The organism is Citrobacter sp. Cs237, assembly GCF_030332325.1.
Lineage (GTDB): Bacteria > Pseudomonadota > Gammaproteobacteria > Enterobacterales > Enterobacteriaceae > Citrobacter_A > Citrobacter_A sedlakii.
In genome coordinates this window covers 455,450-567,416 of sequence record NZ_JAOWIB010000108.1, presented here as the reverse complement: position 1 = coordinate 567,416, position 111,967 = coordinate 455,450, and the positions used below count along the sequence as shown (strand labels likewise).

At 55.0% G+C, this 111,967-nt stretch carries 111 protein-coding genes, 1 tRNA gene, 1 other RNA gene, 2 pseudogenes and 1 other annotated feature (2 of these 116 cut by a window edge); of the genes and pseudogenes, 61 read left to right on the top strand and 54 right to left on the bottom strand.

Annotation, left to right across the window (positions count from 1 at the left end):
* The 7 genes from queA to OGY07_RS19890 form a co-directional block, all read left to right on the top strand.
* On the top strand, positions 1 to 1,004 hold the 3' portion of the coding sequence (gene queA, locus OGY07_RS19920; RefSeq protein ID WP_042285980.1) for a tRNA preQ1(34) S-adenosylmethionine ribosyltransferase-isomerase QueA. The gene continues 67 nt to the left of window position 1, outside the view; the window shows 1,004 of its 1,071 coding nt (coding positions 68-1,071); its start codon lies beyond the left edge, outside the window; the stop codon is at positions 1,002 to 1,004.
* 52 nt (positions 1,005 to 1,056) lie between these two features.
* The gene (gene tgt / locus OGY07_RS19915) at positions 1,057 to 2,184 is read left to right on the top strand and encodes a tRNA guanosine(34) transglycosylase Tgt (RefSeq protein ID WP_286602681.1); all 1,128 of its coding nucleotides are present in this window, start codon (positions 1,057 to 1,059) and stop codon (positions 2,182 to 2,184) included.
* Between the two features lie 22 nt (positions 2,185 to 2,206).
* Positions 2,207 to 2,539 (top strand): preprotein translocase subunit YajC, encoded by a 333-nt coding sequence (gene yajC / locus OGY07_RS19910; protein ID WP_012904809.1) that lies wholly within the window; start codon positions 2,207 to 2,209, stop codon positions 2,537 to 2,539.
* Between the two features lie 26 nt (positions 2,540 to 2,565).
* A complete protein-coding gene (gene secD, locus OGY07_RS19905; protein WP_286602678.1) occupies positions 2,566 to 4,413 on the top strand; it encodes a protein translocase subunit SecD in 1,848 nt (615 codons plus the stop codon).
* Positions 4,414 to 4,423: 10 nt separating this feature from the next.
* Entirely contained in the window at positions 4,424 to 5,395 is a 972-nt protein-coding gene (gene secF, locus OGY07_RS19900) for a protein translocase subunit SecF (RefSeq protein ID WP_042285973.1), read from the top strand.
* 152 nt (positions 5,396 to 5,547) lie between these two features.
* The gene (locus OGY07_RS19895) at positions 5,548 to 5,919 is read left to right on the top strand and encodes a VOC family protein (RefSeq protein ID WP_181821876.1); all 372 of its coding nucleotides are present in this window, start codon (positions 5,548 to 5,550) and stop codon (positions 5,917 to 5,919) included.
* 15 nt (positions 5,920 to 5,934) lie between these two features.
* A complete protein-coding gene (locus OGY07_RS19890; RefSeq protein ID WP_042285971.1) occupies positions 5,935 to 6,666 on the top strand; it encodes a helix-turn-helix transcriptional regulator in 732 nt (243 codons plus the stop codon).
* 25 nt (positions 6,667 to 6,691) lie between these two features.
* Here OGY07_RS19890 and OGY07_RS19885 read toward each other — a convergent pair whose 3' ends face one another.
* Both OGY07_RS19885 and OGY07_RS19880 read right to left on the bottom strand, forming a co-directional pair.
* Positions 6,692 to 7,546 carry a nucleoside-specific channel-forming protein Tsx gene (locus tag OGY07_RS19885; RefSeq protein WP_042285970.1) on the bottom strand — a complete coding sequence of 285 codons (855 nt, stop codon included), beginning with the start codon at positions 7,544 to 7,546 and terminating at the stop codon, positions 6,692 to 6,694.
* 299 nt (positions 7,547 to 7,845) lie between these two features.
* On the bottom strand, positions 7,846 to 8,385 hold the full coding sequence (locus OGY07_RS19880) for a SadB/YajI family lipoprotein (protein ID WP_199956512.1): 540 nt from the start codon (positions 8,383 to 8,385) through the stop codon (positions 7,846 to 7,848).
* Between the two features lie 152 nt (positions 8,386 to 8,537).
* Between OGY07_RS19880 and nrdR the strand changes: the two genes are divergently transcribed.
* From nrdR to pgpA, 6 genes are all read left to right on the top strand, one after another.
* On the top strand, positions 8,538 to 8,987 hold the full coding sequence (gene nrdR, locus OGY07_RS19875) for a transcriptional regulator NrdR (protein WP_012904816.1): 450 nt from the start codon (positions 8,538 to 8,540) through the stop codon (positions 8,985 to 8,987).
* A 3-nt stretch (positions 8,988 to 8,990) separates the two neighbouring features.
* A complete protein-coding gene (gene ribD, locus OGY07_RS19870) occupies positions 8,991 to 10,094 on the top strand; it encodes a bifunctional diaminohydroxyphosphoribosylaminopyrimidine deaminase/5-amino-6-(5-phosphoribosylamino)uracil reductase RibD (RefSeq protein ID WP_205612865.1) in 1,104 nt (367 codons plus the stop codon).
* 89 nt (positions 10,095 to 10,183) lie between these two features.
* Entirely contained in the window at positions 10,184 to 10,654 is a 471-nt protein-coding gene (ribH, locus tag OGY07_RS19865) for a 6,7-dimethyl-8-ribityllumazine synthase (protein ID WP_042285964.1), read from the top strand.
* Between the two features lie 19 nt (positions 10,655 to 10,673).
* Positions 10,674 to 11,093, top strand: coding sequence for a transcription antitermination factor NusB (nusB, locus tag OGY07_RS19860; RefSeq protein WP_042285962.1), 420 nt, complete (start codon positions 10,674 to 10,676; stop codon positions 11,091 to 11,093).
* A 77-nt stretch (positions 11,094 to 11,170) separates the two neighbouring features.
* Positions 11,171 to 12,148: a thiamine-phosphate kinase gene (gene thiL / locus OGY07_RS19855; RefSeq protein WP_286602673.1), complete on the top strand. Its 978-nt coding sequence runs from the start codon at positions 11,171 to 11,173 to the stop codon at positions 12,146 to 12,148.
* A complete protein-coding gene (gene pgpA / locus OGY07_RS19850) occupies positions 12,126 to 12,641 on the top strand; it encodes a phosphatidylglycerophosphatase A (protein ID WP_042285958.1) in 516 nt (171 codons plus the stop codon). The genes thiL and pgpA overlap by 23 nt, the downstream gene beginning before the upstream one ends.
* A gap of 56 nt (positions 12,642 to 12,697) precedes the next feature.
* Here the strand turns inward: pgpA and OGY07_RS19845 are convergent, their stop codons facing one another.
* Genes OGY07_RS19845 through xseB form a run of 4 tightly spaced genes read right to left on the bottom strand, consistent with a single transcriptional unit; the run spans position 12,698 to position 16,757 of the window.
* A complete protein-coding gene (locus tag OGY07_RS19845; RefSeq protein WP_060569061.1) occupies positions 12,698 to 13,672 on the bottom strand; it encodes an aldo/keto reductase in 975 nt (324 codons plus the stop codon).
* A 56-nt stretch (positions 13,673 to 13,728) separates the two neighbouring features.
* Positions 13,729 to 15,591 carry a 1-deoxy-D-xylulose-5-phosphate synthase gene (gene dxs, locus OGY07_RS19840; protein WP_042285953.1) on the bottom strand — a complete coding sequence of 621 codons (1,863 nt, stop codon included), beginning with the start codon at positions 15,589 to 15,591 and terminating at the stop codon, positions 13,729 to 13,731.
* Positions 15,592 to 15,614: 23 nt separating this feature from the next.
* Positions 15,615 to 16,514, bottom strand: a complete 900-nt coding sequence (gene ispA / locus OGY07_RS19835; RefSeq protein WP_042285951.1) for a (2E,6E)-farnesyl diphosphate synthase — start codon at positions 16,512 to 16,514, stop codon at positions 15,615 to 15,617.
* Positions 16,515 to 16,757 (bottom strand): exodeoxyribonuclease VII small subunit, encoded by a 243-nt coding sequence (xseB, locus tag OGY07_RS19830; RefSeq protein ID WP_042285949.1) that lies wholly within the window; start codon positions 16,755 to 16,757, stop codon positions 16,515 to 16,517.
* Between the two features lie 208 nt (positions 16,758 to 16,965).
* Between xseB and thiI the strand changes: the two genes are divergently transcribed.
* The gene (gene thiI / locus OGY07_RS19825; protein ID WP_060569060.1) at positions 16,966 to 18,414 is read left to right on the top strand and encodes a tRNA uracil 4-sulfurtransferase ThiI; all 1,449 of its coding nucleotides are present in this window, start codon (positions 16,966 to 16,968) and stop codon (positions 18,412 to 18,414) included.
* 93 nt (positions 18,415 to 18,507) lie between these two features.
* Here thiI and yajL read toward each other — a convergent pair whose 3' ends face one another.
* A complete protein-coding gene (gene yajL / locus OGY07_RS19820) occupies positions 18,508 to 19,098 on the bottom strand; it encodes a protein deglycase YajL (RefSeq protein ID WP_181821871.1) in 591 nt (196 codons plus the stop codon).
* Positions 19,061 to 19,972: a 2-dehydropantoate 2-reductase gene (gene panE, locus OGY07_RS19815; RefSeq protein WP_042285943.1), complete on the bottom strand. Its 912-nt coding sequence runs from the start codon at positions 19,970 to 19,972 to the stop codon at positions 19,061 to 19,063. The genes yajL and panE overlap by 38 nt, the downstream gene beginning before the upstream one ends.
* Before the next feature lie 124 nt (positions 19,973 to 20,096).
* Here panE and OGY07_RS19810 point away from each other — a divergent pair, with 124 nt between their 5' ends.
* On the top strand, positions 20,097 to 20,588 hold the full coding sequence (locus OGY07_RS19810) for a YajQ family cyclic di-GMP-binding protein (protein ID WP_042285941.1): 492 nt from the start codon (positions 20,097 to 20,099) through the stop codon (positions 20,586 to 20,588).
* 46 nt (positions 20,589 to 20,634) lie between these two features.
* On the opposite strand, the gene OGY07_RS19805 is transcribed toward OGY07_RS19810, so the two are convergent.
* Positions 20,635 to 21,999: an MFS transporter gene (locus OGY07_RS19805; protein ID WP_042285938.1), complete on the bottom strand. Its 1,365-nt coding sequence runs from the start codon at positions 21,997 to 21,999 to the stop codon at positions 20,635 to 20,637.
* Positions 22,000 to 22,184: 185 nt separating this feature from the next.
* Between OGY07_RS19805 and OGY07_RS19800 the strand changes: the two genes are divergently transcribed.
* Genes OGY07_RS19800 through OGY07_RS19790 form a run of 3 tightly spaced genes read left to right on the top strand, consistent with a single transcriptional unit; the run spans position 22,185 to position 23,469 of the window.
* Positions 22,185 to 22,667, top strand: a complete 483-nt coding sequence (locus OGY07_RS19800; RefSeq protein WP_042286210.1) for an Hcp family type VI secretion system effector — start codon at positions 22,185 to 22,187, stop codon at positions 22,665 to 22,667.
* 11 nt (positions 22,668 to 22,678) lie between these two features.
* On the top strand, positions 22,679 to 23,146 hold the full coding sequence (locus OGY07_RS19795) for an STM2901 family protein (RefSeq protein ID WP_286602665.1): 468 nt from the start codon (positions 22,679 to 22,681) through the stop codon (positions 23,144 to 23,146).
* A complete protein-coding gene (locus OGY07_RS19790) occupies positions 23,146 to 23,469 on the top strand; it encodes a DUF1493 family protein (RefSeq protein WP_060569058.1) in 324 nt (107 codons plus the stop codon). Before OGY07_RS19795 ends, OGY07_RS19790 begins: the two co-directional genes overlap by 1 nt.
* 94 nt (positions 23,470 to 23,563) lie before the next feature.
* Here the strand turns inward: OGY07_RS19790 and cyoE are convergent, their stop codons facing one another.
* The 7 genes from cyoE to OGY07_RS19755 all read right to left on the bottom strand — a co-directional run bounded on the left by cyoE (position 23,564) and on the right by OGY07_RS19755 (position 30,918).
* Positions 23,564 to 24,454: a heme o synthase gene (cyoE, locus tag OGY07_RS19785; protein WP_082636756.1), complete on the bottom strand. Its 891-nt coding sequence runs from the start codon at positions 24,452 to 24,454 to the stop codon at positions 23,564 to 23,566.
* A gap of 11 nt (positions 24,455 to 24,465) precedes the next feature.
* The gene (locus OGY07_RS19780; RefSeq protein ID WP_012904838.1) at positions 24,466 to 24,795 is read right to left on the bottom strand and encodes a cytochrome o ubiquinol oxidase subunit IV; all 330 of its coding nucleotides are present in this window, start codon (positions 24,793 to 24,795) and stop codon (positions 24,466 to 24,468) included.
* Positions 24,795 to 25,409 (bottom strand): cytochrome o ubiquinol oxidase subunit III, encoded by a 615-nt coding sequence (locus OGY07_RS19775; RefSeq protein ID WP_042285929.1) that lies wholly within the window; start codon positions 25,407 to 25,409, stop codon positions 24,795 to 24,797. Before OGY07_RS19775 ends, OGY07_RS19780 begins: the two co-directional genes overlap by 1 nt.
* Positions 25,399 to 27,390, bottom strand: coding sequence for a cytochrome o ubiquinol oxidase subunit I (cyoB, locus tag OGY07_RS19770; protein ID WP_042285926.1), 1,992 nt, complete (start codon positions 27,388 to 27,390; stop codon positions 25,399 to 25,401). Before cyoB ends, OGY07_RS19775 begins: the two co-directional genes overlap by 11 nt.
* Positions 27,391 to 27,409: 19 nt before the next feature.
* The gene (gene cyoA / locus OGY07_RS19765) at positions 27,410 to 28,357 is read right to left on the bottom strand and encodes a cytochrome o ubiquinol oxidase subunit II (RefSeq protein WP_286602659.1); all 948 of its coding nucleotides are present in this window, start codon (positions 28,355 to 28,357) and stop codon (positions 27,410 to 27,412) included.
* Positions 28,358 to 28,816: 459 nt separating this feature from the next.
* Entirely contained in the window at positions 28,817 to 30,292 is a 1,476-nt protein-coding gene (gene ampG / locus OGY07_RS19760; RefSeq protein ID WP_181821868.1) for a muropeptide MFS transporter AmpG, read from the bottom strand.
* Positions 30,293 to 30,339: 47 nt separating this feature from the next.
* Positions 30,340 to 30,918 carry a lipoprotein gene (locus OGY07_RS19755; protein ID WP_042285918.1) on the bottom strand — a complete coding sequence of 193 codons (579 nt, stop codon included), beginning with the start codon at positions 30,916 to 30,918 and terminating at the stop codon, positions 30,340 to 30,342.
* A 305-nt stretch (positions 30,919 to 31,223) separates the two neighbouring features.
* Here OGY07_RS19755 and bolA point away from each other — a divergent pair, with 305 nt between their 5' ends.
* The 9 genes from bolA to fadM all read left to right on the top strand — a co-directional run bounded on the left by bolA (position 31,224) and on the right by fadM (position 41,626).
* Entirely contained in the window at positions 31,224 to 31,541 is a 318-nt protein-coding gene (gene bolA / locus OGY07_RS19750; protein WP_042285914.1) for a transcriptional regulator BolA, read from the top strand.
* 340 nt (positions 31,542 to 31,881) lie between these two features.
* Complete coding sequence (gene tig / locus OGY07_RS19745) at positions 31,882 to 33,180, top strand: trigger factor (protein WP_042285910.1); 1,299 nt, start codon at positions 31,882 to 31,884, stop codon at positions 33,178 to 33,180.
* A gap of 244 nt (positions 33,181 to 33,424) precedes the next feature.
* Entirely contained in the window at positions 33,425 to 34,048 is a 624-nt protein-coding gene (gene clpP, locus OGY07_RS19740; protein WP_003021624.1) for an ATP-dependent Clp endopeptidase proteolytic subunit ClpP, read from the top strand.
* A 182-nt stretch (positions 34,049 to 34,230) separates the two neighbouring features.
* Positions 34,231 to 35,505 (top strand): ATP-dependent protease ATP-binding subunit ClpX, encoded by a 1,275-nt coding sequence (clpX, locus tag OGY07_RS19735; protein ID WP_042285907.1) that lies wholly within the window; start codon positions 34,231 to 34,233, stop codon positions 35,503 to 35,505.
* 183 nt (positions 35,506 to 35,688) lie between these two features.
* Positions 35,689 to 38,043, top strand: a complete 2,355-nt coding sequence (lon, locus tag OGY07_RS19730; RefSeq protein WP_042285905.1) for an endopeptidase La — start codon at positions 35,689 to 35,691, stop codon at positions 38,041 to 38,043.
* A gap of 193 nt (positions 38,044 to 38,236) precedes the next feature.
* Positions 38,237 to 38,524, top strand: coding sequence for a nucleoid-associated protein HU-beta (hupB, locus tag OGY07_RS19725; protein WP_233459101.1), 288 nt, complete (start codon positions 38,237 to 38,239; stop codon positions 38,522 to 38,524).
* Positions 38,525 to 38,725: 201 nt separating this feature from the next.
* A complete protein-coding gene (gene ppiD, locus OGY07_RS19720; RefSeq protein ID WP_286602652.1) occupies positions 38,726 to 40,600 on the top strand; it encodes a peptidylprolyl isomerase in 1,875 nt (624 codons plus the stop codon).
* Positions 40,601 to 40,749: 149 nt separating this feature from the next.
* Positions 40,750 to 41,124 carry a helix-hairpin-helix domain-containing protein gene (locus tag OGY07_RS19715; RefSeq protein ID WP_042285900.1) on the top strand — a complete coding sequence of 125 codons (375 nt, stop codon included), beginning with the start codon at positions 40,750 to 40,752 and terminating at the stop codon, positions 41,122 to 41,124.
* A 103-nt stretch (positions 41,125 to 41,227) separates the two neighbouring features.
* Positions 41,228 to 41,626 carry a long-chain acyl-CoA thioesterase FadM gene (gene fadM, locus OGY07_RS19710; RefSeq protein WP_286602650.1) on the top strand — a complete coding sequence of 133 codons (399 nt, stop codon included), beginning with the start codon at positions 41,228 to 41,230 and terminating at the stop codon, positions 41,624 to 41,626.
* 106 nt (positions 41,627 to 41,732) lie between these two features.
* Here the strand turns inward: fadM and queC are convergent, their stop codons facing one another.
* Positions 41,733 to 42,428: a 7-cyano-7-deazaguanine synthase QueC gene (gene queC, locus OGY07_RS19705; RefSeq protein ID WP_042285896.1), complete on the bottom strand. Its 696-nt coding sequence runs from the start codon at positions 42,426 to 42,428 to the stop codon at positions 41,733 to 41,735.
* Positions 42,429 to 42,492: 64 nt separating this feature from the next.
* On the bottom strand, positions 42,493 to 44,193 hold the full coding sequence (locus tag OGY07_RS19700; protein ID WP_286602648.1) for an SgrR family transcriptional regulator: 1,701 nt from the start codon (positions 44,191 to 44,193) through the stop codon (positions 42,493 to 42,495).
* Between the two features lie 100 nt (positions 44,194 to 44,293).
* Here OGY07_RS19700 and cof point away from each other — a divergent pair, with 100 nt between their 5' ends.
* Positions 44,294 to 45,112, top strand: a complete 819-nt coding sequence (gene cof, locus OGY07_RS19695) for an HMP-PP phosphatase (RefSeq protein ID WP_181821864.1) — start codon at positions 44,294 to 44,296, stop codon at positions 45,110 to 45,112.
* 43 nt (positions 45,113 to 45,155) lie between these two features.
* Here cof and OGY07_RS19690 read toward each other — a convergent pair whose 3' ends face one another.
* Positions 45,156 to 46,211 (bottom strand): PLP-dependent cysteine synthase family protein, encoded by a 1,056-nt coding sequence (locus OGY07_RS19690; protein ID WP_084588982.1) that lies wholly within the window; start codon positions 46,209 to 46,211, stop codon positions 45,156 to 45,158.
* Positions 46,212 to 46,323: 112 nt separating this feature from the next.
* Here OGY07_RS19690 and decR point away from each other — a divergent pair, with 112 nt between their 5' ends.
* The 5 genes from decR (at position 46,324) to amtB (ending at position 52,248) form a co-directional block, all read left to right on the top strand.
* On the top strand, positions 46,324 to 46,782 hold the full coding sequence (gene decR / locus OGY07_RS19685) for a DNA-binding transcriptional regulator DecR (RefSeq protein WP_042285884.1): 459 nt from the start codon (positions 46,324 to 46,326) through the stop codon (positions 46,780 to 46,782).
* Between the two features lie 44 nt (positions 46,783 to 46,826).
* Entirely contained in the window at positions 46,827 to 48,599 is a 1,773-nt protein-coding gene (locus tag OGY07_RS19680) for a SmdA family multidrug ABC transporter permease/ATP-binding protein (RefSeq protein ID WP_286602642.1), read from the top strand.
* Positions 48,592 to 50,370 carry a SmdB family multidrug efflux ABC transporter permease/ATP-binding protein gene (locus OGY07_RS19675; RefSeq protein WP_286602640.1) on the top strand — a complete coding sequence of 593 codons (1,779 nt, stop codon included), beginning with the start codon at positions 48,592 to 48,594 and terminating at the stop codon, positions 50,368 to 50,370. Before OGY07_RS19680 ends, OGY07_RS19675 begins: the two co-directional genes overlap by 8 nt.
* A gap of 221 nt (positions 50,371 to 50,591) precedes the next feature.
* A complete protein-coding gene (gene glnK, locus OGY07_RS19670; RefSeq protein ID WP_002891893.1) occupies positions 50,592 to 50,930 on the top strand; it encodes a P-II family nitrogen regulator in 339 nt (112 codons plus the stop codon).
* Between the two features lie 31 nt (positions 50,931 to 50,961).
* The gene (amtB, locus tag OGY07_RS19665) at positions 50,962 to 52,248 is read left to right on the top strand and encodes an ammonium transporter AmtB (protein ID WP_042285877.1); all 1,287 of its coding nucleotides are present in this window, start codon (positions 50,962 to 50,964) and stop codon (positions 52,246 to 52,248) included.
* 70 nt (positions 52,249 to 52,318) lie between these two features.
* Here the strand turns inward: amtB and tesB are convergent, their stop codons facing one another.
* Positions 52,319 to 53,179: an acyl-CoA thioesterase II gene (gene tesB, locus OGY07_RS19660; protein ID WP_286602639.1), complete on the bottom strand. Its 861-nt coding sequence runs from the start codon at positions 53,177 to 53,179 to the stop codon at positions 52,319 to 52,321.
* A gap of 213 nt (positions 53,180 to 53,392) precedes the next feature.
* On the opposite strand from tesB, the gene OGY07_RS19655 reads away from it, so the two are divergent.
* The gene (locus OGY07_RS19655) at positions 53,393 to 53,962 is read left to right on the top strand and encodes a YbaY family lipoprotein (protein ID WP_042285875.1); all 570 of its coding nucleotides are present in this window, start codon (positions 53,393 to 53,395) and stop codon (positions 53,960 to 53,962) included.
* 32 nt (positions 53,963 to 53,994) lie between these two features.
* Here OGY07_RS19655 and OGY07_RS19650 read toward each other — a convergent pair whose 3' ends face one another.
* Positions 53,995 to 54,306 (bottom strand): MGMT family protein, encoded by a 312-nt coding sequence (locus OGY07_RS19650; protein ID WP_199956501.1) that lies wholly within the window; start codon positions 54,304 to 54,306, stop codon positions 53,995 to 53,997.
* A 162-nt stretch (positions 54,307 to 54,468) separates the two neighbouring features.
* Between OGY07_RS19650 and ffs the strand changes: the two genes are divergently transcribed.
* The 3 genes from ffs (at position 54,469) to OGY07_RS19635 (ending at position 55,230) form a co-directional block, all read left to right on the top strand.
* An RNA gene (gene ffs, locus OGY07_RS19645) (signal recognition particle sRNA small type) lies at positions 54,469 to 54,565 on the top strand.
* 198 nt (positions 54,566 to 54,763) lie between these two features.
* Positions 54,764 to 55,015: a hypothetical protein gene (locus OGY07_RS19640; protein WP_042285870.1), complete on the top strand. Its 252-nt coding sequence runs from the start codon at positions 54,764 to 54,766 to the stop codon at positions 55,013 to 55,015.
* Complete coding sequence (locus OGY07_RS19635; protein WP_042285866.1) at positions 55,012 to 55,230, top strand: hypothetical protein; 219 nt, start codon at positions 55,012 to 55,014, stop codon at positions 55,228 to 55,230. Before OGY07_RS19640 ends, OGY07_RS19635 begins: the two co-directional genes overlap by 4 nt.
* On the opposite strand, the gene yczR is transcribed toward OGY07_RS19635, so the two are convergent.
* Positions 55,227 to 56,654 (bottom strand): MocR-like transcription factor YczR, encoded by a 1,428-nt coding sequence (yczR, locus tag OGY07_RS19630; RefSeq protein ID WP_286602634.1) that lies wholly within the window; start codon positions 56,652 to 56,654, stop codon positions 55,227 to 55,229. The genes OGY07_RS19635 and yczR overlap by 4 nt on opposite strands.
* A gap of 83 nt (positions 56,655 to 56,737) precedes the next feature.
* Here yczR and yczE point away from each other — a divergent pair, with 83 nt between their 5' ends.
* Both yczE and OGY07_RS19620 read left to right on the top strand, forming a co-directional pair.
* Positions 56,738 to 57,334: a membrane protein YczE gene (yczE, locus tag OGY07_RS19625; protein ID WP_199956500.1), complete on the top strand. Its 597-nt coding sequence runs from the start codon at positions 56,738 to 56,740 to the stop codon at positions 57,332 to 57,334.
* Between the two features lie 80 nt (positions 57,335 to 57,414).
* A complete protein-coding gene (locus tag OGY07_RS19620) occupies positions 57,415 to 57,768 on the top strand; it encodes a DUF1428 domain-containing protein (protein ID WP_060569050.1) in 354 nt (117 codons plus the stop codon).
* A gap of 39 nt (positions 57,769 to 57,807) precedes the next feature.
* Here the strand turns inward: OGY07_RS19620 and pdeB are convergent, their stop codons facing one another.
* Positions 57,808 to 59,358 carry a cyclic di-3',5'-guanosine monophosphate phosphodiesterase PdeB gene (gene pdeB, locus OGY07_RS19615; RefSeq protein WP_042285856.1) on the bottom strand — a complete coding sequence of 517 codons (1,551 nt, stop codon included), beginning with the start codon at positions 59,356 to 59,358 and terminating at the stop codon, positions 57,808 to 57,810.
* Positions 59,359 to 59,536: 178 nt separating this feature from the next.
* Between pdeB and OGY07_RS19610 the strand changes: the two genes are divergently transcribed.
* Both OGY07_RS19610 and ykgO read left to right on the top strand, forming a co-directional pair.
* Positions 59,537 to 59,797, top strand: coding sequence for a type B 50S ribosomal protein L31 (locus OGY07_RS19610; RefSeq protein WP_042285853.1), 261 nt, complete (start codon positions 59,537 to 59,539; stop codon positions 59,795 to 59,797).
* 2 nt (positions 59,798 to 59,799) lie between these two features.
* On the top strand, positions 59,800 to 59,940 hold the full coding sequence (ykgO, locus tag OGY07_RS19605) for a type B 50S ribosomal protein L36 (protein WP_016537667.1): 141 nt from the start codon (positions 59,800 to 59,802) through the stop codon (positions 59,938 to 59,940).
* A gap of 47 nt (positions 59,941 to 59,987) precedes the next feature.
* Here ykgO and OGY07_RS19600 read toward each other — a convergent pair whose 3' ends face one another.
* The 6 genes from OGY07_RS19600 to acrA all read right to left on the bottom strand — a co-directional run bounded on the left by OGY07_RS19600 (position 59,988) and on the right by acrA (position 66,781).
* Positions 59,988 to 60,458, bottom strand: a complete 471-nt coding sequence (locus OGY07_RS19600; RefSeq protein WP_042285848.1) for a YlaC family protein — start codon at positions 60,456 to 60,458, stop codon at positions 59,988 to 59,990.
* A 107-nt stretch (positions 60,459 to 60,565) separates the two neighbouring features.
* Positions 60,566 to 61,123 (bottom strand): maltose O-acetyltransferase, encoded by a 558-nt coding sequence (maa, locus tag OGY07_RS19595; RefSeq protein ID WP_042285845.1) that lies wholly within the window; start codon positions 61,121 to 61,123, stop codon positions 60,566 to 60,568.
* 177 nt (positions 61,124 to 61,300) lie between these two features.
* Positions 61,301 to 61,519, bottom strand: a complete 219-nt coding sequence (hha, locus tag OGY07_RS19590) for a hemolysin expression-modulating protein Hha (RefSeq protein ID WP_001280991.1) — start codon at positions 61,517 to 61,519, stop codon at positions 61,301 to 61,303.
* Between the two features lie 27 nt (positions 61,520 to 61,546).
* Positions 61,547 to 61,921: an Hha toxicity modulator TomB gene (gene tomB / locus OGY07_RS19585; protein WP_286602625.1), complete on the bottom strand. Its 375-nt coding sequence runs from the start codon at positions 61,919 to 61,921 to the stop codon at positions 61,547 to 61,549.
* 494 nt (positions 61,922 to 62,415) lie between these two features.
* Positions 62,416 to 65,565, bottom strand: coding sequence for an efflux RND transporter permease AcrB (gene acrB / locus OGY07_RS19580; protein WP_042285838.1), 3,150 nt, complete (start codon positions 65,563 to 65,565; stop codon positions 62,416 to 62,418).
* Between the two features lie 22 nt (positions 65,566 to 65,587).
* Complete coding sequence (acrA, locus tag OGY07_RS19575; protein ID WP_042285835.1) at positions 65,588 to 66,781, bottom strand: multidrug efflux RND transporter periplasmic adaptor subunit AcrA; 1,194 nt, start codon at positions 66,779 to 66,781, stop codon at positions 65,588 to 65,590.
* Positions 66,782 to 66,922: 141 nt separating this feature from the next.
* On the opposite strand from acrA, the gene acrR reads away from it, so the two are divergent.
* Both acrR and mscK read left to right on the top strand, forming a co-directional pair.
* The gene (gene acrR, locus OGY07_RS19570) at positions 66,923 to 67,576 is read left to right on the top strand and encodes a multidrug efflux transporter transcriptional repressor AcrR (RefSeq protein WP_042285832.1); all 654 of its coding nucleotides are present in this window, start codon (positions 66,923 to 66,925) and stop codon (positions 67,574 to 67,576) included.
* 119 nt (positions 67,577 to 67,695) lie between these two features.
* Positions 67,696 to 71,052 (top strand): mechanosensitive channel MscK, encoded by a 3,357-nt coding sequence (mscK, locus tag OGY07_RS19565; protein WP_286602620.1) that lies wholly within the window; start codon positions 67,696 to 67,698, stop codon positions 71,050 to 71,052.
* A gap of 36 nt (positions 71,053 to 71,088) precedes the next feature.
* Here mscK and OGY07_RS19560 read toward each other — a convergent pair.
* From OGY07_RS19560 to priC, 3 genes and pseudogenes are all read right to left on the bottom strand, one after another.
* Positions 71,089 to 71,757 (bottom strand): annotated as a pseudogene (locus tag OGY07_RS19560) (Rpn family recombination-promoting nuclease/putative transposase); the annotation flags it as partial.
* A gap of 15 nt (positions 71,758 to 71,772) precedes the next feature.
* Positions 71,773 to 71,940: a pleiotropic regulatory protein RsmS gene (gene rsmS, locus OGY07_RS19555; protein ID WP_042285825.1), complete on the bottom strand. Its 168-nt coding sequence runs from the start codon at positions 71,938 to 71,940 to the stop codon at positions 71,773 to 71,775.
* A 14-nt stretch (positions 71,941 to 71,954) separates the two neighbouring features.
* The gene (gene priC, locus OGY07_RS19550) at positions 71,955 to 72,482 is read right to left on the bottom strand and encodes a primosomal replication protein N'' (protein WP_286602616.1); all 528 of its coding nucleotides are present in this window, start codon (positions 72,480 to 72,482) and stop codon (positions 71,955 to 71,957) included.
* A gap of 69 nt (positions 72,483 to 72,551) precedes the next feature.
* On the opposite strand from priC, the gene OGY07_RS19545 reads away from it, so the two are divergent.
* The 8 genes from OGY07_RS19545 to hemH all read left to right on the top strand — a co-directional run bounded on the left by OGY07_RS19545 (position 72,552) and on the right by hemH (position 80,698).
* A complete protein-coding gene (locus OGY07_RS19545) occupies positions 72,552 to 72,929 on the top strand; it encodes a DUF454 family protein (RefSeq protein WP_042285821.1) in 378 nt (125 codons plus the stop codon).
* Between the two features lie 203 nt (positions 72,930 to 73,132).
* Positions 73,133 to 73,684: an adenine phosphoribosyltransferase gene (gene apt, locus OGY07_RS19540; RefSeq protein WP_042285819.1), complete on the top strand. Its 552-nt coding sequence runs from the start codon at positions 73,133 to 73,135 to the stop codon at positions 73,682 to 73,684.
* Between the two features lie 88 nt (positions 73,685 to 73,772).
* Positions 73,773 to 75,704 (top strand): DNA polymerase III subunit gamma/tau, encoded by a 1,932-nt coding sequence (dnaX, locus tag OGY07_RS19535; protein ID WP_042285817.1) that lies wholly within the window; start codon positions 73,773 to 73,775, stop codon positions 75,702 to 75,704.
* Positions 75,037 to 75,101: a sequence feature (DnaX frameshifting element), on the top strand. Its footprint overlaps the gene before it by 65 nt.
* Before the next feature lie 53 nt (positions 75,705 to 75,757).
* Positions 75,758 to 76,087 (top strand): YbaB/EbfC family nucleoid-associated protein, encoded by a 330-nt coding sequence (locus OGY07_RS19530; RefSeq protein WP_001515903.1) that lies wholly within the window; start codon positions 75,758 to 75,760, stop codon positions 76,085 to 76,087.
* Positions 76,087 to 76,692: a recombination mediator RecR gene (gene recR / locus OGY07_RS19525; RefSeq protein ID WP_042285814.1), complete on the top strand. Its 606-nt coding sequence runs from the start codon at positions 76,087 to 76,089 to the stop codon at positions 76,690 to 76,692. Before OGY07_RS19530 ends, recR begins: the two co-directional genes overlap by 1 nt.
* A 110-nt stretch (positions 76,693 to 76,802) precedes the next feature.
* Positions 76,803 to 78,677: a molecular chaperone HtpG gene (gene htpG / locus OGY07_RS19520; RefSeq protein WP_286602612.1), complete on the top strand. Its 1,875-nt coding sequence runs from the start codon at positions 76,803 to 76,805 to the stop codon at positions 78,675 to 78,677.
* 241 nt (positions 78,678 to 78,918) lie between these two features.
* Positions 78,919 to 79,563 (top strand): adenylate kinase, encoded by a 645-nt coding sequence (gene adk, locus OGY07_RS19515; protein WP_042285806.1) that lies wholly within the window; start codon positions 78,919 to 78,921, stop codon positions 79,561 to 79,563.
* 172 nt (positions 79,564 to 79,735) lie between these two features.
* Positions 79,736 to 80,698 (top strand): ferrochelatase, encoded by a 963-nt coding sequence (gene hemH, locus OGY07_RS19510; protein ID WP_060569045.1) that lies wholly within the window; start codon positions 79,736 to 79,738, stop codon positions 80,696 to 80,698.
* Here hemH and aes read toward each other — a convergent pair.
* Entirely contained in the window at positions 80,695 to 81,654 is a 960-nt protein-coding gene (gene aes, locus OGY07_RS19505) for an acetyl esterase (protein WP_286602609.1), read from the bottom strand. The two genes, hemH and aes, sit on opposite strands and share 4 nt — an antisense overlap.
* Positions 81,655 to 81,796: 142 nt before the next feature.
* Between aes and gsk the strand changes: the two genes are divergently transcribed.
* Positions 81,797 to 83,101: an inosine/guanosine kinase gene (gene gsk, locus OGY07_RS19500; RefSeq protein ID WP_042285800.1), complete on the top strand. Its 1,305-nt coding sequence runs from the start codon at positions 81,797 to 81,799 to the stop codon at positions 83,099 to 83,101.
* A 110-nt stretch (positions 83,102 to 83,211) separates the two neighbouring features.
* Here the strand turns inward: gsk and ybaL are convergent, their stop codons facing one another.
* Positions 83,212 to 84,888 (bottom strand): YbaL family putative K(+) efflux transporter, encoded by a 1,677-nt coding sequence (gene ybaL, locus OGY07_RS19495; protein WP_042285798.1) that lies wholly within the window; start codon positions 84,886 to 84,888, stop codon positions 83,212 to 83,214.
* Between the two features lie 215 nt (positions 84,889 to 85,103).
* Complete coding sequence (locus OGY07_RS19490) at positions 85,104 to 86,309, bottom strand: MFS transporter (RefSeq protein WP_042285796.1); 1,206 nt, start codon at positions 86,307 to 86,309, stop codon at positions 85,104 to 85,106.
* A gap of 161 nt (positions 86,310 to 86,470) precedes the next feature.
* Between OGY07_RS19490 and ushA the strand changes: the two genes are divergently transcribed.
* Positions 86,471 to 88,120: a bifunctional UDP-sugar hydrolase/5'-nucleotidase UshA gene (ushA, locus tag OGY07_RS19485; protein ID WP_060569042.1), complete on the top strand. Its 1,650-nt coding sequence runs from the start codon at positions 86,471 to 86,473 to the stop codon at positions 88,118 to 88,120.
* A 44-nt stretch (positions 88,121 to 88,164) separates the two neighbouring features.
* Here ushA and ybaK read toward each other — a convergent pair whose 3' ends face one another.
* The 3 genes from ybaK to copA form a co-directional block, all read right to left on the bottom strand.
* Positions 88,165 to 88,644, bottom strand: a complete 480-nt coding sequence (ybaK, locus tag OGY07_RS19480) for a Cys-tRNA(Pro)/Cys-tRNA(Cys) deacylase YbaK (protein ID WP_042285792.1) — start codon at positions 88,642 to 88,644, stop codon at positions 88,165 to 88,167.
* 201 nt (positions 88,645 to 88,845) lie between these two features.
* A complete protein-coding gene (locus OGY07_RS19475) occupies positions 88,846 to 89,640 on the bottom strand; it encodes a TraB/GumN family protein (RefSeq protein ID WP_060569041.1) in 795 nt (264 codons plus the stop codon).
* 138 nt (positions 89,641 to 89,778) lie between these two features.
* On the bottom strand, positions 89,779 to 92,280 hold the full coding sequence (gene copA, locus OGY07_RS19470; RefSeq protein WP_286602603.1) for a copper-exporting P-type ATPase CopA: 2,502 nt from the start codon (positions 92,278 to 92,280) through the stop codon (positions 89,779 to 89,781).
* Between the two features lie 107 nt (positions 92,281 to 92,387).
* Between copA and cueR the strand changes: the two genes are divergently transcribed.
* Positions 92,388 to 92,795 carry a Cu(I)-responsive transcriptional regulator gene (gene cueR / locus OGY07_RS19465; protein ID WP_042285786.1) on the top strand — a complete coding sequence of 136 codons (408 nt, stop codon included), beginning with the start codon at positions 92,388 to 92,390 and terminating at the stop codon, positions 92,793 to 92,795.
* Between the two features lie 5 nt (positions 92,796 to 92,800).
* Here the strand turns inward: cueR and OGY07_RS19460 are convergent, their stop codons facing one another.
* Positions 92,801 to 93,262 (bottom strand): NfeD family protein, encoded by a 462-nt coding sequence (locus tag OGY07_RS19460; RefSeq protein ID WP_042285783.1) that lies wholly within the window; start codon positions 93,260 to 93,262, stop codon positions 92,801 to 92,803.
* Positions 93,262 to 94,176 (bottom strand): SPFH domain-containing protein, encoded by a 915-nt coding sequence (locus OGY07_RS19455; RefSeq protein ID WP_042285781.1) that lies wholly within the window; start codon positions 94,174 to 94,176, stop codon positions 93,262 to 93,264. The genes OGY07_RS19460 and OGY07_RS19455 overlap by 1 nt, the downstream gene beginning before the upstream one ends.
* Positions 94,177 to 94,323: 147 nt before the next feature.
* Between OGY07_RS19455 and fetA the strand changes: the two genes are divergently transcribed.
* Both fetA and fetB read left to right on the top strand, forming a co-directional pair.
* Positions 94,324 to 95,001, top strand: a complete 678-nt coding sequence (fetA, locus tag OGY07_RS19450) for an iron efflux ABC transporter ATP-binding subunit FetA (protein ID WP_060569038.1) — start codon at positions 94,324 to 94,326, stop codon at positions 94,999 to 95,001.
* Positions 94,988 to 95,764, top strand: a complete 777-nt coding sequence (gene fetB, locus OGY07_RS19445; RefSeq protein WP_205612845.1) for an iron efflux ABC transporter permease subunit FetB — start codon at positions 94,988 to 94,990, stop codon at positions 95,762 to 95,764. The genes fetA and fetB overlap by 14 nt, the downstream gene beginning before the upstream one ends.
* Positions 95,765 to 95,830: 66 nt before the next feature.
* Here the strand turns inward: fetB and OGY07_RS19440 are convergent, their stop codons facing one another.
* Genes OGY07_RS19440 through tesA form a run of 3 tightly spaced genes read right to left on the bottom strand, consistent with a single transcriptional unit; the run spans position 95,831 to position 98,167 of the window.
* A complete protein-coding gene (locus tag OGY07_RS19440) occupies positions 95,831 to 96,685 on the bottom strand; it encodes a co-chaperone YbbN (RefSeq protein ID WP_199956491.1) in 855 nt (284 codons plus the stop codon).
* A 59-nt stretch (positions 96,686 to 96,744) separates the two neighbouring features.
* Entirely contained in the window at positions 96,745 to 97,554 is an 810-nt protein-coding gene (locus OGY07_RS19435; RefSeq protein ID WP_120714857.1) for an SDR family oxidoreductase, read from the bottom strand.
* Positions 97,544 to 98,167: a multifunctional acyl-CoA thioesterase I/protease I/lysophospholipase L1 gene (tesA, locus tag OGY07_RS19430; RefSeq protein WP_042286206.1), complete on the bottom strand. Its 624-nt coding sequence runs from the start codon at positions 98,165 to 98,167 to the stop codon at positions 97,544 to 97,546. The genes OGY07_RS19435 and tesA overlap by 11 nt, the downstream gene beginning before the upstream one ends.
* Here tesA and ybbA point away from each other — a divergent pair.
* The 3 genes from ybbA to OGY07_RS19415 all read left to right on the top strand — a co-directional run bounded on the left by ybbA (position 98,138) and on the right by OGY07_RS19415 (position 102,547).
* Entirely contained in the window at positions 98,138 to 98,824 is a 687-nt protein-coding gene (ybbA, locus tag OGY07_RS19425; RefSeq protein ID WP_199956489.1) for a putative ABC transporter ATP-binding protein YbbA, read from the top strand. The genes tesA and ybbA overlap by 30 nt on opposite strands.
* A complete protein-coding gene (gene ybbP, locus OGY07_RS19420; protein ID WP_286602594.1) occupies positions 98,821 to 101,235 on the top strand; it encodes a putative ABC transporter permease subunit YbbP in 2,415 nt (804 codons plus the stop codon). The genes ybbA and ybbP overlap by 4 nt, the downstream gene beginning before the upstream one ends.
* 178 nt (positions 101,236 to 101,413) lie before the next feature.
* On the top strand, positions 101,414 to 102,547 hold the full coding sequence (locus OGY07_RS19415; protein WP_286602592.1) for a porin: 1,134 nt from the start codon (positions 101,414 to 101,416) through the stop codon (positions 102,545 to 102,547).
* Positions 102,548 to 102,644: 97 nt separating this feature from the next.
* On the opposite strand, the gene mnmH is transcribed toward OGY07_RS19415, so the two are convergent.
* The 5 genes from mnmH to ppiB form a co-directional block, all read right to left on the bottom strand.
* Positions 102,645 to 103,715: a tRNA 2-selenouridine(34) synthase MnmH gene (gene mnmH / locus OGY07_RS19410; RefSeq protein WP_060569035.1), complete on the bottom strand. Its 1,071-nt coding sequence runs from the start codon at positions 103,713 to 103,715 to the stop codon at positions 102,645 to 102,647.
* 96 nt (positions 103,716 to 103,811) lie between these two features.
* Positions 103,812 to 104,879 (bottom strand): 5-(carboxyamino)imidazole ribonucleotide synthase, encoded by a 1,068-nt coding sequence (gene purK, locus OGY07_RS19405; protein WP_042285754.1) that lies wholly within the window; start codon positions 104,877 to 104,879, stop codon positions 103,812 to 103,814.
* The gene (purE, locus tag OGY07_RS19400; RefSeq protein ID WP_042285752.1) at positions 104,876 to 105,385 is read right to left on the bottom strand and encodes a 5-(carboxyamino)imidazole ribonucleotide mutase; all 510 of its coding nucleotides are present in this window, start codon (positions 105,383 to 105,385) and stop codon (positions 104,876 to 104,878) included. The genes purK and purE overlap by 4 nt, the downstream gene beginning before the upstream one ends.
* A 118-nt stretch (positions 105,386 to 105,503) precedes the next feature.
* Entirely contained in the window at positions 105,504 to 106,226 is a 723-nt protein-coding gene (gene lpxH / locus OGY07_RS19395; protein ID WP_286602588.1) for a UDP-2,3-diacylglucosamine diphosphatase, read from the bottom strand.
* Between the two features lie 2 nt (positions 106,227 to 106,228).
* A complete protein-coding gene (gene ppiB, locus OGY07_RS19390) occupies positions 106,229 to 106,723 on the bottom strand; it encodes a peptidylprolyl isomerase B (protein WP_012904905.1) in 495 nt (164 codons plus the stop codon).
* A 173-nt stretch (positions 106,724 to 106,896) separates the two neighbouring features.
* Between ppiB and cysS the strand changes: the two genes are divergently transcribed.
* Positions 106,897 to 108,282 (top strand): cysteine--tRNA ligase, encoded by a 1,386-nt coding sequence (gene cysS, locus OGY07_RS19385; RefSeq protein ID WP_042285746.1) that lies wholly within the window; start codon positions 106,897 to 106,899, stop codon positions 108,280 to 108,282.
* Between the two features lie 86 nt (positions 108,283 to 108,368).
* Here the strand turns inward: cysS and OGY07_RS19380 are convergent, their stop codons facing one another.
* The 3 genes from OGY07_RS19380 to folD form a co-directional block, all read right to left on the bottom strand.
* Positions 108,369 to 108,890, bottom strand: coding sequence for a metal-dependent hydrolase (locus OGY07_RS19380; RefSeq protein WP_286602584.1), 522 nt, complete (start codon positions 108,888 to 108,890; stop codon positions 108,369 to 108,371).
* Between the two features lie 122 nt (positions 108,891 to 109,012).
* A complete protein-coding gene (gene ybcJ, locus OGY07_RS19375) occupies positions 109,013 to 109,225 on the bottom strand; it encodes a ribosome-associated protein YbcJ (RefSeq protein WP_042285741.1) in 213 nt (70 codons plus the stop codon).
* Between the two features lies 1 nt (position 109,226).
* Positions 109,227 to 110,093 carry a bifunctional methylenetetrahydrofolate dehydrogenase/methenyltetrahydrofolate cyclohydrolase FolD gene (gene folD / locus OGY07_RS19370; RefSeq protein WP_286602582.1) on the bottom strand — a complete coding sequence of 289 codons (867 nt, stop codon included), beginning with the start codon at positions 110,091 to 110,093 and terminating at the stop codon, positions 109,227 to 109,229.
* A gap of 241 nt (positions 110,094 to 110,334) precedes the next feature.
* Here folD and OGY07_RS19365 point away from each other — a divergent pair.
* Positions 110,335 to 110,408 (top strand) — tRNA-Arg (locus OGY07_RS19365).
* A gap of 18 nt (positions 110,409 to 110,426) precedes the next feature.
* Here OGY07_RS19365 and OGY07_RS19360 read toward each other — a convergent pair.
* The 3 genes and pseudogenes from OGY07_RS19360 to OGY07_RS19350 form a co-directional block, all read right to left on the bottom strand.
* Positions 110,427 to 111,590, bottom strand: coding sequence for a tyrosine-type recombinase/integrase (locus OGY07_RS19360; RefSeq protein WP_286602579.1), 1,164 nt, complete (start codon positions 111,588 to 111,590; stop codon positions 110,427 to 110,429).
* Positions 111,591 to 111,724: 134 nt separating this feature from the next.
* Positions 111,725 to 111,817: pseudogene (locus OGY07_RS19355) on the bottom strand (helix-turn-helix domain-containing protein); the annotation flags it as partial.
* Positions 111,818 to 111,819: 2 nt separating this feature from the next.
* Positions 111,820 to 111,967 carry the 3' portion of a hypothetical protein gene (locus OGY07_RS19350; protein ID WP_286602577.1) on the bottom strand. Its footprint extends 26 nt past the window's final position, so the window shows 148 of its 174 coding nt (coding positions 27-174); its start codon lies off the right edge, out of view; it ends in the stop codon at positions 111,820 to 111,822.

The following is a 111,967-nucleotide window of genomic DNA, read 5'->3' as shown; positions in this document are numbered from 1 at the left end:
GCAGCAGCTGTCGCTTGCTGTCACTGGACGGGCCAACGGGCGCGCTGACGCACGGTACTTTCACCGATCTGCTCGACAAGCTCAACCCTGGCGATCTGCTGGTCTTTAACAATACCCGCGTGATCCCGGCGCGCCTGTTTGGCCGTAAAGCCAGCGGCGGCAAGATTGAAGTGCTGGTCGAACGTATGCTTGATGATAAACGTATTCTGGCACATATTCGCGCATCCAAAGCGCCGAAGCCGGGCGCAGAACTGCTGCTGGGCGATGACGAGAGCATTAAAGCAACCATGACCGCGCGCCACGATGCGCTGTTTGAAGTGGCGTTCCATGACGAACGCTCGGTGCTTGATATCCTCAACGCCATTGGCCATATGCCGCTGCCGCCGTATATTGAGCGCCCGGACGAAGAGGCCGACCGCGAGCTGTACCAGACGGTTTACAGCGAAAAGCCTGGCGCGGTCGCGGCGCCAACCGCCGGTTTGCACTTTGACGAACCGCTGCTGGAAAAACTGCGCGCCAAAGGTATTGAGATGGCGTTTGTCACGCTGCATGTCGGCGCGGGGACGTTCCAGCCGGTACGCGTGGACACTATCGAAGATCACATCATGCACTCTGAGTATGCCGAAGTGCCGCAAGAGGTGGTTGATGCGGTGCTGGCGGCGAAAGCGCGCGGCAACCGTGTGGTGGCGGTCGGCACCACCTCGGTGCGTTCTCTTGAAAGCGCGGCGCAGGCGGCGAAAAACGACATCATCGAACCGTTTTTTGGCGATACGCAGATCTTCATCTATCCCGGCTATCAGTACAAAGTCATTGATGCGCTGGTGACCAATTTCCATCTGCCGGAATCTACGCTTATCATGCTGGTCTCCGCGTTTGCCGGTTATCAGCATACAATGAACGCCTACAAGGCTGCGGTAGAACAAAAATATCGCTTTTTTAGCTACGGGGACGCGATGTTTATCACGTACAATCCGCAGGCTTTGAATGAGCGTGTCGGGGACTAAGGCCGCGGCACTGTAATCACCATCAGACTGTCTCTCTGATGCAGGAGAAATAATGAAGTTCGAACTTGATACCACCGACGGTCGTGCGCGTCGCGGTCGCCTGGTGTTTGATCGTGGCGTAGTGGAAACGCCTGCTTTTATGCCTGTGGGCACCTACGGCACCGTAAAAGGGATGACGCCGGAAGAGGTGGAAGCCACCGGCGCGCAAATTATCCTCGGCAATACTTTCCATCTCTGGCTGCGTCCGGGCCAGGAGATCATGAAACTCCACGGCGATCTGCATGACTTCATGCAGTGGAAAGGCCCGATCCTCACCGACTCCGGGGGATTCCAGGTGTTCAGCCTGGGCGACATTCGGAAGATCACCGAGCAGGGTGTCCATTTCCGTAACCCGATCAACGGCGATCCGATTTTCCTCGATCCGGAAAAATCGATGGAGATTCAGTACGATCTCGGTTCCGATATTGTGATGATCTTTGACGAATGCACGCCGTATCCGGCGGACTGGGACTATGCTAAACGTTCGATGGAGATGTCATTGCGTTGGGCGAAGCGTAGCCGCAACCGTTTCGATAGCCTCGGCAACAAAAATGCGCTTTTTGGCATCATTCAGGGCAGTGTTTACGAAGATTTACGCGATATCTCCGTGAAAGGTCTGGTAGAGATTGGCTTTGATGGCTACGCTGTCGGCGGCTTGGCTGTGGGTGAACCGAAAGAGGACATGCACCGCATTCTGGAGCACGTCTGCCCACAAATTCCGGCAGATAAACCGCGTTACCTGATGGGTGTCGGTAAACCGGAAGATCTGGTTGAAGGCGTACGTCGCGGTATTGACATGTTTGACTGCGTGATGCCAACCCGCAACGCCCGTAATGGTCACCTGTTCGTGACCGACGGCGTGGTGAAAATTCGTAACGCGAAGCATAAAAGCGACACCAGCCCACTCGACGCTGAGTGTGATTGCTATACCTGTCGCAATTATTCACGCGCCTACTTGCATCATCTCGATCGTTGCAACGAAATATTGGGCGCGCGACTCAATACCATTCATAACCTGCGTTACTACCAGCGTTTGATGGCGGGTTTACGCAAGGCTATTGAAGAAGGTAAATTAGAGAGCTTCGTGACCGATTTTTACCAACGTCAGGGTCGACCTGTTCCACCTTTAAACGTTGATTAATTTTAATAATGAGGGAATTTGAATGAGCTTTTTTATTTCTGATGCGGTAGCGGCAACAGGTGCTCCGGCGCAGGGCAGCCCGATGTCTCTGATTCTGATGCTGGTTGTGTTTGGCCTGATCTTCTATTTCATGATCCTGCGCCCACAACAGAAGCGCACCAAAGAGCACAAAAAGCTGATGGATTCTATCGCGAAAGGTGATGAAGTCCTGACGAATGGCGGCCTGGTGGGTCGTGTGACCAAAGTAGCAGAAACTGGCTACATCGCTATCGCGCTGAATGACACCACGGAAGTGGTTATCAAACGTGACTTCGTAGCTGCCGTTCTGCCGAAAGGCACCATGAAGGCGCTGTAATAGTAACTTTCCCGAAGGGAACTGCCGTGTTAAACCGTTATCCTTTGTGGAAGTATGTCATGCTGATCGTCGTCATTGTCGTCGGTCTGCTGTATGCGCTTCCCAACCTGTATGGTGAGGATCCGGCCGTTCAAATCACTGGCGCGCGCGGTGTCGCCGCCAGTGAGCAAACGCTGATCCAGGTCCAGAATACGTTACAAAAAGAAAAAATTACCGCGAAGTCTGTGGCACTGGAAGAGGGCGCTATTCTTGCGCGCTTCGACACCACCGACACTCAACTGCGCGCACGTGAAGCGCTGGTGGGCGTGCTGGGTGATAAATACGTCGTGGCGCTTAACCTTGCTCCGGCTACCCCGCGCTGGCTGGCTGCCATCAAAGCAGAACCGATGAAACTCGGTCTTGACCTGCGTGGCGGCGTTCACTTCCTGATGGAAGTGGATATGGACACCGCGCTGGGTAAATTGCAGGAACAAAATATCGATAGCCTGCGCAGCGATCTGCGTGAAAAAGGCATCCCGTATACTACCGTTCGTAAAGAAGACAACTACGGTCTGAGCATCAATTTCCGTGATGCCAGCACGCGTGACGACGCGATTGCGTATCTCAGCAAACGCCACCCGGATCTGGTGATCTCCAGCCAGGGAAGCAACGCGCTGCGTGCGGTAATGACCGATGCGCGCTTAAGCGAAGCGCGTGAATACGCGGTTCAGCAGAACATCAATATTCTGCGTAACCGTGTGAATCAGTTGGGCGTCGCCGAGCCGGTGGTGCAACGCCAGGGCGCTGACCGCATTGTGGTTGAACTGCCTGGCATTCAGGACACGGCGCGCGCGAAAGAGATCCTTGGCGCGACCGCGACGCTGGAATTCCGTCTGGTTAACACCAACGTAGACCAGGCTGCGGCAGCGTCCGGACGCGTACCGGGCGACTCCGAAGTGAAGCAGATGCGTGAAGGCCAGCCGGTTGTGCTGTACAAACGCGTCATCCTGACCGGTGACCATATCACCGACTCTACGTCCAGCCAGGACGAGTATAACCAGCCGCAGGTGAACATTTCGCTCGATAGCGCAGGCGGCAACATCATGTCTAACTTCACAAAGGACAATATCGGCAAGCCGATGGCGACCCTGTTTGTGGAGTATAAGGACAGCGGTAAGAAAGACGCCAACGGTCGTGCCGTGCTGGTGAAACAGGAAGAGGTGATTAACATCGCCAACATCCAGTCTCGTCTCGGTAACAGCTTCCGTATTACCGGCATCAACAACCCGAACGAAGCGCGTCAGCTCTCTCTGCTGCTGCGTGCCGGCGCGCTGATTGCGCCGATTCAGATTGTTGAAGAACGGACCATCGGTCCAACCCTGGGTATGCAGAACATTAAGCAGGGTCTGGAAGCGTGTCTGGCGGGGCTGGCGGTCTCCATCCTGTTCATGATCTTGTTCTATAAGAAGTTTGGTCTGATTGCGACCAGCGCGCTGATCGCAAACCTGGTGCTGATTGTCGGCGTGATGTCGCTGCTGCCGGGGGCCACGCTGAGTATGCCTGGGATTGCGGGGATCGTCTTAACCCTTGCCGTTGCCGTCGATGCGAACGTGCTTATCAACGAACGTATCAAAGAAGAGTTGAGCAACGGGCGTTCGGTGCAGCAGGCGATTAACGAAGGTTATGCGGGGGCGTTCAGCTCTATTTTCGATGCGAACATCACCACGCTGATCAAAGTTATCATTCTGTACGCGGTCGGCACCGGGGCGATTAAAGGGTTCGCGATTACGACCGGTATCGGTGTAGCGACGTCAATGTTTACCGCAATTGTCGGTACACGTGCCATCGTAAACCTGCTGTATGGCGGCAAGCGCGTCAAAAAGCTGTCAATCTGAGGAGTGCGAAGTGGCACAGGAATATACTGTTGAACAATTGAACCATGGCCGTAAAGTCTGGGACTTTATGCGCTGGGACTACTGGGCTTTCGGCATCTCAGGCGCTCTGCTGATTGCGGCCATTGTGATTATGGGCGTACGCGGCTTTAACTGGGGGCTCGATTTTACCGGTGGTACGGTTATCGAAATCACCCTGGAAAAACCTGCGGAGATGGATGTGATGCGCGATGCGCTGGAAAAAGCGGGCTTTGTTGATCCGCTTTTACAGAACTTCGGCAGCAGTCACGACATCATGGTTCGTATGCCGCCGACCGAAGGGGCGAACGGCGGCCAGGTGCTGGGCAGCAAAGTGTTGAGTGTGATTAACGAGTCCACCAACCAGAACGCGGCGGTGAAGCGAATTGAATTCGTCGGACCGAGCGTGGGTGCTGACCTTGCGCAAACCGGCGCGATGGCGCTGTTAGCCGCGCTGATTTCTATCCTCGTTTACGTCGGTTTCCGCTTCGAGTGGCGACTGGCGGCCGGGGTGGTGATCGCGCTGGCGCATGACGTGATCATCACGCTTGGGATCCTGTCGCTGTTCCATATTGAGATCGACCTGACAATCGTGGCGTCGCTGATGTCCGTTATCGGTTATTCGCTTAACGACAGCATCGTGGTATCCGACCGTATCCGTGAGAACTTCCGCAAGATTCGTCGCGGTACGCCGTACGAAATCTTTAACGTGTCGTTGACCCAGACGCTGCACCGTACGTTGATCACCTCCGGTACCACGTTGATGGTGATTCTGATGCTGTTCCTGTTCGGCGGCCCGGTGCTGGAAGGCTTCTCGCTGACCATGCTGATCGGTGTCTCTATCGGTACCGCGTCTTCCATCTACGTTGCGTCGGCGCTGGCGCTGAAGCTGGGTATGAAGCGCGAGCACATGCTGCAGCAGAAAGTCGAAAAAGAAGGGGCGGATCAGCCGTCAATTCTGCCGTAATCTGGTGTTCAGCTCCCTGATGAAATCCCGGTCGTAAGATCGGGATTTTTCTTTTTCCTTTCTGGCTTGTTCCGCAATCATTACTGACAGTATGCTGTCAGGAGCCCTGTTTTATTCTTCTTCTGAACTCAACCACACAGGCAGGAGGAAGGATGAAAAGTAAAAGCATCATTAACTGGTTTGAAATTCCCGTCACCGATATGGCGCGCGCTATCGCGTTTTATGAGCCGGTGCTGGGGCTGTCGCTGCGCCGCGAAAAAATGGACTGTGCCGATCTGGCGGTCTTTCCCTATGACGATCCGGCTACCGGCGGCGCGTTGGCGAAAATTGACGGCGTCTTGCCTTCGCCGCAGGGCGCAATCGTTTATCTGCACACCGACGATCTTGCGGCAACGCTGGATCGCGTCGCCAGCGCCGGTGGTGAATGCGTGTTCGGCCCGATCGATTTGGGCAAAGAGATTGGCACCGTGGCGCTGTTTACCGACAGCGAAGGTAACCGTGTCGGATTACATCAACCCGCTTAACGTAAGAGAGTCACTATGACGCGTCGCGCCGACCGTTTGTTTCAGATTGTGCAGATCCTGCGCGGCAGGCGACTGACGACGGCGGCGCTACTTGCCGAGCGGCTGGAGGTGTCAGAACGGACGATCTACCGTGATATCCGCGACCTGTCACTGTCCGGAGTACCGGTGGAAGGAGAGGCGGGCAGCGGGTATCGCCTGATGGCGGGATTTGATTTGCCGCCGCTGATGTTGACTCACCGGGAATCCGAAGCGCTGATTGCGGCCATTCGTCTGTTGACGACCTGGGGCGGAGATTCCCTGTCGCGCGAACTGGCGTCAGCACAAGAGAAAGTGCTGGCGATCCTGCCGGAAGAAAGCCGCCGTAAAGCCGAGCAGGCGCGGATATTCGCCCCGGACTTTGGGACACAGCCGCATTCTCGCAGCGCATTCGACCTTATTCATCGCGCCATTTCCGGCCAACAGGTGCTGGCGCTGCATTATCGCGACGAGGCCGGACAGCTCTCCTGGCGGGAGGTGCAGCCGCTGGGGATGTATTTCTGGGGCGAATACTGGCTTTTGGTCGCCTGGTGCGAACGGCGGGATGATTATCGCTGCTTTCGGCTCGACAGATGTTTGCAGATCACGATGACGGAACGGCGCTTTTGCGAGAGTGCAGAGCGCTCGTTGGCGGATTTTTTGCGCAAGGTAAGCGATAAAAAGCCCGCTTGCGGAACAGCGGGCGACGCGCGGAGGCCGGGTCAGGCATAAGTTGCCTCCCGGCTATTTGCGCTACTTAGAAGTTGTAACCTACCACCAGGTACCAGCCGAAGCCGTTAGATTTGATCGGTTCTGCCTGCCATACCGGCTCATCGCCATCTTTCCACTGACCACCGTTATGGAAGTAACGGGCGACCACCGAGTAGTGCCAGTGATCGTAGTTCAGCGCCAGAATGTGGCTGGACGCGATAGAGTTGCTGGTGCGGTACTGATCGTCGCCCAGATCAGAGCCCCAGTCGAAGTTGGTGAAGCCAATGTAGCTCAGGTTACCGCCCCACAGATCGGTAATCGGCACAAAGTATTTCACTTTGAAACGGTAGCCATCCCATTCGTTTTCATTGGACGCACCGTAGTTCTGCCACTGATATTTCGCATAGACGTTCAGGGACAGGCTCATCGGCAACCCTGTGTCGATGTCGGTACCGAGACCCATATACCAGGTGCTCTGGCGGCCTTCGCTGTTACGACCCATATCGTAGATATAGTTATTCGCGAAATACCACTCTTTGAACGGACCAAAGCTCAGGTCGCTGTTGGTCAGCTTATCGATCGAGAAGCGTGGTTCGATTTCCATAAACAGCGGAGAACCGTGGTTCCAGATCCCGCGGGAGTTGCTGTCGCCGCCGAAGAAGCGAGGCGCATCGACGTAGCCATAGAAATCAAACCAGTCTTTTTTGGCGAAAGCTTCGTATTCCAGATAGGTGTCATTGCGCAGTGTCGGTCCGAAGCGGGTATGGTAGGAACCCACAACGTTGACGCTCTGGTGCCACCAGTCGGAAAGATACTGCGGTTTGTCGTTGTCGGCGGCGTTCACGGTGAAAGACGTAGAAAGCGCGAGCACTGCACCGGCTGCAAGTAATGTTTTTTTCATATTTATGCCACTGATTGAAAATCCCTAACGGGAGTGAAAAAGGCGCGAATTAGGTTTCTAAATATTTCGTGTTTCTGCGGAGCCTATTATAAAAATCATTGCTCACAAAAATCTGTCATGTTTCACATTTCTATCATTCACGTAATCGATTGCGTTCACGTTTGCGTGTTTTAGCGCGGCGATTGTACTGACTTTGGTGAATGTTGCAAAGGATTAGCAAAAATTTCGGTGATGTCAGTAGAGTCACAAAAAGGGCGGGTGAGATGTTGCGGAACGCACAAAACGTTCCGCAGAGGCGTTTAGCGCGTCACAGGCTGGATATCATGAATACGGATAAAGCCTAACTGCTCGGGCGTAACACCGTTAAGTTGAAGCGGAATGTCCACATCGGCTGGCGCCAGAAGGGTGGCAGGGGCGTTAATCAACATATTCTGCACATTGACTTCCTGATAATTGTCAGTTGTTCCCTGAATTTGCCCATATTCAACGGTGCCGCTGAAAGCCGGTAACGGATCGTTGGACTCACCCTGAATCCGTAGCGTCACGCGTGTGCCGTCAGCATTCGGCGCGATATTTTTTAGCGACATGCGCAGCGTGCCAATCTGGCTGTTCAGACGCGCCGGCGTATTTGAGCCCGGCAACAGGTACACGCCGCGGGTGGATTTCACGTTCAGGCTGTTCTGCTGCGTAATTTTTACCGTTTCCTGATTAAGCTGATTCATCTCTTTATTTAACGTACTGATGCTTTGATGCATCTGACGAACCTCGCTTTGCTGGGCGCAGGCGGTAAGGCTAAACAGGCTTCCCGCCAGGAGAATTCTTAGGTAACGTTTTGTCATATCGCGGTTTTCCTGGAATATTGCACTGACCTAATGGTAGTGCGTAAACGGCGCAAAGACACCGATCCTTTGTCTCAAAAGCGTTGCGCCTTTGTTGTCACGTCAGTTCAGGGTAAAATAGATTTCTGTTAACCACCTGGTCAGGACGCCGTATGCATTGCCCATTTTGTTTCGCCGTAGACACGAAAGTAATTGACTCTCGTCTTGTGGGCGAGGGATCGTCAGTACGCCGCCGTCGGCAGTGTCTGGTTTGTAACGAACGCTTCACCACTTTCGAAGTCGCGGAACTTGTGATGCCACGGGTTGTGAAAAGCAACGACGTGCGCGAACCTTTTAATGAAGAAAAACTACGTAGCGGCATGTTACGTGCGCTGGAAAAGCGTCCGGTCAGTTCAGATGACGTCGAAATGGCGCTGAACCACATCAAGTCGCAGCTGCGCGCCACCGGTGAGCGTGAAGTGCCGAGTAAAATGATCGGCAATCTGGTGATGGAACAACTGAAGAAACTCGACAAAGTCGCCTATATACGTTTTGCCTCCGTCTACCGTAGCTTCGAAGATATCAAAGAATTCGGCGAAGAGATCGCTCGCCTACAGGACTAAGCCATGCAGGATGAGATATACATGGCGCGCGCGCTGAAGCTTGCTGCGCGCGGGCGGTTCACCACTCACCCCAATCCCAACGTCGGTTGCGTGATTGTGAAAGAGGGCGAAATTGTCGGCGAGGGTTACCATCACCGCGCCGGGGAACCCCACGCCGAAGTCCATGCGCTGCGGATGGCCGGCGAAAAAGCCAAAGGCGCGACGGCTTACGTTACCCTTGAACCCTGTAGCCACCATGGCCGCACCCCGCCGTGCTGCGATGCGCTGATTGCTGCCGGAGTATCGCGCGTGGTCGCGGCGATGCAGGATCCGAATCCACAGGTGGCCGGTCGTGGGCTGTACCGTCTGCAGCAGGCAGGGATCGACGTCAGCCACGGTCTGATGATGCGCGAAGTGGAAGCGTTAAATAAAGGCTTTCTCAAGCGAATGCGCACCGGTTTTCCGTATGTTCAGCTTAAGCTCGGCGCCTCGCTGGACGGGCGTACGGCGATGGCGAGCGGTGAAAGCAAGTGGATCACCTCGCCGCAGGCGCGACGCGACGTTCAGCGTCTGCGTGCGCAAAGCCACGCCATCCTGACCAGTAGCGCAACGGTACTGGCGGACGATCCGCAACTGACCGTACGCTGGACTGAACTGGACGACGCGACGCAGGCGGTATACCCGCAGGACACGCTGCGCCAACCGGTGCGGATTGTGATCGATAGTCAGAATCGCGTGACGCCGGAACACCGCATTGTTCAGCAGCCGGGAGAAACCTGGTTTGCGCGTACCAAAGATGATTCCCGCCAGTGGCCGGAAACGGTGCGTACGCTTCTGGTGCCGGAACACAATGGCCATCTTGATCTGGTGGTGCTGATGATGTTGTTAGGCAAACAGCAGATCAACAGCCTCTGGGTGGAGGCGGGGCCGACCCTTGCGGGCGCGCTGCTGCAGGCTGGCGTGGTGGACGAGCTAATCGTTTATGTTGCGCCTACACTGTTAGGCAATGACGCCCGCGGATTATGCGTCCTGCCAGGGCTTGAACAACTTAGCCAGGCGCCGAAGTTTACATTCAATGAGATACGTCGTGTAGGTCCGGACGTTTGCCTGCATTTGATTCCCGCGTAATGGCTGCCTGAATTTAGGAAGCAGCGCGACGATATTTATGATAAAATCCGCCCCCCTGCGGGGGCTTATACCGAACCCGAAGGAAGAATATGAACATTATTGAAGCTAACGTTGCTACTCCGGACGCTCGCGTCGCCATCACCATTGCGCGTTTCAACAACTTTATCAATGACAGCCTGCTGGACGGTGCGGTTGACGCACTGAAACGCATTGGCCAGGTTAAAGATGAAAATATTACCGTCGTTTGGGTTCCAGGCGCATACGAGCTGCCGCTGGCGGCTGGCGCATTGGCGAAAACCGGTAAATATGACGCGGTGATTGCGCTTGGCACCGTGATCCGTGGTGGCACCGCGCACTTTGAATATGTTGCTGGTGGGGCAAGCAATGGCCTGGCGCATGTCGCTCAGGACAGCGAAATTCCTGTCGCCTTTGGCGTACTGACCACCGAAAGCATTGAACAAGCGATTGAACGTGCTGGCACCAAAGCCGGTAACAAAGGCGCGGAAGCTGCACTGACCGCGCTTGAAATGATTAATGTATTGAAAGCCATCAAGGCCTGATTTTTGTAAGGGGAAATCCGTGAAACCTGCTGCTCGTCGCCGCGCTCGTGAGTGTGCCGTTCAGGCGCTCTACTCCTGGCAGTTGTCCCAGAACGACATCGCTGATGTTGAATACCAGTTCCTGGCAGAACAGGACGTAAAAGATGTTGACGTCATGTACTTCCGCGAACTGCTGTCCGGGGTGGCGACTAACAGCGCGTACCTGGACGGTTTGATGAAGCCTTACCTGTCCCGCCTGTTGGAAGAACTGGGTCAGGTGGAAAAAGCGGTCCTGCGCATTGCGCTGTTTGAGCTGTCTAAGCGTAGCGATGTGCCGTATAAAGTGGCCATCAACGAAGCGATCGAACTGGCGAAAACCTTCGGCGCAGAAGACAGCCACAAGTTCGTCAATGGCGTACTGGATAAAGCAGCGCCTGCGATTCGCCCCAACAAAAAGTAATCACCAGGCCGTCAGTGACGCGGGGACGCCTCCGCTCCGCTGGCGGCTTTTTCTTTATTTCTGCTGAGGCATAACGTATGGCATGCGGCGAGTTCTCCCTGATTGCCCGTTATTTTGACCGTGTTAGAAGCTCTCGTCTCGATGTCGAAACCGGTATTGGCGACGATTGCGCACTCCTGAATATTCCTGAAAAACAGACCCTGGCGATCAGTACCGATACGCTGGTGGCGGGTAATCACTTCCTGGCCGATATCGATCCGGCGGACCTGGCGTATAAAGCGCTGGCGGTCAATTTAAGCGATCTGGCGGCAATGGGCGCCGATCCGGCGTGGCTGACGCTGGCGATAACGCTGCCGGAGGTCGATGAACGCTGGCTGGAAATATTCAGCGACAGTCTGTTCGAACTACTCAATTATTACGATATGCAGCTGATTGGCGGCGATACCACGCGTGGGCCGCTCTCCATGACGCTGGGTATCCACGGCTACGTCCCTGTGGGCCGCGCCCTGAAACGCTCAGGGGCGAAGCCGGGCGACTGGATTTACGTTACCGGTACGCCAGGCGACAGCGCGGCAGGGCTGGCGATTTTACAGCACCGTTTACAGGTTGCGGATGAGGTTGACCGGGAATATCTGCTAAAACGCCACCTGCGACCGACGCCGCGTATTCTTCAAGGGCAGGCGCTGCGCGACAAGGCGAGCGCGGCGATCGATCTGTCGGATGGGCTGATTTCCGATCTTGGGCATATCGTCAAAGCCAGCGCCTGCGGCGCGCGCATAGACATTGAAACGCTGCCTTTCTCCGACGCGGTCAAACGTCATGTCGAAAGCGAACAGGCGCTGCGCTGGGCGCTCTCCGGCGGCGAAGACTATGAATTATGCTTTACGGTACCGGAACTGAATCGCGGGGCGCTGGATGTCGCGCTCGGCCATCTCGGCGTGCCGTTTACCTGCATCGGGCAGATGAGCGCGGATGTGGAAGGGATCTGTTTTACGCGTGACGGCGAGCCTGTCACCTTCGACTGGAAAGGATATGACCATTTTGCCACGTCATAAAGATACGGCGAAAAGCCGCCTGAAACTGACTAACCCGTGGCATTTGTTGGCTACCGGTTTTGGCAGTGGTCTGAGTCCGGTGGTTCCGGGCACGATGGGGTCACTGGCGGCGATCCCGTTCTGGTATGTGATGACCTTTCTGCCCTGGCAGCTCTATTCACTGGTGGTGATGCTGGGCATCTGTATCGGGGTCTATCTCTGCCATCAGACTGCGAAAGACATGGGCGTCCATGATCACGGCAGTATTGTCTGGGATGAATTCATCGGGATGTGGATCACCCTGATGGCGCTGCCGACCCGCGACTGGCAGTGGGTGGCAGCCGGGTTCGTTATTTTCCGTATTCTTGATATGTGGAAGCCATGGCCGATCCGTTGGTTTGACCGCAACGTCCACGGTGGGATGGGGATCATGGTTGACGATATCGTTGCAGGGGTGATTTCTGCCGGTATTTTGTATTTTATCGGCCACCACTGGCCGATCGGTATGTTTTAACCGATTCCTGAAATGCGGGAGAGGCCCGATAAGCGTCGTGCTATCGGGCGCTGTCTTCACTTGAATCCCACCACCGGATGCGGTTTGTACGGTGTTTCCAGTTCGGCTATTTGCTCCGGCTTCAGCGTTAAATCCACCGCGTTCAGCAGTTCATCCAGTTGTTCTTCCCGAGATGCGCCGACAATCGGCGCGGCGACACCGGGTTTGCTGAGCAGCCACGCCAGCGCCACCTGAGCGCGCGTCGCGCCAAGCTCTTCACTAACGCCTGCCAGGCGGGCGGCGATCTGCGCATCGTTTTCGTCGCTTTCGCGGTACAGATTTTTACCCACCTCATCGGAGACGACGCGTGCGGTGGTTTCCCCCCACGGACGGGTCAGACGACCCCGCGCCAGCGGACTCCACGGGATCACCGCGATGCCCTCCTGATAGCACAGCGGCAGCATCTCGCGCTCTTCCTCACGATAGATCAGATTGTAATGGTCCTGCATACTGATGAACGGCGCCCAACCGTGCTGTTTTTGCAGAGCCAGCGCCTGGGCAAATTGCGAGGCGTGCATTGAGGATGCGCCGATGTAACGTGCTTTCCCGGCTTTCACGACATCATTCAGCGCTTCCAGCGTTTCTTCTATCGGCGTGTTGTAGTCCCAGCGGTGAATTTGCAGGATATCAACGTAGTCCATACCCAGACGCCGCAGACTGTCGTCGATAGAGCGCAGGATCTGCGCGCGGGATAAGCCTTCCGGCAGGTCGTCAACCTGATGAAAGACCTTGGTCGCCACCACCACCTCGTCACGACGGGCGAAATCGCGCAGGGCGCGACCGACAATCTCTTCGCTGCTGCCTGCGGAATAACTGTTGGCGGTGTCGAAAAAGTTGATGCCGCCCTCAAGGGCGTGTTTGATGATCGGACGACTGCTTTCTTCGGGAAGCGTCCAGGCGTGATTGCCGCGGCTCGGTTCGCCAAACGTCATACAGCCCAGACACAGGCGGGAGACCCGAAGGTCGGTTTTTCCTAAGACGTTGTATTGCATTGTTTCGCTCCTGTTATGCTGATTATGGGATAAGCATAGCAGGAGCAAATAGACGATTATGCCAGCCAGGCCTTGATTTTGGCTTCAATGCCAGCGGCATCGAGCCCCAGTTCGGCGCGCGCCTCATCCTGAGTGCCCTGCGGGATAAAGAAGTCCGGCAGGCCGATATTCAGCACTGGCACCGGCTTACGATGCGCCATCAGCACCTCGTTCACGCCGCTGCCCGCACCGCCCATAATGGCGTTTTCCTCCAGCGTCACCAACACGTCGTGCTGGGCAGCCATTTCCAGAATCAACGCGTCGTCCAGCGGCTTCACAAAACGCATATCCACCAGGGTTGCGTTAAGCGATTCCGCGGCCTTTGCCGCTTCCGGCATCAGCGTACCAAAGTTCAGGATGGCCAGTTTTTCACCGTGACGTTTCACCACGCCTTTGCCGATAGGCAGCTTCTCCAGCGGCGTCAGTTCAACGCCCAGCGCGTTGCCGCGCGGGTAGCGGACCGCGGTCGGGCCTTCGCTGTAGTGATAGCCGGTAAACAGCATCTGGCGGCATTCGTTTTCATCGCTGGGGGTCATGATAACCATATCCGGCAGGCAGCGCAGATACGAGAGATCGAACGCCCCCTGGTGGGTCTGCCCGTCGGCGCCGACAATCCCGGCGCGGTCAATGGCAAACATCACCGGCAACTTCTGGATCGCCACGTCATGAATAACCTGATCGTAGGCGCGTTGCAGGAAGGTGGAGTAAATCGCCACCACCGGCTTGTAGCCGCCAATCGCCAGACCGGCGGCAAAGGTTACCGCATGTTGTTCGGCGATCGCGACGTCAAAATAGCGATCCGGGAATTTACGCGAAAATTCGACCATGCCGGAACCTTCGCGCATGGCCGGGGTGATCGCCATGAGCTTGCTGTCTTTCGCTGCGGTTTCGCACAGCCAGTCGCCAAAGATTTTCGAATAGCTCGGCAGGCCGCCGCTGCTTTTCGGCAGGCAGCCGCTGGAGGGATCGAATTTCGGCACCGCATGGAACGTGATCGGATCTTTTTCGGCAGGCTCATAGCCACGCCCTTTTTTGGTCATGATGTGCAGAAACTGCGGACCTTTCAGATCGCGCATATTCTTGAGCGTCGTGATAAGTCCCAGTACGTCGTGACCATCCACAGGGCCGATATAGTTAAAGCCCAGCTCTTCAAACAGCGTGCCCGGCACCACCATGCCTTTGATATGTTCTTCTGTGCGCTTCAGGAGTTCTTTAATCGGCGGTACGCCAGAAAAGACCTTCTTGCCGCCTTCACGCAACGAGGAGTAGAGCTTGCCGGAAAGCAGCTGCGCCAGGTGATTATTGAGCGCGCCGACGTTTTCGGAAATCGACATTTCGTTGTCGTTGAGGATCACCAGCATGTCCGGCTTGATATCGCCCGCGTGGTTCATTGCTTCAAACGCCATACCGGCGGTGATCGCACCGTCGCCAATCACGCACACGGTGCGGCGATCTTTTCCCTCTTTTTCGGCGGCGACGGCAATGCCAATTCCTGCGCTGATAGACGTCGAAGAGTGACCGACGCTCAGGACGTCGTATTCGCTCTCGCCGCGCCATGGGAATGGGTGCAGGCCGCCTTTCTGGCGGATGGTGCCGATTTTATCGCGGCGACCCGTGAGAATTTTGTGCGGATAAGCCTGATGGCCCACGTCCCAGATAAGCTGGTCAAACGGCGTGTTATAGACATAATGCAGCGCCACGGTGAGTTCCACCGTGCCCAGCCCGGAGGCGAAGTGTCCGCTGGAACGACTGACGCTGTCGAGAAGATAGCGGCGCAGTTCGTCGCAGAGTTTCGGCAGACTCTCTTTGGGTAAAAGGCGTAACTCCTGGGTGGAGTCGACCAGTGCCAGGGTAGGGTATTTGGCTATATCAAAACTCATCGCAAGCCCATAGGATTGGTTGTTTATTTATCACGCTGGATTATGTAGTCCGCTAGCGCTTCCAGTGCCGAGGTATCGAGAGACTGAACGGCCAGCTGGTTTAATGACTGACGGGCCTCTTCGATTAAATCCCGGGCTTTATTCCGGGCTTGCTCAAGACCCAGAAGTGCAGGATAGGTACTTTTGCCAAGCTGCTGGTCGGCACCCTGGCGTTTACCCAACGTTGCAGTATCGCCCACCACATCCAGAATGTCATCCTGAACCTGGAAGGCCAGGCCGATACTTTCTGCGTATTTGTCGAGTATCGGCAGGGCGTTTCGCCCTTTTTCGCCCGCGCTTAACGCGCCCAGGCGCACTGCGGCGCGGATCAATGCGCCGGTTTTATGGCGGTGGATTTTCTCCAGCGCGTCCAGCGGCACCTGCTTACCTTCAGCGTCCAGATCGAGCGCCTGACCGCCGCACATCCCCGCAATCCCACTGGCGTTCGCCAGTTCGGAAATCATCGCGATGCGATCGCGGTCGCTCACTTCCGGCATCGGCGCGTCGCTGATGATGGAAAACGCCAGCGTTTGCAGGGCGTCGCCAGCGAGAATGGCGTTCGCTTCGCCAAATTTGACGTGGCAGGTCGGCAGGCCGCGGCGCAAATCGTCGTCATCCATCGCCGGTAAATCGTCGTGAATGAGCGAATAGGCGTGAATGCACTCAACGGCGGCGGCCGGGGCGTCCAGCGTACCCTTGCTGACGCCAAACATCTGGCCGGTGGCGTAAACCAAAAACGGGCGCAGGCGTTTACCCCCTAATAATGCGCCATACAACATGGTTTCGACCACGGGAGTGTTCTGAAAGGGCAGTGGAGCGATAAAACGGTTTAGCGCCTGATTGGCCTGCTCCACGCAAGCCTGTAGCTGCTGGGTAAAATCCATTTACGCGTTATCCGGTGTAAAAGGCGTCGTCTCTGCGTCTTCGTTGTCAGACAGCAGGATCTGCACGCGCTGTTCAGCCTGCTGCAGCTTAACCTGGCCCTGACGCGCCAGCTGCACGCCACGTTCAAATTCGTTCAGCGCCTCGTCAAGCGGCAGATCGCCACTTTCCAGACGGGTTACAATTTGCTCCAGCTCGTTCAGCGATGTTTCAAAGCTGACGGGCGCCTCGTTTTTCTTCGGCATAATGAATGTCTGACTCTCAGTAATGGCAGCACAAGACTATGGTAACGGACTCGCACTGATAAGCAAATAACGCACAATGGTAAGGGGATGTGCACAGGACGGGCCGGTTGATGGTATACTCCCGCGCCTGGATGCAGCTTCATGTTTGGGCTGCTGTACTATTCTCCAATACAAGCCTTTGATGGCTTGCTTAAGAACCATTGCCGCCATGAAGTTTATCATTAAATTGTTCCCGGAAATCACTATCAAAAGCCAATCTGTGCGTTTGCGCTTTATAAAAATTCTGACCGGGAACATTCGTAACGTTTTAAAGCACTATGATGAGACCCTCGCTGTCGTTCGCCACTGGGATAACATCGAAGTTCGCGCTAAGGATGAAAGCCAGCGCCTGATGATTCGCGAGGCGCTGACCCGCATTCCGGGTATCCACCATATCCTTGAAGTGGAAGATGTGCCGTTCACCGACCTGCACGATATCTTCGAGAAAGCGCTGGTGGAGTACCGCGACCGTCTGGAAGGCAAAACCTTCTGCGTACGTGTGAAGCGTCGCGGTAAGCATGCGTTTAGCTCCATCGAAGTGGAACGTTACGTGGGCGGCGGATTAAATCAGCATATTGAATCTGCGCGCGTGAAGCTGACCAACCCGGATGTAACGGTGCATCTTGAAGTTGAAGATGACCGTCTGCTGATCATCAAAGGTCGCTATGAAGGGATTGGCGGTTTCCCGATCGGTACCCAGGAAGACGTGCTGTCGCTGATTTCAGGCGGTTTTGACTCTGGCGTTTCCAGTTACATGTTGATGCGTCGCGGCTGCCGCGTACATTACTGCTTCTTTAATCTTGGCGGCGCGGCGCATGAAATCGGTGTTCGCCAGGTGGCGCATTACCTGTGGAACCGTTACGGCAGTTCGCACCGCGTCCGCTTTGTCGCCATTAACTTTGAGCCGGTGGTCGGTGAGATCCTCGAAAAGGTCGACGATGGCCAGATGGGCGTCGTGCTTAAGCGCATGATGGTGCGCGCAGCGTCGAAAGTGGCGGAGCGGTATGGTGTGCAGGCGCTGGTGACGGGCGAAGCGCTGGGGCAGGTTTCCAGTCAGACGCTGACCAACCTGCGTTTGATTGATAATGTCTCTGATACCCTGATTCTTCGTCCGTTGATCGCATACGACAAAGAGCACATCATCAATATCGCCCGCGAAATTGGTACCGAAGATTTCGCCCGCACGATGCCGGAATACTGCGGCGTGATCTCAAAAAGTCCGACGGTGAAAGCCATCAAGGCGAAAATTGAAGCGGAAGAAGAGAACTTCGATTTCAGCATTCTTGATAACGTGGTGGCGGAAGCCAGCAACGTCGATATCCGCGAGATCGCCCAACAGACCGAGCAGGAGGTGGTTGAAGTGGAGACCGTCAGCGGCTTCGGCCCGAACGACGCGATCCTCGATATCCGCTCCATCGATGAGCAGGACGACAAACCGCTGAAGGTGGAAGGCGTGGATGTGGTTTCCCTGCCGTTCTACAAGCTGAGCACCAAATTCGGCGATCTCGATCAGAGCAAAACCTGGCTGCTGTGGTGCGAGCGCGGCGTGATGAGCCGTCTGCAGGCGCTTTATCTGCGCGAGCAGGGCTTTGAGAACGTGAAGGTTTACCGTCCGTAATTGATTGCCCGGTGGCGCAGCGCTTACCGGGTCGATAATACAGATCACTTATTAGGCCGGGTAAGGCACAACTGCCACCCGGCTTTTACCCGCTTACTCGTAATAGTTGTAAATGCCCGCCGCCAGCACCAGTTGTGACGCCACTTCGTGGGCTTTTTCACGTCCAACCAGCAGATCAATAATTTTCAACCCAAAGTCGATGGCGGTCCCCGGCCCCTGGCTGGTTAACAGCTTCACACGTGCGTCCCATACGACGCGCTTGTCCTGCCACTGTTCGGCGGGGATGTTATCTTTCAGTGCCGGAAAGCCGGTCATATTGCCGATGGGGAAAATATCATGTGGAACCAGCACGGTCGCAGCGGCCGCGCAAATAGCGGCGACAATGCGCCCGGAGCGGTGGAACTGTTTGACTGTTTCCACCAGCAGTGGACTGTCGCGAAAGCATTCCGCACCCTTAATGCCGCCGGGTAAAACGATCGCATCATAATCGCCGTCGGCGACTTCAACCAGCGGCGCGTCTGCCAGCAGTTTAACGCCACGGGAACATACAATCGTGAGATTGCCATCGCTGGCGACGCTCGCCGTGGTGACGTTAATACCGCCACGCACTAACAGGTCGATGGTAGTGACCGCTTCGGTCTCTTCACTACCAGGGGCGAGGCAGACCAGTGCCGATGCGCTCATACTCACTCTCCTTTCGTTTCACTAATTCAAAAAGGCGGCTATTTTCCGGCACAGTGATGCCGTGCGCCCGGGCGCGTTTCAGCAGATAACCGGTGATGTAATCAATTTCGGTATGCCGCATCGCCCGGATATCCTGCAACATGGAAGATATGTTTTCTGCCGTACTCTCAATGACTTGTTCGACATAATAGCGTAAATCGTCTTCTGACGTATGATGACCTTCCCGTTCAATCACCGCGGCGACTTCCCGACAAATCAACGCGACCTCGTCGGAATGATGGCGAAGCTCGCCGTTTGGGCAGTTCCACAACGCGGTGAGCGGATTGATCACGCAATTTACCGCCAGCTTCCGCCACAGCTCCGCGCGAATCGTGTTGTGCCAGGCGACGTCAGGCAGCGCGCATTGCAATGTATCCGCAAGATAACTGTAGTCGCCATCCTGCTCCCGGGCTGGACCAATATGCGTGGTGCCGCTGGCAACGTGGATGATGACGTTGCCATCGCGACGCGCCGCGTGGGTGGTGGTGCCCATCAGCAGCGGCTGGCGGAGCGATTTCAGCTCTTCAATGGTACCCATACCGTTGTGAATCAACAGAACAGGCGTACTGACGGGTAACATGGCTGCCAACGCTTTTACGGCGTCGGAAACCTGCCAGGCTTTCAGGGTAACCAGCAGCAGATCGCTGTCGGCAAGAAACTCCGGGTCGTTCGCCGTCAGAGATTCGTTAAAAATCGAACCGTCGGTCTCGATTACATTCACACTGCAATAGGGCTGGGGAATACGCAGCCAACCCTGAACGTCATGTCCCTGTTTGCACAACGCTGTAAGCCAGAGTTGACCCAGGGCGCCGCATCCAAGCACTGTTACTTTCATTGTTCCTCCTCACCTGCAACTGCGCCAGGTGTTATGGCCTAAGTATAGCGCCATCAGCTAAGCTTCTCGTTAAGCCTCGTTGCAGGTATTATGCAACGCAACGAAAATGAAGGGAGAAGAAAAGATGCCATCTTTCGATATTGTTTCCGAGGTTGATCTGCAGGAAGCGCGTAACGGCGTAGATAACGCGGTTCGTGAAGTCGAGTCGCGTTTCGATTTTCGCGGCGTAGAGGCCAGTATTGAGCTGAACGACGCGAATAAAACCATCAAAGTGCTGAGTGAGTCCGACTTCCAGGTGAACCAGTTGCTGGACATTTTGCGTGCCAAACTGCTGAAACGCGGCATTGAAGGGGCTTCGCTGGATGTGCCGGAAGAGTTTGTGCACAGCGGCAAAACCTGGTTTGTGGAAGCGAAGCTGAAGCAGGGCATTGAAAGCGCGGTGCAGAAAAAAATCGTTAAGCTGATCAAAGACAGCAAGCTGAAGGTGCAGGCGCAGATTCAGGGTGATGAAATTCGCGTAACCGGTAAATCCCGCGACGATCTTCAGTCCGTTATGGCGCTGGTGCGTGGCGGGGATTTAGGTCAGCCGTTCCAGTTCAAAAACTTCCGCGATTAAGCGTTTATGCCGGATGGGATCGGCGATAACCCCCATCCGGCAACCATCACGCTAGCCTGATAGCCTGCTCAACCTCAAAACGGTTCGTCACTTTACTGTCGATCTTAACATACGCAGAATGCTCATTTTCCGCGATCAGCACCTCGCTCACGCCATCTGTTGCCAACAGACGCTGCTTTAATGTGTCATCGGCGGCGATATCGGACGGGATTTCTACCCGCAGGCTGCTGACATAAGGCGGTTCTTTCATTGTGCTGGCGACCGCCAGCCAGACAACGGCTAACAGCGCGCCGACGAGGAAAACGGTTTGTCCATCGAACATGCCGTCGACCCAACCGCCCAGAGAGCCGCCAATCGCCACGCCGAGGAACTGGCTGGTGGAATAGACGCCCATCGCTGTGCCTTTATAACCCGCTGGTGACTCTTTACTGATGAGCGAAGGCAGAAGGGCTTCCATCAGATTAAAGGCAAGGAAGAAAATCTGGACGCCAATAATCAGCTCCCAGAAATGATTTCCCGCGCCCCACAGCACGATCTCCGCAATCACAATCAACGCCACGCAGAGCAGGAATACCCGCTTCATTTTGCGCTTCACTTCGGCGTAAATAATAAAGGGCACCACGGAGGCAAAAGAGATCAGCATCGTGACCAGATAGACTTTCCAGTGCCCGGCGGCAGGCAACCCGGCGTCTGCGAGTTGACCGGGTAAGGCGACAAAAGTCGACATCAGCAGAATGTGCAGACACATAATGCCGAAGTTAAGTTTCAACAGCTTAGGTTCAGCCAGCACTTTCCGGAAGCTGCCTTTCACCATGCCGGACTCGCGGTTTAGCACATGGGTAGTGCTGTTTGGCACGACCCAGATTGTCAACACAATACCGGTAGTGGCGAGAACAGCGATCATCCAGAACAGGGCGTTCAGCCCCAGCGCGTGGGTGATTATCGGGCCAAGCACCATGGCGATAGCGAAGGTGATGCCAAAGCTGACGCCGATAAACGCCATCGCCTTGGTGCGGTTTTGTTCGCGGGTTAAATCGGACAGCAACGCCATCACGGCGGCGGCGATCGCTCCGGAGCCCTGAAGCGCCCGCCCTAAAATAATCCCCCAGATGGAGTGGGAGAGGGCGGCGATAATGCTGCCTAAAACAAAGATGGCCAACCCGCCGACAATGAGTGGTTTACGGCCAACACGGTCGGAAAGCAGTCCAAACGGAATTTGAAATATCGCCTGCGCGAGGCCGTAAATACCAATCGCGATACCAATCAACGCTTCACTGGCGCCCTGTAAAGCCATGCCGTATGTGGTCAGAACCGGCAGGACCATAAACATGCCAAGCATGCGCAATGAAAAAACGGTCCCTAAACCCCAGGTGGCGCGCAACTCGCCCGGCGTCATTTTATAATCGTTCATTCCCACCTCTGTCTTAATGTCGCGCCTAGTGTAAAGCGGCGAGGTAACAGGGTAAACCACTACGATATGTAGAATTGTGAAGAGACATAAAAGGGTTTGTTACTTGTGTAACTAATTTACTTTTCATAATTGCAAAAGTATTCTTTTTCCCGAATCTCATCATGGAGATGAAGGAGAGAAAGAAAATGGCTATTCCAGGCAATATTTGGATTTATGACGACGGCGGCACGCTCATTAAGGGCGGGTGTGATGTTAAAGGGAGGGAATACAGTATTGAGTTCAAAGGGTTTCACCATAATCTTTCTATACCCACTGATAACGCAACGGGCAAACCCACGGGAACCCGTCAGCACTCCCCAATGATGATCGTTAAGGAGTTTGACTACTCCAGCCCGTATTTATACAAGGCCGTCGCGACAGGGCAGAATTTAAAATCTGCCGAGATACGCTGGTATAAGATTAATGATGCCGGGATGGAGGTGGAGTATTTCAACATGCTGCTTGAAGGTGTGCGCATTGTTTCTGTCTCTCCCACGATGGCGGCGCCTGAAGACCAGAACAACAATCACCTTGAGACAATAGAGTTGCGCTACGAGAAAATCACCTGGAAGCACTGTGATGGAAATATTATCTACAGTGATGCCTGGAACGATCGGCAAACGATCTGACGGAGGCGAGAATGGATACAACGGAAGAAGCGAATGGAACTTACTGGTATCACGGGCACGCTAATGTTACACCTGGTGAACTGTTTGATTTAATATTTGTTGAACAATTAGCTAATGCGTTAGGCATATCTACTGAAGCAACGGCACTGGTACTGCTAGGGCAACCGTTCATTCCTGTAAAAGGAAAACTTTCGGCGGCCACGAATACCCCCGGCACTAGCGTTGCTTCTGTGCTATGCCGTAAGTTGCTACGTGGTGCTCATTTCCCATTTGAGTTAAGACTTAAGGCTCCAATGGGTAAATTTTCAAAGTTGAAAATGGTTCCCACAAATCAAATCGCGACCTTCATTGGCCGGTGGATTCCTTTTGTCGGTCATGCGCAACTTCTGGTGATGTTGTTTGTTGTGACAAGAAATACCCGTAGTCAATACAACCTCATAGCGAGACCTAAAGATCGTATACAGTGGACATCCTTCTAATGAGAAACTTCGAGGCTGAAGTTATTGAATACATTATGGAGAAGTATCCTGTCAGGGAGCATTGGTTTAGGCCTGGTCTGAAGCAAGTGACGAAAGAATGGAATTTAACGGATGATTTTGAGTTTTTACCAGAGGATGCCTATGATTTTTTAGCTGATTTATTTGAACATTTTGGTATCGAGTGTTCAAACTTTGATGGAAGTAATTATATTGTCACAGAATATCCCTTCTGGAAAAAGGAGCCTCCAGAGAGAGAGCTGAAACCACTTACCGTAGAGATGATTATTGAGTCAGCAAAAGTGGGAAAATGGCTTTATGATTGACCTTTGATAAGTGAAGCGCCATCAGGAATACAAGCCGACCACTAAAAAAGGGTGCCGAAGCACCCTTTTCAACGTGAGTTAGCGCAAGGCTGTCTTACCAGACGTAAGTCAGCAGGCTGTGCGAATCCGGCACCATAAAGTCGACGGACATCATTACGCTAAGCGCAGTAATGGCGATGATCGAAAAGCCGAACAGCTTGCGCGCCCAGACGCGATCGTCTTCCACTTTATAGCCGCGCAGCGCCATTCCTAACCACCAGACGCTCACCGCCGCCGCGACCACCAGGTATTTATACCCGGCGTAACCACCCAGCGAGAGCATCAGCGTAGCGATCGCAAAGGCGATGATGTACAGCGTAATGTGGTTTTTCGCCACCGAAATACCTTTCACCACCGGCAGAACCGGGATGTTTGCCGCCTGATAATCCTTAAAGCGGAAAATGGCGATGGCATACGAGTGCGGCATCTGCCACAGGCTAAAAATCGCCAGCAGAATCAGCGCGCCGCTGTCGAAGTCGCCGGTCACGGCGCAGTAGCCAATCACCGGCGGCGCAGCGCCGGAGAGAGAACCAATCAGCGTACCGTAAACAGAATGGCGCTTCATATACAGGCTGTAGACGCCTACATAGACCACAAAGCCCATCACGCCCAGCCAGCAGGCCAGAGGATTCGCGCCAAACCACAGCAGCATGAAGCCAGCAATACCCAGCAGGGTGGCGTACACCAGCGAGACAGCAGGAGAAATCAGGCCCTTAACCAGCACCCGGTTTTTGGTCCTTTCCATCTTCCTGTCGATATCCCTGTCGATGTAGTTGTTAAATACACAACCCGACGCCACAACCAGTGACACCCCAACCAACGTGTAGATAAACAGGGGATAATCAATGCTGCCCTTGGAGGCCAGCAGGAACCCCCCGATCACCGAGATCAGGTTGCCAAAGATGATGCCTGGTTTCGTTACTTGCAGGTATTGCTTAAACATCATAACCGCCGCTCTTAGTGCATCATCATGTTGTAGTTGAGGTTCCACATGATCCAGATGGAACCGACAACCAGGATGGCGATGATCAGCACGGTAAAGACAAAAGCCGTCATGTTCCAGCCTTCATCAGACTTCGTGTTCATGTGCAGGAAGCACACCAGATGCACTAAAATCTGCACCACTGCCATTGCCAGGATTGTCCCCAGAATAACGCCTGGAGAAGCCGCCCCCGTCATCACCATCCAGAACGGGATCACCGTCAGGATGATCGACAGGATAAAGCCTGTCATGTAGGTCTTTACGCTGCCATGGGACGCGCCGCCGTGATCGTTAGAATGACTCATTACATCGCCCCCATCAGATAAACAACAGTGAACACGCAGATCCACACCACATCGAGGAAGTGCCAGAACAGGCTCAGGCACATAATGCGGGTACGGTTAGTACTGGTCAGGCCGCGACGGGCGATTTGCACCATCAGTACCGCCATCCAGATCAGTCCAGAGGTTACGTGCAGGCCGTGGGTACCGACCAGCGCAAAGAACGCCGACAGGAAACCGCTGCGATCCGGACCCATACCGTTAACAATCAGGTGATGGAATTCATAGATTTCCATCCCGATGAACCCGGCGCCAAACAAGAAGGTCAACGCCAGCCAGGAAACCACCTGGCTCTTGTTGTTCTTGTGCATGGCGATCGCCGCCATGCCGTAGGTGATGGAGCTGAATAACAGCAGGAAAGTTTCAACCAGAACGAACGGCAGTTCGAAAATGTCCTTACCCGTCGGGCCACCCGCGGTGCCGTTCACCAGAACGGCATAGGTTGCGAACAGAATCGAGAACAGAATGCAGTCGCTCATCAGGTAGATCCAGAATCCGAAGATTTTGTTCTGACCTGCGTCGTGGTGCCCGTGATCGTGCGCGTGGGCAGTCGCGTGCGTTAAAGTATCAGTTGCCATTTTTCAGCCCTGCCTTAGAAATCTCATCGAAATGCTGGTTTTCCAGTTTTTCGACTTCACGGACTGGTACGTAGTAATCCACGTCCTCGTCAAAGCTCTTCACAATCCAGCTGATGATCATGCCTGCGAAGCTTGCGATTGCCAGCCACCAGATATGCCAGATCATGGCGAAACCGAAGAGGGTTGCGAAGGCGGCAATCACAATGCCCGCACCGCTGTTTTTCGGCATATGAATTTCTTCATACTGCGCAGGCTGTTTGTACGCTTCGCCTTTTTCTTTCATTTCCCAGAAGGCGTCACGCTCGTGAACGTGCGGCACAACGGCAAAGTTATAGAACGGAGGCGGAGAAGAGGTTGCCCACTCCAGCGTACGGCCACCCCACGGGTCACCGGTCAGGTCACGGTTCTGCTCGCGGTCGCGGATAGAAACGTAAATCTGAATAACGAGGCACAGAATACCAATCGCAATCAGCGCCGCACCGACAGCCGCAACCATCAGCATCGGGTGGAACTGCGGATCGATCTGCTGGCTGAGACGACGGGTCATCCCCATGAAGCCCAGCACGTACAGCGGCATGAACGCCACGAAGAAACCGATGATCCAGAACCAGAACGCGCGTTTACCCCAGGTTTCGTTCAGCTTGAAGCCAAACGCTTTCGGCCACCAGTAGGTCATACCGGCGAAGCACCCGAAGACCACGCCGCCGATGATGACGTTATGGAAGTGCGCAATCAGGAACAGACTGTTATGCAGAACGAAGTCCGCGCCCGGTACCGCCAGCAGAACACCGGTCATACCGCCGACCGAGAAGGTCACGATAAAGCCAATCGTCCACAGCATCGCTGAATGGAAGACGATACGGCCCTGATACATGGTGAACAGCCAGTTGAAGATCTTCACCCCGGTCGGGATGGCGATAATCATGGTGGTAATACCGAAGAAGGCGTTGACGTTCGCGCCTGCACCCATAGTAAAGAAGTGGTGCAGCCAAACGATGAACGACAGAACGGTAATACACACTGTCGCCCACACCAGCGAGGTGTAACCAAACAGACGCTTACGGGAGAATGTCGCGGCGATCTCGGAGAACACCCCAAACACCGGCAGGATCAAAATGTACACTTCCGGATGGCCCCAGGCCCAAATCAGGTTGATGTACATCATCATGTTGCCGCCCATATCATTGGTGAAGAAATGGGTGCCCAGATAGCGATCCAGGGTCAGCAGCGCGATGGTCACTGTCAGAATAGGGAACGAGGCGATAATCAGCACGTTGGCGCACAGCGAAGCCCAGGTAAATACCGGCATCTTGAACATCGTCATGCCCGGCGCACGCATCTTCAGAATGGTCACGAAGAAGTTGATACCGGTTAACGTTGTCCCAATACCGGAGAGCTGCAGCGCCCATATCCAGTAATCGACCCCGACGCTTGGACTGTACTCTATTCCCGAAAGCGGCGGATAGGCCAGCCAACCGGTCTGTGCGAATTCACCAACGCCCAGAGAAAGGTTAACCAGGATCACGCCAACAACGGTGAACCAGAAGCTCAGGTTGTTGAGGAACGGGAACGCAACGTCACGCGCGCCGATCTGCAGGGGAACCACCAGGTTCATCAGACCGATAACGAATGGCATGGCCACGAAGAAGATCATGATCACGCCGTGAGCCGTAAAGATCTGGTCGTAGTGGTGCGGCGGCAGGAAACCCGCTTCGCCCGCCGAGGCCAGCGCCTGTTGGCTACGCATCATGATGGCGTCGGCAAAGCCACGCAGTAACATTACGATAGCGACGATGACATACATGATGCCAAGACGTTTGTGGTCAACTGACGTTAGCCACTCTTTCCACAGGTAGGTCCACTTACCGAAGTAAGTGATTAAGCCCAGTAAGGCCAGACCACCGATGATAATGCCAGCAATCGTGACCATGATAATGGGTTCATGGTACGGGACTGCATCCAGTGATAATTTTCCGAACATCGTTTTCTTCCTCGGCCCCTTAGTGAGCGGCTTCCGCGTGGCTCATGTCCATGCCTTCCATCCCTTCGTGCGAGCTGTGCTCACCTTCCGGTTGGGTCATGTCCATGCTCTTGCCGTGAGCCATAAATTTGTTAATGACGTCTTTAAACAAATCCGGTTTCACGTTGGAGAAATATTCCACCTGGTTGTATTCGCTTGGCGCAGCCACTTTCTCGAACGCAGCCATGTCGCGCATGGTGTTCGGAGATTGTTTCGCTTTAGCAACCCATTGGTCGAATGCGGCGCGGTCTGGTGTGGCGATAGCTTTAAACTTCATACCGGAGAAGCCTGGACCGCTATAGCTGGCGGAGATACCGTCATAGGTACCGGCTTCGTTGGCGATCAGGTGCAGACGAGTCTGCATACCGGCCATGGCATAAATCTGGCTACCCAGACGCGGAATAAAGAAGGAGTTCATCACGGAGTTGGAGGTCACTTTGAAGTAAACCGGAGTGTTCGCCGGGAAGGCGATTTCATTCACGGTAGCAATGCCCTGTTCCGGGTAGATGAAGAACCATTTCCAGTCCATGGAAACCACTTCGATGGTAATAGGCTTCTCGTCATGCACCAGCGGTTTGCTTGGCTCAAGAGAGTGAGTGGTTTTCCAGGTAAGTACCGCAAGGAAAATGATGATCAGAATCGGCACCGTCCAGACCACAGCTTCCACTTTATTGGAGTGTGACCAGTTCGGGCTGTACTTCGCATCTTTATTGCTCGCACGATACTTCCAGGCGAAACCAATTGCCATCAAGATTGCAGGGATAACGACAATCAACATCAGGCCAAAGGCCGTCAGTATCAGTGAACGTTGCTCCAGTCCAATCTGTCCTTTGGGATCTAACAGCGCAGAATTACAGCCACTGAGTAATGCAGTGCCTGCAATTAATGACAACCATCCCAAACTTTTATTGTATTTCCTGAGTCTCATTTAACGACCTCAATTCCACGGGACCTGGTGGCGTTTAAAGTGTGTGGGCATTTTACGGGAAGGTTACATTACTGTAAACATCATTGGATCTGTGTTACCGGGTTCTGCCGCACGTGTCACATATGTTGCAAGATATGTCAGTATAGCATTAAGAACCTGTTGCAACATCGCGTTATAACGAAAGGGGACTAAGAGGAAGGGGCGGGAGGGCAATTGGTATAACCAATGCAAAAATAAAACAATTGCTTAACAATTAATTATCAAAAAAGAGACAAACAAAATACAAAAAATAAATGCGCTCAGGCTGAATCGAGTAAGGAAAATAAAATACATTAAAGGCGTCAATAATTTCCAGTTTCTATTGCGCACAAAACAACAAATAATATTTTTCTCAAGTGTTGATTATTTAACCGTTATAATCGCGCAGGGTGATTACAACGGCTAAATAATGTCTGCCACTTACACCAGACGGGTTTTGCGCAGCGCCAGATAATCCAGCACGCCGCCCACGACAACGCCAATGATTGCCACGATCACCGCCACTTCCAGTAGCCCAGCGAGGAAGGTGAAGTTGGACAAGTTCAGCGCATTCATCGTCAGCAGTAACAGCCAGACGCCCAACATCGCGCAGCCCGCCATCAGTATTTTCAGCGCCAGACGGTAAGCAGAACGGAATTCCGTACGCGGCAGGAAGCTTTCGCTCTCTCGCGTGTACTCCAGCGTTTGTTTGCATATCAGCAGCAGAAGCAGACCGGGTAGCGCAGCGACAACGGAGAAGAGATAAAAAGTCGACCAGCCGTGCGCTTCAACAAACCAACCTGCAACCGGGCCGACATACACGCGACCCACAGCAGAAAGCGCGGAAAGAAGCGCAAATTGGGTGGCGGAAAAGGACTTATTGCACAGCGTCATCAACAAGGCGACAAACGCGGATGTCCCCATCCCCCCGCACAGGTTTTCGAAGAATACTGCCGTTGCCATGCTGAACATGTGCTTATCAGTGACCGACAGCAGCCAGTATCCCGCGTTAGAAACCCCTTGCAGGATGCCGAAGATCAGCAACGCGCGGAACAGGGTCAGTCGCTGCATTAATATGCCGCCGTACAGCGCGCCGACGATGGTCGCCAGTAACCCCAGCGTTTTGTTCACCACGCCCACTTCACCGGCGTCAAATCCGACGCCGCGAATCAAAAAGGTCGTCGTCAGGCTCATGGCAAACGCGTCGCCGAGTTTATAAAGGATGATGAGCAGCAAAATCAGCCAGGCGTTGTTACGGCCAAAAAAGTCGCGCAGTGGGGCGGCGACGGCCTGTTCAAGGGTTTTGGGCACCGGAATGGCGTCGGTTGGCTCCGGCGCCAGCAGCGTTGAGATAATGCAGGGAATAAGCAGCGCCGCCATCAGCCAGTACATACCCTGCCAGCCAAGCCAGCGGTCGGCCATCCACAGCGCAAGTCCGCCCGAAACTAACATCCCCAACCGATACCCCAACACGCTGATCGCCGCACCCGCGCCGCGTTCTTCCGCGGCTAAGACGTCTGTTTTCCACGCGTCGAAAACAATGTCCTGCGAGGCGGAACAGAAGGCGATGACGACCGCGAGGGCCGCCATCCAGCGCAACTGGCTGCCAGGCTCAAGGAAACCCATTGCCGCGATGGAGATCAAAAGCAGGATCTGGGTGGTCAGCAGCCAACCGCGACGGCGGCCCAAAAAAGGCGGCGTGTAGCGGTCCATGACCGGCGACCAGAGAAATTTAAAGACGTAAGCCTGACCGACAAGCGAGAAAAAACCGATGGTTTTAAGATCGATATTCTCGACAGTCATCCACGCCTGAAGCGTGCCGGACGTCAGCGCGAGCGGTAAGCCGGAGGCGAACCCTAGCATCAGCAAAATCGCTGATTTTGGTTGCTGAAAAATACGTAAGTAGTGACTGGACATGGGCTCAGAAAACTGACCCGGCGTGAGGCCGGGTCAGGATGCAGATATTAACGTGCGTTTTGCTTGATGAAGTCGTGGACGCTGGTGTCCTGAGACATATCCGCGATGGTGTCGGTCAGCACGCTGTTAACCGCGTTAGCGATATTTTTGTTGGTCGCCGTGAAAGCGCCTTCAACGGAGTAGCTGGCACGATAGTTTTTCGTCATCTTGTTGCCGTTTGCCGCGGTGGCGATGATGGCGATATCGGCTTTGGTGGCGATGTTATAGCGGACGTTGCCCTGGGAGACGTCGGCATACAACTGATTAACAATGATTTGCAGGTTAACCGCACCGTTCGGACCCACCATATATCCGCGCGCGGTCATCTGTTTTTCCAGCACTTCTTGTAACAGGAAGCGCAGATCGCGGGAGGCGGTCAGGGTGACGAGCTGGTTGTCGCGGGTGACTTTCGCCAGCGCCTGATCCGTACGCTGGTCGGCGCCGTTAATACTGACGGTCACGCCCATCAGGCTTGGATCCTGCTGAGGCAGGGTCATTTTCGGGGACACGTCGATGGTGGTCGGCGGCGTCGCGCAGCCTGCCAGCATAAAGATAGCGACTAACGGAAAGAGGATTTTTTTTAACATGTTCGGACTCTCAGTAAATCTTCAGCAGAGAAAGTGAAAAATTCCCGCCATCATAACACCGCTAACGGCGAGGGGAAGTGGGTAACGCATGTAAATTCATCGCGTTGTCCGTTTTATGACTGCATGGAGAACAAACTTCGGCTTTTTGCAATCTCCGGAATGTATAAATCAGTAAACTTCACGAGTTTGACGCTGAAAATCAGACGAAGGCTAAATATTTGTTGTAATGGTGTAATGGAACCGGTAAAAGCGGCTAATATTTAAAGGGATGGGTGACATCTCAGCGTGGTTTGAGGAGATCTTTCATGATGATACGTGAGCAAATAGAAGAAAAATTAAGGGCAGCGTTCCAACCCGTGTTCCTCGAAGTTGTGGATGAGAGTTATCGTCACAATGTCCCGGCAGGTTCCGAAAGCCACTTTAAAGTGGTTCTGGTTAGCGATCGCTTCGCAGGCGAACGGTTTTTAAATCGTCATCGGATGATCTACGGCACATTAACGGCTGAACTGTCCACGACGGTCCACGCGCTGGCGCTGCACACCTACACCATTAAGGAATGGGAAGGGTTGCAGGATACGATTTTTGCGTCACCGCCATGCCGTGGAGCAGGAAGCATCGCCTGAAAACCTATTTGCAACCGCTGGCGCTTTTCCAGTATGTTGCTAATGATTGTGTGAAAACGGCCTGCGGGCCGTTTTATTTTGTCTGAATTTTGTTCTGGTTTGACGGTTTTCAGACCAAAATTAGCCGGGAATTGTGAAAAAAGCCGCAGCAACGCGCAATCACCGTTCTCGACTCATAAAAGTGATGCCGCTATAATGCCGCGTCTATTTGAATGTCTTCGGGATGATTCTGACGACAGGGAATGTGATTGATTATGAGAACATCCCGGTTCCGCGAAGCCAATAATCTGTGCTTGCGGAGTAGAGTTGACCGAGCACTGTGATTTTTTGAGGTAACAAGATGCAAGTTTCAGTTGAAACCACTCAAGGCCTTGGCCGCCGTGTAACGATTACTATCGCTGCTGACAGCATCGAGACCGCTGTGAAAAGCGAGCTGGTCAACGTAGCGAAGAAAGTACGTATTGACGGCTTCCGTAAAGGCAAAGTACCTATGAATGTTGTTGCTCAGCGTTATGGCGCGTCTGTTCGCCAGGATGTTCTGGGCGACCTGATGAGCCGCAACTTCGTTGATGCGATCATCAAAGAAAAAATCAATCCGGCTGGCGCGCCGAACTACGTTCCGGGCGAATACAAGCTGGGTGAAGACTTCACCTATTCTGTAGAATTTGAAGTCTATCCGGAAGTTGAACTGACGGGTCTGGACGCTATCGAAGTTGAAAAACCGGTGGTTGAAGTGACCGACGCTGACGTTGACGTCATGCTGGACACCCTGCGCAAGCAGCAGGCGACCTGGAAAGACAAAGACGGCGCTGCTGATGCAGAAGATCGCGTGACCATCGACTTCACCGGTTCTGTAGACGGCGAAGAATTCGAAGGCGGAAAAGCGTCTGACTTCGTCCTGGCAATGGGTCAGGGACGTATGATCCCGGGCTTTGAAGACGGTATCAAAGGTCACAAAGCCGGTGAAGAATTCACCATTGACGTCACCTTCCCGGAAGAATACCACGCTGAAAACCTGAAAGGTAAAGCCGCGAAGTTCGCGATCAACCTGAAGAAAGTGGAAGAGCGCGAGCTGCCGGAACTGACTGAAGAATTCATCAAGCGTTTCGGCGTTGAAGATGGTTCCGTTGCTGGTCTGCGTACCGAAGTGCGCAAGAACATGGAGCGCGAACTGAAAGGCGCTGTACGTAACCGTGTTAAATCTCAGGCCATCGAAGGTCTGGTGAAAGCGAACGACATTGACGTTCCTTCCGCTCTGATCGACAGCGAAATCGACGTACTGCGTCGCCAGGCTGCTCAGCGTTTCGGCGGCAACGAGAAACAAGCGCTGGAACTGCCGCGCGAACTGTTCGAAGAACAGGCTAAACGCCGCGTCGTTGTTGGCCTGCTGCTGGGCGAAGTGATTCGCACTAACGAGCTGAAAGCTGACGAAGAGCGCGTAAAAGGTCTGATCGAAGAGATGGCTTCTGCGTACGAAGATCCGAAAGAAGTGATCGAGTTCTACAGCAAAAACAAAGAGCTGATGGACAACATGCGTAACGTTGCGCTGGAAGAGCAGGCTGTTGAAGCCGTTCTGGCGAAAGCGAAAGTGACTGAAAAAGCCACAACGTTCAACGAGCTGATGAACCAGCAGGCGTAATTTCGCGCTATCGCGTGACATTCGCACAAGGACCCGTCACCCTCTGGTGGCGGGTCTTTTTTTTGCCGGACCTTTTGCAGCGAGAGGGCGAAAAAGCGTTTTTCGGTGTTAGCGTTAAAGCAAAAGATTGTTATGCTTGAATTATAGCGATGCCGTACCCATAACAGAGGGACTAGCTGATAATCCGTCCATAAGGTTACAATCGGTACAGCAGGTTTTTTCAAATTTTATCCAGGAGACGGAAATGTCATACAGCGGCGAACGAGATAACTTTGCACCCCATATGGCGCTGGTGCCGATGGTCATTGAACAGACCTCACGCGGTGAGCGCTCATTTGATATCTATTCTCGTCTACTTAAGGAACGCGTCATTTTTCTGACCGGCCAGGTCGAAGACCATATGGCTAACCTGATTGTGGCGCAGATGCTGTTCCTGGAAGCGGAAAACCCGGAAAAAGATATCTACCTGTATATTAACTCCCCAGGCGGCGTGATTACCGCAGGGATGTCTATTTACGACACTATGCAGTTTATCAAGCCAGACGTCAGCACCATTTGTATGGGGCAGGCGGCATCTATGGGCGCGTTCCTGCTGACCGCAGGGGCGAAAGGTAAACGCTTCTGTCTGCCGAATTCTCGCGTCATGATCCACCAGCCGCTGGGCGGCTATCAGGGCCAGGCGACGGACATCGAAATTCATGCTCGTGAAATTTTAAAAGTGAAAGGGCGCATGAATGAACTTATGGCGCACCATACGGGTCAATCTCTTGAGCAGATTGAACGCGATACAGAGCGTGACCGCTTCCTCTCTGCTTCCGAAGCGGTAGAGTACGGCTTAGTCGACTCGATTTTGACCCATCGTAATTGATGCCCCGGGCGCAAGCGTGCCGCGACACTCATCATTCTACGGGCGTTTGCCTCATGTAGCGTGGATGATTTTGTGTATATACTAATGAAAGGCGGCACAACGCGACTAAGCGACTTGCGCCTGAGAATGGCATTTTGCGTCGTCGTGTGCGGCACAAAGAACAAAGAAAGAGGTTTTAACTCATGACAGATAAACGCAAAGATGGCTCGGGCAAACTGTTGTACTGCTCTTTTTGCGGCAAAAGCCAGCATGAAGTGCGTAAGCTTATAGCCGGTCCATCGGTGTATATCTGCGACGAATGCGTCGATTTATGTAACGACATCATTCGCGAAGAAATTAAAGAAGTGGCGCCGCACCGCGAACGCAGCGCATTGCCGACGCCGCATGAAATTCGCAACCATCTTGACGATTATGTTATCGGCCAGGAACAGGCGAAAAAAGTGCTGGCGGTTGCGGTCTACAACCACTACAAACGTCTGCGCAACGGCGACACCAGTAACGGCGTCGAGTTGGGTAAAAGTAACATTCTGCTGATCGGTCCCACCGGTTCCGGTAAAACGCTGCTGGCCGAAACGCTGGCGCGCCTGCTGGATGTTCCGTTCACCATGGCGGATGCCACCACCCTGACCGAAGCCGGTTATGTGGGGGAAGACGTTGAGAACATTATTCAGAAGCTGCTGCAGAAGTGTGATTACGACGTGCAGAAAGCTCAGCGGGGTATCGTCTATATCGATGAAATCGACAAGATTTCCCGTAAATCTGACAACCCGTCCATCACCCGTGACGTTTCCGGCGAAGGCGTGCAGCAGGCGCTGCTGAAGCTGATCGAAGGGACCGTCGCCGCGGTTCCGCCGCAGGGCGGACGCAAACATCCTCAGCAGGAGTTTCTGCAGGTTGATACCTCGAAAATCCTGTTTATCTGCGGCGGCGCGTTCGCGGGGCTGGATAAAGTGATCGCGAACCGTGTTGAAACCGGCTCTGGTATTGGTTTTGGCGCGACGGTGAAAGGCAAATCCGACAAAGCCAGCGAAGGTGAGCTGCTTTCTCAGGTCGAACCGGAAGATTTGATTAAGTTCGGGTTGATCCCGGAGTTCATCGGTCGTCTGCCGGTCGTGGCAACGCTGAGCGAACTGAGCGAAGAAGCGCTGATTCAGATCCTCAAAGAGCCGAAAAATGCCCTGACCAAACAGTATCAGGCGCTGTTTAACCTGGAAGGCGTGGATCTGGAATTCCGTGACGAAGCACTGGATGCTATCGCCAGGAAAGCGATGGCGCGTAAAACAGGCGCCCGTGGTCTGCGTTCCATCGTTGAAGCCGCGCTGCTCGACACCATGTACGATCTGCCTTCTATGGAAGACGTCGAGAAAGTGGTGATTGACGAGTCGGTCATCGGCGGTCAAAGCAAGCCGTTACTGATCTACGGCAAGCCGGAAGCGCAGCAGGCATCTGGCGAATAATTAGCCAAAAGATACAACTGGTTAATCAAAAAGGGGGGATTTTATCTCCCCTTTTATTTTTCCTGAATCCTGCCGTTGAATGTCTGGGAAACATCCCCATATACTGACATACATGTTAAAGGTGAGATGAAGCACAGCGTGTCACCTGATTACCTGGCGGACACTAAACTAAGAGAGAGCTCTATGAATCCTGAGCGTTCTGAACGCATTGAAATCCCCGTATTGCCGTTGCGCGATGTGGTGGTTTATCCGCACATGGTCATACCCTTGTTTGTAGGGCGGGAAAAATCTATCCGTTGTCTGGAAGCGGCTATGGACCATGATAAAAAAATCATGCTGGTCGCCCAGAAAGAAGCATCAACGGATGAGCCGGGTGTAAACGATCTTTTCACCGTCGGGACCGTGGCCTCTATTCTGCAAATGCTGAAACTGCCTGACGGCACGGTAAAAGTGCTGGTCGAGGGGTTACAGCGTGCACGTATTTCTGCGCTGTCTGATAACGGCGAACACTTCTCTGCGAAAGCGGAATACCTTGATTCACCCGCCATCGACGAGCGTGAACAGGAAGTGCTGGTGCGCACGGCAATCAGCCAGTTCGAAGGCTATATCAAGCTGAACAAGAAAATCCCACCGGAAGTGCTGACGTCGCTCAATAGCATCGACGACCCGGCGCGTCTGGCGGATACCATCGCGGCGCATATGCCGTTGAAGCTGGCGGACAAACAGTCCGTGCTGGAAATGTCCGACGTGAACGAGCGTCTGGAATATCTGATGGCGATGATGGAGTCCGAAATCGATCTGCTGCAGGTTGAGAAGCGTATCCGCAACCGCGTTAAGAAGCAGATGGAGAAATCTCAGCGTGAGTACTATCTGAATGAGCAAATGAAAGCCATTCAGAAAGAACTCGGTGAAATGGATGATGCTCCGGACGAAAACGAAGCGCTGAAGCGCAAGATCGACGCGGCGAAAATGCCGAAAGAGGCGAAAGAGAAAGCGGAAGCGGAGCTGCAGAAGCTGAAAATGATGTCTCCGATGTCGGCAGAAGCGACCGTTGTGCGCGGCTATATCGACTGGATGGTGCAGGTTCCGTGGAATGCGCGGAGCAAAGTCAAAAAAGACCTGCGTCAGGCGCAGGAAATTCTTGATACCGATCATTACGGCCTTGAGCGCGTGAAAGACCGTATCCTTGAGTATCTCGCGGTGCAGAGCCGTGTGAACAAAATTAAAGGACCGATCCTGTGTCTGGTTGGGCCGCCGGGGGTAGGTAAAACCTCTCTGGGCCAGTCCATCGCGAAAGCGACCGGGCGTAAATACATCCGTATGGCGCTCGGCGGCGTGCGCGATGAAGCGGAAATTCGCGGTCACCGCCGGACTTACATTGGTTCTATGCCGGGTAAACTGATCCAGAAAATGGCCAAAGTGGGCGTTAAAAACCCGCTGTTCCTGCTTGACGAGATCGACAAGATGTCTTCGGACATGCGTGGCGATCCGGCGTCCGCCCTGCTTGAAGTGCTGGATCCCGAGCAGAACGTGGCGTTCAGCGATCACTACCTGGAAGTGGACTACGACCTCAGCGACGTCATGTTTGTCGCGACGTCTAACTCGATGAACATTCCGGCGCCGCTGCTGGATCGTATGGAAGTGATCCGTCTGTCTGGCTACACCGAAGACGAGAAACTGAATATCGCGAAGCAGCATTTGCTGCCGAAGCAGATCGAGCGTAACGCGCTGAAAAAAGGTGAACTGACGGTCGACGATAGCGCCATTATCGGCATTATTCGTTACTACACCCGTGAAGCGGGCGTACGTAGCCTGGAGCGTGAAATCTCTAAACTGTGCCGGAAAGCCGTGAAGCAACTGCTGCTGGATAAGTCCCTGAAGCATATCGTGATCAACGGCGATAACCTGCACGATTACCTGGGCGTTCAGCGCTTTGACTATGGCCGTGCGGACAACGAAAACCGTGTGGGCCAGGTCACGGGTCTGGCGTGGACGGAAGTGGGCGGCGATCTGCTGACCATTGAAACCGCCTGCGTGCCAGGTAAAGGTAAGCTCACCTATACCGGTTCGCTGGGCGAGGTGATGCAGGAGTCCATTCAGGCAGCGTTGACGGTGGTACGCGCGCGCGCGGAAAAACTGGGTATTAATCCGGACTTTTACGAAAAACGCGATATCCACGTTCACGTACCGGAAGGCGCGACGCCGAAAGACGGCCCGAGCGCCGGTATCGCAATGTGTACTGCGCTGGTCTCCTGTCTGACCGGTAACCCGGTACGCGCCGATGTCGCGATGACCGGTGAGATCACCCTGCGCGGTCAGGTGTTGCCTATCGGCGGGTTGAAAGAAAAACTGCTGGCGGCACACCGTGGCGGCATTAAAACGGTCTTAATTCCTGACGAGAACAAACGTGACCTGGAAGAGATTCCGGATAACGTGATTGCGGATCTGGACATTCATCCGGTGAAACGTATCGAAGAAGTTTTGACCCTCGCGCTGCAAAATGAGCCGTCTGGCATGCAGGTTGTAACCGCAAAATAGTGACCTCGCGCAAAGAGCACTAATAAAAACAGGGCTGGCAGGCCATTTCGGGCTTGCCAGCCTTTTTTTGTATAGCTAATTTAGATGACGGATTAGGCTTGCCATCATTAACGGGTGTTGTAAGGGCATGGCAGGCCTGATATAACTGCTGCGCGGTCGCACTTTGAAGGACTCAGGTGCGATATAAATTATAATGAGGAAGAGAAGAGTGAATAAATCTCAACTGATCGACAAAATTGCTGCAGGGGCTGATATCTCTAAGGCTGCGGCTGGACGTGCGTTAGATGCAATTATTGCATCTGTTACCGAATCTCTGAAAGAAGGGGATGACGTTGCGCTGGTAGGTTTTGGTACTTTTGCCGTTAAAGAGCGTGCTGCCCGTACTGGTCGCAACCCGCAAACCGGTAAAGAGATCACCATTGCTGCGGCGAAAGTTCCTGGCTTCCGTGCAGGTAAAGCACTGAAAGACGCTGTAAACTAAGCGTATTCCCTTCAGGGGAACAGGATCCAGTACAAGGGCGCATCATCTGATGTGCCTTTTTTATTATTGAACCGATTTTCTATACGTTGTGGGCTGACAATCGCCCCTGTTTCTTGTCACAATAGGCCTTTATGCGCAGCGTTCAGGAAACACTATGCTGCGTGCAGTGTATAGTCACCTACAGCGGAGTGTGGTTACACCATGATGGACAGCTTACGCACGGCTGCTAACAGTCTCGTGCTCAAGATTATTTTCGGAATCATTATCGTGTCGTTCATTCTGACCGGCGTGAGTGGTTACCTGATTGGCGGAGGCAACAACTACGCCGCTAAAGTGAATGGCCAGGAAATCAGCCGTGGGCAGTTTGAGAATGCGTTCAACAGCGAACGTAATCGCATGCAGCAGCAGCTTGGCGATCGGTATTCAGAACTGGCCGCCAATGAAGGCTATATGAAAACCCTGCGCCAGCAGACGCTGAATCGCCTGATCGACGAAGCGCTGCTCGACCAGTACGCGCGCGAACTCAAACTTGGCATCAGCGACGAACAGGTTAAACAAGCGATTTTCACTACGCCCGCTTTCCAGGTTGACGGTAAATTTGATAACAATCGCTACAACGCGATTATTAATCAGATGGGCATGACCGCGGACCAGTATGCCCAGGCGCTGCGTAATCAACTGACTACCCAGCAGCTGATCAGCGGCGTTGCGGGTACCGACTTTATGCTCAAAGGCGAAACAGACGAACTGGCGGCGCTGGTGGCTCAGCAGCGCGTGGTGCGTGAAGCCACTATCGACGTCAATACGCTGGCGGCGAAGCAGCAGGTGACCGAACAGGATGTCAGCAGCTATTACGAGCAGCACAAAAACAGCTTCATGACCCCGGAACAGTTCCGCGTCAGCTATATCAAGCTCGACGCTGCGGCGATGCAAAAACCGGTGAGCGATGCAGACATCCAGTCTTATTACGATCAGCATCAGGATGAATTCACTCAGCCGCAGCGCACCCGTTACAGCATCATCCAGACCAAAACGGAAGATGAAGCCAAAGCGGTGCTGGACGCGCTGAATAAAGGCGGTGATTTTGCAGCGCTGGCGAAAGAAAAATCGGCTGATATCATCTCTGCCCGTAACGGCGGCGACATGGGTTGGCTGGAAGAATCAACCACCCCTGACGAACTGAAAAATGCCGGTCTGAAAGAAAAAGGCCAGCTTTCCGGCGTAATCAAATCTTCCGTCGGTTTCCTGGTGGCGCGTCTTGACGACGTCCAGCCAGCGAAGGTCAAACCGTTGAGCGAAGCACGTGACGACATTGCCGCGAAAGTGAAACAGGAAAAAGCGATCGACGCCTTTTTCGCCTTGCAGCAGAAAGTTAGCGACGCGGCGAACAATGACACCGAATCGCTGGTGGGCGCTGAGCAAGTCGCCGGTGTGAAAGCGGTGGAAACGGGCTGGTTTAGCCGCGACAGTCTGCCTGAAGAACTCAATTTTAAACCGGTGTCAGACGCGATCTTTGACGGCTCGCTGGTAGGTGAAAACGGTACGCCGGGCAGAAACTCCGATATCATCACCGTTGATGGCGATCGTGCGTTTGTACTGCGCATTAGCGAGCATAAAGCGGAAGCGGTGAAGCCTCTGGCTGAGGTAAAAGATCAGGTCACTGAAATAGTGAAACATGAAAAAGCCACGCAGCAGGCCAAACTGAGCGCGGAAAAACTGCTGGTTGATCTGAAAGCAGGAAAAGGCGCAGAAGCGATGAAAGCGGCGGGCCTGCGCTTTGGCGAATCGAAAACCCTGAGCCGTACTGGACAGGATCCGATTAGCCAGGCGGCGTTTAGCCTGAGTCTGCCAGCCAAAGATAAACCAAGCTATGGCATTGCTGACGACATGCAGGGTAACGTCGTGATCCTGGCGCTGGATGAAGTGAAAGCAGGCTCCATGCCGGAAGAACAGAAAAAGGCGATGGTTCAGGGTATCACCCAGAACAATGCGCAGATTGTGTTTGAAGCGCTGATGAGCAATCTGCGTAAAGAAGCGAAGATCAAAATCGGTGATGCGATGGAGCAACAGCCTTAATCATCGAGACGTCTCGCAAAAAATAGCTCAACAGTTGTAACACCAAAAGGCCGCTTTCGCGGCCTTTTCCATTTCTGAACTTTGCCATTTGTTCGCTTTCTGCCGTCCCGCTATTGTGCTTTCACTGTTAACAAACAAGGAGAAACAGTATGAAACACGGATTCAAAGCGCTACTCATTACCCTTTCTTTAGCCTGCGCGGGCATGACGCACAGCGCGCTGGCCGCCGCGCCAGCAACAAAGGGCGCGGTGGCGGAAAACAAAGCGGAAGCCCATACCGCTGCGCAAAACAAAGCGGCGGCGCCAGTGAAAGCCAGCGACGAAGACGGTACCCGGGTCAGCATTAACACCGCAACGGCAGAGGAGCTGGCGCGCGCGATGAACGGCGTCGGGCTGAAGAAAGCACAGGCGATCGTCAGCTATCGCGAAGAGTACGGTCCTTTTAAAACGGTAGACGATCTCAAGCAGGTGCCGGGCATGGGTAGCGCGTTAGTTGAACGTAATCTGTCAGCATTGACGCTTTAAGCACTTGCGTAGTGGCTAAAATTTGCCAGGATTACGGAGGTCATACCAGTATGACCTCTTTACTTCTGTCATACCAATAACGATAAATTAAGGTTTCAGCGCTATGCAAACACAAATCAAAGTCCGTGGATATCATCTCGATGTTTACCAACATGTGAATAACGCCCGCTATCTGGAATTCCTTGAAGAAGCCCGCTGGGACGGGCTGGAAAACAGCGACAGCTTTCAGTGGATGACGGCGCACAACATCGCCTTCGTAGTGGTAAATATCAATATCAACTATCGCCGTCCGGCGGTGCTGAGCGATCTGTTGACCGTCACCAGTCAGGTCCAACAGTTAAACGGTAAAAGCGGTATTCTGAGCCAGGTCATCACGCTTGAACCAGAAGGGCAGGTGGTGACCGATGCGCTGATCACCTTCGTTTGCATCGATCTGAAAACACAGAAAGCGTTACCGCTGGAAGGGGAATTGCGGGATAAGCTGGAGCAAATGGTCCAGTAGAAAACCGCGAAGCGTGCCTGATGGCGCTTCGCGTATCCGGCCTGCGCATCAGACGGCGTAGGCCGGACACGACACGTCGTTTCGCCATCCGGCCATGCTACAGGGGTTATTGTAAACCGGTTTTGTGTTTCATCGCCGCCATTACCGCAGGCTTATTAGCCAGATAATGGTGCAGACCGTTGGCGCGAAGATGACAGGCCGCGCACTGGCCGCAACCGTCGCCTTTAATGCCGTTATAACAGGTCAGTGTTTCATGACGCACAAGATCCAGCTTGCCCCAGTAGTCTGCCAGCGCCCAGGTTTCAGCTTTATCAATCCACATTAACGGCGTTTCAAATCGAATGTCCTTCGCCATGCCAAGATTAACCGCGTGATTGAGTGCTTTCACAAATTCGTCGCGGCAGTCCGGGTAGCCGGAAAAATCGGTTTCACACACGCCGGTGATCACCGCTTCTGCCTTCACCTGATAGGCGTAAATGGCCGTTAGCGTCAAAAACAGAATATTGCGTCCGGGAACAAAAGTATTGGGGATGCCGTTTGCTTCCGGTTCGTAATCCGGTACCGGGATATTGTCGCGCGTCAGGCTGCTGACGGCGAGTTCGCTGAGCAACGTCACATCCAGCACTTTGTGCGCACGGGCGCCCAGTTTCAGGGCCAGTTCACGGGCCACATCGATCTCAGCGCGATGGCGCTGACCATAGTCAAAGGTCACGCAATGCACTTCATCATACTGATGCAGCGCCTGCGCCAGACAGGTGGTGGAGTCTTGTCCTCCACTGAACACAACGACGGCACGTTTCATGGTATTTCCCGTAAATCTACAAAACCATTATGTTAACGCCTGAAATGCGCGCCGACCAGTGACTTCACGGCCCCGGCGGCGGCAGCCAGGCTTCCGTAAAGGCAAACCAGCCGCGCGGATTCAGGCGCACGCCGTTCACGCCTGGGGGAGCGCTGATGCGGTAATGATAGTTAAACAGCGGCGTCAGCGTCGCCTCATTCATCAGAGTGGTGAAAACCTGCCGGAGCCCGGCGTGCCGATGCGCTTCTTCGGGACGAATTTGCAGCGCATCCAGCGTCGCCTGTAAGTGCGAAAACCCAGGCGCGTCGAGCACATGTGGCCAGAGCGCGTCGCAGCGCAACCATTGTTCGAGGGTATATTCTGGCGCTTCGCCAATCAGCCTGTCCCCCATCATCAGGTCCGCTTCGGCAAGCAGATGACAGCCCTCCCAGGTTTTCGCATTGTGGAAAATTAACGTCAGCTCGCAGCCCAGATCCGCCAGAGTCAGGCGCAAGCGTTCGGCCATGGTGTGCAGTTCCACTGGCAGATGGTAGACCAGAGTCAAGGTTTTTGGCAGCGCCACCTCCTCAAGCCCTTGCCAGCGTGGAATAGACCAGCCTGGCAGCAGCGCGCGGCTGGGCGTGATTAAATTCTCGCCGACATCGAGCGTCTCAAGCAGCGAAGAACGATGGATGAGTTCGACCAGCCAACGCGCCTGGTGCAGGGATAATCTTGCGCTCTTTTTCAACGTTAAGTAGCAAAAGCCCAGGCTGATTCCGGTACTGACCGGGCTTACCGTGGCGAGTTCTTCTGGTTTTCCAATGGTGATCTGCACCGGGTGACGGCAACTGGTGCCCAGATCCTGCGCGAACAATTGTGGTGTGATCCAGTATTCAATGGCTTTAAGCAGGGGATGCGTAAGATGGTAATGGTCGTGGCTTTCCAGACGCACCAGTTCCGGAGTAAAAAGCGTCAGGCGAAACGGCCCCGTACCGACGAGTGGCTGTTCCGGATGCGCCAGATGGCTACAGTAGCTTGCCAGACGGTGCGCCAGCCAGAAGTCCGGGCGGTGAAGGGTGAACGTCAGGCATTGCGGATGGGTCACATCTATCGACTTGACGCTGATAAACAGCCTGTGCAGCGCCGGAAGCGCCAGCAGCATCAACAGCCGCTGGTGTAACTGCGTGGTTGCCACCGGGTCGCCGTTATGCCAGTACAGCGTGGATCGGATATAAAAATCCCAGCGTAAGCCGTCGCGGGAAATCTCCCAGTGGTGCGCTAGATCGCCGCAGGGTTGCTGCGTCTCGCTGTCGAAGCGGGTCAGACCCGAGAAAATCTGGCTTGCCAGATGCTGTTCGGCGCGGCCAGGCAGGAAACCAGGGTGCAACGGATCCAGCGGGCGATAATAGGGAATTCGCAACGTTGGCGTCGCATTCTGCCACTGACCCCCCATAAAAGGCTGGAGCATGGCGCGCAAATCGCCGGGCGCCAGTTGCGCCAGCTCCAGTACGCTAAGCTGTTGCCCTTTTTCCAGCGCCTGCTCCATCATCGTGGTGCGCAGCGATTCCGGCGTCACCAAAAAACGCAGCAATCCGCGCTTCCCCCGCCCGGACTGCGACGTCCAGACAAGCCACCCCGCCGCCTGCGCCTGACGTAGCAGGGTGCGGATGTGACGCTCGCTGCAAAAGCAGCGCTCCGCCAGTTCGCCCACGGTCACGCTTTGCGGTTCGCCGCCAGAAGGTTGCCACAGCCGCTGGTATTGATTAAGACGATTAAGAAGTCGCATAAAAACCCGGAACAATTCAGATTATCTATTCACTATTACTTCCGTATATATCAGGTGATACTCATCCACAAGTTAACCCCGTCACAGAGTGGAGAAAGAGATGGCTCGTCTGGCTGCATTTGATATGGATGGCACCTTGCTGATGCCAAACCACCTGCTGGGTGAGGAAACGATTTCCACGTTGTCCCGCCTGCGTGAACGTGACATCACGCTGGCTTTTGCGACCGGGCGTCACGTGCTGGAAATGCGCCATATTCTTGGCGCCGTTTCGCTGGAGGCGTTTTTAATTACCGGCAACGGTACGCGCATTCATTCGCTGGAAGGAGAGGTGCTGCATCGACAGGATCTGGATCCGGCGGTCGCGCAAATTGTCCTGCAGCAGAAGTGGGACACCCGGGCAAGTATGCATGTTTTTAACGACAATGGCTGGTTTACCGGCCAGGACATTCCGGCGATCCTGCAGGCCCACGTCTACAGCGGCTTTCGCTATCAGATCGTCGATATCAAACGTCTCCCGGCGGATCAAGTCACCAAGGTTTGCTTCTGCGGCGATCATGACGATCTGTCGCGACTGAAAACGCAGTTGCATGAAACGTTAGGCCCACGGGCGCATCTGTGCTTCTCTGCCGTTGATTGCCTGGAAGTATTGCCGGTGAACTGTAATAAAGGTTCCGCATTGTCAGTGTTGAGTCAGCACCTTGGACTGACGATGGCGGAATGCATGGCGTTCGGCGACGCGATGAACGACCGTGAAATGCTCGGTAGCGTTGGTCATGGCCTGATTATGGGCAATGCGATGCCGCAGTTGATTGCCGAGCTGCCGCATCTGCCGGTTATTGGCCACTGCCGTAATCAGGCGGTATCACACTTTTTGACACATTGGCTGGACAATCCGCATCTACCTTATTCCCCCGAATGAGAGATCCTTTCCGGCAACGGGCAGCATCACGTTGCCCGTTTTTTTATTTAAGGCGTAGCAACTGAGCAAGCGCATCCTGCCACGGCGTCAAATCGCCCATGTTCGCCTTCACCCACTCGGGGTGGTAGTAGGTGTCCAGATACCGCTCCCCGCTGTCGCATAACAGCGTCACCAGTGAACCGGTTTCACCCGCGTCGCGCATTCTGGCGGCAAGGTGCAGCATTCCCCACATATTGGTTCCCGTGGAAGCCCCAACCTTACGACCGAGCTGGGTTTCCAGCCAGTGCGCGGTTGCCACGCTGGCGGCATCGGGCACGCGCAGCATTTCGTCCACCACGTCCGGAATAAAAGAAGGCTCCACGCGCGGACGGCCTATGCCTTCGATTTTACTGCCCGTCGGGCTGCGAAGCGTGGCGTCACGGTTTTGCCAGTAGGGGAGGAATACCGAGTTTTCCGGGTCAACCACCATCAGACGGGTCGCATAGCCCTGACAGCGAATATAGCGTCCAATAGTGGCGGAGGTGCCGCCTGTGCCCGCACTCATAACGATGTGCGCGGGAACCGGGTTCGGCTCGCACTGCATCTGGCGGAAAATACTGTCGGCGATGTTATTGTTGCCGCGCCAGTCGGTGGCGCGTTCAGCGTAGGTGAACTGATCCATGTAATGACCGTTCAGCTCGCGCGCCAGTTGCTCCGAGGCGGCGTAAATTTCACACGCGCTTTCGACGAAATGACAGCGACCGCCGTAAAATTCAATCTGCTCAATCTTACGCTTTGCCGTACAGGATGGCATGACGGCGATAAACGGCAACCCCAGCAGGCGAGCGAAATAGGCTTCAGAAACCGCGGTCGATCCCGAAGAGGATTCTATAATAGTAGTGCCTTCTTTGATCCAGCCGTTGCACAGCCCGTAGAGAAACAGCGAGCGCGCCAGCCGGTGTTTCAGGCTGCCGGTCGGGTGCGTGCTTTCATCTTTAAGATACAGCTGAATACCCGGAAAGGCAGGCAGCGGCAAGCGAATAAGGTGAGTATCGGCGGAGCGATGGTAATCCGCGTTGATTTCATTGATGGCGTTTTTAACCCATGCACTGTTCATCATTAATATCCATTTGTCATTTTGTGCCAAGCGTAGCGAAAAGCACGGAAAAAATTGTTGCTATTTGACCTTTAAAATAGAATGAATGGAGAAAATTGTTCTCTGAGACGTCGATATGTTAGATAAAATTGACCGCAAGCTACTGGCGCTGTTGCAGCAAGACTGCACCCTCTCTTTGCAGGCGCTGGCGGATGCCGTTAATCTGACCACCACACCCTGCTGGAAGCGCCTCAAACGGTTGGAAGACGACGGTATTTTGCTGGGCAAAGTCGCGTTGCTGGACCCGGAAAAACTGGGGCTGGGATTAACCGCCTTCGTGCTGATCAAAACCCAGCACCACAGCAGTGAATGGTACTGCCGTTTCGTGACGGTGGTCAGCGAGATGCCCGAAGTGCTTGGCTTCTGGCGCATGGCCGGGGAGTACGACTACCTGATGCGGGTACAGGTGGCCGACATGAAACGCTACGATGATTTCTATAAGCGCCTGGTGAACAGCGTGCCGGGCCTCTCCGATGTGACATCCAGTTTCGCGATGGAACAGATTAAATACACTACCGCTTTACCCATTGAATAACCCTCCCGGACGATGAGCCGGAAAATCAGGTCAGGACATAACGCGTGCGATTATTTGCTCAATTAAGCTGGTATTTTCGCCGGGAGTGGCGTCGCTACCTCGGCGCTGTTGCCTTGCTTATTATCATCGCCATTCTTCAGCTCATTCCGCCAAAGGTGGTGGGCATTGTCGTGGATGGCGTCACCGCGCAGCACTTTACGACGCAGCGGGTGCTGATGTGGATTGGCACCATCGCCCTGATTGCCGTAGTGGTGTATCTGCTGCGCTACGTCTGGCGCGTGCTGCTGTTTGGCGCGTCTTACCAGCTTGCGGTGGAACTGCGGGAAGATTACTACCGTCAGCTGAGCCGTCAGCATCCTGAATTTTATTTGCGCCACCGTACCGGCGATCTGATGGCGCGCGCCACCAACGATGTGGATCGCGTGGTGTTCGCCGCAGGCGAAGGCGTCCTGACGCTGGTGGATTCGCTGGTGATGGGCTGTGCGGTGCTGATCGTGATGTCCACGCAGATCAGCTGGCAACTGACCCTGTTAGCGCTGTTGCCCATGCCGGTTATGGCGTTGATGATTAAGCGCTACGGCGATAAGTTGCACGATCGCTTTCGCCTGGCGCAGGCTGCTTTCTCCAGCCTGAATGACCGTACCCAGGAGAGCCTCACCAGCATCCGCATGATCAAAGCCTTTGGTCTGGAGGATCGCCAGTCGGCGCTGTTTGCGGCCGATGCGGACGACACCGGTAAGAAAAACATGCGCGTGGCGCGCATTGACGCGCGCTTTGATCCCACGATTTACATCGCCATCGGGATGGCGAACCTGCTGGCGATTGGCGGCGGCAGCTGGATGGTCGTCCAGGGCGCTCTGACGTTGGGACAATTAACCAGCTTTATGATGTATCTCGGGCTGATGATATGGCCAATGCTGGCTTTGGCGTGGATGTTCAACATCGTCGAGCGCGGCAGCGCGGCATACAGCCGCATTCGCGCGATGCTGGCCGAAGCGCCGGTAGTTAACGACGGTACGGAACCGGTGCCGGAAGGGCGGGGAGAACTGGCGGTCGCGATACGTGAGTTCAGCTATCCCCACACCTCGCATCCGGCGCTGGAAAACGTTACTTTTCGCCTTCAACCGGGGCAGATGCTTGGCATTTGCGGGCCCACCGGCGCGGGTAAAAGTACGGTGCTGTCGTTGATTCAGCGTCATTTCGACATTACCCAAGGGGACGTGCGTTTTCACAACATTCCGTTGCCGCGTTTGCAACTGGACAGCTGGCGCAGCCGCCTGGCGGTGGTTAGCCAGACGCCTTTTCTGTTTTCCGATACCGTGGCCAATAACATTGCGCTGGGCTGCCCGAACGCCACGCAGCAGGACATTGAGCATGTGGCGCGGCTAGCCAGCGTTCATGAGGATATTCTGCGTCTGCCGCAGGGCTATGACACCGAAGTGGGCGAGCGCGGCGTCATGCTCTCTGGCGGGCAAAAACAGCGCATCTCCATTGCGCGAGCGCTGCTGCTGGATGCCGAAATTCTGATCCTTGATGACGCGCTGTCGGCAGTGGATGGCCGCACCGAGCATCAGATCCTGCATAACCTGCGCCAGTGGGGAGAAGGGCGCACGGTGATTATCAGCGCGCACCGACTGTCGGCGCTGACCGAAGCGAGCGAAATCATTGTTATGCAGCATGGTCATATCATGCAGCGTGGCGATCATGAGACGCTGGTTCAGCAGGCGGGCTGGTATCGCGACATGTACCGTTACCAGCAACTGGAAGCCGCGCTGGACGATGCGCCGCAAAACGATGAGGAGACGGCGAATGCGTAGTTTCGGGCAGTTATGGCCGACCCTCAAGCGCCTGCTGGCCTATGGATCTCCGTGGCGTAAACCGCTGGGTATCGCGGTCGTGATGCTGTGGATTGCGGCGGCGGCGGAAGTCAGCGGCCCGTTGTTGATCAGTTATTTTATCGACAATATGGTGGCGAAAAACACGCTGCCGCTCGGCATTGTCGCCGGGCTGATAGCCGCTTATCTCGGCTTGCAAATCCTGGCCGCCAGTTTGCATTACGCGCAGTCGCTGCTGTTTAACCGCGCCGCAGTCGGGGTGGTTCAGCAACTGCGTACCGACGTGATGGACGCCGCGCTGCGACAGCCGCTAAGCGAGTTTGACACCCAACCCGTCGGCCAACTGATTTCACGCGTCACCAATGATACCGAAGTCATTCGCGATCTGTACGTCACGGTGGTGGCGACCGTGCTGCGCAGCGCGGCGCTGATTGGCGCGATGCTGGTGGCGATGTTCAGTCTTGACTGGCGTATGGCGCTGGTGGCGATCCTGATTTTCCCGGCCGTGTTGGTGGTGATGGTGATCTACCAGCGCTACAGCACGCCGATAGTGCGCCGGGTACGCGCTTATCTCGCCGATATTAACGACGGTTTTAACGAAGTCATCAACGGCATGAGCGTCATTCAGCAGTTCCGCCAACAGGCGCGTTTTGGTGAAAGAATGGGGGAGGCCAGCCGATCGCATTATATGGCGCGGATGCAGACTCTGCGTCTGGACGGCTTTTTATTGCGTCCTCTGTTGAGCCTGTTTTCAGCGTTGATTCTCTGTGGGCTGCTGATGCTGTTCAGCTTTACCTCTGTCGGCACTATTGAAGTCGGCGTACTGTACGCCTTCATCAGTTATCTGGGGCGCCTGAATGAGCCGCTAATTGAACTCACTACGCAGCAGTCGATGCTGCAACAGGCGGTAGTGGCGGGTGAACGCGTGTTTGAACTGATGGACGGCCCGCGTCAGCGTTACGGTCAGGACGCTCGTCCGCTGGCATCCGGGCAGATCGAAATCGACGATGTTTCGTTTGCTTATCGCGATGATAATCTGGTGCTGCAAAACATCAGCCTCTCAGTGCCGTCGCGCAGTTTTGTGGCGCTGGTGGGGCACACCGGCAGCGGCAAGAGCACGCTTGCCAGCCTGCTGATGGGCTATTATCCCCTTCGCCACGGCGAAATTCGTCTTGATGGTCGTCCGCTGAGTACGCTCAGTCACGGTGCGTTACGCCAGGGCGTGGCGATGGTGCAGCAGGATCCGGTGGTGATGGCGGATACGTTCCTTGCCAACGTTACCCTGGGACGGGATATTTCCGAGGAGCAGGTCTGGCAGGCGCTCGAAACCGTGCAGCTCGCGGAGCTGGCGCGCGGCATGAGCGAAGGTATCCATACCCGTCTTGGCGAGCAGGGAAATAACCTCTCCGTCGGGCAAAAACAGCTGCTTGCGTTGGCGCGGGTTCTGGTCGCGACGCCGCAAATCTTAATTCTTGATGAAGCGACCGCCAGCATTGACTCGGGCACTGAGCAGGCAATTCAGCGGGCGCTGGCGGCGGTGCGCGAACATACCACGCTGGTGGTGATCGCTCATCGACTATCAACTATCGTGGAAGCGGATACCATTCTGGTGCTGCATCGCGGACAAGCGATGGAGCGCGGGACCCATCATCAACTGCTCGCCGCGCAGGGACGCTACTGGCAGATGTATCAGCTCCAGCTCGCCGGAGAGGAACTGGCGGCCAGCGTGCGGGAAGAGTCGCAACCCGCCTGATGCACCGACGCCGTTAGCCTCGACGGCGGTGGTGCAAAAATGTAACGCATCATGCACTGCCATGGTGCGTTTTTCTTTTCTCGCTTCGCCTCGCCCTTTCTCACGTCAATTCTTTCGCCAGCCGCAGGCCGCTCTTCGGGGAATTTTCATTTCTGGCATAACCCTTGCAATCACGTATACGTGTAGCAGCGCCATTACCGAATTCTGACTGGAGGGGATCTATGAAGCTGGTTACCGTGGTAATCAAACCGTTCAAACTGGAAGACGTTCGCGAAGCGCTCTCTTCTATAGGTATTCAGGGACTGACCGTCACCGAAGTGAAAGGCTTTGGGCGGCAGAAAGGTCATGCTGAGCTTTATCGCGGGGCGGAATACAGCGTCAATTTCCTGCCCAAAGTGAAAATTGATGTGGCGATTGCCGACGACCAGCTTGATGAAGTGATTGATGTCATCAGTAAAGCGGCATACACCGGAAAAATTGGCGACGGCAAAATTTTCGTCGCTGAGCTGCAGCGTGTGATTCGTATTCGTACCGGCGAAGCCGACGAAGCGGCGCTGTAACGCCTGGCACACAGTAACGGGAAACGACAAAATGAAGATAGCAACGATGAAAACGGGCCTTGCTTCACTGGCGATGCTGCCTGGGCTGGCAGCGGCTGCTCCGGCAGTTGCCGAAAAAGCGGACAACGGTTTTATGATGATTTGCACCGCGCTGGTGCTGTTTATGACCATTCCCGGCATTGCCCTGTTCTATGGCGGTCTGATCCGCGGTAAGAACGTGTTGTCGATGCTGACGCAGGTAACGGTCACCTTCGCGCTGGTGTGTATTATGTGGGTGGTGTTTGGCTATTCACTGGCGTTTGGCGAAGGGAACAACTTCTTCGGTAATGTTAACTGGGTGATGCTCAAGAACATTGAGCTGACCGCCGTGATGGGCAGTATCTACCAGTATATTCACGTTGCTTTTCAGGGCTCGTTTGCCTGTATCACCGTCGGGTTGATCGTCGGGGCGTTGGCGGAACGTATCCGTTTCTCTGCCGTGCTGATCTTTGTGGTGGTCTGGTTGACGCTCTCCTATATTCCGATCGCCCATATGGTGTGGGGCGGCGGCCTGTTGGCGTCACATGGCGCGCTGGACTTCGCCGGCGGTACCGTGGTGCATATTAACGCGGCGATTGCCGGGCTGGTGGGCGCATACCTGATTGGCAAACGCGTCGGTTTTGGCAAAGAGGCGTTTAAACCGCACAACCTGCCGATGGTGTTTACCGGCACGGCGATCCTTTATATCGGCTGGTTTGGTTTTAACGCCGGCTCTGCCGGGGCGGCGAATGAAATTGCGGCATTGGCCTTCGTCAATACCGTTGTCGCGACGGCGGCGGCAATCCTCGGCTGGATTTTCGGGGAGTGGGCGCTGCGCGGTAAACCGTCTCTGCTGGGCGCCTGTTCCGGTGCGATTGCCGGTCTGGTTGGCGTAACGCCTGCCTGCGGCTATATCGGCGTAGGCGGCGCGTTAATCATCGGCGTGGTTGCCGGGCTAGCCGGGCTGTGGGGCGTAACCATGTTGAAGCGTCTGCTGCGAGTTGACGACCCGTGCGATGTGTTTGGCGTTCACGGCGTCTGCGGGATCGTCGGCTGTATTCTGACGGGTGTATTCGCCTCCAGCGCGCTGGGCGGCGTGGGGTTCGCCGAGGGCGTAACGATGGGGCATCAGGTGCTGGTACAACTGGAAAGTATTGCCATCACCCTCGTCTGGTCCGGCGTGGTGGCGTTCATCGGTTATAAGCTGGCGGATATGACCGTAGGGCTGCGCGTGCCGGAAGAGCAAGAGCGCGAAGGGCTGGATGTCAACAGCCACGGCGAGAACGCGTATAACGCGTAACGTCAGGGCCCGGCAGCGTATTGCTGACCGGGCCTGCGTGCGTTATCAACCGCATACGGCGTCTGCCGGTTTAGTTGTGATTGCGCATCACCCCTTCCTGCACAGTTGAGGCGACCAATATGCCGTCCTGGGTATAAAACTCGCCGCGCACAAAGCCCCGGGCGCTGGACGCCGAGGTGCTTTCCACGCTGTACAACAGCCACTGATTCAAATCAAAGGGACGGTGGAACCACATGGAGTGATCGATGGTGGCGATCTGAATCCCTTTTTCCAGAAAACCAATACCGTGCGGCTGTAGCGCAACCGGCAGAAAATTAAGATCCGACGCGTAGCCCAGCAGATACTGATGCACGCGGATATCATCCGGCAGCGTGCCGTTAGCGCGGATCCACACCTGACGGGTGGGTTCGGCCACATGGCCTTTCAACGGATTGTGGAACTCAACTGGTCGCACCTCCAGTGGGCGGTCGCAGAGAAATTTATCCTTCAGCACCGGTGGCAGCAGATGCGCCAGCGACTGGGCGATTTCGGTTTCTGATTTCAGACCGTCTGGCGCGGGGGCGTGCGGCATGTTTTTTTGATGTTCAAAACCGTTTTCTGGCGCCTGAAACGACGCGGTCATGTAAAAAATAGGCTTGCCGTTCTGGACAGCGGCAACGCGGCGGGCGCTGAAACTGTTGCCGTCGCGCAGCACTTCCACATCATAAATAATCGGTTTTTGGCTGTCGCCGGGGCGTAAAAAATAGCTGTGGAAAGAGTGAACCAGGCGTTCTTCCGGTACGGTCTCTTTAGCGGCATACAGCGCCTGACCGACAACCTGCCCGCCAAAAACCTGGCGCAGCCCTAAGTCTTCACTCTGGCCCCGAAAGAGTCCTTCCTCAATTTTTTCCAGATTCAATAATGTCAGCAAATTACTCAGTGCCTGACTCATACATGCTCTCCAGGTAACAACGGCGCCGAAGCGAGATAGGCAGAGTATAACGCAATTTATTAAGTGGTCCGATGGGTGCAATAGTCTGAATAAAAGGCTTAATCCAGGCAAAAATCAGTGATATGTGCCACACTTATTGACGTTATGTATTTGTTAACCACTCTTCCGGCGGGGGGAAAGGCCTGCTGGTGCATTGATGATAAGGAGAATTGAATGAAACTCGTGCACATAGTAAGTGGTTTAGCGGTTGCGGTGTCCCTGGCTGCCTGCGCGGATAAAAGCGCGGACATTCAGACGCCTGCGCCAAACCCGAACACTTCCATTACTGCCACACAGTCCACTATTCAGCAACCTAATGTTTCAGGTACCGTATGGATCCGTCAGAAAGTGGCGTTGCCGCCTGATGCTGTTCTGACCGTTACCCTGTCAGACGCTTCGTTGGCCGATGCGCCGTCTAAGGTGCTGTCGCAAAAAGCGGTACGAACCGAAGGGAAGCAAGCGCCGTTCAGCTTCGTACTGCCGTTTAACCCGGCCGATATCAAGCCGAATGCCCGCATTCTGCTGAGCGCAGCCATCACTGTGAACGACAAACTGGTCTTTATTACCGATACCGTTCAGCCGGTTATCAACCAGGGCGGAACGAAAGCCGATCTGACGCTGGTCCCTGTCCAGCAGACGGCAGTGCCTGTTCAGGCCAGCGGCGGCGCAACCACAACGGTGCCGTCGACGTCGCCGACACAGGTGACGCCTTCTTCTGCCGTACCAGCACCTACGCAGTATTAAGACGTAAAACGACCCTCTCCGCCCGGAGAGGGTCAGTAGTTCCAGCGATAACGCTGCAAATCGATTTGCCCGCTTCCGGACACCTGAACCCCTTCTGATAATAATGCCTGACGTTGACGCTGAAGATCCGGCCCGGATAACGAGATCGCGCCGTGTCGGTTAACCACCCGATGCCAGGGAAGGGTGCTGCCTTCGGGTAAGCGTTTGAGGACGCCGCCTACCTGGCGCGCAGCCCGCGGCGAACCGGCAAGTTTTGCCACGTCACCGTAGGTGGTGACGAATCCTTCCGGTATTGAGGCAATGATTTGCCAGACTCGTTGGGGAAAAGTGTCTTCTCTGTCCATTATTTCTTCCTGCGGTAATCCTTCAGGATAATCCCGAAACGGCGGCGGGTGAAGCGCCATTGCGCAAGAAACCAGCATCCGACGCCCGACGGCTTGCAATTGGCCGGGGCAGCAGTGATAATGCGCCTGCGCGTTGGTTAACAACGCTCTCAATGGGGGCTCTGTTGGTTCTCCCGCAACGCTACTCTGTTTACCAGGTCAGGTCCGGAAGGAAGCAGCCAAGGCAGATGACGCGTGTGCCGGGATGTAGCTGGCAGGGCCCCCACCCATTTCTGCCGTCCGAAGTAGCCCGCCGTCTCACTTCTTCATTTTGTCATGAATTCGTCATTTTTTTGTAATGAACAACTGGCAGAGTGTTGTCGGGAAGTTAAAACATAATCCCCTCTTTCTTTCCACGTCGTACCGGCGCGTTTGCGGCTACGCCGTGTTTTTCCTGCTTGCACACAAGGATTTTACGATGGCTACAGCGGTACTAAATGTCAAAATCGATGAGGCGGTGAAAGAGAAACTTCGCCAGCACGCCGAAACGAACAACGAAAATTTGAGTATCACGACAGAAAAACTGCTGCTTAGCGCCTTTGGGGCGGCGGCAGAAGGCGACGTCTGCGCAGATGAGATCGACAGCCAGCACACGATCGAGTCGCAAGTCGAACCGCTGACGTCGAAAGAAATCAAAGCATTGCGCAGATTACTGAAGAAGAAAAAATGAAACAGCAAACGCTTTCCACCGCCAGTAACTACAGTGAAGCCTGTGAATTATTGCGCTCAGGCTACGTGAAACATGTTCGCTTACACTGGAACGTCGGCAGCGACGAGTTTTTCCGTATTGCCTCAGACTGGTGCGACGCGGGCGCCAGAATCAAGAAAGAGGGTGAGGATTTTATCATCTCCCTGAAAGGCTTTCCGGTACCGCGTCAATACTAAATAATTTTGCGAACTTTACTGCCTGCTGACTGCATGCGCAGGCTCTCCCAGAGCGGCTGTAAGGTTCGAAAAACCTCGCGCAAGCCTTCTTCCGGCAGCGCGAACGGCATCCGTAAAAAGCGATCAAAGGCGCCTGCTAAACCGAAGCGGGTGCCTGTTCCCAATTGTATCCCGGCGCTCTCCGCGCGCGTGGCGAACTGCGTCGCCAGCGCGTCCGGCAGTTCCACCCAATACGAAAGTCCTCCCTGCGGCGTCTGAAAGCGCCATTCCGGAAAATGCGAGCGCATAAGCGTTTGACACAATGCGCGTCGTTCCGCCAGTTGCTGTCGGCGTTGGGGTAAAAAGGCGCTGGCATTATCGAGAAGCCACGTGGTGGCGAGCTGTTCCAGCACCGGCGAGCCGAGATCGAACGTGTCGCGCGTTTGCACCAGCGCAGCGATGGTTCTTGCGGGCGCGCGCACCCATCCCAGCCGCAAGCCGCCCCAAAAACTTTTTCCTGCCGAACCCAGCAGAATGACCGGCGCATGGCGATGATAAGCCGCCAGCGGAGGCGGCGGCGCGGCGTCGTACCACAGATTCACCATCGTTTCATCAATGACCAGCGTTGTGTGGGTTGTGGCCGCAATGTCGGCGACAATCTGGCGCGTCGGCTCATCCATGCACCGCCCGGTGGGGTTATGAAAATCCGGCATCAGATAAGCGAGCCTGGGAGACGTCTGTGCGATAGTGGCTGCCAGTCCAGCGGTATCCCAGCCCTGCTCCGGTAACGAAACGCCTACCGGTCGACAGGAGGCGCCCTGAATCGCGGCAATGGCCAGTGGGTAAGTGGGATGATCGACAAGTACGCGGTCGCCAGGCCCGGTCATTAAACGCAGGATCAGCGCCAGGCCGCTGACCGCACCGTTCACTACCATGATTTCATCAGCATGGGTCGGCAGTCCTCGTGACGCATAGTGCCGGGCGACAGACTCGCGCAGGGAGAGCAGCCCCTGCGGCTGATAGCCTGAGGTCAACAAGTGGGGCGGCATGGCGCGCAGCGCCTCCTGGTAAGCCTGATGGATTTCAGGTCCGGCATTCAGCGCCGCCGTGGAAAGATCAACCGCCAGGGGCGTCGCCGAGCGCGTGGGCACGTCGCGAATATGCGTTGGCAGAATCACCCGCGACCCGCTGCCGTGACGGATGTCCAGATATCCCTCTTCACGTAGTTGCGCCAGCGCGCTGGCAACGGTGGTGCGGCTTACATCCAGCACTGTCGCCAGTTCGCGTTCGCCAGGCAAGCGGCTGTCTAGCGCCAGACGCCCGTCAAGGATCAGCAGACGCAGCGCTTCCGCCAACTGTCGCCACAGCGGCGTACGTGAAGATGTCTCCTGCCAGTGACCCAGCAGGCGATGTAACGACTGGCTTCCATTGCGACGTGATGACATAGCAGTCCACTTTCTCAAAACTGGTCATTAATCATAGTGCCAATTATGGCGAAGATAAAAGCCATCTTGACGGGGAGGGGAAAATGGGACGTCGACTGCTGCAACTCTATTTTGGACTGGCTCTGTATGGAGTCTCAACCGCCATGTTTGTGCGCGCGGACTTAGGCGCCGATCCGTGGAACGTTTTTCATCTTGGGTTGGCAAATCTGCTGTCAATGAAGATAGGCATCGTGATGATTATCGTCGGCGCGCTGGTCCTGTTGCTGTGGATCCCGCTGCGCCAGCGTCCCGGTTTAGGCACATTCAGCAACGTTATTGTCATTGGACTTGCCGCCGATGCTGCGCTGGCGCTGATGCCGGAACTCTCCTCGCTGGTCGTGCGCAGCGTGATGCTGGCGGCGGCGGTGGTGGTCAACGCGCTGGCGACGAGCATGTATATCGGCGCTGGCTTTGGCGCCGGGCCGCGGGACGGGCTGATGACCGGCATTCATGCCCGCACCGGTTGGTCGGTGCGTCTGATCCGAACGGCGATCGAGGTGTCGGTGCTCTTCAGCGGCTGGCTGCTGGGCGGCACGCTTGGCGTAGGAACGGTGCTGTACGCTCTGGCGATCGGGCCGTTAATTCAGCTTTGTTTGCCGTGGTTTCGCTACACTTCCCGGTCCCGGATCCAGACAGCGTAGTTGACGAGAGACGACTACACTTAATCCGACTGACGCGGCTGGAAAGGCTGGCCGCGCAGTAAACTTCGGAGGTTTTTCTCATGAAGTATGTTGATGGTTTTGTTGTAGCCGTCCCCGCCGAAAACAAGGAGGCTTATAAGGCGCTGGCGGCGAAAGCAGCACCGCTGTTTAAGGAATTTGGCGCGCTTCGCATCGTTGAATGCTGGGCCGACGACGTGCCAGATGGCAGCGTCACCGATTTTCGCATGGCGGTTAAAGCCGGAGAAAACGAAGAAGTGGTGTTCAGCTGGATCGAATACCCGTCGAAAGAGGTACGGGATGCGGCGAATCAAAAGATGATGTCCGACCCGCGGATGAAAGAATTCGGCGATGAAATGCCGTTTGATGGTAAACGCATGATCTACGGTGGATTTGCCCCTATTCTCGACGAATGACGTGACTGGCTGTGCGGCGTGCCGCCAGCCATTTTCGCCTCAAAGGTGTTCTTCAGCCCAGAGGATAAACGCCGTTTTGGGCAGCGCTTTGCTGTACAGCCAGCCCTGACCATAATCCACGCCATGCTGGCGTAACCATGCTTCCTGCTTCGCCGTTTCAATTCCCTCGGCCACCATCTTCAGATTCAGCGTCCGGGCCATTTCGATAATGTGCGGCGTCACGTTTTTGTATTCCAGCGCGCTGACAAAGGATTTATCAATTTTCATGATATCCACTTCCAGATTCTGCAGGTAACTGAGGCTGGAGAAACCGGTACCGAAATCGTCAATATAGATGGCATGTCCCGCTTCACGATAGCGGGCAACGATGGGCGAGCTGGTTTTTGGATCGGCAAAAGCGCGTTCAGTCAGTTCCAGGGCTATCTGAGAAGGAGAAACCTGGTACTGCTGGAGCAGTTTGTTGAGCAGCGCCGGGAGCTTCTCTGAGGCAAGATCCGCGGATTCAATATTGATGGAAATATGCTGTTCCGGATGCTGCTGAAGCCATTGCCCCATATCTTCAAACACCGACTCGATGATCAGCCGGGTAAGCGATTCGGTAAGCCCGGTCTGAGCGGCAAGCGGAATAAAAATGTCCGGCGAAAGAAAGCTGCCGTCAGTTTGCCGCCAACGCGCCAGCGCCTCTGCGCCAACGATCTTCCCCGTGGTCAACGACATGATGGGTTGATAGTGAACGCTGATGTCCCGGTTATGGATAGCATCCTGTAGCCGATGACGAGGAGACTGAATACGCCGCAAAATGCGCAGGATAAACGCCGCTGCCAGAAGCCCAATCGCCGTACCGACGGGCACCCAGATAAACGCCTGTTGATACCAGATTTTATCCAGTGGACGCGTGGAAGCCCAACTGACAATGGCAATCCCCATTTCCGGGAAGGGGCGGATTTCATATACCACGCCGTGACGTTCCAGATGGCGCGGCGTTTGTTCGCGGGTGTATTGCAGAACGGCGGGAGGAATGGTCCCGCTACTGGCGATAACAATATTACGTTGTGTGCCGATTATCGCCACATCGATTTGCCATGCGCCAAAGGGCACAACGTCAATAAATGAGGCGGGATCGATCATTACGATATAGCGGCCATTCCCCAGCGCGGTCATATAGCGCGCAATCCCCAAATCGTTATGCGTGGTAAACCAGGCCTGGTAACCGTCATCAGTCAGCTTCATTGCGGGCGGAAAAGGAGCGGTATGGCTTTCCTGTTCCAGCGACGAGCATCGCGGGATGTTGTTTTCCAGGTACAGCACTTCCTGTACATAGCGGTAGCTAAAAGAGATACGTCGCATCGCCAGCAAATGGTCATGCGAGCAGGGGAGGCTGGTCACTGCCTCAATGTCCTGTAGGGCATTTTTCGCCTGCTGGACCACACGCTGGGTGCGCTCAAACACCTGGGTGGAATAGTTATCCAGCTCCTCAATAAACTTCCTCTCGACCTGGCGATGGGCAAGCCAGATGCTCACCCCTACTGGCAGCAAAATAGCGAGGATCAGCACGCCCGTTACCAGGCTAACCAGATGTCGTGTGGTCACGAAGATATCCTTAATAACGCATCGTAAAGAAATTATATCCGATCGCGGAAAAAAACCGGTATTGGTGAGTGTGTTAAGTGCAATGTACGTATTGAGCCTGGTTTTCATGGGGTTGATAAACGGCCAGGCTTGGCGTATTTTATTGTTATGTTATATTGTAACAATTGAGGGGGTAAAGATGAAACCGAATATCCATCCTGCTTACCGCACCGTGGTGTTTCACGACACCAGCGCTGATGAATATTTTAAAGTAGGGTCCACCATTAAAACGGATCGCGAAATTGAGCTGGACGGTGTGGTCTACCCGTACGTCACTATTGATGTTTCATCTAAGTCGCATCCGTATTACACCGGTAAGCAAAAAACGTTTGCTAACGAAGGCAGCGCGGCGCGCTTTGAGAAACGTTTTGGCCATTTTTTAAGCTCGAAGCGGGGGTGAAAATGCAGGTACTGAATTCCTTGCGCAGCGCAAAGCAGCGCCATCCGGACTGCCAGATTGTCAGAAGAAAAGGGCGGTTATATGTGATTTGTAAAACGAATCCGCGTTTTAAGGCAGTACAAGGGCGGAAAAAGCGTCGGTAAGATTACCCGGTGCCGAATGGCGGAGCGCGCCATCCGGCACCGGCAGGTTATTGCTGTGCTTCAGCGCGTGCCAGAGTAAAAATATCATAAAACGACAGCTCGCCCTTACGGGAAAGCATCTTCTGTAACTGCGTCTTCTGTTCACGATTGACGCGCGGGGACTCAAGAATCGTCTCAACCAAAGCCGGGGGAACGAATCGCGTGTTGTACCACTCGCCGTTGTAACACACCCGGAAGTCCAGCACGTCGATATCTTCATAACGATAGCGCGGAGCGACGTCAAAAAAGAAAAAACCGTTCAGTAAGATGAAAAGCACGACCAGCAGCCAGACTGAGCCAACCAGCGTGTCGGACTGCAACATGACCGCGAGGGTGGCGAACCAGGCGATGTACATGCCGATAAACAGGCCCGGATGTTTGCGGATAAAGCTGATACTGAAGCGCGGCTTATTATCGCGCTTTTCACGCACGTTAAGATCGTCAATGGTTTCGGTAAGCAGGCGTTGTATTTCTGTCATTTTTAGCCTTTGTGATTGTGCTACTTGCAGATGAACACCCCATTTTAAAAGCGGCGTAACCCTGAAAAAAGTAACAGATTAACCACAATTTAGCATAACAGTTACAATCAGGCCGACAGGTGTTTCAGGATCCGCGCTGGATTGCCGCCTACGACCACGTTTGCCGGCACATCTTTGGTCACCACCGCGCCGGAGGCCACAACGACATTGTCGCCAATCGTTACGCCCGGATTAATCACCGCGCGTCCGCCAATCCAGACATTATTGCCAATGGTGACCGGTTTGCCGAACTCCCGTCCGCTGTTGCGTTCAGTCGCGTCCAGAGGATGGGTGGCGGTATAAATATGAACGCCGGGCGCCAGCATACAGTTGTCGCCAATGCGGATGGGGCAAACGTCCAACAGTACACAGTCGAAATTGGCGTAAAAGTCTTTCCCGAGAAAGATATTGTAACCGTAGTCACAGCGAAAGGACGGTTCGATATAGGGCTTGTCACAGTGACCGAGAAGCGCGGTGAGGATCGCCAGGCGTTCGGCTTTTTCGTCCGGGGCGGTCTGATTGTAGCGGTGAACCCACTTGCGCGCCTGCATCCGGTCATCGCGCAGGGTGTCATCCGAGGGTCGGTACAGCTCGCCCGCGATCATTTTTTGCTTTTCTTCACTCATTCCATGCACTCTCTGCGTTAGCATTAAAAGCCATACAGTAGAGGGACAGAGGGTGTCAGGGAACGTTCCCTGCGTTATTTTGTGACAGAATTCACAACAGCGTATCGACGCTTAAAGCAAATATTCAACATTGTTTCGCAAGAAAACATCCGTATTTTCTAATGAGTCTGCCACGAATTAACGGATGAATTTCCAGACGGAGGAGGGGATCTTGTCGTAAAGTTTATTCATGGTTAATTCTGCGAGACGGTGATCTGCTGCTGAGTAAAATACAGCCAATTCATTGTCAGACAATTCATATTTATTTTTTTCAATCACGCGTTCCAGCGTGTCAATAGTCTGGCAGCGTCGCAAACGCATCAAATAATCAGTTTTAGTTAATGGTTTATCGGACATGATTCTTACCTATGATTGTAATAATATTTAACAAGACAAACTAACAGGATTAGCCCTGGTGGCACTCACAAAGCAGCGGAACAAGCGATTCCCGGATTTCTGCCATTTTTGGAGGTCCTGCGCATTAATGCCATAACTGCTGAACAACATAAAAGTGTCGTCCAGATATTCATCAATCTGTTCGATCAGCTTATTGTCCTCGTTATACTTAATTTTATAATTAAGCGCGAAGGTTGCAATATGCTCGATCAGTTCGTTGAGTTGCAGGTTGATAGCCGAGGTTGGATCGTTAACCCAGCCATGATTGCTTTCTTCAAGGTTTGCAAGACAATCATGATAAAGCGTTTCACAAAGAAATTTCAGCTGAGCGATATCATGTCTTTTGGGTGAGTATTCATCCATAACGCATCCCCTTCTTAGTGGCTTTAACTAACCGAACACCTTTCGGGATGGGTACAACTAACAGACCTGGAACTTGCCCTCTGCTCCTGATGCTTTAACTATAATCTACTCTATAAAAGATTTCATCGTCCTATTACGAAAAATTACAATTAAGTGAATAGAAGAGTGGGGTGCAACATTATCATTATAGCACGTAATAGAGGCTGTCCGGAATAAGGTATTTTATCCTGAGTCGTAGACTCAATATATCTTATCTTTTCATTGACTTAGTTGTTGCGGGGGAGGTGTCGCTGTTTTCATCGCCAGGAATACTCTTAATAATGAATTAATAATCGACAAATAAGAATTAACTAAAACCGCTAAGAAAATCCTCCTCACTGTTGTGGATAAAGACGTTTATTCCTCAATCGAAAGTAAACGACGTTGCAATTAGCGCGGTGAACACTGTCACTCGAAAAAAAAGGCCGCTTGCGCGGCCTTTATTATAATGCGGATCAACGATGCTCTACGGTATGGCTGTGCTCGACATCTTCACTCTTGCGGCTGAAGCGACGGCGTACCACCACAAAGAACACCGGAACGAAGAAGATAGCCAGTACGGTCGCGGTGACCATACCGCCCATCACGCCTGTCCCCACGGCGTTCTGCGCGCCGGAGCCTGCGCCGGAGCTGATAACCAGCGGCATAACGCCCAGAATGAACGCCAGCGAGGTCATCAGGATCGGACGTAAACGCATACGTACCGCTTCAAGCGTGGCTTCAATCAGGCCTTTACCTTCTTTATCCATCAGGTCTTTGGCGAATTCGACGATCAAGATCGCGTTCTTCGCCGACAACCCAATGGTTGTGAGGAGGCCCACCTGGAAGTAAACGTCGTTGGTCAACCCGCGGAAGGTCGCCGCCAGCAGCGCGCCGATAACCCCAAGCGGAACCACCAGCATAACCGAGAACGGAATCGACCAGCTCTCATACAACGCCGCCAGACACAGGAAGACGACGATCAGCGAGATGGCATACAGGGCAGGGGCCTGGTTGCCGGACAGACGTTCCTGATAGGACATCCCCGTCCAGTCATAGCCGATGCCGGAAGGCAGTTTGCTTGCCAGCTCTTCCATCATCGCCATCGCTTCACCGGTACTCTTGCCCGGCGCCGCCTGGCCCAGAATCTCCATGGAAGGCAGGCCGTTATAGCGTTCCAGACGCGGTGAACCGTATTCCCAGCGTGACGACGAGAAGGCCGAGAACGGCACCATCTGGCCATCGCTGCCGCGGACGTACCAGTTACCAATATCTTCCGGCAACATGCGGTATTTCGCTTCAGACATTACGTAAACTTTCTTCACACGACCACGATCGATAAAGTCGTTTACGTAGCTGCCGCCCCAGGCTGCGCCCAGTGTGGTATTGATATCACTAATGGAAACGCCCAGCGCCTGTGCTTTTTCCTGGTCGATATCAATTTTGAACTGCGGCGTATCTTCCAGACCGTTAGGACGAACACCAACCAGCAGATCCGGATGTTTTGCCACTTCGCCAAACAGCTGGTTACGTGCCTGTGTCAGTTTTTCATGGCCAAGACCCGCCTGGTCGATCAACTGGAAGTCGAAGCCGGTTGCAGTACCCAACTCAACAATCGCCGGCAGGTTAAAGGCGAAGACCATTGCGTCTTTAATCTGCGAGAAGGCCGCTGACGCACGTTGGGTAATCGCCTCAACTTTGTTCTCATCGCCCGGACGATCGGCCCAGTCTTTCAGCGAGACGAACGCGATACCGGTGTTCTGACCGCGACCCGCAAAGCCGAAGCCGTTAACCGCAAACACCGACTCAACGTTGGCTTTTTCTTTGGTCAGGAAATAGTCGGTCATCTCATCGAGAACTTTCTGCGTCCGTTCCTGAGTCGCACCGGCAGGCAACTGGGCCATGCTCAGGAATACCCCCTGGTCTTCATCCGGCAGGAAGGAGCTTGGCAGACGAACAAACAGAAAGGCCATGCCGACCACGATGATCAGATACAGCAGCAGATAACGACCGGTGCTGCGCAGAATGTTGCCTACGCTGTCGGTGTAGTGGTGCGTACTCTTATCGAACATGCGGTTAAACCAGCCGAAAAAGCCTTTCTTGCCTTCACCGTGGTCGCCTTTGGCGATGGGTTTGAGCATGGTGGCGCACAGCGCCGGCGTCAGGATCAACGCTACCAGAACCGACAGCGCCATCGCGGAGACGATAGTGATGGAGAACTGACGATAGATAGCCCCGGTCGAGCCGCCGAAGAAGGCCATCGGGATAAACACCGCCGACAGAACCATCGCGATACCCACCAGTGCGCCCTGAATCTGGCCCATTGATTTACGCGTCGCTTCCTTCGGCGGCAGACCCTCTTCGGACATAACACGTTCGACGTTCTCGACCACCACGATGGCGTCATCCACCAACAGACCGATGGCGAGCACCATCCCGAACATTGTCAGGGTGTTTATCGAGAAGCCGAAGGCCGCAAGGACCGCAAAGGTCCCCAACAGAACCACCGGAACGGCAATGGTTGGGATCAGCGTCGCGCGGAAGTTCTGCAGGAACAGATACATTACCAGGAACACGAGAATGATCGCTTCCACCAGCGTTTTCACCACTTCATGAATGGAGATTTTCACGAACGGGGTGGTGTCATACGGGTAAACAATTTTCAGGCCCGACGGGAAGAACGGCTCCATTTTCGCCAGTTCAGCACGGATAGCTGTCGCGGTGTCGAGCGCGTTGGCACCCGTCGCCAGTTTAATCCCTAAACCGGACGCAGGCTGGCCGTTGAACTTCGCAATAACGTCGTAGTTCTCGCCGCCCAGTTCGATTTTGGAAACGTCACGCAGACGAACCTGCGAACCATCCTGATTCACTTTCAGCAGGATTTTGCCGAATTCTTCGGTTGAAGTCAGTCGCGTCTGGGCAATGATCGAGGCGTTCAACTGCTGGCCTTTCACCGGCGGCGTACCGCCTAACTGACCCGCCGCAACCTGGGCGTTCTGCGCTTTGATTGCGTTGATCACATCGACCGGCGTCAGCTGAAATTTGTTGAGCGCTGTCGGGTCCATCCAGATACGCATCGCGTACTGCGAACCGAACAACTGCACGTCACCCACGCCGGAAGTACGGCTGATGGCGTCCTTCATGTTGGCGGCAACGTAGTCCGAAATATCTTCCTGGGTCATGGAACCGTCGGTGTTGATAACCCCGACAACCATCAGGAAGCTACTGGATGACTTCTCAACGCTCACGCCCTGTTGTTGAACTTCCTGCGGCAGCAACGGCATCGCCAGCTGCAGTTTGTTCTGCACCTGAACCTGCGCAATGTCCGCATCGGTACCGGATTCAAACGTCAGGGTGATCTGCACGGTACCCGTGGAGTCACTGTTTGAGGACATGTACATCAGGTTATCGATACCGTTCATGTTCTGTTCGATAACCTGTGTGACGGTGTCCTGCACGGTTTGCGCATCAGCGCCAGGGTAGGTTGCGGAGATCGTCACTGCTGGCGGCGCAATCGTTGGATATTGCGCGACCGGCAGTTTGAGGATCGCAAGCCCCCCTGCCAACATGATGATAATGGCGATCACCCATGCGAATATGGGGCGATCGATAAAGAAATTTGGCATGTCTTAACGGCTCCTGTTTAAGTTAAGACTTAGTTTGCTCAGGCTGGTTACCGCCAGCAGCTTGCTGTTTGTTATCTGCGGTAATCTCTTGTGCTTTCACCTGCGCACCAGGACGCACTTTCTGCAGCCCACTGACGACAACACGGTCACCCGCTTTCAGCCCATCGGTCACCAGCCACTTGTCACCAATCGCCTGACTGGCCACAATTTGACGGGTTTCGACTTTGTTATCTGCGCCGACGACCAACGCGGTAGCATCGCCACGCGGCGTACGGGTTACCCCCTGCTGCGGCACCAGCAGAGCGGATGGGTTAGTCCCTTCCTGCAAACGCGCGCGGACAAACATACCCGGCAGCAGCGTGTGGTCCGGGTTAGGGAAGATGGCGCGTAAAGTAATAGAACCGGTAGTCTGGTCGACGGTCACGTCTGAAAACTCAAGCGTGCCTGTCTGCGGGAATTTAATGCCGTCACTGGTCACCAGCTCAACTTTCGCCTTGCCGTTTTCCTGTTTCAGCGTTCCGTTAGCCAGTTCTTGTTTCAGGCGCAGGAAGTCGTTGCTCGACTGGGTAACATCAACGTAGATCGGATCAAGCTGTTGTACGGTCGCCAGCGCGGTCGCCTGACCGTTTTGCACCAGTGCGCCTTCGGTTACGGACGATTTACCAATACGGCCGCTAATCGGAGAGGTCACCTTGGTGTACGCCAGGTTAATACGCGCCGTTTCAACGGCGGCTTTAGCGGCAAGCACGGCAGCATTCGCCTGTTGCGCATCCGCCAGCGCCTGATCGTAGTCTTGTTTACTGATGTACTGCGTGCCGAGCAGTTTCTTATAACGGTTCACCGTGACCTGCGCGATGCTGGCTGCGGCCTGGGCTTTCGCCAGATCGCCTTTCGCACTTTCGTATGACGCTTGATAAGTCGCAGGATCAATCTGATAGAGAGACACACCTGCTTCGATATCGCTGCCTTCCTCGAAATTCCGCTTCAGGATAATGCCGCTTACCTGAGGGCGAACTTCGGCAATACGGAAAGCACTGGTGCGACCCGGAAGTTCAGTGGTGATCTGCAGAGGTTCAGTTTTGAGCGTCACAACCCCAACTTCTGGCATTTGCTGGCCCCCTTGTTGGGCCGGTTTGTCGTCACATCCTGTTAGCGCTAAGCTGCCTGAGAGCATCAGAACGACCGCCAGAGGCGTTAACCCTCTGTTTTTGTTCATATGTAAACCTCGAGTGTCCGATTTCAAATTGATCAATGGTCAAAAGTCCACAAACCCATTGCTGCGTTTATATTATCGTCGTGCTATGGTACATACATTCATAAATGTATGTAAATCTAACGCCTGTAAATTCACCGACATATGGCACGAAAAACCAAACAACAAGCGCAGGAAACACGACAACACATACTGGATGTAGCGCTACGTTTGTTCTCGCAACAAGGGGTATCTTCCACCTCGCTGGCGGAGATTGCAAAAGCCGCGGGCGTTACTCGTGGCGCAATCTATTGGCATTTCAGAAACAAGTCGGATTTATTCAGTGAAATCTGGGAGCTGTCAGAATCCAACATTGGTGAGCTTGAGACTGAGTATCAGGCAAAATTCCCCGACGATCCACTATCTGTATTAAGAGAAATATTAGTTCATCTTCTTGAATCTACCGTGACGGAAGAGCGGCGACGTTTATTGATGGAGATTATATTCCACAAATGCGAATTTGTGGGAGAAATGGCCGTAGTGCAGCAGGCGCAAAGAAACATCTGCCTGGAGAGCTACGACCGTATTGAGCAGACCCTCACGCACTGTATAAAAGCCAATATGCTTCCCGCGAATCTGCTCACGCGCCGCGCCGCGGTTATCATGCGCGGCTACGTCTCAGGCATCATGGAAAACTGGCTGTTTGCGCCGCATTCGTTCGATCTCAAAAAAGAAGCGCGCGATTACGTCGCTATCCTGCTGGAAATGTTTATGTTTTGCCCCACACTGCGCGCCGTCGCGCCTGACGCGCAGGCCTGAACCCGCGCCAGGAATTCTCCTGGTCGATTTCGCTGCCGCTATTCTGCCTAAGAGAGCCGTGATATTCTTGCGCGTTGACTATTTTCGGTCGTCTTTTCGGTTCAGAAACCTTCATTCACATGACTATGTTGCAGCTCTATAAACGTTCACAGCACCTTATTTTTGTCACGGTGGCTGTTTTCATTCTTATGTTGTCCTGCCCGTCATTGGCATTGGCCCGCGCCTCCACAAACGGTGACCTGCCTTCCCGGGCGGATGTGCAAAGCCAACTGGATACACTCAATAAACAAAAAGACCTTTCCGCCCAGGACAAACTGATTCAGCAGGATCTCACTGAGACTATTGCCACGCTGGAGAAAATCGAACGGGTGAAAGAGGAGACAGTTCAGTTACGCCAGAAAGTGTCACAGGCGCCGGAAAAAATGCGTCAGGCCGTGGAGTCCCTTAACGCGCTGAGCGATGTCGATAATGACGACGAGACGCGGAAAACCCTCAGCACTCTGTCACTGCGTCAGCTGGAGCTGCGCGTGGCCCAGGCGCTGGATGATCTGCAGAATTCGCAAAACGACCTGGCGACCTATAACAGTCAGTTAGTTTCCCTGCAAACGCAGCCAGAGCGCGTGCAGAACGCTATGTACGCCGCTTCCCAACAGCTTCAGCAAATCCGTAACCAACTGGATGGCGTCGGCGAAACGGCGTTACGTCCAACCCAACAGGTGCTGCTACAAGCGCAGCAAGTGTTGCTGAATGCCCAGATTGAGCAACAACGTAAAAGCCTGGAAGGCAATACAGTGCTCCAGGACACTTTGCAAAAGCAGCGCGATTTCGTCACCGCCAACAGCAACCGGATTGAGCATCAGCTGCAGCTGTTGCAGGAAGCGGTGAATAACAAGCGGTTAACGCTCACTGAAAAGACCGCGCAGGAGGCCATTTCGCCAGATGAGACCGCGCGCATTCAGGCCAATCCGCTGGTGAAGCAGGAACTGGAGATCAACCATCAGCTCAGCCAGCGTCTGATTACCGCGACGGAAAACGGCAACGCGTTGATGCAGCAAAACATCAAAGTCAAAAACTGGCTGGATCGCGCCCTGCAATCTGAACGCAATATTAAAGAACAGATCGCGGTGCTGAAGGGGAGTCTCCTGCTGTCTCGTATCCTGTATCAGCAGCAGCAAACCCTGCCGTCGGCAGATGAGCTTGAAGATATGACCAACCGCATCGCGGATTTGCGGCTTGAGCAGTTTGAAGTCAACCAACAGCGCGACGCGCTGTTTCAGAATGATGCTTTCGTCGCCAAACTGGAAGAGGGGCATCAGAGCGACGTTAACGACGAGGTGCACGACGCGCTGCTGCAGGTGGTTGATATGCGCCGCGAGCTACTGGACCAGTTGAATAAGCAGCTTGGCAATCAGCTGATGATGGCCATTAACCTGCAAATTAATCAACAGCAGTTAATGAGCGTATCAAAAAGCCTGAAAGAAATTCTCACCCAGCAAATCTTCTGGGTAAACAGCAACCGTCCGATGGACTGGGACTGGATAAAGGCGTTCCCGGAAACCCTGAAAGAGCAGTTTAAGGCGATGAAAATCACCGTTAACTGGGAGAAAGCCTGGCCTGCGGTATTCATCGCGTTTCTCGCTGGTTTGCCGCTGTTATTGATTGCCGGCGTGATTCGCTGGCGTCTGAAATGGCTGAAAGCCTGGCAGCAAAAACTCGCTGCGGCGGTCGGTTCCTTACGCAATGACAGCCAGTTGAATACGCCGAAAGCGATACTGATCGATCTGATTCGCGCCCTGCCTGCGTGCCTGCTTATCCTCGCCGTCGGCCTGATTTTGCTGACAATGCAGCTCAACATCAGCGACCTGCTGTGGGCGTTCAGCAAAAAACTGGCCATCTTCTGGCTGGTGTTTGGTTTGTGCTGGAAGGTACTGGAAAAAGAAGGGATGGCGATTCGACACTTCGGGATGCCCGCGCAGCTGACCAGCCACTGGCGGCGTCAGATCGTACGCATCAGTCTGGCGCTGCTGCCGCTGCACTTCTGGTCGGTGGTGGCCGAGCAGTCGCCGCTGCATCTGATGGATGATGTGCTGGGGCAGGCGATGATTTTCCTTAACCTGCTGTTGATCGCGTTTCTGGTCTGGCCGATGCTCCGGGAAAGCTGGCGCGACAAAGAGTCGCATGGACTGCGACTGGTCACGATCACTATCCTGTCGATCATTCCGGTTGCCTTGATGGTGCTGACCGCGACCGGCTATTTCTATACCACGCTTCGCCTGGCGGGGCGCTGGATAGAGACCGTTTATCTGGTGATTATCTGGAATCTGCTTTACCAGACCGTACTGCGCGGACTGAGCGTTGCGGCGCGGCGCATTGCCTGGCGTCGCGCACTGGCGCGTCGGCAAAATCTGGTGAAAGAGGGCGCTGAAGGGGCGGAACCGCAGGAGGAGCCGACGATCGCGCTCGAGCAGGTGAACCAGCAAACGCTGCGTATCACCATGCTGCTGATGGTCTCGTTGTTTGCGGTCATGTTCTGGGCGATTTGGTCCGATCTGATCACCGTGTTCAGCTATCTCGACAGCATTACGCTCTGGCACTACAACGGCACTGAAGCGGGCGCCGCGGTGGTGAAGAGCGTGACGATGGGCAGTTTACTGTTTGCCATTATCGCCTCTATGGTGGCCTGGGCATTGATCCGTAACCTGCCGGGCCTGCTGGAAGTGTTAGTGCTCTCGCGGCTTAAAATGCGCCAGGGCGCATCGTACGCGATCACCACGATCCTCAATTACATTATTATCGCCGTCGGGGCGATGACAGTATTCGGGTCGCTTGGCGTTTCGTGGGATAAACTGCAGTGGCTGGCGGCGGCGCTGTCGGTCGGTCTGGGTTTTGGTTTGCAGGAGATCTTCGGTAACTTTGTCTCCGGTCTGATTATCCTGTTCGAACGTCCGGTGCGGATCGGCGATACGGTGACCATCGGCACCTATTCAGGGACCGTCAGTAAGATCCGCATCCGTGCGACCACTATCACTGACTTCGATCGCAAAGAGGTGATCATCCCGAACAAGGCGTTTGTGACCGAACGTCTGATCAACTGGTCCCTGTCCGATACCACCACGCGACTGGTGATCCGCATTGGCGTGGCCTACGGTTCAGATCTGGAAAAAGTGCGTAAAGTTCTGCAACAGGCGGCGCTGGAGCATCCAAAGGTGATGCACGATCCGCAGCCTGAAGTGTTCTTTACCACCTTCGGCGCCAGTACGCTCGACCACGAGCTGCGTTTGTACGTCCGCGAACTGCGCGATCGCAGCCATACCGTGGACGAACTGAACCGCGCCATCGACCGCCTGTGCCGCGAAAACAATATCGACATTGCCTTTAATCAACTTGAAGTGCATCTGCGCAACGATAAGGGCGATGAAGTGACGGAAGTGAAGCGCGAGATTAAAGGCGACGATCCGACGCCGGCGGTAAGTTAACCAAACGGGGGGCGGCGAATGTCGCCCCTCGATTGTTTAATGAGACAGCGCAGCCAGTTCTTCTGCGGTCAGGCCAGTAAACTGCATAATACGTGAGGATTCCATCCCGTCATCCAGCATCTTTCGCGCAATGGCACGGGCCTCCGCCTGGCGGCCTTTTTCCAGACCTTGTTGCATGCCCAGTTGAATACCCTCTGTGCGGCCTTTCTCTTTCAGCCATTCGGCAATCGTCATCAGTTGATCCTTATACTGAGGCGCACCTTGTGCCAGTTGGCGAATCAGTACGCCGGGATTTTCACAATTACCTGCCTTCACCATATAGTTTATCAACACGTTAAGTTGAGGGGCGGTAAGCGATTGCTGCGTTAGCAATGTGATCAACTGATCCAGTAACTCACTCAAATCGCGTTGACGAATATGTTTTTGCAGGAGTTCCAGCATCGCCATCCGTTGATGCTGCAGGATCTGATTATCCGGTATCGCCGTCAGGTCCACCAGCGGAAATTCACTGTTGTATAGCGTCTTTGCCATCTCGGGTTCACTAAACAGACTTTGCCAGTTGAGGCTGTGGGGCCATGGGCTTTTTAGCCCCTGGTAAAAGAGGATAGGCACCACTAACGGCAACGTTGTATGTCCCGCATCAAGATGGCGCTGCATGGCGGCAATCGCATAGCGCATCATTCGGAATGCCATTCGCCGCGACGCTCCACCAGACAGTAATCATTGATATTGCGAGCCGTCTTCCGCGCTTTTGAGCTTGTTTTCATAATCACGCATAACGATTTCCAGCGCGCGTAGCACGGTTCGCGGAGGGAGCTGATTCTCTTCCAGCAGCACGATCAAATCGACGGCCAGTTTGACCTCGTCCGGGGCGTTTTCCAGTGACATAGATTCTCCGGGGGTTAGCGGGTTAAGTGTGCGATGACGCGTTCAATGCTGTCGAGCGCCTTGCGACAGCGCGCCAGACGACCTTGATAGATTTCCACTTCGCGCTGTAGCGTCTGTTGTTCCTGCAGAGTGCGGGTTTCGGCGAGGCGCATTTTACGTTCCTGCGTCATCGCTCGCAGGCGACGTTCAAATTCCTGATGCTGAAGGCGTTTACGCTGCCATTTGGTCAGGGTGGGTGAACCGCTGTCCCATTCGCGCAGCGACCAGCTTTCACACTCGCGGGCGATAGCCTCCAGCTGTGAGGCGAGGTGTTCCGCCAGCCAGGCGACCTGTGGAAGCTGCTGTCGCAAAACCGCCTGGCGTAGCGCCTGAAGATTGGCCTCCGCTTCCTCTACGCAGTCCTGAAGACGCGTAGCGCGGGTCTGAAAAAGCTGGCGATCGAAGCGAGGGCTGAGTGTTGCGTGCTGCGCTAGCGGTGCGCAACGATGGCGCAATTCGGCGAGCCGATCGTCCAGCTTTTGTAGCAGCATGGCGGTTTTCAATGCAACACTCCAATGAAAATGATAACTGTTATGCTAAAGTAGCGTTCTGGTTTGCGACATGCCTTTATTATGCAACGAATCTTCTTGATCATCACGGGCTGGCTTGCGGTTGTCCTTGGAACGCTTGGCGTGGTATTGCCGCTTCTGCCGACGACGCCGTTTATTTTACTTGCCGCCTGGTGCTTTGCCCGCTCGTCGCCGCGTTTTCATCAGTGGTTGCTCTACCGTTCGTGGTTTGGCAGCTATTTACGCTACTGGCAAAAACATAAAGCGATGCCGCCGGGCGCGAAATCCCGGGCGATTATTCTGATCCTGATGACTTTTGGCGTCTCATTGTGGCTGACCCCCATGATGTGGGTGCGGATCCTCCTGCTTTTCATCCTCGCCTGCCTGCTGATATTTATGTGGCGAATCCCGGTAGTTGATGAAAAGCAACAAAAGCACTGAAGCGTAATCATCGCAGTTGCAATTACTGGCTGTAGCCAGTAAATTCGACCGTTTTCGAGCACAGGCGCGCCTGGTCAAAGGTTAACCACAGGTAACTTTGGCCTGCTATACACACGATCGTCCAAAGTGCGTTAAGGCAATCTGCAGGATGAAGTATACTGCGCGCAATGTAGAGTAATACCGTATTTATCAGGCACACACTTATGACCGCGACTGCACAGCAGCTTGAGTTTCTCAAAAATAGCATTAAAAGCATTCAGGACTACCCGAAACCGGGCATTCTTTTCCGTGATGTCACCAGCTTACTGGAAGACCCGAAGGCTTACGCGCTCAGCATCGACTTGCTGGTTGAGCGTTACAAAGATGCGGGCATTACCAAAGTGGTCGGTACCGAAGCGCGCGGTTTCCTGTTTGGCGCGCCGGTGGCGCTGGGGCTTGGCGTTGGTTTTGTGCCGGTACGTAAACCGCGCAAATTGCCGCGTGAGACAATCGCTGAAAGCTATGAGCTGGAATACGGCACCGATCAACTGGAAATTCACGTTGATGCCATTCAGCCTGGCGACAAAGTGCTGGTGGTGGACGACCTGTTAGCGACCGGCGGCACCATCGAAGCCACCGCGAAACTGATCCGCCGTCTGGGTGGTGAAGTCAATGACGCGGCGTTTATCATCAATTTACCGGATCTCGGCGGCGAAGCGCGTCTGGAAAAATTGGGTATCGCCAGTTACTGTCTGGTCTCCTTTGCCGGGCATTAATCCCGGTCCCCGCAACCTCGCTCATTGAGCGAGGTTGTGTTAGCATTCCCCCCTATGAATTCACCTTCCAGCGTTGCAGAGCCAGCCAATGAGTTATCAGGTTTTAGCCCGAAAATGGCGCCCACAAACCTTTGCTGACGTTGTCGGCCAGGAACATGTGCTAACCGCACTGGCGAACGGCTTGTCGCTAGGGCGTATTCACCACGCTTATCTTTTTTCCGGGACTCGCGGCGTCGGTAAAACCTCTATCGCCCGTCTGCTGGCGAAAGGGTTGAACTGCGAAACCGGGATCACCGCCACGCCATGCGGCGTTTGCGACAACTGCCGTGAAATTGAGCAGGGACGATTTGTCGATCTCATCGAGATTGACGCCGCGTCGCGTACCAAAGTCGAAGACACTCGCGACCTGCTGGATAACGTTCAGTACGCCCCTGCGCGCGGTCGCTTTAAGGTGTACCTGATCGACGAAGTGCATATGCTGTCCCGTCACAGCTTTAACGCGCTGCTCAAAACCCTTGAGGAGCCGCCAGCGCACGTCAAATTCCTACTGGCGACCACCGACCCGCAGAAGTTGCCGGTGACCATATTGTCCCGCTGTCTGCAATTTCACCTTAAGGCGCTGGACGTCGAGCAGATCCGCCACCAGCTTGAGCACATTCTTAATGAAGAGCACATCGCGCACGAACCTCGCGCGTTGCAGTTGCTTTCCCGGGCGGCAGACGGGAGCCTGCGCGACGCGCTTAGCCTGACCGATCAGGCTATCGCCAGCGGCGACGGTCAGGTTTCAACCCAGGCGGTGAGCGCGATGCTCGGTACGCTGGATGACGACCAGGCGCTGTCGCTTGTTGAAGCGGTGATCGCCGCCGACGGTGAACGCGTCATGTCGTTGGTAAACGACGCGGCGGCGCGCGGCATCGAGTGGGAAGCGTTGCTGGTCGAAATGCTCGGCCTGCTGCATCGAATTGCGCTGGTCCAGCTTTCGCCCGCGGCGCTGGGCAGCGACATGGCGACAATTGAAGTACGGATGCGCGAACTGGCGCGAACCGTACCGCCAACGGACGTACAGCTTTATTACCAGACGTTGTTGATGGGTCGTAAAGAGCTGCCTTACGCGCCGGACAGACGTATGGGGGTTGAAATGACCCTGCTGCGCGCGCTGGCGTTTCACCCACGGATGCCGTTGCCGGAACCGGAGACGCCGCGCCAGTCTTTTGCGCCCGTGGCCCCGACGGCGGTGATGAGTCCGACGCAGGTGCCGCAGCAGCCGTCTGCGCCGACACAGCAGGCGCCAGCCGCGCCATTGTCCGACGCCACCAGTCAGGTGCTGGCGGCGCGCAATCAGCTTCAGCGCGCGCAGGGAGCAACCAAAGCAAAAAAGAGTGAACCGGCAGCCGCAACCCGCGCGCGGCCGGTGAATAACGCTGCGCTGGAAAGGCTGGCATCGGTGACGGAGCGCGTGCAGGCGCGTCCCGCACCGTCTGCGCTCGAACAAGCGCCGGTGAAGAAAGAAGCGTATCGCTGGAAGGCAACCACTCCGGTTGTCGAAGTGAAAGACGTTGTCGCGACGCCGAAAGCGCTGAAAAAAGCGCTGGAGCATGAAAAGACGCCTGAACTGGCGGCGAAGCTGGCGACGGAAGCCATTGAACGCGACCCGTGGGCGGCGCAGGTGAGCCAGTTAGCGTTACCGAAACTGGTGGAACAGGTGGCGCTCAATGCCTGGAAAGAAGAGAACGGCAATGCTGTCTGTCTGCATTTGCGCTCCAGCCAGCGCCATCTGAACTCCGCTGGCGCGAAACAAAAACTGGCCGAGGCGCTGAGCGCGCTGGCCGGTACAACGGTTGAACTGACTATCGTAGAAGATGATAATCCGGCGGTGCGCACGCCGCTGGAGTGGCGTCAGGCCATTTATGAAGAAAAACTTGCGCAGGCGCGTGAGTCGATCGTTGCGGATAATAATATCCAGACCCTGCGTCGCTTTTTTGATGCGGATCTGGATGAAGAGAGTATTCGTCCCATTTGATCGTAAGCGTCGCTTACGATTGTCATCCCTTAACGTGATTGAGAGAGAAGCCTATGTTTGGTAAAGGCGGTCTGGGCAACCTGATGAAACAGGCCCAGCAGATGCAGGAAAAAATGCAGCAGATGCAGGAAGAGATTGCGAAGCTGGAAGTGACCGGCGAGTCCGGCGCAGGTCTGGTGAAAGTGACCATTAACGGCGCGCACAACTGCCGTCGCGTGGAAATCGATCCGAGCCTGCTCGAAGATGACAAAGAGATGCTGGAAGATCTGGTCGCCGCCGCGTTCAACGATGCCGCTCGTCGCATTGAAGAAACGCAGAAAGAGAAAATGGCGTCTGTTTCTTCCGGTATGCAACTGCCGCCAGGCTTTAAGATGCCGTTCTGATGCAAACCAGCCCGCTGTTAACTCAGCTTATGGAAGCACTGCGCTGTTTGCCGGGCGTAGGCCCGAAGTCGGCGCAGCGCATGGCGTTTACGCTGTTACAGCGTGACCGCAGCGGCGGGATGCGCCTGGCGCAAGCGCTGACCCGGGCGATGTCGGAAATCGGCCACTGTGCCGATTGCCGTACTTTCACCGAGCAGGACGTGTGCAATATCTGTTCAAACCCGCGTCGTCAGGAAAACGGTCAGATTTGCGTGGTCGAAAGTCCGGCGGATATCTACGCGATTGAGCAGACCGGGCAATTTTCCGGGCGCTATTTCGTGCTGATGGGGCACCTGTCGCCGCTCGACGGTATCGGACCGGACGACATTGGACTTGACCGGCTGGAACAGCGCCTTTCTTCTGAGCCGCTCAATGAAGTGATCCTCGCGACCAATCCCACGGTCGAAGGGGAGGCAACGGCGAACTATATTGCCGAGCTTTGCGCGCAATATGGCGTCGAAGCCAGCCGTATCGCTCACGGCGTTCCGGTTGGCGGTGAGCTGGAGATGGTTGACGGCACAACGCTGTCACACTCTCTTGCCGGTCGCCATAAGCTTAAATTCTGAACAAACGGAGGCGGCGTTTGCGGCCTCCGCTTGAAATCTCTCCCCCGCGTCCCCATTTTCCCCTCAACGTGTTTTTACCATTAAAAATGGCTTTGTTGAGGTAGATCTACATGAAAGGACAAGAAACTCGCGGTTTTCAGTCAGAGGTAAAGCAGCTTCTGCATCTGATGATCCATTCTCTGTATTCCAATAAAGAAATCTTCCTGCGTGAGCTTATCTCTAACGCCTCAGATGCGGCAGACAAGCTGCGTTTCCGCGCGCTGTCAAACCCGGACCTCTATGAAGGCGACGGTGAACTGCGCGTGCGCGTCTCCTTCGATAAAGATAAGCGTACGTTGACCATTGCCGACAACGGCGTGGGCATGAACCGGGATGACGTTATCGATCATCTGGGGACCATCGCCAAATCCGGCACGAAATCATTCCTCGAATCCATGGGATCTGACCAGGCGAAAGACAGCCAGCTGATCGGCCAGTTCGGGGTCGGCTTTTATTCCGCGTTTATTGTTGCCGACAAAGTGACCGTGCGCACCCGCGCGGCGGGCGATAAGCCGGAAAACGGCGTGTTCTGGGAATCTGCGGGCGAAGGCGAATACACGGTTGCCGACATCACCAAAGACGATCGCGGCACCGAAATTACCCTGCACCTGCGCGATGGCGAAGATGAGTTCCTCGATGACTGGCGCGTGCGTTCGATCATCAGCAAATATTCCGATCACATCGCGCTGCCGGTAGAAATTGAAAAACAGGAAGAGAAAGACGGTGAAACCGTTGTCTCCTGGGAAAAAATCAACAAGGCGCAGGCGCTGTGGACCCGTAACAAGTCCGAAATCAGCGAAGACGAATACAAAGAATTCTACAAGCACATTGCCCATGACTTTACCGATCCGCTGACCTGGAGCCACAACCGCGTGGAAGGGAAGCAGGAGTACACCAGCCTGCTGTATATCCCGTCTCAGGCGCCGTGGGACATGTGGAACCGCGATCATAAACACGGCCTGAAGCTGTACGTCCAGCGCGTGTTTATCATGGACGACGCTGAACAGTTCATGCCGAACTATCTGCGTTTCGTGCGGGGTCTGATCGATTCCAACGACCTGCCGCTGAACGTTTCTCGTGAAATCCTGCAGGACAGCACCGTTACCCGTAATCTGCGCAGCGCGCTGACCAAACGCGTTCTGCAAATGCTGGAAAAACTGGCGAAGGACGATGCGGAAAAATACCAGACCTTCTGGAAACAGTTCGGTCTGGTGCTGAAAGAAGGTCCGGCGGAAGATCACGCCAACCAGGAAACCATCGCCAGACTGATGCGTTTTGCCTCCACCCATACCGATTCCTCCACACAGACCGTCTCGCTGGAAGACTATGTTTCCCGCATGAAAGAAGGGCAGGAGAAGATTTACTACATCACCGCCGACAGCTATGCGGCAGCGAAGAGCAGCCCGCACCTGGAGCTGCTGCGTAAGAAAGGTATCGAAGTCCTGCTGCTTTCCGACCGCATCGACGAATGGATGATGAATTACCTGACCGAGTTCGACGGTAAAGCGTTCCAGTCCGTGGCGAAAGCCGACGAATCTATCGACAAGCTGGCCGATGAAGTGGACGAAAGCGCGAAAGAAGCGGAAAAAGCGCTGACGCCGTTCGTTGAGCGTGTGAAAACTCTGCTTGGCGATCGGGTGAAAGAGGTGCGTCTGACCCACCGTCTGACCGACACGCCCGCGATTGTCACCACCGATGCGGACGAAATGAGCACTCAGATGGCAAAACTGTTTGCCGCCGCGGGTCAGGCTGTACCGGAGGTGAAATACATCTTTGAACTGAACCCGGATCACGTGCTGGTGAAACGCACCGCGGACACCGAAGATGACGCTCAGTTTAAAGAGTGGGTTGAACTGCTGCTGGATCAGGCGCTGTTTGCCGAACGCGGGACGCTGGAGGATCCGAACCAGTTTATCCGTCGCATGAACCAACTGCTGGTTTCCTGACCGCGTTGAGGTGATGCCGGAAGGCGACGAAAACGTCTTTCCGGCCTACCGACAGGTTGCTGTTTGTAGGTCGGATAAGCGTCAGCGCCATCCGGCATTCTTTTATTTGTTCCTCTCTTTTCTTATTTTCCCGCCGTTAACCGTTTCAGCGCAGGGCACCTTCCTTGAGCGAATTGCGTGATGGTGGTATCGTTTAGCGCTTTTTTAAAAAATATCGACAACCTTTAAGGGGATTTTCGTAATGCGTATCATTCTGCTTGGCGCTCCGGGCGCGGGTAAAGGAACTCAGGCTCAGTTCATCATGGAGAAGTATGGTATTCCGCAAATCTCCACGGGTGATATGCTGCGTGCTGCCGTGAAGTCTGGCTCCGAGCTGGGTAAACAAGCGAAAGACATCATGGACGCGGGTAAGCTGGTGACCGATGAGCTGGTGATTGCGCTGGTGAAAGAGCGTATCGCCCAGGAAGATTGCCGTAACGGTTTTCTGTTAGACGGCTTCCCGCGCACCATTCCGCAGGCTGACGCCATGAAAGAAGCGGGCATCGTGGTGGACTACGTTCTCGAATTCGACGTACCGGACGAACTGATCGTGGACCGTATCGTCGGTCGCCGCGTTCACGCCGCCTCTGGCCGCGTATACCACATCAAATTCAATCCGCCGAAAGTGGACGGTAAAGACGATGTGACCGGCGAAGAGCTGACTACCCGTAAAGACGACCAGGAAGAAACCGTACGTAAGCGTCTGGTGGAATACCATCAGATGACCGCACCGCTGATTGGCTACTACCAGAAAGAAGCGGAAGCCGGTAACACCCAATACGCCAAAGTCGACGGCACACAGGCCGTGGCTGACGTGCGTGCAGACCTGGAAAAAATCCTCGGTTAATCGGTAAAATGCCCGAAGGCGCCACGCTTATCGGGCTTACCGCACCGTAGGCCGGAGAGAACGCGGCACGCTACTCTCCGGCTTCGCCCAAAAATACCTCTCGCAGCAATTAGTTCTTCTTCTCTGCTTTTCCGCTACAATTATCAACCAGTTGAAACGATAAGAGGCGGTAATGCGTCAGACGAAAACCGGAATTTTGTTGGCTAACCTCGGCACGCCCGATGCGCCTACGCCAGCGGCAGTGAAACGCTATCTCAAGCAATTTCTCAGCGACAAACGCGTTGTTGATACGCCTCGTCTTTTATGGTGGCCGTTGTTACGCGGGGTGATTTTGCCGCTGCGCTCGCCGCGCGTGGCGAAACTGTATCAGTCTGTGTGGATGGAAGGCGGGTCGCCGCTAATGGTTTACAGCCGCCAGCAGCAGCAGGCGCTTGCCGCACGCTTGCCGGATACGCCGGTTGCCCTCGGGATGAGCTATGGATCGCCATCGCTGGAAAGCGCAGTGGATGAACTGCTGGCCAACCACGTCGATCATATCGTCGTGTTGCCGTTGTACCCGCAATATTCCTGTTCGACCGTCGCTGCCGTCTGGGACGAACTGGCGCGCATTCTTGAGCGCAAGCGCCACATTCCCGGCATCTCATTCATTCGCGATTACGCTGACGACAGCGCCTACATTGATGCGTTGGCCAACAGCGTGCGGGCATCATTTGCAGAACATGGCGAACCCGATCTGCTGCTGCTGTCGTATCACGGCATTCCGCAGCGTTATGCAGATGAAGGCGACGATTATCCGCAGCGCTGCCGTGATACCACCCGAGAGCTGGTTTCTGCGCTCGGCCTGCCGCCGGACAAGGTGATGATGACCTTCCAGTCGCGCTTTGGTCGTGAGCCATGGCTAACGCCTTATACCGACGAAACGCTGAAAATGCTCGGTGAAAAAGGGACCGGCCATATACAGGTGATGTGCCCGGGCTTTGCGGCTGACTGCCTGGAGACGCTGGAAGAGATCGCGGTACAAAACAAAGAGATCTTCCTTGAGGCGGGCGGCAAGAAATATGAATATATTCCGGCGCTTAATGCCACACCGGAACATATTGATATGATGCTAAAACTGACCGCAGCGTATCGCTAAAGCTGGGCGGTAAAGAAACGCGCGCCGTCCTGAAGCGCTTCGTCAGCGCTACGCATCATCCTGGAGTAGTGCAGGAAGGAATGCAGCGTGCCGGGATACATTTTGTATTCGCACGGCTGGCGGTGCGTCCTGAGCGTGTCAAAAAGCAGGCGGCTGTCGTCAATAAGCGGATCAAATTCGGCGGTGGCGATAAAGCATGGCGGCACGTCGCGCGTCAGGTCGTTATTGAACAGGCAATAGTAAGGCGACTCCTGGTCTTCTGCGGTACGCAGATAGGCGTTCTCAAATACCTTCAGATCGTCGCGACTCAGGCCGTCCCACTCGCCGCCCAGCAGCCGACGGCTGGGCGAGTCCTGCAAGCCATACAGACCATACCATAGCAACACACCGGCCACTTTCCCGCAGTCCAACCGTTTATCCCGCAACCACAGCGCGCTGGCGAGCGCCAGCATCGCTCCCGCCGAATCACCGGCAAAGCCAATGTGCGACATGTTCAGTTGATAATCGTCCGCGTGCTGATGAAAAAACTGGCAGGCAGAAACCGTTTCTTCAATAGCCTGCGGAAAACGGGCCTCGGGCGACAGGGAATAATCAATGCCTACCACCGTACACCGGCTATATTGTGCCAACAGACGCATAATGCGGTCGTGGGTATCGAGATTGCCGAGAATAAATCCGCCGCCGTGCAGGTAAAAGAGCGTTGCCTGACTTTCTGGCTCCGGGCAGTAAAACCGCGTGGTCAGTTCGCCGTGCGCGCCCGGAATCGTATATTCTCGCGTCGTCATCGCTGGCGCATCAAGATTCCAGAAACGACGCTCAAGCTGGTAATGCTGGCGCATGGCTTTCACATCATCGGCGGGCGGCCAGGGCGGCAGGTCGTCCTGGTGGACATCAAGCACTGTCTGCATCTCTTCTGAAATGCACGTCAGGACGGGAAGCTTATTTTCCGGTTTCATCGAACGCTCCTTGTGAAAAAGGAACATTGTAAAAATTCTCGCCGCAGAAACTGCGATCCCGTCGTCGGATATTGAAACTCTGCGGAAGCGGGGGGGAATGTGCTACCATGCACCGCTCCGTTAGTCACCCGTAAAAACAGTCATGAAATTTCCCGGTAAACGCAAATCCAAACACTATTTCCCCGTCAATGCGCGCGATCCGCTGCTGCAACAAATTCAGCCTGAAAACGAGAGTAGCGCCGCGTGGGTCGTCGGTATCGACCAGACGCTGGTGGATATTGAAGCGAAAGTCGATGACGAGTTTATACAACGTTACGGATTAAGCGCCGGACATTCTCTGGTGATCGAAGATGACGTGGCGGAAGCGTTATATCAGGAGCTGAAGCAGAGAAATTTAATCACTCATCAGTTTGCGGGCGGCACCATAGGCAACACCATGCACAACTATTCGGTGCTGGCGGACGATCGCTCGGTGCTGCTTGGCGTCATGTGCAGTAACATCGAAATAGGCAGCTATGCCTATCGCTATTTGTGCAATACCTCCAGCCGTACCGATCTCAACTATCTTCAGGGCGTGGACGGACCGATTGGCCGTTGTTTTACCCTGATCGGCGAATCCGGTGAGCGTACCTTCGCCATCAGCCCCGGCCACATGAACCAACTGCGTGCGGAAAGCATCCCCGAGTCGGTGATTGCCGGTGCCTCTGCGCTGGTATTAACCTCCTATCTGGTGCGCTGTAAGCCGGGAGAACCAATGCCGGAAGCGACCATGAAGGCCATCGGGTATGCGAAAAAACACAATGTGCCGGTAGTGCTGACGCTTGGCACCAAATTCGTGATTGCCGATAACCCACAGTGGTGGCAGGCATTTCTGCAAGAAAACGTCTCAATTCTGGCGATGAACGAAGAAGAAGCCGAAGCGTTGACCGGAGAGAGCGATCCGCTGCTGGCGTCGGACAAGGCGCTGGACTGGGTGGATCTGGTGCTTTGCACCGCCGGGCCGATCGGCCTGTATATGGCGGGCTTCACCGAAGACGAAGCCAAACGGAAAACCCAGCATCCATTATTGCCGGGCGCGATTGCCGAGTTTAACCAGTACGAGTTCAGCCGCGCGATGCGTCATAAGGATTGCGTGAATCCGCTGCGGGTCTATTCTCATATCGCGCCGTATATGGGCGGTCCGGAAAAGATCATGAATACCAACGGCGCGGGCGACGGCGCGCTGGCGGCGCTACTGCATGATATTACTGCTAACAGCTATCACCGCACGAACGTGCCGAATTCCAGCAAGCATACCTTTACCTGGTTGACCTATTCGTCACTGGCGCAGGTATGCAAGTATGCGAACCGGGTTAGCTATCAGGTGCTGAACCAACACTCCCCGCGTCTGACGCGAGGATTGCCGGAACGGGAAGACAGTCTTGAGGAGTCCTACTGGGATCGCTGAACCTCTGCCCGATGGCGATTCACTGATCGGGCCTGCGTAGAGTACCAGGCGCTGTAGGCCGGACAAGGCATGACGCCGCCATCCGGCAGGGTGACATTCAGGATTCAGGATTAACCCGGCACCACATCACCTGCTGGCCCCGTTTCCAGCAGTTCCAGCATCGTCCGGGCGATTTCACGTTCGCCCATCACCACCTGATTCGCCCCGCGCTCGGTAATGTACTCCACCTCATCGTCATAGTGCGCGCGGGCGATAATCTCAATGTTCGGGCATTTCTCACGGGCAGACGCCACGATTTCACCCGCTTCGTAGCCGTTCGGGATAGTAAGGATGAGCCAGCGCGCGCAGTCCAGATGCGCCAGATTCATGATTTCTTCGTTGGCGGCATTGCCCAGCACCGCGCGGATCCCACGCTCGCGCAGTTCATCCACGCGGGTTCGTGACGTTTCAATCACCACCAGCGGTATATCCGCCGCCATCAGTTTCTCGCCAAGCAGGCTGCCGACGCGGCCAAAGCCTACCAGCAGCGCGTGGTTGCAGATATCCACCGGAATTTGCTTCTCTTCTTCGATCGCTTCTTCCAGCGTCTGCTCTTCCAGCGTTTCGGTTTTCGCCAGATATTTTTCCAGCAGCGCAAACAGTATTGGGTTTAGCATTATTGACAGGATCGCGCCGGCCAGCACCAGATTCTGCCCTTCCTGGGGCAGCAGATTCAGCGCCATCCCCAGACCTGCAAGAATAAAGGCGAATTCGCCAATCTGCGCCAGGCTGGCGGCAATGGTCAGTGCGGTACGCGGCGAATGCCCAAACAGACGCACCAGCAGGAAGGCGGCGACCGACTTACCGAAGATGATGATAGCCAGCGTGGCAAGCACCGCCAGCGGTTGTTGCACAAGGATCATCGGGTCGAACAGCATACCGACGGAAACGAAGAACAGTACGGCAAACGCGTCGCGCAAAGGCAGCGTATCGTGCGCCGCGCGGTGGCTCAGTTCTGATTCATTCAACACCATGCCGGCAAAGAACGCGCCGAGGGCGAAGGAGACGTCAAACAGCTCCACCGCGCCAAAGGCGATGCCTAACGCCAGCGCCAGAACGGATAACGTAAACAGCTCGCGGGAGCCGGTGGCGGCGCTGCGGGCCATAATCCATGGCACCAGGCGGCGACCCACCAACATCATAATGGCGATGAATGCCACGACCTTGCCGATGGTAATGCCCATATCGACCGCCAGCGAGGCGAAACCGACGTTGCCTTTTTCCACCATTCCGGCCACTGCAGGCAGAAGCACCAGCGTCAGCACCATCACCAGATCTTCGACAATCAGCCAGCCGATAGCGATCTGCCCGCGCTGGCTGTCAACCAGTTGACGCTCCTCAAGCGCGCGCAGCAGCACCACGGTACTGGCGGTCGACAGACACAGCCCAAAGACGATGCCGGTCATCAACGACCAGCCCATCACTGCGGAAAGCGCCATACCCAGCAGCGTCGCCACGGCTATCTGGGCGATCGCGCCGGGAATGGCGATGGACTTTACCGCCATCAAATCCTTGAGCGAGAAATGTAGGCCAACGCCGAACATCAGCAGGATAACCCCCAGTTCGGCGAGTTCCGGCGCCAGTTGGGTATCAGCCACAAAACCAGGGGTAAATGGACCGGCCAGAACGCCCGCTAACAGATATCCCACCAGAGGAGAAATACGCAGTTTATTGGCAAGCATGCCGAGAATAAAAGCGAGCACAAGGCCGCCAACAATGGTGGTGATAAGCGGGGTGGCGTGATGCATTCCGTCTCCTTTGGTAGCTGATGTCCACAAATTCCACGTAATAGTTTATGACAATTTTCATTATCATGTTTATGAATAATTGTTGAATTTTGAAGAAAACTGCAATCTGGCGCAAAAAAGGCACGGATCGGAAAAGGGACTGAGGACAGGCAGAGCAAACGCTTATGATAACTGGTCTGGGGCGCGGCTAAAGTTTAGCTTTAGCCGCGGTAAACTCAGGCTTTAGGTCGGTTATCAGGTAAGAATATGGTCAATATCCCGAGAAGCGGCAGGAAAGCGCAGATTTTATAAACTAAATCGATACTGGTATGGTCGGCAACTAACCCTAATACCGCCGCGCCAAGTCCGCCCATTCCGAAAGCGAAGCCGAAAAACAGACCAGAAACCATGCCGATACGGCCGGGTAACAGTTCCTGGGCATACACCAGAATGGCAGAAAACGCCGAGGCAAGAATAAAACCAATGATCACCGTTAAAATCCCCGTCCAGTAGAGCGTGGCATAGGGTAAAATCAATGTAAACGGCGCTACGCCGAGGATAGACCCCCAAATCACATATTTTCGACCGATTTTATCGCCGACAGGCCCGCCAATAACCGTCCCGGCAGCGACCGCAAACAGAAACGCAAACAGATGAAGCTGCGCGTTTTGTACCGATAATCCGAATTTTTGCATCAGATAAAAGGTGTAATAGCTGCTGATGCTCGCCATATAGAAGTATTTCGAAAAAATCAGCACCAGCAGGACGCTTACCGCGAGTACGACTTTGTTGCGCGGTAGCGGATTGATAACGCTGGCTTTAGGTTTTCCTTTGCTCATTCGATGCTGCGCGGCGTACCAGCGACTGATTTGCGCCAGCACGACAATCGCCAGCAGAGCGGCCAGCACAAACCACGCGACGTTGCCTTTACCGTAAGGGGCGATAATCACTGCCGCCAGCAGCGGCCCTAACGAGCTACCAAAGTTGCCGCCCACCTGGAAGATCGACTGGGCAAGGCCGTGACGTCCGCCGGAGGCCATGCGCGCCACGCGCGAGGATTCCGGATGGAAGACCGATGAACCTGTCCCTACCAGCGCTGCCGCCAACAAAACGGCGCCAAAGCTGCCCGCCATCGCCAACAGAACCAGTCCGCTAAGGGTGAAACACATTCCAATGGGGAGCGACCACGGCATGGGATATTTATCGGTCCAGTAACCGACAACCGGCTGCAACAGCGACGAGGCCAGTTGAAAGGTAAGGGTGATCATGCCAATCTGCATAAACGTCAGCGAAAATTCTGACTGAAGCAGTGGGTAAATCGCCAGAATCAGCGACTGGATCATATCGTTAAGTAAGTGCGAGAGGCTGATGGCCCCTAAAATGCCAAATGACGTCCGCCCTTTCGGCAGCGACGCTGGCTGAGAGGTTTCACTGATTGCCATAAGTACCACGTCTATAGTTATTGAAGTGCAGGGAGTAATTATTATCCGCCTAACATACCTGTGACTGAGTTTTGAAGAAAGTCGCATTTCTGAAAACTTATTTGTTTATTCTCATTACTCGCTGTAATTTCTGCATTTGTCCTGGGTCAGGGAGAGAAAAAATGAAGTTTATGAAACGTGGCGTCGCACTGGCGTTGCTGGCAACCTGGGCGCTGGTCAGCCAGCCCGTGCAGGCATATGAAAAGGATAAAACTTACAAAATCACCATCCTGCACACCAACGATCATCACGGCCATTTCTGGCGCAGTGAATACGGCGAATATGGCCTGTCTGCGCAAAAAACGCTGGTGGATGGTATTCGTCACGAAGTGGCGGAAGAGGGCGGAAGCCTGCTGCTGCTCTCCGGCGGCGATATCAATACTGGCGTGCCGGAGTCCGATCTGCAGGATGCCGAACCCGACTTTCGCGGCATGAATTTGATTGGCTATGATGCAATGGCCGTCGGCAATCACGAATTCGATAATCCGCTCACTGTTTTACGCCAGCAGGAAAAGTGGGCGAAGTTTCCGTTTCTTTCCGCCAATATTTACCAGAAAAGCACCGGTGAACGTCTGTTTAAACCCTGGGCGATTTTTAAGCGTCAGGATCTGAAAATTGCGGTTATCGGTTTAACCACCGACGACACGGCGAAAATTGGCAACCCTGAATTCTTTACGGATATTGAGTTCCGTAAGCCCGCGGATGAAGCGAAGCTGGTGATTCAGGAACTGCAAATGAACGAGAAGCCGGATGTGATTATCGCGACGACCCACATGGGGCACTACGATAACGGCAATCACGGCTCCAATGCGCCGGGCGACGTCGAAATGGCGCGCAGCCTGCCTGCCGGTTCGCTGGCGATGATTGTAGGCGGTCACTCGCAAGACCCCGTGTGCATGGCGTCAGAAAACAAAAAGCAGGTCGATTATGTTCCGGGAACGCCTTGCGCACCGGATAAGCAGAACGGCATCTGGATCGTACAGGCGCATGAATGGGGCAAATACGTAGGCCGCGCGGACTTTGAGTTCCGTAACGGTGAAATGAAAATGGTCAACTACCAGCTCATTCCGGTGAACCTGAAGAAGAAAGTCACCTGGGAAGACGGGAAAAGTGAGCGCGTGCTTTACACACCGGAAATAGCCGAAAACCCGCAGATGCTCTCGCTGCTGACGCCATTTCAGAATAAAGGCAAAGCGCAACTGGATGTCAAAATCGGCTCGGTGAATGCTCGTCTGGAAGGCGATCGCAGCAAAGTGCGCTTCGAGCAAACCAATATGGGCCGTCTGATCCTGGCCGCGCAAATGGCGCGCACCGGCGCGGATTTCGCGGTGATGAGCGGCGGTGGCATTCGCGACTCGATTGAAGAGGGCGACATCACGTATAAAAGCGTCCTGAAGGTGCAGCCGTTTGGCAACATTGTGGTATACGCCGATATGAGCGGCAAAGAGGTCATTGAATACCTGACCGCCGTAGCGCAAATGAAGCCGGATTCCGGCGCGTATCCGCAGTTTGCTAACGTCAGCTTTGTGGCGAAAGACGGTAAGCTAAACGATCTCAAAATCAAAGGGGAAGCGATCGATCCGGCCAAAACCTACCGGATGGCGACGCTGAGCTTTAACGCCACGGGCGGGGATGGTTATCCGCGGTTGGATAATAAGCCGGGCTACGTCAACACCGGCTTCATCGATGCGGAAGTGCTGAAAGAATATATCCAGAAAAATTCACCGCTGGATGCCGGTGCGTATGCGCCTGGCAATGAGGTGATTTTTTAAATCTGCTTGCCCGGTGACGCTATGCCGCCGGGCTGACAACGGGTTTAATCCCGACGCGCAATGTCGGCGAACTTAGCGTCCAGAATGGCGGCCAAATCGTTTGCCGCCAGTTCGATATCCAGCCCGCGCTTGCCGCCGGATACGTAAATGGTCGGGAACGTTTGTGCGGGCGCATCTATCAGCGTCGGCAACCGCTTTTTCTGTCCGAGTGGGCTAATGCCGCCCACCAGATACCCCGTAGTACGTTGCGCAACCATCGGGTCAGCCATATCGACTTTTTTTGCCCCCAGCGCTTTCGCCACTTTTTTTAGATCCAGTTGACCGGCAACCGGCGTGACCGCAACGGCCAGGTGCTTCATGTCTCCGTTTACAGCGACCAGTAACGTTTTATAAACCTGATCCGCATTCAGTCCCAGTTTACGCACCACTTCGTCGCCAAAGTTCGTTTCGCCAGGATCGTGATCGTAGGTGTGGATCTGAAAGGAAATTTTGTTTTTTTCGAGTAATTTAACGGCGGGTGTCATAACTACGAATCCTTGCTCGGAGATAATTCAACAAAAGCATACCCCTGACGACTGTCTAAAAAATAGTACCATCTTGCGCAATTGTATTGGCAGGATGCAGAGTTTGAGCGACAATCGACATACACCGTCGCAAAAAGCGGCGGCATAATAATAATGATGAAATTCCTCTTTGACGGGCCAATAGCGATATTGGCCATTTTTTTAGCGCATCAGCGCCGGTAAATTTCCTTCCCCATACAGATGAAGCGCGCCGACGGCAACCACATAGCGTCCCGCGGGCAGCGCCGCCAGGCGATCCCGCCAGGCGAGGTTGCGCTGGTGCATCAGTACGTCGTACAACGATTCGCTAAAGGTGTTCGGCAGCGTCAACGCGTTATCCTGCGGCGGCGTTTTCAGCCACCAGCTCATCATCTGCTGAAGCAGCCGGGCATTGGTATGCCAGTGCGTCAGCGTATCGTCCAGCAACGCCAGGCCGTTGTCCGGCAGTTCGCTCAGTAACGTAATCTGGCTGGCTGCGCCTTCCAGTTCAATGACCGGAATCTGCGCGTTTTTGGCCGCCTGCAATAGCTGGTAGTCGATTCCGTACTCAGGCCGTAATCCTAACTGTTGCGCCTGGGTGGCCTGCAGCACCATCGCAATCTGCCACAGCGGCTGCGTGGAAAACAGGGAAGGGGAGATCCCCAGCTCGTCGGTCGCTCTGTGCAGATTGCGCAACTGGTCTTCGCTGATGCGATCTTCCAGCGCGGCAAACGCCGGTAAGTCGGCAAACGGACTGTCGCTACCGGAGACATCGGCTTCAACGATCAGCGCATCGGCGTTTCTGAGCTTTTTGAGTAGCCTGGCGGGCAGCGGCGACATGTCGCGGCTGCCCATATGAATACTGCCAATCAGGTGAAAGTGGCGATGGCCGGGCAACGAAACGTCAATGGCGGGCCAGCTATACGGATGGCCGCGCAGCGCAGCGAAAACCCTTTTTACCCGGTACAACAGATCCATGCGACCTCCCTAAGTAGAGACTCATGCTAGCGCGTGGCCTGAGAAGGTGCAAACCGTGAATTGTCGGATGACGATGCGCGCGCGGCATATCCGGCCTACAAACGGCTGTGTAGACCGGATAAGCGTCAGCGATCCGCGTTACTCTTTTGGTTTAAAACGCAGCAGACGGTTCGCGTTACTCACCACGGTAATGGATGACAGCGCCATTGCCGCCCCGGCAACCACCGGATTCAGCAGAGTACCGGTGAAGGGCCAGAGGATCCCGGCGGCGACCGGAATACCGATGCTGTTATAAATAAACGCGCCGAGCAGGTTCTGCTTCATATTTCGCAGCGTGGCGCGGGAGATCGACAGCGCGTCGGCGACGCCCATCAGGCTATGGCGCATCAGGGTGATGGCGGCGGTTTCAATCGCCACATCGCTGCCGCCGCCCATCGCGATACCGACATCTGCCTGCGCCAGCGCCGGGGCGTCGTTAATGCCGTCGCCCACCATCGCCACCTGACGTCCCTGACTCTGCAGACGCTTAATGGCATCGGCTTTACCGTCCGGCAATACCCCTGCGATCACCTCGTCGATCCCGGCTTCTTTCGCGATCGCGTTAGCGGTCGTCGGGTTGTCCCCGGTCAACATCACCAGACGATACCCGGCGCGATGAAGACGCTGAAGCGCCGCGACGCTGTCGCTGCGCAGCGGATCGCGCACAGCCAGTAACGCTGCCGCTTTACCGTCAATCGCCAGCAGAACCGGCGTGGCGCCTTGTGACGCCTGAGCGGCAATCTCGGTCTCCATCAGCGTCGTGGCGACCTGCTGCTCATTTAACAGCGCCTGGTTGCCCAGCAGCAGGGTATGGCCTTCGGCTTCACCGCTCACGCCCAGCCCGCGCAACGTACGGAAACGGTTAACCTGCGGCAGCGTTGCCTCGCCCGCTTTGTCGAGGATCGCCCGGGCCAGCGGATGGCTGGAGCCTTGTTCCAGCGCCGCCGCCAGACGCAGCGCCATGGCGTCATCAACGCCGTTAAAGGTTGCGATCGCCACAACCTGCGGCTTGCCTTCGGTCAGCGTCCCGGTTTTGTCAAAGACCACCGTATCCAGGGTGCTGGCGCGCTGTAGCGCATCGGCATCGCGAACCAGAACGCCAAATTCGGCGGCGCGCCCAACGCCGGAAATGATCGACATCGGCGTTGCCAGCCCCAGCGCACATGGACAGGCGATGATCAGCACCGTTGTCGCGATGACCAGGGTATAGACAATTTGCGGCGCGGGGCCAAAGAAGTACCATATGCTGGCGCTTACCAATGCAATAACCACTACCACCGGGACGAACACCGCGGAGATTTTATCGGCCATCTGACCGATTTCCGGTTTGCTGCTCTGGGCCTGGCGCACCATGCGAATGATGCGTGACAGTGTGGTGTGGCTCCCCGTGCGGCTTGCGCGAAACAGCACGCTGCCGTCCTGCACGACGGTACCGGCATGAACGCTATCGCCTTCGCCTTTTTGCTGCGGGACAGGTTCCCCGGTGAGCATCGCTTCATCCAGCCACGCTTCACCCTGGGTGATTTCACCGTCAACCGGTACGCGGTCCCCGGTGGTGAGCCGCAGTAGCATGCCTGGCTGGACATCGGCCAGCGGGACGCTTTTTTCGCCTTCGTCGGTGACGATCCGGGCGGTTGGCGGTGTGAGGTCGAGCAGTTTTTCCAGCGCTTTTGACGAGCGCTGGCGCGCGCGGGCTTCCAGCATATGTCCGAGGTTAATCAGACCGATGATCATCGCGCTGGCTTCATAATAGAGATGCCGCGCTTCCATTGGGAACCACTGCGGCCACAGGTTGACGCTCATCGAATAGAGCCACGCCACGCCGGTGCCGAGGGCGACCAGCGTATCCATCGTGGCGGTGCCGTTCAGCAGGCTTTTCCACGCGCTGCGGTAGAAATGGCCGCCTGCGAAAACCATAACGGCCAGCGTCGCCAGGCCGATCGCCAGCCACAGGCTGCGGTTGTCGTCGGTGACCATCATATTGTCGCCGATCATGCCCCAGACCATCACTGGCACACCGAGCAGCAGGGCGACAATCGCCTGCCAGCGAAAGCGTTTCATGGTGGCGATGGCGGTTTCCTGCTGGCGTTCGCGGCGTTTGGCGTCATCTTCAATCGCCTCGGCGCCGTAGCCCGCTTTTTCCACCGCCTGCACTAATTCCGCGGCGGACGCGCTGCCCATGACCAGCGCAGTGCGTTCCGCAAGGTTTACCCGTGCCTGCGTGACGCCCGGTACGCTTTGCAGCGCGTTCTGAACCCGGGAGACACAGCTGGCGCAGCTCATGCCGCTTAACAGCAGCTGCTGGCTATCGTCTTCAGCCGTGGCTGCCGGAAGCTCATCAGGGACCGCTGCCAGTGCTTCCGACGGGATTGATGACTCCGCCAGCGGTTTAGCCTTTGGGTGGCTTAACTCCGCGCCGTAACCGGCTTGCTTGATGGTTTCGATAAGCGCGTCGGCGCTGGCGGTGCCGGTGACGTGCGCTTCCGTAATGCTTACTTCCGCCTGGTCAACATCAGGGCGCTGCTCAAGGCTCTCTTTCACGCGTTTCACGCAATGACCGCAGGACAGGCCGTCCAGGGTCAGGTCGATGGTTTGTGGCATCACAACTCTCCTCTGTTACAGGGCAAAGGCATTGCCCCTTGCACTTCGATGGGCTAACTGTTATTTAGGGTAAACCTTCCATCAAGGGGAAGGTCAAGGGGGAAGTCATGAATATATCCGATGTCGCGAAAAAAACCGGTTTAACCAGCAAAGCCATCCGCTTTTATGAAGAAAAGGGGCTGGTGACGCCGCCGTTACGCAGTGAAAATGGCTACCGGACCTACAGCCAACAGCATCTGAACGAGCTGACGCTGCTGCGCCAGGCGCGTCAGGTTGGGTTTAACCTTGAAGAATGTGGCGAACTGGTCAATCTGTTCAACGATCCGGCCCGCCATAGCGCGGATGTGAAAAAGCGCACGCTGGAAAAAGTGGCGGAAATTGAAAGGCACATCAGCGAGTTACAGTCGATGCGCGAGCAACTGCTGACGCTGGCGGACGCCTGTCCCGGCGATGACAGCGCCGACTGTCCGATTATCGATAATCTTTCCGGCTGCTGCCATCACAAGGGAAGGTGAGTTAATTACGAACGTGTTATTGCTCTGACATGCAGGGTAATCCCTTCAACGGCAATCACTTCAACTAACGTACCGCCAGCCAGATCTTCCGTGGCGCTGACCGGCCAGGAGCTGTCGCCGACCCGCACATGCCCGCGGCCATTGACCAGCCCGGACTCGAGCATAAACCGGCGCCCCACCAGTTGCTGCCCGCGCTGGTTTAACTGGCGGTCGGCGGGTTTCTGCTCCCGTACACGCTTCGCCAGCCATTTCCACCATAGCCAGGCGGCGAGGAGGGTTAAGACCGCGAACATCACACCCTGCCACTCCCAACCAACCGGCAGTAGCCATACCGTGAGACCGGTAATCACTGCCGCCACGCCGCTCCACAGCAGGTAGCCGTTACCGCCGAGCATTTCGGCGGCAAGCAGCAGGCCGCCGAGGCTGAGCCAGAAAATATGCGGATGCGCCGCTATCATCTCGATCATTATTTTTTCCGTTCGCTGGCGCTGTCTTTAACCAGTTCAGTGATGCCTGCAATGGAGCCCATCAGACTGCTGGCATCCAGCGGCATCATCACCACTTTACTGTTACTGGACGAGCCTATTTGTTGTAGCGCTTCGGTATATTTCTGCGCCACGAAGTAGTTAACCGCCTGAATATCCCCGGCGGCAATCGCTTCGGACACCATTTTGGTCGCCCGCGCTTCCGCTTCAGCGGAACGTTCACGCGCTTCCGCCTGCAGGAAGGCCGACTGGCGTTCGCCTTCCGCTTTCAGGATCTGCGACTGTTTCTCCCCCTCGGCCTTGAGGATCTCCGCCTGGCGTACCCCTTCGGCTTCCAGAATATAGGCGCGCTTGGTTCGCTCCGCTTTCATCTGCGCGTTCATAGAGGAAATTAACTCCGCCGGAGGACGCACGTCGCGGATTTCAATACGTGTGACTTTGATGCCCCACGGGTTGGTCGCCTCATCGACAATATGCAGCAGTCGCGAGTTGATGCTGTCGCGCTGGGAAAGCATTTCGTCGAGCTCCATCGAACCCAGAACGGTACGGATGTTGGTCATCGTAAGGTTGATGATCGCCAGTTCGAGGTTACTGACCTCATAGGCCGCCCGTGGAGCATCGATGACCTGGATAAAACACACGGCGTCGATGGTGACATTGGCGTTGTCTTTGGAAATCACTTCCTGGGAAGGAATGTCCAGCACCTGTTCCATCATATTGATCTTGCGGCCAATGCGGTCCATAAACGGCACAACGAGGCTCAGGCCGGGCTGGAGCGTTTTGGTGTAACGGCCAAAACGTTCCACTGTCCACTGATACCCCTGCGGTACGATTTTTACGCCCGCGCCAACGACCACCAGGGCGACAAAGATGAGAATAGGGATAAAAATAAGCATTAAAAAAACCTCCTGTTGCACTGTCCTTGAAATGATATATCGCTACCAGCGTAAACAAATTATATCCGATTAATCAAAGGGAGTTCCCCTCTTATTCCATACAGAGATACACTCATTGCCGATAAAAAATGGAAAGATGGACGCACAATGAAAGAAAATGGCATTCTGCTTCAGCTCAAAAACGTGGGATACCAGGCAGGGGAGACAACCATTCTGCGCGGTATTCGCTTTAACCTCCTCCCCGGCGAATTTAAACTGATTACCGGACCTTCCGGCTGCGGTAAAAGCACCTTGCTGAAAATTATCGCGTCGTTACTTAGCCCCAGCGAAGGGGAAATTCTTTTTGCGGGTCAAGACATCGCCACGCTCAGCCCGGAAACGTATCGCCAGCAGGTCTCTTACTGTACGCAAACGCCCACGCTGTTTGGCAACACCGTGTATGATAATTTGATCTTCCCCTGGGAAATCCGCAATAAGCGCCCGGAGCGACAGCAGCTTGTCGACGATCTGGCGCGATTTGACCTTTCGGAAACGCTACTGGAGAAAAACATCAGCGCGCTTTCCGGCGGCGAAAAGCAGCGTATCTCGCTAATCCGCAATCTACAGTTTTTACCGCAGGTGCTGTTGCTTGATGAAATCACCAGCGCGCTGGATGAAAAAAATAAGCGCAACGTCAACGAAATGATCCATCGCTACGCTCGTGATAAGCAAATTGGGGTGCTGTGGGTTACTCACGATAAAGATGAGATCGATCATGCGGATACGATTATTACCCTGACGCCGCATGCCGGTGAAATGCAGGAGACGCGTAATGAACGAGCATAATATTACCAATTCGTCTCTGGCCCTGGCGATGATGCTGGTGGTGGTGGCGATGCTGATCAGCCACAAAGAGAAACTGGCGCTGGAAAAGGACATTCTCTGGAGCGTCGGGCGCGCTGTCGTTCAGCTTATTATCGTGGGCTATGTCCTGAAATATATCTTCGCCGTCAATCACGCCGTTCTGACGTTAGTGATGGTGCTATTTATCTGTTTTAACGCGGCGTATAACGCGCAGAAGCGCAGCAAATATATTGATAAAGCGTTTGTATCCTCATTTATTGCCATTACCGTGGGCGCAGGCTTAACACTGGCGGTGCTGGTGCTGTCAGGGTCGATTGAATTTATTCCCATGCAGGTGATTCCGATCTCCGGGATGATTGCCGGGAACGCGATGGTCGCCGTTGGCTTGTGCTATAACAATCTCGGACAGCGATTTAGCAGTGAGCGGCAGCAGATTCAGGAAAAACTGAGCCTGGGCGCGACGCCAAAAATGGCATCAGCCGGATTGATTCGCGACAGCATTCGCGCTTCGCTGATCCCAACGATTGACTCGGCGAAAACGGTAGGGCTGGTGAGTTTGCCAGGTATGATGTCGGGGCTGATCTTTGCCGGGATCGATCCGGTAAAAGCGATAAAATACCAGATTATGGTGACCTTTATGCTGCTTTCGACGGCGAGCCTGTCAACCATTATCGCCTGTTATTTAACCTATCGGAAATTCTACAATTCGCGCCACCAACTGGTGGTGACGCATTTAAAGTCGTGAGCGGGGAAGGGCATCTCTGACCCGCAGGCCCGGTAAACGTAGCGCCACCGGGCACTGTAGGCGGAATTAATATAACAGTGCGTACAGCTGGCGACGGTACTTCGACGCCAGCGCATCACCCGTGCCAAGCGCGGCCAGAATTTCCTGGAACATTTTACGCACCTGTCCGTCCGCCGCGGCGAGATCGTGACGCAGATGGCTGAACAGCAGTTCCAGCGCTTCTTCGTTACGTCCCACCTGATGCAGTTGCAGCGCCAGTTGCGCCGCCAGTCCGGCATCCTGGGGGTTATCGGCAACCTGTTGCTGGAGCTGTTGAATCTCTGGCGTGTCGGCGGCCTGTTTCAGCAAATCAATCTGCGCCACCAGTCCCTGATAGCGAGTGTCCTGGTCCTGCAGAGGAATCGTTTTGAGCACCGCTTCGGCCTCTTCAGTGCGGTTCAGGGCAATCTGGGTTTCCGCAAGCAGCAGACCAATTTCACCGTTCTGGTTAGACAACTGCCAGGCGTCTTTCAGCAGGGGCAGCGCGTCGATATAGTTGCCCTCCTGCATCAGTTGCATTGCCTGCTGGGCTTTCAACTCTTCTTCACGCGGCAGCACTTTATCGAGCAGGGCGCGAATCGCTTCTTCCGGCTGCGGCCCCTGGAAACCGTCAACCGGCTGACCGTTCTGGAACAGGTAAACGGTAGGGATCGCGCGCAGGCCAAACTGGGAGGCGATCATCTGCTCGGCGTCACAGTCGAGCTTCGCCAGGATAAACTGGCCGTTATACTGCGCGGCCAGGCTTTCCAGCACTGGCGTCAGTTGCAGACAGTGCTGGCTACGCTCGGACCAGAAATAGAACAGTACCGGTATGGTCATCGACTGTTCTAAAGTCTGCTGCAGGTTCGATTCGTTAATGTTGACAATATTCTGTACGGACATGGAGTTGCTCTCTTTTGTCGATTTCTTTTTTACATGGGGGCTGACGCGCGCGCTTCAACTCACCCACGCAAAATTTTGTCCATCAGGCGCCCCGGCAGCAGACGTTTCAGCAGCATGACGGCCCAGGTGACCAGCGTGACCGGATAGCGAAGTTTAGGTTTGTCGCTGACAAACGCGTGGCGCACTTTATTGACCACCGCTTCAGGATCCAGGGTAAAACGGGCGGCAATGCCGGGATTTTCCACCGGTTTGTCGCTTTGCGTTTGGTTAACGTTCTCGGTAAAACGGGTACGAATGGGGCCGGGCTCGATCACGCTGACGTGAATTCCGCTGTGGCGCAGCTCCATACGTAGCGCGTCCGACCACGCTTCCAGCGCGTATTTACTGGCAGCGTAAGCGCCGCGTCCCGGCGTGGAGATCAGCCCCATCACCGACGAGGTCATGACGATACGCCCTTCGCCGTGGGGCAGCATTGCCGGTAATAAGCGCATTGTGAGCTGGTGAGCGCCAAAAAAGTTGGCGGAAAATTGCTGCTCCATCTGCTCACGACTGATGGTGCTCAGGGGACCGTAAACGCCGTACCCGGCATTATTAAAGATCCCAAACAAACAGTTATCGGTCAGGGCGATCACTTCATCGGCGGCGCGATCCACACTCTCAGGAGAGTCGAGATCGATCTGTACGCCGGTGAAGCCCATGCTATTCATGCGGGCGACATCTTCAGGTTTACGGCAGCCTGCGAGAATTTGAAAGCCCTGGCGCTTAAGTTCAAACGCGCTTTCCAGGCCAATTCCGCTGGAACATCCTGTTATTAAGACCGATTTTTGCATAACTTTACCTGTCAGGATCTCCGTTGTGTTATGACTCATGATTTACTAAAGGACTCAGCTGTTTCGCCATCCAGTCAGCGATAAACGGCTGAGCTTCTGGGTTAGGATGAATACCATCATCCTGCATCCATTGGGGTTTCAGATAGACCTCTTCCATAAAAAAGGGTAACAGAGGAATATCGAACTCACTGGCAAGCTTAGGATAAACAGCGCTGAAGGTTTCATTATAACGGCGACCGTAGTTTGCGGGCAGGCGAATTTGCATCAGCAGCGGTTCGGCGTTAGCGGCTTTCACCTTTTGCAAAATGGTGCGCAGCGTCTGTTCGGTTTGCGCCGGGGCGAAACCGCGCAGGCCGTCGTTACCGCCAAGCTCAACCAGTACCCAGCGCGGTTGATGTTGTTTTAGCAAGGCAGGCAGCCGCGCCAGCGCTTGCCCGGAGGTGTCGCCGCTGATGCTTGCATTGACAACCGTGGTTTTTGCTTGCCATTTGTCATTCAACAGCGCAGGCCAGGCTGCGCTGGCAGACATACGATAGCCGGCGCTCAGGCTGTCGCCGAGGATTAATAACGTGTCAGCCGCCACGGCCCGACAGGTAAACAGGATCAAAAACAGGAAGGGCAAATGCCAGCGGAAAACATTGTTGAAGTTCATCATCTTAAGAAGTCCGTCGGTCAGGGGGAGCATGAGCTTTCCATCCTTACCGGAGTTGAACTGGTTGTCAAACGCGCCGAGACCATCGCCCTGATTGGCGAGTCGGGTTCGGGTAAGTCAACGCTGCTGGCGATCCTCGCCGGACTGGATGACGGCAGCGGCGGCGAGGTCAGTCTGGTGGGTAAACCGCTGCACCAGATGGACGAGGAAGCGCGGGCGCAACTGCGCGCCAGGCACGTCGGCTTTGTTTTCCAGTCGTTTATGTTGATTCCGACGTTAAACGCGCTGGAGAACGTCGAGCTGCCAGCGCTGCTGCGTGGGGAAACCAGCAGCAAAACCCGGGAAGGCGCGAAAGCGTTGCTGGAACAACTGGGGCTGGGTAAGCGTCTGGATCATCTTCCGGCCCAGCTTTCCGGCGGCGAACAGCAGCGCGTGGCGCTGGCGCGCGCGTTTAACGGACGACCGGAGGTGCTGTTTGCGGATGAACCAACCGGCAACCTGGATCGACAGACTGGCGACAAAATTGCCGATCTGCTGTTTTCGCTGAACCGTGAACACGGGACGACGTTGATCCTGGTGACCCACGATCCCCAACTGGCGGCGCGCTGCGACAGGCGTCTGCGACTGGTCAACGGACAGTTGCAGGAGGAGGCATGATCGCACGCTGGTTCTGGCGCGAATGGCGCTCGCCGTCGTTACTGATTGTCTGGATGGCGCTAAGCCTGGCGGTGGCCTGTGTGCTGGCGCTGGGCAGCATCAGCGACCGAATGGAGAAAGGGTTAAGCCAGCAAAGCCGTGAGTTTATGGCCGGCGACCGGACGCTGCGTAGTTCGCGCGTGGTCCCGCAGGCGTGGATCGACGAAGCGCGTCAGCGCGGGCTAAAAGTCGGGGAACAACTGACTTTCGCCACCATGACGTTTGCCGGAGACACGCCGCAACTGGCTAACGTTAAGGCGGTTGATGACCTTTATCCGATGTACGGCAAGCTGGAAACCCGCCCGTCTGGGCTGAAGCCCCAGCCCGGGTCGGTGCTGCTCGCGCCGCGCCTGATGGCGCTGCTGAATCTGAAAATCGACGATACCCTTGACGTGGGCGACGCCACGTTGCGTATTGCCGGTGAAGTGGTGCAGGAGCCGGACTCAGGCTTTAACCCATTCCAGATGGCGCCGCGGCTGATGATGAACATTGCTGATGTGGAAAAAACCGGTGCGGTACAGCCCGGCAGCCGCGTTACCTGGCGCTACAAGTTTGGCGGTACTGCGCAGCAGCTGGACGACTACGAAAAATGGCTGCTGCCGCAGCTCAAACCAGAGCATCGTTGGTATGGTCTTGAGCAGGATGAAGGCGCGCTCGGTAAATCCCTTGAGCGTTCGCAGCAATTTTTACTGCTTTCAGCGCTGTTAACCCTGCTGTTGGCCGTCGCCGCCGTGGCGGTGGCAATGAGCCATTACTGCCGCAGCCGCTATGATTTAGTGGCAATCCTGAAAACCCTCGGCGCGGGCAGGGCGCAATTGCGCAAACTGATCGTCGGGCAGTGGCTGATGGTGCTGGCGCTTTCTGCCGTCACCGGAGGCGCGATAGGGTTACTGTTTGAAAAGGTCTTAATGGTGCTGCTCAAGCCGGTATTGCCTGCCGCACTGCCGCCTGCCAGCCTCTGGCCGTGGCTGTGGGCGCTGGGCACCATGATAGTCATTTCGCTGCTGGTGGGCCTGCGTCCGTATCGTCTGCTGCTGGCGACTCAGCCGCTGCGCGTACTGCGTCGCGACGCGGTGGCGAATGTCTGGCCGCTGAAGTTTTATCTGCCGGTCGTCACCGCTGTCGTTGTGCTGTTGCTCGCCGGATTAATGGGCGGCAGTCCCCTGCTGTGGGCGGTGCTGGCGGGCGCGGTGGTACTGGCGCTGCTGTGCGGCGTGCTGGGGTGGATGCTGCTGAATGTTCTGCGCGGCCTGACGCTCTCGTCGTTGCCGCTGCGTCTGGCCGTTAGCCGTCTGCTGCGTCAGCCGTGGTCCACCCTGAGCCAGCTTTCCGCATTCTCGCTGTCGTTTATGCTGCTGGCGCTACTGCTGGTGCTGCGTGGCGATCTGCTGGATCGCTGGCAGCAGCAACTGCCGCCGGAAAGCCCCAACTATTTTCTGATCAACATCGCTTCTGAACAGGTGCCGCAGGTGAAGGCCTTTCTCTCGGAGCATCAGGTGATCCCGGAAGCGTTTTATCCTATTGTCCGGGCGCGCCTGACGGCCATTAACGATAAATCGACCGAAGGTAATCCGGATGAAGCGCTAAACCGCGAGCTGAATCTGACATGGCAGGATAGCAGACCCAGCCATAATCCGATTGTCGCCGGCGTCTGGCCGCCGAAAAAGGGCGAAGTGTCGATAGAAGAGGGGCTGGCGAAGCGGTTGAACGTGTCACTGGGCGATAGCGTGACCTTTATGGGCGATACCCAACAGTTCAGCGCAAAGGTCACCAGTCTGCGTAAGGTGGACTGGGAAAGTTTGCGACCAAACTTCTTCTTTATCTTCCCGTCCGGCGCGCTTGACGGACAGCCGCAAAGCTGGCTGACCAGCTTTCGTTGGGAAAACGGCAACGAAATGCTGACTCAGCTTAACCGCGAATTTCCGACGGTTAGCTTGCTGGATATCGGCGCTATTCTCCGGCAGGTCGGCCAGGTACTGGAGCAGGTGAGCCGGGCGCTGGAAGTCATGGTGGTGCTGGTTACCGCCTGCGGCATCCTGCTGTTGCTGGCGCAGGTGCAGGTTGGCATGCGGCAACGCCATCAGGAACTGGTCGTCTGGCGCACGCTGGGGGCGGGCAAGAAACTGCTGCGCACCACCTTATGGTGTGAATTTGCCATGCTGGGATTGGTGTCCGGGCTGGTGGCCTCCATTGGCGCAGAAACAGCGCTGGCAATGTTGCAAACCCGGGTCTTTGATTTCCCCTGGCAGCCGGACTGGCGATTGTGGGCGGTTTTACCCCTTAGCGGCGCGTTCCTGCTTTCCGTCTGCGGCGGCTGGTTGGGGATCCGGTTACTGAAGGGGAAGGCGCTGTTCCGCCAGTTTAGCAATTAAGCAGTATGAGACTGACGCGCCGGTGAAGATACCGGCGCGCTCTTTTTTAAAAGCATAAATGGATAAGCCCGCGCCGTTTAACGGCACAAATCATTAAAAACCCGCCAACACGCCTGTAGTAATTCCGGTTAACATTCCATTGCTGAATAATTAGCAGGAAATCTATCAAGGAAAAATAATGACTATAAAAACAACAGCGCTGGCGGCATCGATCGGCGCGGCAGTGGCATTAATGTCTTTCGCTTCTCAGGCGGAAATCACTGTTCTGAAACAAGATCCCCAGGCGGGCAACCCGCTGAGCCGTCTAAACTTCACCGTGGGCGGGAGTATTCGTCCCCAGTTCCAGAATATGACGGGCGATGACGGCGCCAACGGTTATAAACGTAATGGTTTTGACGGCGGCACCCGTTTCCGTTTCGCGGCAGATTACTATCTGTTTGACGACATTAGCTGGATCAGCTTCTACGAGCTGGGCGTGAATATTCCGGCGCAGTTTAACTGGGATAACCACTACGCCGAAGGCGCGCACGACACCACCCGCCGTATGCTGTATACCGGTCTGAAAAGCGATACCTGGGGTACGCTGACTTTCGGTCAACAGAACAGCATTTACTACGATGTGGTGGGCGCGAAAACCGATATCTGGGACTATGACATGATAGGCCAGGCTCCGGGTAACGGGATCAACGGCGACTACGACGGTTCCTACCGTTCACGCAAAATGCTGAAATACAAGAAAACCGTAGGCGATGTTGATCTCTACGCGTCTTATCTGTTCAGCGATGACTACAACGCAAACAACGGCCTGAACTACAAGCGTAAAGGCGGCGGCTCGCTGGGTGCGGATTATCATATTACTGACGATCTAAGCTGGGGTACGGCGTGGAACTACACCCGTGCAGAAATGCGCGGCAACGGCAACAAGACGTACGATCAGAACATTGTGGGTACAGCATTGAGCTGGACGCCGGAAAACTGGAGCTTCTCAATGGGCGGCGGCTGGTACCAGAACTTCATGACCACGAAAAAAGTATCGGTGAGCGACTACTTTGCTGGTGATGCCTGGGGTCTGGAATACTTCGCGGGCTACACTTTCCCGATCAACCAGTACGCGGTGAAATCCATTCAGCCGTACTTTATGGGCGACCGTATTGAATACGTGAATGGCCGGGATTATCTGCGCACCGATAACGGCGTGGGGATCAGCTTCCAACTGGACTATGGTTTCCGTGTTGATTACGAGCATGTCTTCACCTCCAGCACCGATGACCTGGGCGATATGAACCTCGTGCGTCTGCGTTACGACTTCTGAGTCGGCGACAGTGCCGGAGAGCGACGCGTGGCGTCTTATCCGGCCTGTGTCGCCGCACTGTGCGCGCCGGGTAAGGCGAAAACGCCGCCCGGCTCTTTTAATGGCGCAGCCAGTCCGCCACCTCTTCAAACGTCCCGCGAAAGACAATCTTGTCGGCTTTTTTCTCCAGTTGATAGCGGTACATCGGGTCGTAATATTCTTCCAGCAGCGGCACCAGCCAGTTGAAATGGGCGTCGGTGCTACCGGTACGACGCTGTTCCGTCAGCGCGGTGTCAAGCTTTGCGGTCAGTTCGGCAAAGCGTTGCAAACCCAGACGGCGGCGAATAGCGAAAAGCCCGTGATGCAGATACTCGCCATATTCCTGCCAGCCCTGTTTGTCCCCGTATGCGTGGGTGAAATCATGGTGCATACGGATAAAATACTCGTCGCGCAACCGTTCAAGACGGCGTTCGAACGGATCGTCCACCACGGCGATGCTCGCCTGAGTCATCCGGAGGCGCAGACATTCCGGCAGATGGTTTGAGCCGATCATCCGGCCTTCATCTTCCAGCACCCAGCGTGACGCCTGTTTTTGCAGTAACGTCACCGCCAGCAGGTTTTCAAAACTCGCCTGGCTGAGCTGCGGTTCCAGCGTGCGGCCAAACGAGGAGCCGCGATGATGGGCGAGCCCTTCAAGATCGACCCCATCAGGCCGCTGCTGGACCAGCTGCGTTTTGCCATTGCCTGTGCAGCCGCCGACAAGCACCATTGGTTTCTGGACCTGTTCTTCCGTAATGTGTATCGCCGCCTGGCGCAGCGCTTTGTAGCCGCCTTTGATCAGCGGGTACTCGACGCCCGCCTCGCGCAGCCACTGTTGAGTAATATGCGATCGCTGGCCGCCGCGCGCGCAGCAGAGATAGCCGTGCGGGTATTTTTCGCAGGCCGCGCGCCAGGCGTCAATTCGCTGCTGGCGTTTCTCGCCGCAGACCCGTTGATGACCCAGCGCCAGCGCAGCGTCCGGCCCCTGGCGTTTGTAACAGGTGCCGACGGCGGCGCGCTCGTCATCATCCATCAAGGGCAAATTGATAGCGCCGGGCATTGCGCCTTGCTGAAATTCAACCGGCGCGCGGACATCGATTAAGGGCGTATCAGCGGCGAGGATCGCCCGATAGTCCGTTCCATCGTTCATGTGAAATCCTGAAAAGACAAAAACAGCAATGGGGGGATTTTACGCGCGTAGAGGGGAAACGGGGAAGGAAACTTCCTTCCCCTGGCACTAAATGTGTTAGTTGAGCTGGCTTTGCGCCCAGACGATACCGCTGGCGTATTCCGGCGGAAGCAGCGGCGCGAGGGCTTCAAGCGTTGCGCTCAGGCGCGCGGTGTCGCTGTCGGTCAGGTTCAGGTGGCCAACTTTACGCCCCGGACGCACCTCTTTGTCATACCAGTGCAGGTGCACGAGCGGCAGCTTCAGCCAGTCAGCATTCAGCTCGCTGCCAATCAGATTCACCATCACCGACGGGCTGTTTACCACCGGCGCTGGCATCGGCAGGCCGGTAATGGCCCGCAAATGCAACTCGAACTGGCTGATGCTGGCGCCGTTTTGCGTCCAGTGACCGCTGTTATGCACGCGCGGCGCCAGTTCGTTAATCAACAGGCCGTCCGGCGTGACAAAACACTCCATCGCCATTACGCCGACGTAGTTCAGCTCCTGCATAATGGCGGAGAGCATCGCTTCGGCCTGTGCCTGTTGTTTCGCATTGGCCTGGGGAAAAGCGACGCTGGTACGCAGAATTCCGTCCTGATGCAGGTTGCGCGTTAACGGGTAAAACACCGTACTGCCGTCGAAGGCGCGAGCGCCAACCAGCGACACTTCAGCGGAAAAGTTGATGCCCTGTTCAACGATGCATTCGCCGTAGCAGTCGGCCGGAAGCTGGTCGGTTTCCGTCGCGCGCAGTCGCCACTGGCCGCGGCCGTCGTAGCCGCCGACGCGACGTTTCACGATCGCCAGTTCACCCAGCCGTTCAAACACCGCGGGCCATTCCTTTTTATCGGCCAGCAATTGCCACGGCGCGGTCGCCAGGTTGAGCGTGTCAAAAAGCTGCTTTTGCGTCAGGCGGTCGGCAATAATCGGGAAGACGTCGCGGTTGACGAACGCGGGATGACGCGCCAGTTCACGGGTCAGCGCCGTTTCCGGCCAGCGCTCAATTTCTGCGGTGATAACGCTTTGTTGAAAAGGGACGGCGGCAGGTTCCGCGTCCAGCCCAACCGGCCAGACGGCGATACCCAGCGGTTCACCGGCCTGACGCAGCATTCGACCTAACTGACCGTTGCCCAGTACGCAGACCTGTTTCATGCCGTACCTCGCGGGTCCGGATTCTCAAGGACGTCGTCCGTCTGCGCCTTGCGCCAGTCGTGCAAACGCTGACGTAACGCGTCGTCGTGCGTTGCCAGAATTTGGGCGGCCAACAGCGCTGCGTTTGCCGCGCCGGCTTTACCTATCGCCAGCGTGCCCACCGGAATGCCGCGCGGCATTTGCACGATGGAGTAGAGGCTGTCGACGCCGCTCAGCGCTGCGCTTTGTACCGGAACGCCCAGCACCGGCACCAGCGTTTTCGCCGCAATCATGCCTGGCAGATGCGCCGCGCCGCCGGCGCCGGCGATAATCACCTGATAGCCGTGTTCTTCCGCACTTTCGGCGAAGCTGAACAGTTTATCGGGGGTGCGGTGCGCAGAGACAACCTCAACGTGGTGTGGGACGTTCAGAATATCGAAGATTTCGGCGGCGAACTGCATGGTAGCCCAGTCGCTTTTGGACCCCATCACGATGGCGACTCGCGCCGGGTTATTGCGGGAAGACATGCGTCTGAAAACTCCTGTGGTGCGGGACACGCTGCTTTTGAGGCCACAGAGAATAGCATGTAAATACGCCAAGGAAAACGGTTGCGTCACTTATGAGGCTGGCAATTCGCGGGGAGATTTAAAACGGGAAAGAGATCAGTTTAACGTCTGTCGGCGTCACTTTTACCATCGACCCTTCGCTGTGCCAGGCACCCAACACCACGCGGAACGCGGGTTGGCCGTTAGCGGTAAGGGTATGCACGTTCGGGCGGTGGGTGTGCCCGTGGATCAGCCACTGCACCTGATGTTTTTCCATCCCGGCCACAACGGCATCTTGATTAACGTCCATGATGGCCAGCGATTTGCTGCTGTTGGCGGCTTTGCTGCCCGCGCGCATTTTCGCGGCTACCCGTTTGCGAATAAACAACGGCAGGGCGAGAAACAGCGTTTGCAGCCAGCGCTGATGAACTTTGGCGCGAAACGCCTGATAACCGTGGTCGTCAGTACACAGCGTATCGCCATGCATAATCAGTATCCGGCGGCCATACAGCGTGAGCACCTTTTCCTGCGGCAAAAGGATCATTCCGCTTTCACGCGCGAAGCGTTTCCCAAGCAGAAAGTCCCGGTTGCCGTGAATAAAGAAGCAAGGAACGCCCGCGTCAACCACCGCCTTGATTGCCGCCGCGATTTGCCGGTGCAGAGGCAGAGGGTCGTCGTCGCCGATCCAGGCTTCAAACAGATCGCCGAGGATATACAGCGCGTCGGCCTGACGGGCCTCTCCGGCTAAAAAACGCAGAAAACCGGCGGTGATCGCCGGTTCTTCCGTGCAGAGATGAAGATCTGCAATAAACAGTGTCGCCACGATTACTCGCTAACGGTCACGTTTTCGATGATCACGTCTTCTTTTGGTACGTCCTGGTGCATACCGCTGCGACCGGTCGCGACGCCTTTGATTTTATCCACAACGTCCATGCCTTCAACGACCTCGGCAAATACGCAGTAACCCCAGCCCTGCATGCTTTCGCCGGAGAAGTTCAGGAAGTCGTTGTCGACGACGTTGATGAAGAACTGCGCGGTTGCAGAGTGCGGAGCCTGAGTACGGGCCATCGCCAGCGTACCGCGGGTGTTTTTCAGACCGTTGTTGGCTTCGTTTTTGATCGCTTCTTTCGTTGCTTTCTGCTTCATGCCAGGTTCGAAACCGCCGCCCTGAATCATGAAACCGTTAATCACACGGTGGAAAATGGTGTTGTTGTAAAAACCTTCGCGGCAGTAGTCCAGGAAGTTTTTAACTGTTTCAGGCGCTTTATCATCAAACGTTTTGATTACGATATCGCCGTGATTAGTGTGGAAAGTAACCATTTTTGCATCCTGTTCCGATAGAGAAGTGCTTTAACCCGATGAGGGTCAGAGTAAGGGGTGTGTTATAGCATAAGCGCAGGCTGTGATCACCTTGCAAAGTGTGCTGATCCCATGCCGAATTATGGGTATTATACGGACTTTACGATCCACACATGTCTTACACGGAACCTTCAATGTTAAAAATTTTTAATACACTGACGCGCCAAAAAGAGGAATTCAAACCTATTCATGCCGGGGAAGTCGGCATGTACGTGTGTGGTATTACCGTTTACGATCTCTGTCATATCGGACATGGCCGTACTTTCGTCGCGTTTGATGTGGTGGCGCGTTACCTGCGTTTTCTGGGCTACACGCTGAAATACGTACGCAACATTACTGATATCGACGACAAAATCATCAAACGCGCTAATGAAAACGGCGAAAGCTTCGTGGCGCTTGTCGATCGCATGATCGCGGAAATGCACAAAGATTTTGATGCGCTGAATATTCTGCGCCCGGACATGGAGCCACGCGCGACGCATCATATCGCCGAGATCATTGAGATCACCGAGCAACTGATTGCCAAAGGCCACGCTTACGTCGCAGACAACGGTGACGTGATGTTCGACGTGCCGACTGACCCAAACTACGGTCTGCTGTCTCGTCAGGATCTGGATCAGTTGCAGGCCGGGGCGCGCGTGGACGTGGTTGACGTCAAACGCAACCCGATGGACTTCGTGCTGTGGAAGATGTCCAAAGAGGGCGAACCGAGCTGGCCGTCGCCGTGGGGCGCAGGCCGTCCTGGCTGGCATATTGAATGCTCGGCCATGAACTGCAAACAGCTGGGTAATCATTTTGATATTCACGGCGGCGGTTCGGATCTGATGTTCCCGCATCATGAAAACGAAATCGCGCAGTCCACCTGTGCGCACGACGGCGAATACGTGAACTACTGGATGCATTCCGGCATGGTGATGGTCGATCGCGAAAAGATGTCTAAATCGCTGGGTAATTTTTTCACCGTGCGCGACGTGTTGAAATACTACGATGCGGAAACGGTGCGCTACTTCCTGATGTCCGGTCACTACCGCAGCCAGCTGAACTACAGCGAAGAGAACCTTAAGCAGGCGCGTTCAGCGCTGGAGCGGCTGTACACCGCGCTGCGCGGAACGGATAAAACCGTCGCTCCTGCCGGTGGCGAGGCCTTTGAAACGCGCTTTATTGAGGCGATGAACGACGACTTCAATACGCCGGAAGCCTATTCGGTGCTGTTCGACATGGCGCGCGAAGTGAACCGTCTGAAAGGGGAAGATATGGCAGCCGCCAATGCCATGGCGTCGCATCTGCGTAAAATTTCTGCTGTGCTCGGTCTGCTGGAGCAGGAGCCGGAAGCGTTCCTGCAAAGCGGCGCGCAGGCGGATGACGGCGAAGTAGCCCAAATCGAAGCGTTGATCCAGCAGCGTCTGGATGCCCGTAAAGCGAAAGACTGGGCGGCGGCGGATGCGGCGCGCGATCGTCTGAACGAAATGGGTATCGTCCTGGAAGACGGACCGCAGGGAACCACCTGGCGTCGCAAGTAAGACGGAGATCCCCGGCGGCGTTTACGTTTGTCGGGTTGAGGTTATTTACAGGCCGGATAAGACGTAACGCGTCGCTATCCGGCTTTTTATCGCCGTTTCCACCACAACATCCCCATTAGCATCAGCCCCGGTAACCACACCCACAGCAGTTCCGAGAATATCACCTGATGGCCATACGGCGTGGCATAGCGCGATAGCGCGAACGGCGCGACCTTAATCACCTGCCACGGCGCAAAAAAGCGTTCATCCGACCACGGCCACAGCCAGCCGACACCTTTGCCGCCGGTAGTGATCGAATCCAGTAAACTGTGTGACAGCAGTGATACCGTAAGAAACAGCCAGCAGCGCGTCAGGCTGGCTTTCAACCAACGTCGACCAATGAGCACGCACAGTATCGGCATCACAAAAGCAAACAGCAGCGAATGGGTAAAGCCGCGATGGCCGAACGCGTCGCCGTAGGCCACGCCGAGTTTAAAGGAGAGCACATCCATGTCCGGCACCATCGCCAGCGCGATACCGGCAAACAGCAAACGGGGGGGAATGACTTTTGTGCCCAGCCCTAAGCCGAGGCAGAGCGGGACAGTCGCGTGGGTGAGAATCGTTGGCATATTTTCGCTTCGTATGAAAAAACGCTATATTCGCAACGCACTGTGAAGGGATGATGAAGTCACTCGACAGGAAGGGGAGCATCGCCGGACAGGGTGCGAAGACCGCTGTCCGGCAAAGGGCATCAGGCGACGACGGTGACGCTCTGACCGGCATAGCTGACGGTTTGACCGGCAACGATTTTGCAGCGTTTGCGGGTTTCCACCGCGCCGTCAACGTTGACCTGTCCTTCCGCAATGGCCATTTTCGCCTGGGCGCCGCTTTCGCTCCAGCCTTCCAGTTTCAGCAAATCACACAGTTCAACGTGAGAATGCTTGCCTAAAGAAAATGTCGCCATGTTAGTTATCCTGTGGGTCGTGATATTCAACACACGCCTGAAGCGTGTTTTCGATAAGAGTGGCGACGGTCATTGGGCCAACGCCGCCCGGCACGGGGGTAATGTAAGATGCGCGCGCGGACGCGTCGTCAAAAACGACGTCGCCAACCACCTTGCCATTTTCCAGACGGTTAATGCCGACATCAACCACGATGGCGCCTTCTTTGATCCACTCACCGGGAATAAAGCCCGGTTTACCGACCGCGACGACCAGCAGATCGGCATTTTCGACATGATGGCGCAGATTTTTGGTAAAGCGGTGCGTCACCGTGGTCGTGCAACCGGCCAGCAGCAGCTCCATGCTCATCGGGCGGCCCACGATGTTGGATGCGCCAATCACGACGGCGTTCAGGCCGTAAAGGTCGATATTGTAGCGTGCAAGCAGGGTAACGATGCCGCGGGGCGTACAGGGGCGCAGACGCGGCGCGCGCTGGCACAGGCGACCAACGTTGTAAGGGTGAAAACCATCCACGTCTTTGTCCGGATCGATACGCTCCAGCACCTTAACGTTATCGATACCCGCCGGAAGCGGCAATTGCACCAGAATACCGTCAATGGTGTTATCGGCATTCAGCGTATCGATCAGTTCCAGTAACTCCGCCTCGCTGGTGGTTTCCGGCAGGTCATAGGAGCGGGAGACGAATCCCACTTCGTCACAGGCCTTACGTTTGCTTGCGACATAAATCTGCGAAGCCGGGTTACTGCCTACCAGCACAACCGCCAGTCCTGGCGCCCGCAGTCCGGCCGCCACGCGCGCCTGAACTTTTTGAGCAACCTCAGAGCGCACCTGCTGCGCAATCGTTTTACCGTCAATAATCTTTGCTGCCATCAGAGAGAGGATTCCATCTGTAATTTCACGTCGAAGGGGATGCGGCTATTTTGTCAGAAGTGAGGACGGTTGTCAGTCGCCGCTTACGGTCGCGGCAGTTTTTGACAGGAATCAGGCCGCTCTTGAGGTGAACGGCGGCGGTTATGCTCATAACTCAAGCAGTTGAAAGGAAAGCCATTGACCACCAGAGTGGTGAACGTATAATACCGGGCAGTTTTATGTCAGTTTGTTTTCTCTCGATGCTCCCTTAGCTCAGTTGGATAGAGCAACGGCCTTCTAAGCCGTCGGTCGCAGGTTCGAATCCTGCAGGGGGCGCTCTTAATTATCAATAGGTTACCCATTTCCTCCTGCCTCTAAATTTCCTTCATGGGACATATTTGGGACATCATCGTTAAAAATCGAGTCAATTTGCTTAGCGTGTTCGGTCAGATGATTAGGCGCGAGATGAGCATACCTGCGTACCATTTCTATTGACTCCCAGCCTCCCATTTCCTGCAGTACAGACAATGGAACACCTGACTGTATCAGCCAGCTTGCCCATGTATGCCTCAGGTCGTGAAACCGGAAATCTTCAATTCCTGCACGTTTACATGCTGACTTCCATGCTCGTCCATCATCGACCCTCATTTTCCTGACTGCCGGAGTGATGGAGCCATCAGGCCTTCTTCCTGCCTTTGTATGTACGAACACAAATTTATGGTGATTTCCTATCTGGTCACGCAGAACCTTACATGCGGTATCATTCAGTGCTACGCCAATAGCTCTGTTTGATTTGCTGTCTTCCGGGTTTACCCATGCCACTCGACGCTGCATGTCTATCTGCTGCCATTCCAGGTTGATGATGTTCGAACGCCTTAATCCTGTTGCCAGCGCGAACTTGACGACAGACTTTAACGGCTCCGGACATTCATCAATCAGCCTTTTTGCTTCATCCTTCTCCAGCCATCTCACTCGTTTATTACGTACTGCCGGTATCTTGATGACTGGCGCTTTCTCCAGCCACTTCCAGTCGCGCTCTGCTGCTCTGAGAATGGCCTTCATCAACGCAAGGTGCTTCGCCTTGGTGGAAGTGGTTACCGGCTTGGCTACATAAACAGGGTCAGGCTTACCTTTCTTTCTTGCGGCTTCGACTCGTGTTTTCCATATCTCCAGATTGCTTCGGTTGTGCATCCTGCTAACCGCTGAGTAAATCCTCGCCTCGGTAACGTCCTTTAACCTGACTCCTTCAAAATGCTCCAGCCAGAAACCAATCCTGCCTTTGTCAGTATCGAGCGACTTCTTGTCTGATTTCTCCTCAATCCATCGTAAGCAGGCTTCTTCAAAAGTCACATCGGGAAAGTCTCCGAGCCTGTCTACTCGCCAGAGTTCAGCCTTTCTTTTGTCGTGCAACTCCTGTGCTTGCCGCTTGTCCGTTGTGCCAAGAGACTCCTTAATTCGCTTCCCGCCCGGGAGCGAGTACGAGGCGTACCATATTTCACCTCTGCGGAAGAGTGACATTTTCTTTCCTCTCTGATGCCATCACCCGCGCTCACGCCGACAGTATGCAGCGGAGACTGAAGCGCCGCAATGCAGGCTTGTCGTGTGGTGAGGTAAGGGGATTTGGGTTTGGTGGGGTCTTTGCGTGTTGCCTGAAGGCGGCCTGTGCGAATCCAGTTGGTGGCGGTAGGTCTGGATATTTTGAGAAATGCACAGGCCTCATCGAGTGTGAGGCTGTGTGATTCCATGGTTACTCCAGATTGAGAGCGGTCATTAAGTCCATTAGCGCGTCGTAACACTCTGGTGGAACGAATACATTCTCTGTTGAAAGCATCGCTTCTATAGCATCGAAACACATGCTTGCGTCTTCTTCCGTCATGCTGATGAGCAAGCAGCCT

What these genes read in the sequence shown, in the direction of transcription:
- acrR (WP_042285832.1), top strand. Translation starts at nt 66,923, where the DNA reads ATGGCACGAAAAACCAAACAACAAGCGCAGGAAACACGACAACACATA.
- yajL (WP_181821871.1), bottom strand. Translation starts at nt 19,098, where the DNA reads ATGAGCGCATCGGCACTGGTCTGCCTCGCCCCTGGTAGTGAAGAGACC.
- OGY07_RS19620 (WP_060569050.1), top strand. Translation starts at nt 57,415, where the DNA reads ATGAAGTATGTTGATGGTTTTGTTGTAGCCGTCCCCGCCGAAAACAAG.
- ribD (WP_205612865.1), top strand. Translation starts at nt 8,991, where the DNA reads ATGCAGGATGAGATATACATGGCGCGCGCGCTGAAGCTTGCTGCGCGC.
- OGY07_RS19475 (WP_060569041.1), bottom strand. Translation starts at nt 89,640, where the DNA reads ATGGATCTGTTGTACCGGGTAAAAAGGGTTTTCGCTGCGCTGCGCGGC.
- ispA (WP_042285951.1), bottom strand. Translation starts at nt 16,514, where the DNA reads ATGGATTTTACCCAGCAGCTACAGGCTTGCGTGGAGCAGGCCAATCAG.
- decR (WP_042285884.1), top strand. Translation starts at nt 46,324, where the DNA reads ATGTTAGATAAAATTGACCGCAAGCTACTGGCGCTGTTGCAGCAAGAC.
- OGY07_RS19880 (WP_199956512.1), bottom strand. Translation starts at nt 8,385, where the DNA reads ATGACAAAACGTTACCTAAGAATTCTCCTGGCGGGAAGCCTGTTTAGC.
- OGY07_RS19800 (WP_042286210.1), top strand. Translation starts at nt 22,185, where the DNA reads ATGGCTATTCCAGGCAATATTTGGATTTATGACGACGGCGGCACGCTC.
- tesA (WP_042286206.1), bottom strand. Translation starts at nt 98,167, where the DNA reads ATGAACTTCAACAATGTTTTCCGCTGGCATTTGCCCTTCCTGTTTTTG.
- hha (WP_001280991.1), bottom strand. Translation starts at nt 61,519, where the DNA reads ATGTCCGATAAACCATTAACTAAAACTGATTATTTGATGCGTTTGCGA.
- queC (WP_042285896.1), bottom strand. Translation starts at nt 42,428, where the DNA reads ATGAAACGTGCCGTCGTTGTGTTCAGTGGAGGACAAGACTCCACCACC.
- pgpA (WP_042285958.1), top strand. Translation starts at nt 12,126, where the DNA reads ATGACCATTTTGCCACGTCATAAAGATACGGCGAAAAGCCGCCTGAAA.
- ybcJ (WP_042285741.1), bottom strand. Translation starts at nt 109,225, where the DNA reads ATGGCGACATTTTCTTTAGGCAAGCATTCTCACGTTGAACTGTGTGAT.
- ybbA (WP_199956489.1), top strand. Translation starts at nt 98,138, where the DNA reads ATGCCAGCGGAAAACATTGTTGAAGTTCATCATCTTAAGAAGTCCGTC.
- OGY07_RS19795 (WP_286602665.1), top strand. Translation starts at nt 22,679, where the DNA reads ATGGATACAACGGAAGAAGCGAATGGAACTTACTGGTATCACGGGCAC.
- tig (WP_042285910.1), top strand. Translation starts at nt 31,882, where the DNA reads ATGCAAGTTTCAGTTGAAACCACTCAAGGCCTTGGCCGCCGTGTAACG.
- ybaK (WP_042285792.1), bottom strand. Translation starts at nt 88,644, where the DNA reads ATGACACCCGCCGTTAAATTACTCGAAAAAAACAAAATTTCCTTTCAG.
- nrdR (WP_012904816.1), top strand. Translation starts at nt 8,538, where the DNA reads ATGCATTGCCCATTTTGTTTCGCCGTAGACACGAAAGTAATTGACTCT.
- OGY07_RS19640 (WP_042285870.1), top strand. Translation starts at nt 54,764, where the DNA reads ATGGCTACAGCGGTACTAAATGTCAAAATCGATGAGGCGGTGAAAGAG.
- apt (WP_042285819.1), top strand. Translation starts at nt 73,133, where the DNA reads ATGACCGCGACTGCACAGCAGCTTGAGTTTCTCAAAAATAGCATTAAA.
- OGY07_RS19610 (WP_042285853.1), top strand. Translation starts at nt 59,537, where the DNA reads ATGAAACCGAATATCCATCCTGCTTACCGCACCGTGGTGTTTCACGAC.
- purE (WP_042285752.1), bottom strand. Translation starts at nt 105,385, where the DNA reads ATGTCTTCCCGCAATAACCCGGCGCGAGTCGCCATCGTGATGGGGTCC.
- ribH (WP_042285964.1), top strand. Translation starts at nt 10,184, where the DNA reads ATGAACATTATTGAAGCTAACGTTGCTACTCCGGACGCTCGCGTCGCC.
- recR (WP_042285814.1), top strand. Translation starts at nt 76,087, where the DNA reads ATGCAAACCAGCCCGCTGTTAACTCAGCTTATGGAAGCACTGCGCTGT.
- OGY07_RS19775 (WP_042285929.1), bottom strand. Translation starts at nt 25,409, where the DNA reads ATGGCAACTGATACTTTAACGCACGCGACTGCCCACGCGCACGATCAC.
- OGY07_RS19460 (WP_042285783.1), bottom strand. Translation starts at nt 93,262, where the DNA reads ATGATCGAGATGATAGCGGCGCATCCGCATATTTTCTGGCTCAGCCTC.
- ppiD (WP_286602652.1), top strand. Translation starts at nt 38,726, where the DNA reads ATGATGGACAGCTTACGCACGGCTGCTAACAGTCTCGTGCTCAAGATT.
- dxs (WP_042285953.1), bottom strand. Translation starts at nt 15,591, where the DNA reads ATGAGTTTTGATATAGCCAAATACCCTACCCTGGCACTGGTCGACTCC.
- OGY07_RS19635 (WP_042285866.1), top strand. Translation starts at nt 55,012, where the DNA reads ATGAAACAGCAAACGCTTTCCACCGCCAGTAACTACAGTGAAGCCTGT.
- ykgO (WP_016537667.1), top strand. Translation starts at nt 59,800, where the DNA reads ATGCAGGTACTGAATTCCTTGCGCAGCGCAAAGCAGCGCCATCCGGAC.
- lon (WP_042285905.1), top strand. Translation starts at nt 35,689, where the DNA reads ATGAATCCTGAGCGTTCTGAACGCATTGAAATCCCCGTATTGCCGTTG.
- yczE (WP_199956500.1), top strand. Translation starts at nt 56,738, where the DNA reads ATGGGACGTCGACTGCTGCAACTCTATTTTGGACTGGCTCTGTATGGA.
- OGY07_RS19755 (WP_042285918.1), bottom strand. Translation starts at nt 30,918, where the DNA reads ATGTTAAAAAAAATCCTCTTTCCGTTAGTCGCTATCTTTATGCTGGCA.
- aes (WP_286602609.1), bottom strand. Translation starts at nt 81,654, where the DNA reads ATGAAACCGGAAAATAAGCTTCCCGTCCTGACGTGCATTTCAGAAGAG.
- cueR (WP_042285786.1), top strand. Translation starts at nt 92,388, where the DNA reads ATGAATATATCCGATGTCGCGAAAAAAACCGGTTTAACCAGCAAAGCC.
- OGY07_RS19545 (WP_042285821.1), top strand. Translation starts at nt 72,552, where the DNA reads ATGCAACGAATCTTCTTGATCATCACGGGCTGGCTTGCGGTTGTCCTT.
- clpX (WP_042285907.1), top strand. Translation starts at nt 34,231, where the DNA reads ATGACAGATAAACGCAAAGATGGCTCGGGCAAACTGTTGTACTGCTCT.
- OGY07_RS19715 (WP_042285900.1), top strand. Translation starts at nt 40,750, where the DNA reads ATGAAACACGGATTCAAAGCGCTACTCATTACCCTTTCTTTAGCCTGC.
- htpG (WP_286602612.1), top strand. Translation starts at nt 76,803, where the DNA reads ATGAAAGGACAAGAAACTCGCGGTTTTCAGTCAGAGGTAAAGCAGCTT.
- OGY07_RS19895 (WP_181821876.1), top strand. Translation starts at nt 5,548, where the DNA reads ATGAAAAGTAAAAGCATCATTAACTGGTTTGAAATTCCCGTCACCGAT.
- OGY07_RS19675 (WP_286602640.1), top strand. Translation starts at nt 48,592, where the DNA reads ATGCGTAGTTTCGGGCAGTTATGGCCGACCCTCAAGCGCCTGCTGGCC.
- mnmH (WP_060569035.1), bottom strand. Translation starts at nt 103,715, where the DNA reads ATGAACGATGGAACGGACTATCGGGCGATCCTCGCCGCTGATACGCCC.
- maa (WP_042285845.1), bottom strand. Translation starts at nt 61,123, where the DNA reads ATGAGTGAAGAAAAGCAAAAAATGATCGCGGGCGAGCTGTACCGACCC.
- OGY07_RS19805 (WP_042285938.1), bottom strand. Translation starts at nt 21,999, where the DNA reads ATGAACGATTATAAAATGACGCCGGGCGAGTTGCGCGCCACCTGGGGT.
- tesB (WP_286602639.1), bottom strand. Translation starts at nt 53,179, where the DNA reads ATGAGTCAGGCACTGAGTAATTTGCTGACATTATTGAATCTGGAAAAA.
- OGY07_RS19780 (WP_012904838.1), bottom strand. Translation starts at nt 24,795, where the DNA reads ATGAGTCATTCTAACGATCACGGCGGCGCGTCCCATGGCAGCGTAAAG.
- OGY07_RS19810 (WP_042285941.1), top strand. Translation starts at nt 20,097, where the DNA reads ATGCCATCTTTCGATATTGTTTCCGAGGTTGATCTGCAGGAAGCGCGT.
- adk (WP_042285806.1), top strand. Translation starts at nt 78,919, where the DNA reads ATGCGTATCATTCTGCTTGGCGCTCCGGGCGCGGGTAAAGGAACTCAG.
- clpP (WP_003021624.1), top strand. Translation starts at nt 33,425, where the DNA reads ATGTCATACAGCGGCGAACGAGATAACTTTGCACCCCATATGGCGCTG.
- xseB (WP_042285949.1), bottom strand. Translation starts at nt 16,757, where the DNA reads ATGCCGAAGAAAAACGAGGCGCCCGTCAGCTTTGAAACATCGCTGAAC.
- yczR (WP_286602634.1), bottom strand. Translation starts at nt 56,654, where the DNA reads ATGTCATCACGTCGCAATGGAAGCCAGTCGTTACATCGCCTGCTGGGT.
- OGY07_RS19845 (WP_060569061.1), bottom strand. Translation starts at nt 13,672, where the DNA reads ATGCAATACAACGTCTTAGGAAAAACCGACCTTCGGGTCTCCCGCCTG.
- purK (WP_042285754.1), bottom strand. Translation starts at nt 104,879, where the DNA reads ATGAAACAGGTCTGCGTACTGGGCAACGGTCAGTTAGGTCGAATGCTG.
- OGY07_RS19530 (WP_001515903.1), top strand. Translation starts at nt 75,758, where the DNA reads ATGTTTGGTAAAGGCGGTCTGGGCAACCTGATGAAACAGGCCCAGCAG.
- fadM (WP_286602650.1), top strand. Translation starts at nt 41,228, where the DNA reads ATGCAAACACAAATCAAAGTCCGTGGATATCATCTCGATGTTTACCAA.
- cyoA (WP_286602659.1), bottom strand. Translation starts at nt 28,357, where the DNA reads ATGAGACTCAGGAAATACAATAAAAGTTTGGGATGGTTGTCATTAATT.
- gsk (WP_042285800.1), top strand. Translation starts at nt 81,797, where the DNA reads ATGAAATTTCCCGGTAAACGCAAATCCAAACACTATTTCCCCGTCAAT.
- thiL (WP_286602673.1), top strand. Translation starts at nt 11,171, where the DNA reads ATGGCATGCGGCGAGTTCTCCCTGATTGCCCGTTATTTTGACCGTGTT.
- OGY07_RS19885 (WP_042285970.1), bottom strand. Translation starts at nt 7,546, where the DNA reads ATGAAAAAAACATTACTTGCAGCCGGTGCAGTGCTCGCGCTTTCTACG.
- hemH (WP_060569045.1), top strand. Translation starts at nt 79,736, where the DNA reads ATGCGTCAGACGAAAACCGGAATTTTGTTGGCTAACCTCGGCACGCCC.
- OGY07_RS19435 (WP_120714857.1), bottom strand. Translation starts at nt 97,554, where the DNA reads ATGAGTCATAACACAACGGAGATCCTGACAGGTAAAGTTATGCAAAAA.
- rsmS (WP_042285825.1), bottom strand. Translation starts at nt 71,940, where the DNA reads ATGTCACTGGAAAACGCCCCGGACGAGGTCAAACTGGCCGTCGATTTG.
- cof (WP_181821864.1), top strand. Translation starts at nt 44,294, where the DNA reads ATGGCTCGTCTGGCTGCATTTGATATGGATGGCACCTTGCTGATGCCA.
- OGY07_RS19415 (WP_286602592.1), top strand. Translation starts at nt 101,414, where the DNA reads ATGACTATAAAAACAACAGCGCTGGCGGCATCGATCGGCGCGGCAGTG.
- ushA (WP_060569042.1), top strand. Translation starts at nt 86,471, where the DNA reads ATGAAGTTTATGAAACGTGGCGTCGCACTGGCGTTGCTGGCAACCTGG.
- ppiB (WP_012904905.1), bottom strand. Translation starts at nt 106,723, where the DNA reads ATGGTTACTTTCCACACTAATCACGGCGATATCGTAATCAAAACGTTT.
- OGY07_RS19700 (WP_286602648.1), bottom strand. Translation starts at nt 44,193, where the DNA reads ATGCGACTTCTTAATCGTCTTAATCAATACCAGCGGCTGTGGCAACCT.
- ybbP (WP_286602594.1), top strand. Translation starts at nt 98,821, where the DNA reads ATGATCGCACGCTGGTTCTGGCGCGAATGGCGCTCGCCGTCGTTACTG.
- yajC (WP_012904809.1), top strand. Translation starts at nt 2,207, where the DNA reads ATGAGCTTTTTTATTTCTGATGCGGTAGCGGCAACAGGTGCTCCGGCG.
- cyoE (WP_082636756.1), bottom strand. Translation starts at nt 24,454, where the DNA reads ATGATGTTTAAGCAATACCTGCAAGTAACGAAACCAGGCATCATCTTT.
- mscK (WP_286602620.1), top strand. Translation starts at nt 67,696, where the DNA reads ATGACTATGTTGCAGCTCTATAAACGTTCACAGCACCTTATTTTTGTC.
- glnK (WP_002891893.1), top strand. Translation starts at nt 50,592, where the DNA reads ATGAAGCTGGTTACCGTGGTAATCAAACCGTTCAAACTGGAAGACGTT.
- OGY07_RS19690 (WP_084588982.1), bottom strand. Translation starts at nt 46,211, where the DNA reads ATGATGAACAGTGCATGGGTTAAAAACGCCATCAATGAAATCAACGCG.
- bolA (WP_042285914.1), top strand. Translation starts at nt 31,224, where the DNA reads ATGATGATACGTGAGCAAATAGAAGAAAAATTAAGGGCAGCGTTCCAA.
- ybaL (WP_042285798.1), bottom strand. Translation starts at nt 84,888, where the DNA reads ATGCATCACGCCACCCCGCTTATCACCACCATTGTTGGCGGCCTTGTG.
- OGY07_RS19360 (WP_286602579.1), bottom strand. Translation starts at nt 111,590, where the DNA reads ATGTCACTCTTCCGCAGAGGTGAAATATGGTACGCCTCGTACTCGCTC.
- OGY07_RS19655 (WP_042285875.1), top strand. Translation starts at nt 53,393, where the DNA reads ATGAAACTCGTGCACATAGTAAGTGGTTTAGCGGTTGCGGTGTCCCTG.
- fetB (WP_205612845.1), top strand. Translation starts at nt 94,988, where the DNA reads ATGAACGAGCATAATATTACCAATTCGTCTCTGGCCCTGGCGATGATG.
- OGY07_RS19440 (WP_199956491.1), bottom strand. Translation starts at nt 96,685, where the DNA reads ATGTCCGTACAGAATATTGTCAACATTAACGAATCGAACCTGCAGCAG.
- tomB (WP_286602625.1), bottom strand. Translation starts at nt 61,921, where the DNA reads ATGGATGAATACTCACCCAAAAGACATGATATCGCTCAGCTGAAATTT.
- panE (WP_042285943.1), bottom strand. Translation starts at nt 19,972, where the DNA reads ATGAAAGTAACAGTGCTTGGATGCGGCGCCCTGGGTCAACTCTGGCTT.
- tgt (WP_286602681.1), top strand. Translation starts at nt 1,057, where the DNA reads ATGAAGTTCGAACTTGATACCACCGACGGTCGTGCGCGTCGCGGTCGC.
- OGY07_RS19790 (WP_060569058.1), top strand. Translation starts at nt 23,146, where the DNA reads ATGAGAAACTTCGAGGCTGAAGTTATTGAATACATTATGGAGAAGTAT.
- OGY07_RS19890 (WP_042285971.1), top strand. Translation starts at nt 5,935, where the DNA reads ATGACGCGTCGCGCCGACCGTTTGTTTCAGATTGTGCAGATCCTGCGC.
- thiI (WP_060569060.1), top strand. Translation starts at nt 16,966, where the DNA reads ATGAAGTTTATCATTAAATTGTTCCCGGAAATCACTATCAAAAGCCAA.
- folD (WP_286602582.1), bottom strand. Translation starts at nt 110,093, where the DNA reads ATGGCAGCAAAGATTATTGACGGTAAAACGATTGCGCAGCAGGTGCGC.
- cyoB (WP_042285926.1), bottom strand. Translation starts at nt 27,390, where the DNA reads ATGTTCGGAAAATTATCACTGGATGCAGTCCCGTACCATGAACCCATT.
- cysS (WP_042285746.1), top strand. Translation starts at nt 106,897, where the DNA reads ATGTTAAAAATTTTTAATACACTGACGCGCCAAAAAGAGGAATTCAAA.
- amtB (WP_042285877.1), top strand. Translation starts at nt 50,962, where the DNA reads ATGAAGATAGCAACGATGAAAACGGGCCTTGCTTCACTGGCGATGCTG.
- acrA (WP_042285835.1), bottom strand. Translation starts at nt 66,781, where the DNA reads ATGAACAAAAACAGAGGGTTAACGCCTCTGGCGGTCGTTCTGATGCTC.
- OGY07_RS19490 (WP_042285796.1), bottom strand. Translation starts at nt 86,309, where the DNA reads ATGGCAATCAGTGAAACCTCTCAGCCAGCGTCGCTGCCGAAAGGGCGG.
- OGY07_RS19380 (WP_286602584.1), bottom strand. Translation starts at nt 108,890, where the DNA reads ATGCCAACGATTCTCACCCACGCGACTGTCCCGCTCTGCCTCGGCTTA.
- copA (WP_286602603.1), bottom strand. Translation starts at nt 92,280, where the DNA reads ATGCCACAAACCATCGACCTGACCCTGGACGGCCTGTCCTGCGGTCAT.
- ampG (WP_181821868.1), bottom strand. Translation starts at nt 30,292, where the DNA reads ATGTCCAGTCACTACTTACGTATTTTTCAGCAACCAAAATCAGCGATT.
- fetA (WP_060569038.1), top strand. Translation starts at nt 94,324, where the DNA reads ATGAAAGAAAATGGCATTCTGCTTCAGCTCAAAAACGTGGGATACCAG.
- dnaX (WP_042285817.1), top strand. Translation starts at nt 73,773, where the DNA reads ATGAGTTATCAGGTTTTAGCCCGAAAATGGCGCCCACAAACCTTTGCT.
- OGY07_RS19455 (WP_042285781.1), bottom strand. Translation starts at nt 94,176, where the DNA reads ATGCTTATTTTTATCCCTATTCTCATCTTTGTCGCCCTGGTGGTCGTT.
- hupB (WP_233459101.1), top strand. Translation starts at nt 38,237, where the DNA reads ATGAGGAAGAGAAGAGTGAATAAATCTCAACTGATCGACAAAATTGCT.
- OGY07_RS19650 (WP_199956501.1), bottom strand. Translation starts at nt 54,306, where the DNA reads ATGGACAGAGAAGACACTTTTCCCCAACGAGTCTGGCAAATCATTGCC.
- acrB (WP_042285838.1), bottom strand. Translation starts at nt 65,565, where the DNA reads ATGCCAAATTTCTTTATCGATCGCCCCATATTCGCATGGGTGATCGCC.
- OGY07_RS19600 (WP_042285848.1), bottom strand. Translation starts at nt 60,458, where the DNA reads ATGACAGAAATACAACGCCTGCTTACCGAAACCATTGACGATCTTAAC.